This window comes from Pseudomonas sp. TWR1-1-4 (genome assembly GCF_049897165.1).
Lineage (GTDB): Bacteria > Pseudomonadota > Gammaproteobacteria > Pseudomonadales > Pseudomonadaceae > Aquipseudomonas > Aquipseudomonas canadensis.
The window spans coordinates 113,194-223,248 of record NZ_JAFCVS010000002.1 but is presented as its reverse complement, the minus strand read 5'-3'; the positions used below and the strand labels follow the sequence as shown (position 1 = coordinate 223,248).

The following is a 110,055-nucleotide window of genomic DNA, read 5'->3' as shown; positions in this document are numbered from 1 at the left end:
TACGGCGTGCGTGCCAGCTGCGGCTTGAGCCCCAGTTGCTGGGCTTCGTCCACCAGGCGCGGTGAATCGCCAGTTTCCGCCAGCAGCAAGGCCAGCAGATCATCACAGCGCTGACGCCGCCATTGTTGCTCGGCCTGCTGGTGACGATGGCTGACCAGCATTTCGGCGGTCATGCGCACCAGTTCGGCGTAGGTGCGCAGGCCCTCCGGTTCGCCAGTGATGCCGAGCACGCCGATCAGGCGCCCGTCATGCAGCAGCGGCAGGTTGATGCCCGGATGTACCCCCTTGAGGTGCTTGGCGGTCTGGCCATCGATTTCCACCACCCGGCCGTTGGCGAGCACCAGTTGTGCGCCTTCATGCCGGGTGTTGATACGCTCGGGCTCACCACTGCCGAGGATCAGGCCCTGGCTGTCCATGACATTGACGTTGTGAGGCAGGATCGCCATGGTTCGATCGACGATATCCTGCGCCAGGTCATGATCCAGCTCGAACATGGGGTTAAATTCCTTAAAAAGCGGGGTTGTTCATAGGCACAGCGCAAAGCCGGGTTCGCTGTGCGCAAGCACAAAGACAGCGGCCTGCCAGGTGGCCGAGACTCAGTGGGCGATCAACGTTACCCTCGCATCGCAAAAAATCATAATAAAGAGAGACTGCCATGTCACAGAGCGCCACGACCCCACTGGCCACCGATGACGATAAAAACGCCATCTACAAGCGCATTACCCTGCGCCTGATCCCCTTCATTTTCATCTGCTATCTGTTCAATTACCTCGACCGGGTAAACGTTGGCTTTGCCAAGTTGCAGATGCTCGATGCGTTGAAATTCAGCGAAACCGTGTACGGCCTCGGCGCCGGGATCTTCTTCATCGGCTACGTGCTGTGCGGCGTACCGAGCAACCTGGCGTTGACCAAGTTCGGTCCACGGCGCTGGATCGCGTTGATGATGATCGTCTGGGGCACGCTGTCTACCTGCCTGCTGTTCGTCACCACGCCGACACACTTCTACACCTTGCGCCTGTTCACCGGTGCCGCCGAAGCGGGCTTCTTCCCCGGCGTGGTGCTGTACCTCTCGCAGTGGTTCCCGACCTTCCGCCGTGGGCGGATCATGGCGCTGTTCATGTCGGCGATCCCGGTTTCCGGGTTGCTCGGCAGCCCGTTCTCCGGCTGGATCCTCAACCACTTCGCTGCCGGCCAAGGTGGCCTCGCGGGCTGGCAGTGGATGTTCCTGCTGCAAGGCATCCCGACTGTCGTGCTGGGCGCCCTCGCCTACTTCCTGCTCAGCGACAGCTTTGCCAACGCCAAATGGCTCAAGCCTCACGAACGCGCGGTACTGGAAGCCGACCAGGCCACCGACCTGGCGAACAAGCCGAAAACCACCACCGACTCCTTGGCCGAAGTGTTCAAGAATCCGGCGATCTGGGCGTTCGGCCTGATTTACTTCTGCATCCAGAGCGGCGTATACGCCATCAACTTCTGGCTGCCGTCGATCATCAAGAACCTGGGGTTCAGCGATAACCTGGTGATCGGCTGGCTCAGCGCGATCCCCTACCTGCTGGCAGCCGTGTTCATGTTGCTGGTGGGTCGATCCGCCGACTTGCGCAAAGAGCGTCGCTGGCACTTGGTGGTGCCGATGTTGATGGGCGCTGTGGGCCTGGTGATCGCGGTGAATTTTGCCACGACCCCAGCGATTGCAATCCTCGGCCTGACCATCGCCACCATGGGTGCCCTCACCGGCCTGCCGATGTTCTGGCCGGTGCCCACCGCCATGCTCAGTGCCGGCGCGGCGGCAGGAGGCCTGGCGTTGATCAACTCCATGGGCCAGATGGCCGGCTTCCTCAGCCCTTATATCGTCGGCTTTGTGAAGGATGCCACCGGGTCCACGGATGTGGCGCTATACCTGCTGGCAGCGGTGATCGTCGCCGGTAGCGTATTGGCGCTGCGAATGACCCGTACCCTCAAGGCGTAACCTTGCCCTGTAGGCGCCGGCTTGCCGGCGATGAGTAGAGGCGTCTACACAACACTGTGGCAACCATAGTAACCATGGTAACCACGATGCGAAGCGAGTCGCTCTTGATCTTGATGTTGCCTTTGATCTTAGGCGCCCCGTCAAACACGCTGGCCGGAATTCGACAGGGATTTGGGGGGTAAACCGGCAGGGATGCCGGTTTAGCCGCCCCGCGCCATGGATGGCGCGTGGCGGCGGCCCCCCAAATACCTGGCGGATTACGGGCACACCGAGCCTAGGCGAGGTGCCGAGTGTTGGGGCAAGAGCCCTTTGCTTACTTTGGGCTGGGCCGGCATTCCGGCTTTTCCAAAGTGAGCCGCCGTAAGGGCGGACCCAATAGAAGCTTTTACCTAAATAACGCATATGTACCCGATCAGATCCAGCATCCAGGTCGGCTGTCAGGCCGCCTTCGCAGGCAATCAAGCCCCCACATCCGGATGGCGGGGAAACCGTTAGAGAGCGGTCGTCCATACGAGCGCTGGCGGGAGCAAGCTCCCTCGCCACAGATCCAGCGCCGTACTCAGAACTGTATAGATAGCTATGCACTGAAGGCCTACCCCTCAGCCGGCGCCGACAATTACGTCAGAGCAAACCGCCGCCGTCGATGTCAATCACGGCACCGGACATGAAGCCATTCTCCATGGCCAGCACATACCCCGCCGCGACCTCATGCGCCTGACCCACGCGCCCGACCGGCAATGCGCCGCCCGCCTTGGCGAACATCGCCAGGCGCTGTTCTTGCGCCAAGCCTGCATACGCCGGCGTATCGATGACCCCCGGGCTGATCACGTTGACCCGACGCGGTGCCAGCTCCTTCGCCAACTGCTTGCCCAACGCTTCAGTCGCCGCGTTGATACCCGTCTTGATGAACTGGCCCGGCGCCAATTTACGTCCCAGTTGCCCAGAGGTCAGGCTGATGCTGCCGTGTTCGTCCAGGAATGGCAGTGCCAGTTGAATCGCCCGCAGCGAGCCCCAGAGCTTCACATTGAAATTTTCCTGGGCCTCGTTCAGGTCGGTCTCGACCAGCGGCTTGGCGCGCACGTTGGGGCCGGAGGTGTAGACCAGATGGTCAAAGCGCCCCACGGTCTCGAACAGGCGCTGCAGGGAGGCCGCATCGGTGACATCCACCGGTTCGCTGCGCAGGCCATTTTCCACGCCAGACACCAAGCGCCGCCCGGCGAGTACCACCTGCGCGCCCCGCGCGGCCGCGGCCTTGGCCACGGCGGCACCGATACCGCTGCTGCCGCCGATCACGATGACGGTTTTGCCGTTGAGGGAAGAAGTCATGGGGAAATTCCTGAGTGAGAAAATGAGCGTTCATCTTCACAGCTTGGCAATCGGCGAAAAATCCCGGTAAAACGACAAGATCTTTAAAGGATTTTTACAAATGAGCTCGACCCTCGACCTTGAAGTCTTCGTGCGCACCGCCGATACCGGCAGCCTGTCTGCCGCCGCACGCGGGCTCGGCCTGACCCCGGCGGCCGCCAGTATTGCCCTCAAGCGCCTGGAAACCCGCCTGGGCATTCGCCTGCTGGCACGCTCCACCCGCAGCATGCGCCTGACCGAGGAAGGTCGGCGCTACCTCGAGAGCGTACGCGTCGCGCTGGAAGCCCTGTCCGAGGGCGAACAGGCGATCAAGCAACAGGGCCACAGCCTCAGCGGGTTGCTGCAACTGGCGGCGCCCTCGGATTTCGGGCGCAATGTGTTGCTGGGCTGGCTGGATGCATTCAAGCTCGAACACCCGAATATCCGCCTGCAATTGCTGCTCAACGACAGCAATGCCGACCTGTTCCGCGACACCGTCGACATCGCCCTGCGGTTTGGCGTGCCAAGGGATTCCAGCCTGGTGGCGCTCCCGGTGGTGCCCGATCACCACCGCATCCCCTGTGCCAGCCCGGCTTACCTGGCGCGCCATGGCACACCCCTCGCTCCGGCTGACCTGGCGCAGCACAACACCCTGCGCTACATGCGCCAGGGCCGGGCCAACAACACCTGGTATTTCCGCCAGGGCACGGTGCTGCAAGAGGTCGAGGTGTCGGGCGATTACCTGAGCGATGACGGTGAAATCGTGCGACGCTGGGCGTTGGCCGGTCACGGAATCGCCTATAAGGCCAATCTGGACATTGCCCAAGACATCAAGGCCGGTCGACTGGTGCCCTTGCTACCGGATTGGCAAGGCGAACCCACGCCCTTCAACCTGATGTGCCCTCACCGCCTGCAGGTGTCGGAACGCGTGAAGGTGCTGCATCGCTTTTTACAGCAGCGTTGCCAGACATTGCTGAGCCCATGAAGAAACGCGCGCAGGGCTTGTCCCAGAGCGGCTGAGTCTGGTATTGCATAGGTACATTTCCCGCCTTGAGGAGTTATCCATGATTTACCGCACATTGGGCCAGTCCGGGTTGAAGGTGAGTGCCTTGACCCTGGGCACCATGATGTTTGGCGAACAGACCAACACCGAGGACTCGCTGCGCATCATCGACAAGGCCTGGGACCAGGGCATCAATTTCATCGACACGGCGGACGTCTACACCGGCGGTCGCTCCGAGGAAATAGTCGGCGAAGCCATTGTGCGCAATCGCCAGGATTGGGTGGTGGCGTCCAAGGTCGGCATCGGCCCGGTGGACGGTTTGCCCAACCGCAGCGGCTTGAGCCGCAAGCGCATTTTCAACGCGCTGGAGGCCAGCCTGACACGCCTCGATACCGACTACTTGGACATCTACTACCTGCACCGTGAAGACCACAACACGCCGCTGGAAGTGACGGTATCGGCGATTGGCGACCTGATCCGCCAGGGCAAGATCCGCTACTGGGGCCTGTCCAACTATCGCGGTTGGCGCATCGCCGAGGTGATTCGCGTGGCCGAGCGCCTGGGCGTCGACAAACCGGTGATCAGCCAGCCGTTGTACAACATCGTCAACCGCCAGGCAGAAGTGGAGCAGATCACCGCGGCAGCCGCCTACGGCCTGGGTGTGGTGCCCTACAGCCCACTGGCCCGCGGCGTGCTCAGTGGTAAATACGCCCCGGACGTTACCCCCGAAGCCGGCAGCCGCGCGGCGCGCCAGGACAAACGCATCCTGGAAACCGAATGGCGCGTGGAATCGTTGCGCATCGCCCAGCAGATCCAGCAGTACACCCAAGGTCGTGGCGTCGGGATCGTCGAGTTTGCGATTGCCTGGGTACTGAACAACTCGGCGGTCAGTTCGGCGATTGTGGGGCCGCGTACCGAGGCGCAGTGGGATGCCTATATTGGCGCGCTGGAGGTGAAGATCAGCGCCGAAGATGAGGCGTTTATCGATTCGTTGGTGACGCCGGGGCATTCATCCACGCCGGGGTTCAATGATGTGGGGCACTTCGTCTCTGGGCGTGTGCCACGCATTTAAGCGGGGCACGAGCGTTTGTGGCGAGCGGGCTTGCCCCGCGTTGGGCTGCGCAGCAGCCCTTATTGAAGCGAGCGCTTTCTTTCAGACACACCGCAGTGTCAGGTTGTGGGGCTGCTGCGCAGCCCAACGCGGGGCAAGCCCGCTCGCCACGGAGGGTTGATTAAAACTCGCGCATCGGAAAGTTTCCTGAAAAACGCCCTAAAACAGCGCAACCCTCTCCCGCCAAAAGCTCCATAATCCCCTCATCTTTTGTATCAACGGTTTTCGCGAGGATAGTGTGTCTAAAGGTGTTGTTTTATCGGTCTTGGCCTCAGTGTTGTTTGCCGTGATGTATTACTTCACATCATTGCTCACACCCTTGAGCGGCCTGGAAATTTTCGGCTGGCGCATGTTGCTCACCGTGCCGTGCATGACGATCTTCATGATCGTCAGCGGCGAATGGCGACGGGTGTGGGAGCTGGCGCAACTGCTTGCGGCCAAGCCGCGCTTGATTGCGGGTGTGTTGCTGTCTTCCGCCCTGTTGGGCGTGCAGCTATGGCTGTTTATGTGGGCGCCGCTGAATGGGCGCAGCCTGGATGTGTCGGTGGGTTACTTCCTGTTGCCGCTGACCATGGTGCTGACCGGGCGTCTGGTGTGGGGTGAACAACTGTCCTATCTGCAACGAATCGCCGTGTTTTTTGCCGCCCTCGGTGTACTCAACGAGTTGTACCAGGCGGGTGGATTCTCCTGGGCAACGCTGGTGGTGATCATTGGGTACCCGGTTTATTTCATCGTGCGCAAATACCTCAAGACCGACCACCTGGGCGGGCTCTGGCTGGATATGGCGCTGATGCTGCCGGTGGCCTGGTGGTTTGTGCAGAGTGGCGAGCAAGGCTTTGCGGTCATGGATGCCCACCCGAAACTGTATGCACTGATCCCGATGCTGGGCCTGATCAGTGCCTCAGCGCTGGTGAGCTATATCATCGCCAGCCGTTTACTGGCGTTCAGTCTGTTTGGTTTGCTCAGTTATGTGGAGCCTGTGCTGCTGCTGGGCGTGGCATTGATCCTGGGGGAAGGGATCAAAGGTGGCGAATGGTTCACCTACATCCCGATCTGGCTGGCGGTGATGGTGCTGGTGTTCGAAGGTTTCAAACACTTGGTCCGCCAACGCAAAGCCTGATGCGCAGGCGATAAAAAGCCCGGCCGGGGTTACCCTCGGCCGGGCTTTTTTACGTTTAATCGGCGGTCAATACACCACGGCGCACCTGGTCGCGTTCGATGGACTCGAACAGCGCCTTGAAGTTGCCCTCGCCAAACCCATCGTCGCCCTTACGCTGGATGAATTCGAAGAACACCGGGCCCATCAGGGTTTCCGAGAAGATCTGCAGCAGCAGGCGCTTGTCGCCTTCCACCGAAGAGCCGTCCAGCAGGATACCGCGTGCCTGCAGTTGGTCCACCGGCTCACCGTGGTTCGGCAGGCGGCCTTCGAGCATTTCATAGTAGGTGTCCGGCGGCGCGGTCATGAAGCGCATGCCGATCTTCTTCAACGCGTCCCAGGTCTTGACCAGGTCCTCGGTGAGGAACGCCACGTGTTGGATGCCTTCGCCGTTGAACTGCATCAGGAACTCTTCGATCTGCCCCGCGCCCTTGGACGACTCTTCGTTCAACGGGATGCGGATCATGCCGTCCGGCGCGCTCATGGCCTTGGACGTCAGGCCGGTGTATTCGCCCTTGATGTCGAAGTAGCGCGCTTCACGGAAGTTGAACAGTTTTTCGTAGAAGTTGGCCCAGTATGCCATGCGGCCGCGATAGACGTTGTGCGTCAGGTGGTCGATGACTTTGAGGCCTGCACCGACCGGATTGCGCTCCACGCCTTCGAGGTATACGAAGTCGATGTCATAGATCGAGCTGCCTTCGCCAAAACGATCGATCAGGTAAAGCGGCGCACCGCCGATGCCCTTGATCGCCGGCAGGTTCAGTTCCATCGGGCCGGTTTCGATATGGATCGGCTGGGCACCCAGTTCCAGGGCGCGGTTGTAGGCTTTTTGCGAGTCCTTGACGCGGAATGCCATGCCGCACACCGAGGGGCCGTGTTCGGCCGCAAAGTAGGAGGCAATGCTATTGGGTTCGTTGTTGAGGATCAGGTTGATCTCGCCCTGGCGGTACAGGTGTACGTTCTTCGAACGGTGGGTCGCGACTTTGGTGAAGCCCATGATCTCGAAGATCGGCTCCAGGGTGCCCGGCGTCGGCGACGCAAATTCGATAAATTCAAAGCCCATCAGGCCCATTGGGTTTTCGTATAGATCTGCCATGGTGGCACCTCATCATTCTTGTATTAGACACAGTATTAGTGGCGAGCAAGGATGAGGTTGCAGGGTGGCGCACAGGAAAGGCCTCGCACGCTGCGGGCGAGGAAGTCACCAAAGATGAGGGGGGAGCCGAGTAGCTTCATGGGGTCATCAGTCTCTGACGGCTTAGGCTTGCGTGAGCGCAAGTCCATATTCTTGTATGCGTAAATCGATTCTACACAGCGTAACCACGTTTGTCCGTACTCTTATCAAATCCCCATTGCCCTGGCGCGTGCAAGGGGTTTGTTGCAGAGGTAGATGCCGAGCAGGATCACTGCCCCGCCGGCCAGCATGGGCAGGCTCAACGGTTCGTCCAGCAACAGAGCGCCACAGATCACGGCGGTGAGTGGGTTGAGCGCGATAAATACGCCGGAACGTGTCGCGCCGATTCGTCGGATACCGTCGTAATAACCAATATAGGCCAGCGCAGAACCCAGCACGCCGAGGTACATCAAGCTCAGTCCTTGCGCGAGAGACACGCGGCCCATCGCCTCCAGCGTAAAGCGCCCCATGATCAGTGTGATGACGGTAAGCATCAGCGTTCCCAGCAGTATCGACCAGGTGACCGTCTGCAGCGGCCCCAGGCTCTGATTTAAGCCACGGGAAAACAGTGAGTAGATGCCCCACCCCACTACGCAGCCGAAGATCAGCAAATCCCCACGCCACGTGTTGGTTGCTTCGCTCATTACCTGGGGGTTGCGACTGACGATGACTATGGCGGCACCCGCCAGGCAGAGCACGATCCCCGCGACTTTGCTGGCACCCAGGCGCTCCTTGAACAACCACCAGGACGCCAGGCCGATGACGGCCGGGTTCAGCGCCACGATTAATGAGGCGCGCGATGCGTTGATTAACTGCAATCCATAGAAGAAACACAGGTTGTAGAAAAAGATGCCGAAGAAACCCAGCATCACCAGTTGCAGGAGCTGCCGCGGATTGGGTCGGACCAACGGGATGCGTGCCAAGCCCAGGAATCCCAGCAATGCCAGGCTGGCCAGTGCAAACCGGAGGCTGGCCGCCAGCAGAGGGTCGATCGTCCCGCCCAGGTAGCGACCGGCCACGAAGGTGCCGCCCCAGATCATGGTGACGGCGGCCAGCTTCATATAAGTGATGCGATCGGGGCTTGAATGCACAGGATAGGGCTCCAATGGCTTGAGGATGCGTGCATTCTTCTGGTAATACGGTGTCATCGTAAAATGAGTGATTACTCATGACCCTGACCCAACTCGAAATCTTTTCCTTGGTAGCCGAGCTGCAAGGCTTTACCAGCGCCGCCCACCGCCTCGGTATCAGCCAATCGGCGGTGTCGCACGCGATTAAAGCCCTGGAGCAGGAGCTGGGGGTGGCGTTGTTCAGGCGCCATCAGGCGCAGGTCGAACTAAGCGACATCGGCGTGCAGTTACTGGCGCGCGCCCGGGCGATGCTGGGCCTGGCGAATACCTTGCAACAGGAAGCCGCGGACGCCCGGGGCATGAAACGCGGGACGCTGCGCATCGGCTCCTTCGGCCCCACCTCCTCGGCCTACCTGCTGCCAAAGATCCTCAGCCGGTTCCGCCTGGAGTACCCGGGTATCGAGGTACACGTTGATGAAGGGCCGGACAGGCAAGTCATCCAATGGCTCGATGAACGCCGAATTGATATCGGCTTTGTGGTGCTGGAACAAGAGCGCTTCGACACGTTCCCACTGTTCGAGGACCAGATGGTGGCGCTGCTGCCGGCTGACCATCAACTGGCCGCCCGTGAACACGTTAGTCTCAAGGATTTGTGCAACGACCCTTTTGCGCTGACTGAAGCCGGTTCCACTGAGCTGGTGATGCGACTGTTCAACGAGGCGCGTCTGAGCCCGACTGTGCGTTATCGCTGCTCGCAGCTGCTGAGTACCCTGGAAACCGTCAGCCGGGGCGATGCAGTGAGCGTGGTAGCGCAAGCGTCGTTACCGGTTGGACATGACACACGGTATGTACAGCGCGCCTTATCCCCGCGTGTACCGCGCCAGGTTGGGCTTGCCGTACTGGACCGGCGTCAGTCTTCCCCAGCAGCGCTAGCGTTTATCCGTATTGCCCAAAGCGTGGAGTTGTAGTGCCGCGTACTGGCCAAATGGGTAGGTGTCGCGAGCTTATTTCGGTCGAGCCATCTATCATCGACTGATATCCGATCCCTGCAACAGGCCGTTCACTCCATGCCCCTGACCGTCAACGGCCCGCGAAAACGCGCCACTCGCTACCTGATCACAACCCTGAGCGCGCTGCTACCGATTGCGCTCGGCGTCGTTATCCTTCATTGGCAGGCCGAACGTACCTTGCAACAAAGCACCGCCCAGACCGCCCAGGAGGCAGTGCGCCAATTCGACCTGATGCTCGACAATACCTCCCTCGCCGCCCAGGCCTTGCTACCGCTGGCGGGGTTGCCCTGTGATAACGGCGTGCAACTGGCCCTGCGAGAACAAGTCACGCGTCGCCCGTTTGTGCGCGCGACCACCCTGTCCTGGCAAAAAAACATCTATTGCAGCTCGTTGTTCGGCAGCAACTACGAGTCACCGGTCAACCCGGATGACTATGTGGACGGTCGGCTATGGTTGATGAATGGCAACCCGGTGACACCCGACACCGCACTGCTGGTCTACCGGCTGGTTGACGGCGACAAGGCGGCTTTTGCGTCGATTGATGGCTACCACTTGACCAACGCCCTGCGTCTGATCAGCCGATACGCCCACCTGATATTACAAGTGGGCCCGAATTGGCTGGGGGCTGATGGCAAGGTACATGACACCGCGGTGCCGGCGTTCGCGGTGGCCCACCATCACTTGGTGTCCGGGCGTTATCACTACAGCGTCGACGCGGGTATGCCGGCGGGTGAAGTCTGGCGCTACATGCAGGCGCGATACCCGGCATTGTTCAGTCTGATCGTGTTTTTTGGCGTATTGGCTGGCCTTTTGGCGCACTGGCTGCAAAAGCGCTCCTCGGCACCGACTCACGAATTGCAGCGGGCGTTGGGCGCCAATGAATTCATTCCGTATTTCCAGCCGGTGGTACGCGGTGATACTCGCGAGTGGGCGGGATGTGAAGTGCTCATGCGCTGGCAGCATCCAAAAGAAGGCCTGGTGCGGCCCGACCTGTTTATTCCCCTGGCCGAGCATTCGGGCCTGATAGTTCCGATGACTCGCGCCCTCCTGCGCCAGACCGCCGTACAACTGGCGCCCCATGCGGCGCGCTTCAGCCCTGGGTTTCATATCGGCGTCAATATCACCGCACGCCACTGCCAGGATTTGGCCTTGGTGGATGATTGCCGTGAGTTTCTCGCCGCCTTTCCCGTGGGCCAAGTGACGTTGGTGCTGGAGTTGACCGAGCGCGAACTGATCGTGCCCACCGACATCACTCGCCGCCTGTTTGACGCCCTGCATCAACTGGGGGTAATGATCGCTATTGACGACTTTGGAACCGGCCACTCCAGCCTGGGCTATTTACGTAACTTCAATGTCGACTACTTGAAGATTGATCAGAGTTTTGTCGCCATGATCGGTGCCGATGCACTATCACGGCATATTCTCGACAGCATCATAGAACTGTCCGGCAAACTCGATTTAGGCATCGTAGCAGAAGGTGTGGAAACGCCCGAACAGTCCGACTACCTGGCCGCCCAAGGCGTGGATTTTTTGCAGGGCTACCTGTTCGGAAAGCCTTTGCCCAGCGATGAATTTATTAAATCTCTGGCAAGCCATTGAATAGCCATGCACTACCTGCACTGAAATAATGTTATTTAGCCAAAAGACATGATTTACTCGTAGCAAATTAACTACTACAATTTTTCCAGCCTGTGCAGAATTCGCGGGACGGCTTCTTTCTAGAGTCGCCTTAAAGCGCTTGGCTTATAGCTTTGTCTGCAGTTGATATCAGCCAAACACACTATTGGAGTACCTATTTTGTCCAGACTCGCCGAATTTCGCGCAGCCGAAAAAGCCCTTCAAGAGCAGCTTGCCCAGCTGGAATCCCTGAAGAACGACGCCGGCCTGAAGAAAGAAATCGAATTCGAAGAAAAGCTCCAGAGCCTGATGAAGACCTACGGCAAAGGCCTGCGCGACATCATTTCCATCCTTGATCCAAACCCGGGCAAGTCCAGCGCTGCTGCCGTCAACGCACCAAAACAGCGCCGCGCACGTGTGGTCAAGGTTTACCAGAACCCGCACACCGGTGAGCTGATCGAAACCAAAGGCGGCAACCACCGTGGCCTCAAGGCGTGGAAAGAACAGTACGGCGCCGCCACTGTAGACTCCTGGCTTCGCGGCTGATCGCACTGCACTAAGAAAGAGCCCCGATTATGCGGGGCTTTTTTAATTCCAGGGTTCGAAACCGAACTTAAATAACGTTTCATAATGTTCAGAAACGTCGCACATTACACACTTAGAGTTTGAGGCTATCGCGCACCGAGCTGACTTCTTCCTTGCTTGCTTCGTACGCATCCGCCTGCCCTGCGTATGAAAAAACATACGCCTTATCGGCATCAACCGCGCCCACCAATGTTTGCGAAAGCACGTGGCGTCCGTTTTCGGTTATCACACATGTAGTTTCCAACGCGTCAAGACGACTCAATGTTGTAGGGTGCATCTTGCTGCATACACTTTGATAACCACCTTGGGCAAAATCTTTCTGGATGGACTTGCGCATCTCCAGCAGTACGCCTTGTAGATTAACCTTATGCCCCGCTTCAATCGGCGTACCGGTCAACTCCATCACCATCAGGGTCGTGCCATTTTCATCATTCTTGATTGCACGCTGGCGCGACACCACCTGGGGTTTGGAAGGCGCTTCGCCATCCGGTACGACCTCTTCGACCTGCCAGCCACTGGGCCAATGAATTTCGGGGTCGGCCGCCAGCACGAAGGAACTGCCCACCAGCAAACACACAGCGCTCAACAGCGGTTTACGAAATGCGATCATTGCGAAAAGTACCCAAGGTTCAAGCGCCAAAGTTTGAGCCCCGGCGCCCCTGTGTCGCAAGGCCTGCATGGGCTTTTTCATTTGGCGCCTGGGGCAAGCCTTGCGTATCATGGTCCGGCTGCACGGATGCCAGCCGCAAGCCAAGGAACCGCTCACATTTCAGAGCTGCGTTTGCCCCATTTTTTCTGGAGGGCCCATGAGCCTGCACGAACTGAACACTTTCCCGGGCGTTACCGCCCAACCGGACACCGCCACCACGAACTTCGTGTTCAACCACACCATGCTGCGGGTCAAGGACATCACCAAGTCGCTGGACTTCTACACCCGCGTCCTGGGTTTTTCCCTGGTTGAAAAGCGTGATTTTCCGGAGGCCGAATTCAGCCTGTACTTCCTGGCCCTGGTGGACAAATCCCAGATCCCGGCCGACGCCGCCGAGCGCACCCAGTGGATGAAGTCGATCCCAGGAATCCTGGAACTGACCCACAACCACGGCACCGAAAACGACACCGACTTTGCCTACCACAATGGCAATACCGACCCACGTGGTTTTGGCCATATCTGCATCTCGGTGCCGGATATCGTCGCTGCCTGCGAACGTTTCGAAGCCCTGGGCTGCGACTTCCAGAAGCGCCTGAGCGATGGCCGCATGAAGAGCCTGGCCTTCATCAAGGACCCGGACGCGTACTGGGTCGAGATTATCCAGCCCGCACCGCTGTAACGAAAAAACCCCATGATCACTCATGGGGTTTTTCATTTCCGGTTCCGGATTTACGCCGGGGCGGAAGTCCGGATCAAGTGATCGAAAGCACTCAGGGAAGCCTTGGCGCCCTCACCCACGGCAATCACGATCTGCTTGTAGGGTACCGTCGTCACGTCACCGGCAGCAAACACGCCGGGCAGTGAAGTTTCCCCCCGCGCATCGACAATGATCTCGCCGCGCGGCGTCAGTTCAACGGTGCCTTTGAGCCAGTCAGTGTTGGGCAGCAAACCGATCTGTACAAAGATCCCTTCCAGGTCGATGGTCTTGAACTCGCCGCTGTCGCGATCCTTGTACGCCAGGCCGGTGACTTTCTGGCCATCACCTTTCACTTCGCTGGTCAACGCACTGGTGATCACGTCAACGTTCGGCAGGCTGTAGAGCTTGCGCTGCAACACGGCGTCGGCGCGCAATTTGCTGTCGAACTCAAGCAGGGTGACGTGGCTGACGATACCGGCCAGGTCGATGGCCGCCTCAACGCCGGAGTTACCGCCGCCGATCACCGCCACACGCTTGCCCTTGAACAGCGGACCGTCGCAATGCGGGCAAAAGCACACGCCTTTGGCCTTGTATTCCTGCTCACCCGGCACCCCCATTTCGCGCCAGCGGGCGCCGGTGGCCAGGATCACGGTCTTGGACTTCAGGGTCGCACCGCTTTCGAAGCGGATTTCGTGCAAGTCACCGGCGTTTTTCGCGGGCACCAGGCTGCTGGCGCGCTGGAGGTTCATGATGTCCACATCGTATTGACGTACGTGGGCTTCCAGCGCGCTGGCCAGTTTCGGCCCTTCGGTTTCTTGTACCGAGATGAAGTTCTCGATGGACATGGTGTCCAGCACTTGGCCGCCAAAGCGCTCAGCAGCAACGCCGGTACGGATGCCTTTACGTGCAGCGTAGATCGCCGCCGCAGAACCGGCTGGGCCACCGCCGACCACAAGCACATCAAAGGCGTCTTTGGCGCTGATTTTCTCGGCGGCTTTTTCGATGCCGCTGGTGTCGAGCTTGGCGAGGATTTCTTCCAGGCCCATGCGGCCTTGGCCGAAGTTCACACCGTTCAAGTAAACGCTCGGTACCGCCATGATCTGGCGCTCGTCGACTTCCGCCTGGAACAGCGCGCCGTCGATGGCGACGTGGCGGATGTTCGGGTTGAGCACGGCCATCAGGTTCAGCGCCTGGACCACATCCGGGCAGTTCTGGCAGGACAGCGAGAAGTAAGTCTCGAAGCTGAACTCGCCTTTAAGGGCGCGGATCTGTTCAATCACTTCGACACTGGCCTTCGACGGGTGGCCACCGACTTGCAGCAAGGCCAACACCAACGAAGTGAATTCATGGCCCATGGGGATGCCGGCGAAACGCAGGCTGATCTCGGCACCCGGGCGGTTGATGGAAAACGACGGCTTACGCGCATCATCACCATCGGTTTTCAGGGTAATCAGCGTGGTGAGGCTGACAACATCCTGCAAAAGGGCAAGCATTTCCTGGGATTTCGCGCCGTCATCGAGGGAGGCGACGATCTCGATCGGCTGGGTGACCCGTTCCAGGTATGACTTCAACTGAGCTTTAAGATTGGCGTCCAACATACGGGCGATTTCCTATTAATTCGGTTTATTGCAGACAAAAAAACGCCCGAGCGAATCTCGCCCGGGCGTTTTGGGGGCGGATGCAGCTTACTTAAGTGCGGAATACCGCCCTTGAGACTTCACAGACTTAGATCTTGCCGACCAGGTCCAGGGACGGAGCCAGGGTGGCCTCGCCTTCTTTCCACTTGGCTGGGCACACTTCGCCTGGGTGGGCAGCAACGTACTGAGCGGCTTTGATCTTGCGCAGCAGCTCGGAAGCGTCACGACCAACACCGCCGTCGTTCAGCTCAACGATCTTGATCTGACCTTCTGGGTTGATCACAAAAGTACCGCGGTCTGCCAGGCCTGCTTCTTCGATCAGTACGTCGAAGTTGCGGGAGATGGTCAGGGTTGGGTCACCGATCATGGTGTACTGGATTTTGCCGATGGCTGGCGAAGTGTTGTGCCAGGCAGCGTGGGCAAAGTGGGTGTCGGTGGACACGCTGTAGATCTCGACGCCCAGCTTCTGGAATTCGGCGTAGTTGTCGGCCAGGTCTTCCAGTTCGGTTGGGCAAACGAAGGTGAAGTCGGCTGGGTAGAAGAACACCACGGACCATTTGCCTTTCAGGTCAGCGTCGGTCACGTCTACGAAGTTGCCGTTTTTGTAGGCGGTAGCTTTGAACGGTTTTACTTGGCTGTTGATGATAGGCATCGTTGACTCTCCGTCAGGTTTGTAGAAGGGCTTAGTAAGTTGATGAAGTGAATCCTACCCACTCTCTTGGCCGATGGCTCATTGGCAAACCTGATGCTGACGATTGGTTTTCCCTATCAGGTGACTGTATTAATAGAAGAAATCTCAAAGCAGCGGTGGCGTCGCCAGAGTCATGCCAAGAAAGGGCGTCGCTTCAACATAGCGCATGGCGGATTTCATGTCGCTCCAGCCGACGTAACTCATCAACGACTTCAAATCCCAACCGCTGCGATGGGCCCACGTGGCAAAGCCCCGGCGCAGTGAGTGGCTGGTGTATTGCTCGGCGGGGATGCCGGCGCGCTTCAGCGCCTGGCGCAGCAGCGGGATCACACTGTTGGGGTGCAACCCCTCCTCCCCCAGGTTGCCCCAGCGATCGATGCCGCGAAACACCGGGCCACGCACCAATGCCGAGGCGCTAAGCCACTCGCTGTAGGCCTGCACCGGGCACAGGCGCAAAAGCGCCGGTGTGTGATAAGTCTTGCCGAGGTTGTCGCGGTCGCTTTTGCTGCGCGGCAGATACAGGCTGATCCCGGTACCAGGCGTCGCTTGCACATGCTCGATCTCGAGCCGACACAGCTCATCGCTGCGAAAGCCTCGCCAGAAACCCAGCAGGATCAATGCAGTGTCGCGCTTGGCGCGCAGTAGCCGAGACACGTCGTGGGCTGCGTCTTTCGCCTCCTTTTCAAGAGAAGCCACCACCTGCTCAAGGTGCTTGAGTTGCAAAGGCTCGGCTTGCTTCTCCTGCGCCGGGTGCACGGCACGAATGCCCTTGAGCACTTTGCGCACCACCGGCGCCTTGGTTGGGTCGGGAAAACCCTGGCTCGTATGCCACTGCGCCAGTGCCGACAGCCGCAGCTTCAGCGTGTTGACCGCCAAGACTCCGGCATGCGCCACCAGATAACGCGCCACGCTGTCGCTGGTCGCGGGCAGGAACCCTCCCCAGCTCACTTCGAAATGCTCGATGGCCGCACGATAACTACGTCGCGTGTTATCGCGTGTGGCGGCGTTGAGGTAACGATCCAGATCGCTCATGAAAGGCCCATTCGTACTGCTGGCAGTTGCTTTGGCGGATTAAATGTCAATGACACGGGATAATACGCCAATATCCCATCTGTTAAATCGTGAATTTAAACGATTTTTTATTTGTGATATAGTATGTATATACATGATACATACCACATTACGAAATCGACGGAGACCCCATGGCTCGCGGCGGCATTAACAAAGCAGTAGTTCAGACGGCACGCCTGGCGATCCTCGCCCGTGGCGAAAACCCCAGCATCGACGCCGTACGCATCGAAATGGGCAATACCGGCTCGAAAACCACGATTCATCGCTATCTGAAGGAGCTGGATGAGAGCGAAAGCCGAGCCACCATCACCGAAGCGCCCATCGACGACGAGCTTGGTGAACTGGTAGCGCGCCTGGCGCAACGCTTGAAGGAGAAAGCCCAGGAGCCTATCGACCTGGCCCTGGCGCAGTTCGAGCAACAGAAAGCCGCCCTGCTCGCCCAACTAGAAGCCCTTGAGGAAGCACACGGCCAACTCAAGCAACAATTTGATATCCAGGCCGCCGCCCTGGCAGAAGAAAGCGCGGCCCTGCAAACCGCCAGTACCAGCCTGCAGACCGAACAAACCCGTAACGCCGGGCTGAGCCAGGCGTGCAGTGATTACGAATTACGGATCAACGATAAGGACGAACAGATTCGCTCGCTGGAAGAAAAGCACCTGCACGCAAGGGATGCCTTGGAGCATTACCGTAATGCGATCAAGGAGCAGCGCGAGCAGGAACAGCGTCGTCACGAAGGGCAACTGCAACAGGTCCAAGCCGAGCTGCGCCAAGCCCAGCAGAGCGCCATGGTGCGCCAGGATGAAATCACCCAACTGCACCGCGACAATGAGCGACTGCTGATTGAACATCGAGTGACATCGAAAGAGTTGACGGCGCTGCAGGAGCAATCCCGCAAAGACCAGGCCCAGCAGCTCAAGCTGAGCGAACAGGTGAGCCTGATTGACAGCGAGCGCACCCTGCTTCAGGAGCGTCTGCGCGTTGCGGTGCTGGAGAGCCAGTCACGCCAGGAAGCGTTGGCTGAACATCAACAATCCAATAAAATCCTGGAATTGGAACTGATCAAAACCCAGGCCAGTATCGAGGCATTGCGCCTGGCAGCCGCCGTTGCGACGGCGCCAGAGGCAACACCCGAGAGCTGATCAGCCTGACACAGGCGTGCGCATGGTGACGAACTCTTCCGCCGCCGTAGGGTGCACACCGATGGTGTCATCGAAATGCTGCTTGGTCGCGCCCGCCTTGAGCGCGATCGCCAAGCCCTGGACGATCTCGCCGGCATCCGGACCGACCATGTGACAACCCAGCACTTGGTCGGTGTCAGCGTCCACCACCAGCTTCATCAGGGTTTTTTCCTGGCATTCAGTCAGGGTCAGCTTCATTGGCCGGAAACGGCTTTCGAAGATCTGCACCTTATGACCCTTCTCTTTCGCTTCCTCTTCGGTCAGGCCAACAGTACCAATGTTCGGCAGACTGAACACCGCCGTCGGAATCATGGCGTAATCCACCGGACGATATTGCTCCGGCTTGAACAGGCGACGCGCCACGGCCATGCCTTCAGCCAACGCAACCGGTGTCAGCTGCACGCGCCCGATTACATCGCCGATGGCCAGGATCGACGACTCAGCGGTCTGATACAGATCATCCACTTCGACGAAGCCACGCTTGTCGAGTTTCACGCCTGTGTTCTCCAGGCCAAGGTTGTCCAGCATCGGACGGCGGCCAGTGGCGTAGAACACACAGTCCGCTTCCAACACGCGGCCGTCTTTCAGCGTGGCCTTGAGGCTGCCATCCGCTTGCTTGTCGATGCGCTCGATGTCTGCATTGAATTGCAGGTCCAGGCCACGCTTGGTCAGCTCTTCCTTCAGGTGCGTACGCACCGAACCGTCAAAACCACGCAGGAACAAGTCACCGCGATACAGCAGGGTTGTCTGTGCACCCAGGCCGTGGAAGATCCCCGCGAACTCGACGGCAATGTAGCCACCACCGACAACCAATACACGCTTGGGCAACTCTTTGAGGAAAAACGCTTCATTGGAACCAATCGCATGTTCACGGCCCGGAATTTCCGGAATCTGCGGCCAGCCACCCGTCGCGATCAGGATGTGTTTGGCGGTAAAGCGCTCGCCGTTGATTTCGACCTGATGCGCATCCACCAGACGAGCGTGTCCCTCATGCAGGGTCACGCCGCTATTGACCAGCAGGTTGCGGTAAATGCCGTTCAGGCGGTTGATCTCACGATCTTTGTTGGCGATCAGGGTGGCCCAATCAAAATTCGCCTCACCCAGCGACCAGCCAAATCCGCTGGCCTGCTCAAAATCTTCGGCAAAGTGTGCGCCGTACACCAACAGTTTCTTCGGCACGCAGCCGACGTTGACGCACGTGCCACCCAGGTAGCGGCTTTCCGCCACGGCCACCTTGGCACCAAAGCCTGCGGCAAAACGCGCCGCACGAACACCGCCGGAACCGGCGCCAATCACATACAGGTCAAAATCGTAGGCCATTTCACTCTCCTCGGCAGAACATCAGCATACCGACTTACATGGGGCTGAAAAACGAAAAAGCCACCCGAAGGTGGCTTTTTTGGACCGGGACGCTTACAGCTTGAATCAGTAAGCCTTGCCAGTCTTGTAGAAGTGCTCGTAGCAGAAGTTGGTCGCTTCGATGTAGCCTTCAGCGCCGCCGCAGTCGAAGCGCTGGCCCTTGAACTTGTAGGCAATCACGCAACCGTCTTTGGCTTGCTTCAACAGGGCGTCGGTGATCTGGATTTCGCCGCCCTTGCCTGGCTCGGTTTCTTCGATCAGCTTGAAGATATCCGGGGTCAGGATGTAACGACCGATGATCGCCAGGTTCGAAGGTGCGTCTTCCGGTGCTGGTTTTTCAACCATGTCACGCACGCGGATCAGGCCATCGCCGATTTCGTCGCCCGCGATCACGCCGTATTTGTTGGTTTCCTGTGGGTCCACTTCCTGGACTGCCACGATGGTGCAACGGTATTTCTTGTACAGATCAACCATCTGTTCCAGAACACCCTTGCCTTCCAGGTTGACGCACAGGTCATCCGCCAGCACCACGGCGAACGGTTCGTCACCGATCAGCGGGCGGCCGGTCAGAATCGCGTGGCCGAGGCCTTTCATCTGGGTCTGACGGGTGTAGGAGAACGAGCACTCGTCCAGCAGCTTGCGGATGCCGACCAGGTATTTTTCCTTGTCGGTGCCCTTGATCTGGTTTTCCAGCTCATAGCTGATGTCGAAGTGGTCTTCCAGCGCGCGCTTACCACGGCCGGTGACGATGGAAATTTCGTTCAGGCCGGCATCCAGTGCCTCTTCGACGCCGTACTGAATCAGTGGCTTGTTCACCACCGGCAGCATCTCTTTGGGCATGGCTTTGGTCGCTGGCAAGAAGCGAGTGCCGTAACCGGCTGCTGGGAACAAGCATTTCTTGATCATATGAGTCCTTACAAAGGGCTGTGCGTACGGAATTCGGCGCAGTCTAATCAGGCCGCAGTCACCTTACAATGGGTCCTGCTGGCGTTGCGATGTCATCATAGAGAAAAAATCTCGGCGTAAGTTCCGCTGGCCTTATGGACCGCGCTCCCACCGCCGCGGCAAAAAACGGCTGCACCTCAATGTTTCAAAGGGCTGCACTCTTTTTAGCACGCTTTTGCAACCGGAACACTGACCTGGAATAACTTGCGCTGAATCGCTGCATTTGGCGCTATCATAAGGCCCTTGAACCACACCACGAGATACTTGATAGATGTCAGAACCAAAAGGCGTGAACGGCTACCTGATCACACAGCAAGCGGACGGTTGGCACTTGATCAACTTCCACGGTGACAGCGTCGCCGGGGTATTCCCGACCGAAAGCCAGGCTATCGCGGTAGCTGAGGTGTTTGTGGATGAAGCGGGCCACGCATCGAGCAAGCGGCCGAAGGGCAAGTAATCGTCCAAGCGCTGCGCAAAAGCCCCGTTTGACCGGGGCTTTTTTGTGTTTGTCTGTACGTACATGGCAGTTCGCTATAATCTCGCCGAAACGCCCCACGACAGTGTCAGCGCCCTTCCAACACCCTCGATGATGAACACACATGAACAAGATTCTGGCACTGACTGCGGTACTGGCACTCGCCGGCTGCACCACCACTTCTGACGTCTACCTGAAAAACGGTGAACAAGGTCTGACCATCGATTGCTCAGGCGAAGCCAATTCCTGGGCCAGCTGCTACGAAAAGGCTGACGCCTCGTGTGCCGGTACCGGCTACCGCATCGTCGGTACCGAAGGCACGCCGTCGCTCAAGGAAAGCGACAAGACCCTGGGGCAGGACGTGGGTAACTACAAGAGTCGCAGTGTAGTGGTGGTCTGCAAATAAGCTTGAGGCTTACAACTGAATATCGGCAAACTTGATGCCCAGGCTGCGGATGGTCTCCACCAGGTCATCCAGGCGCGCGAACGACTCGACTTCATCCTGATCGTCCACCAGGAAAAAACTGCGGCCGCCGCTTTTCTTGAAGAATACGATCCACTCCCCAAGATCGGCAGGGTTCTGGATGATTTGAGTGGCCGATATCTGGCCTTCGGCCTGGCGAGCCCTGACGTGTTCACGCTTCATGAAAGACTTCCCAAAAAGGCAGATGCCGCACAAACCGAGGGTTTGCGCGGCATTTTTGCATTGATCGGGTAACAGTTTAACGGATGCCCTGCCCGATCAGCACGCCTTCTACGTTTTGGCCGTAGAGATTGACGCCATCGTTGGCGTGGAACTTGACCCGGGTTTTCTCCACAGAACCGTCAACCAATCGCGGATCCTGCGGCCGTTCATGGCTGTTGACATAGGCTGCAACGTCCCAGGCTTGCTGGTCGCTCAAGCTGCCGCCCTTGCCCAGCGGCATGTTGTGTTTGATGAAGGACGCCGCCGTATTGATGCGGTGCATGCCGGCGCCCCAATTGTAGGAATCCTTGCCCCACAGGGGTGGCATCACATAGTGCTCACCGACCTTTTGGCCCTGCCCTTCGCCGCCGTGGCAGACCGCGCACTGCTCCTGGTACACCTGGGCACCCTGAGCCAGGTTATAACCCTTGGCCGGTTGCGCAACGTCTGGGTAGCCACGACCAGGCAGCTCGACACCCAGCGGTGCCTTGCTCGCCAGCCAGTAGGCATACACCGAAAGCGCGGCGATCTCAGAGCTGTCTGCGGCCGGGGGTGTGCCGCCGTTCATACTGAACTGGAAACAGCCCTGCAATCGCTCGGCAAAGGTATTGACCTTGTCGTTTTTCTTCCGATAGGCCGGGTACATCGGGTACGCAGCCCACAGTGGCGCCGAGTTGGCGAGACGACCCTGGTCCAGGTGGCAGTTGCTGCAGTTGAGTCCGTTACCGACATATTTCGGTGCCAGCCGCTGAGTATCCACGAACAACGCATACCCCTCTCTCACCAGCTTGCCGTAAGCATTGTCGGGCAGTTCGCTCTCTTGAGGCGGCCGGAATTGGCTGACCGCAGCGTGGCTGGCGGGTTGCAACTGTGATTGGTCTTCCATGGCGATCGTGGCGGCGTTAGCCGAGGGAACAGCCAATAGGCCCAAGGCTAATATCAACGGACTCATGGCTTGGCCTCCAGTTTCAGCGAAGCGAAATACTGGGCCACACCCTGCACTTCTTCTGCCGTGAGGGACTTAGCGATGTGCCCCATCAAGTCATTCGGATCGTTGTGGCGGGTGCCATTTTGCCAAGCCATCAATTGCGCTGCCAGGTAAGCGGCGGGTTGGCCGGCCAGGGGCGGGAATGCGTCACCGAGCCCCGTCCCTGCTGGGCCATGACAACTGGCACAGGCCGGAATCTGCCGTTCCCAGGCGCCTTGTTGTGCGAGCTTTTGTGCAGCATTGAGCGGCATATCGCCGCGATAGACCGCCTGTGGAACAGGCCCCGGCATTGCCGCCAGCGCCTGACTGACCGCCTCGATTTCAGCGTCCGTGAGCGCGTTCGCCACCGGCTGCATCACGGGATTTGAACGGCTGCCACCTTTGAAATCCTCCAGTTGTTTACGCACATACGGCGCGGGCAAACCCGCTAACCGGGGAAAGCCTGCTGCGGCCATCCCCGCGCCATCGGCACCATGACAGGCTACACACGGCATGGCACCCGGCTGCGAACCGCCCTCGGCAAAGATCTTCCTCCCCTCCAGCGCGTGGGCATTGCCCAATAGCAACATCAGCGCACTGCCCATCAGTACTCGTTCCAGAGACATCATCACGGCTCCATTTTATAGTTATATGCTTAGACTCTTACGGCATAAGCCTACAAATGGTAGGGGAATGACCCCCTCGCGACAACTCCAAAAACGCAGCACAAAAAAAAGCCTGGCTTTACGCATACGCGGCCAGGCTTTTTTATCGGATTGGAAGTCGCTGGGTTGAGCAGGCCAGATCAGCCGGAAATGCAGTCCTCGCCGGCCTTCTTCACGTCACCCGGACGGATCGGCACATTGGACATGCTCTCGTAAAGCTTGATGCTACTGCCACTGGAGCGCTCATCGATCTCGAAGATCGCCGAAGGATCGGCCGAGAATTTCTGCGGCACAATCACCTGCACACCGCCGTCCTTATGCGGTTCGATCTGCGGCGGCCGGCGAGTCGCCGACAGCTTCTGTACCACACACGCAGCGTATTCCTTCGGTTTTTTACCGGAAATCACTGCCAAGGTCGGAGGGGTCTGCTTGATATCTGCAACCGAAGCACACCCACCAATCGCCAGGGCCAGAACCAACACACTCCATTTCATACTAAAACCTCCGATAAAGACCCTACGACAGCGGAGATGGTAATTTTCTCCCGCCCAAGTAGGATTTATCCCTGATAACTCGGTAAATAACTGTTTTAAATTGTCGACGTCGTTGAAGACGGGCCGATAATAAACACGCTGGGGCTGATAAACTCCATCTTAACCTACGTATCGTTCTGATTTTTCAGAAAAAGCCCTTCTGGAGTCTCCACCCATGAAATTCATCCACCAGCGTGAGCACCTCAACGAGGGCGACATTGTCGTCATCGAATGCTCTCAGACTTGTAATATCCGTCTGATGAGCGATGCGAATTTTCGCAGCTTCAAGAATGGCGGCCGTCACACCTATCACGGCGGCGCCTTCGACAAGTTCCCCGCCAAAATCACTGCGCCGAGCACCGGGTTCTGGAACATCACGCTGGACGTAGTCACGCGTCGCGCAATCAGCGTCACCCGCAAACCCGCGTTGTCCCACAAGATCCGCATTGTGCGTCGTACCAGCTCCAAGCTGAGCTGATCCGCACACTTCACAGGAAATAGTCGTGAACACCACTACCAAATACGTGATCAAGTACAAGCTCAACGGCGAACGCCGCTTTGAGTTCGCCCAGCTGCAGACCAATAGCGTGGAAGAAGCCAAGCAAGCCCTGGCGAAAATTCACGATGCCAGTGATGAAATCACCGACATCAATGTGAGCAAGGCGCTGTAAGCCGATGCCCGGCCCCACCGCTGACCTGTTCGCCGACGACGCCCTGCAACAACCCGCAGGGCGTGAGCAAATTGGCGAACAGTCCTACGTATTAAAGGGCTACGCCCTGCCCTGGATTGAGCGCCTCCTGCCGGAGCTGCGGCGGGTGCTGGCTCAATCACCGTTTCGACAAATGGTCACACCCGGCGGCTTTACCATGTCGGCGGCATTGAGCAGTTGCGGAGACCTGGGCTGGACCACTGACACGTCCGGCTACCGCTACTCGCCACTCGACCCGCGCAGCCAGCAGCCGTGGCCGAAGATGCCAGATGTCTTGCGTCAATTGGCGGTGCACGCGGCGGCAGAGGCGGGTTTTCCCGACTTTGCCCCTGATGCCTGCCTGATCAACCGCTATGTGCCCGGCGCCAAAATGTCCCTGCACCAGGACAAAAACGAACGCCGCTATAGCGAACCGGTTGTATCTGTGTCGCTTGGCCTGCCGGCGATTTTCCTGTTTGGTGGACACGAACGCAGTGACAAAACCCGGAAAGTCTCACTGTTTCATGGCGACGTAGTGGTCTGGGGCGGCGTGGATCGCCTGCGCTTCCACGGAGTGATGCCGATCAAGGACGGTGTGCATCCGGTCATGGGGCCGCAACGCATCAACCTCACGTTTCGCACTGCCGGTTGATTTGACCGCAAGCTTCAGAGTGCCAGGTAGGCGCGGCGCGATTAATCTGAACGGAATCCGTCAGGAGTGCCAAGCATGACAACCGAACAGGACCCACGCTGGGCGGCGATCCTCGCCCGCGACCCCAAGGCTGATGCGCTGTTCGTCTACGGCGTGAAGACCACTGGCGTGTACTGTCGCCCCAGCAGCGCCTCACGTTTACCGCGCCCGGAAAACATCGAGTTCTTCGACACCCCGGTGCAGGCCGAAGCCGCCGGTTATCGCGCCAGCAAACGTGCAGCGGGAGACCAGACTCTGCTGGTTGCGCACCACGCGCAATTGGTGGCGCAAGCTTGCCGACATATCGAACAAGCCGAGACGTCGCCCAGCCTGAATGCGCTGGCCGCCCAGGCCAACCTGAGCCCTTTCCACTTTCACCGCGTGTTCAAAACCGTCACCGGCCTGACGCCTAAGGGCTATGCCACCGCGCACCGTTCGCGCAAGGTGCGCGATGGGCTCAAAAGCTCGCACTCGGTGACGAACGCGTTGTATGACGCCGGCTTCAACTCCAATAGCCGCTTTTATGAATCGGCTGACCAGCTTCTCGGCATGAAACCCAGCGACTACAAAGCTGGCGGCACTAACACGGCGATCTTGTTCGCTGTCGGGCAGTGTTCACTGGGGGCGATCCTGGTGGCGCAGAGCGCCCGTGGCGTCTGCGCGATTCTGCTGGGGGAGGATCCCGGCCAATTGGTGCGCGATCTGCAGGATCAGTTTCCCAAGGCCGAACTGGTAGGCGCCGACCAGCGCTTCGAGCAGTTGGTGGCACAGGTCGTGGGGTTTATCGAAGCACCTGCGCTCGGCCTGGACCTGCCCCTGGATCTGCGCGGCACGGCATTTCAGGAGCGGGTGTGGCAAGCCTTGCGCGAAATTCCAGCGGGGAGCACGGCCAGTTACGCGCAGATCGCAGAGCGCATTGGCGCGCCGAAATCGTTCCGCGCGGTGGCTCAAGCGTGTGGCGCGAACAGCCTCGCGGTCGCCATTCCCTGCCATCGTGTGGTGCGCAGCAACGGCGACCTGTCGGGCTATCGTTGGGGCGTGGAACGTAAGCAGCAGTTGCTGGAGCGTGAGCGCAAGGGTTAACCCAGCTTGCGCTTGCGAAACTCGGCGACTTTATGCCGGTTGCCACACAGCGCCATGCTGCACCAACGGCGCTTATGGGCCTTGGTGCGATCGTAGAACCACAACACGCATTCCGGATGTTCGCAGGTGCGGATCAGGTTGAAATCCCCGTCCACCAACAACCGCGCTGCGGCTTCAGCAATCATCGAGAAAAATTGCTCCGGGGTTTGCAGCTTGCGCTGACGCTCAACGCGTAGTTCCCCCGACGCCGGCCAAGCCAACTGCGGATGGCTGACGGCCTTGCGCAAAAAGCCATTCAGTGCGGCTGGATCGCCTTGCGCTCCTTCCTTGCGCGCTTCCAGCAATACACGGATCACCTCGCGCAACTCCCGGCCCACCCGGAGCAATGCGCCCGCTTCAAACACAGGCACCTGCCCCTCCTCAACCCACCCCAGGCGCACCAGCCAACGTTCGACGTCGGCATCGGACTGCCAGAAGTCATGCGGTTGGGCGTCGACATTGGCGCGCGTGTTGAGCATGTCCAGCACCGGGTCGTCGGCGAGTACATAAGGTTCAAGGGAGGCTGGGATAGTCATGGTCATTCCTCGTCAGGGCGTCGACATAGTAACCGCTATCTAGCCACTTGGATAGTTACACAAAATTAATATGAAACCGTTATAAATAGTTTGACAGGTTACTTTTTTCGGCACAGCCTTTGAAGGCGGTAACCAGTATATCAATCCAATCAAGTTACAAATGTACCCTCATCATGACCCTTCCAAGCTCCGTCGTTCACTACCGCCATGTCGATGCCGACGGCGTACGCATGTTCTACCGCGAAGCCGGTGACCCCTCGGCGCCGGTCATGTTGCTGCTGCACGGTTTCCCCAGTTCGTCGCATATGTACCGCGACCTGATCCCGTTGCTCGCTACGCGCTTTCGGGTGATCGCACCGGATTTGCCGGGTTTCGGTTTTACCGAGGTGCCTGCCGAGCGCGACTACCACTACAGCTTCGATAACCTGGCGATCACCGTCGGACATTTTGTCGATGCGCTGGAATTGACGCGTTACGCGCTGTACGTCTTCGACTATGGCGCACCAGTAGGTCTACGCCTGGCAGTGGCGCACCCGGAACGGGTCAGCGCGCTGATCTCGCAAAACGGTAACGCCTACCTGGAAGGTCTGGGGGACGCCTGGGCACCGATTCGCGCCTACTGGGCCGAACCAAGCCAGGCCAACCGCGAGGTGATCCGCAATGCGGTAATCAGCCTGGAAGGCACGCGCTACCAGTACCTGCACGGCGTGAATCAGCCCGAGTTGGTGGCACCGGAGTCCTACATGCTCGACGTACTGCTCATGCAGCGACCCGGCAATGACGAGATCCAGTTGGACCTGTTCCTCGACTACCGCAACAACCTGACGCTGTACCCGGCGTTCCAGGCCTTCTTCAAGGCCAAGCAAGTGCCAACACTGGTGATCTGGGGCCAGAACGATCCGTTCTTCATCCCGCCAGGTGCACACGCCTATCAAGCCGACAACCCAAACGCGGTGGTGGAACTGCTCGACACCGGCCACTTCGCCCTGGAAACCCATGCGGCCCATATCGCCGAGCGGATTCACGCGGTGCTGGGAGACGCCTTCAACTAATGGCACATCACGAAACGTGCCGCTCGTCCAGTGAATAAAACAGAGTGGCCGGGTGTCATGGGCCCTGCTAAAACAGGGCAAAGCCTCACTAACGCTGGAGAGACATCCCATGAGCACCTGGCCAGACACCCGCATTATCGATCTGCTGGGGATCGAACTGCCCATCATCCAGGCGCCCATGGCCGTGGGCACCACCACGGCCATGGTCATCGAGGCCAATAGAGCTGGCGCGCTGGGCTCATTGCCGGCGGCCGCACTGAGTCTCGCGCAACTGCGCGAAGCGCTGGCCGCTATCCGTGAGGCCAGCCCACGCCCGATCAACGTCAATTTCTTCTGCCACCAGCCGCCAGCCCCCGACGCAGCGCGTGATCGGCGCTGGAAGGACTTGCTGGAACCCTACTACCGTGAATTGGGTGCCGATTTTGAGGCGCCGACGCCCGTGTCCAACCGCGAACCGTTTAATGAAGCGGCTTGCCAAGTCATCGAGGAATTCCGTCCCGAAGTCGTCAGTTTTCACTTCGGCCTGCCAGAAAAAGCCCTGTTGGATCGGGTAAAAGCCACGGGTGCGAAAGTGCTGTCCTCGGCCACCACCGTGGAAGAAGCAATCTGGCTGGAGCAGCACGGCTGCGACGCGATCATCGCCATGGGCAGTGAAGCGGGCGGGCATCGTGGCTTGTTTCTCAGCGATGACCTCAATACCCAGATCGGCCTGTTCGCCCTGCTGCCGCAAGTGGTCGACGCCGTCAGCGTGCCGGTGATTGCCGCCGGCGGGATCGGGGATGCACGCGGGATAGTCGCGGCCTTTGCCCTGGGCGCCTCGGCGGTACAGATGGGCACGGCTTACCTGTTTACGCCTGAAGCCAATGTCACGCCTTCGCACCACCACGCATTGCGCCATGCCCAGGCCAGCGAAACCGCGCTGACCAACCTGTTTACCGGTCGTCCGGCACGGGGCATCGTCAACCGGGTCATGCGGGAGTTGGGTGCAATCAACCCAGCCGCCCCGGCATTCCCGACCTCCGGCGGCGCATTGATCCCGCTCAAGGCCAAGGATGAAGCAGGTTTCAGCAATTTGTGGTCCGGCCAGGCGCTGCGCCTGGGCAAAGACACCACCACCTATGACCTGACGCGCGAACTGGCGGAGCAGGCCTTGGCCAAACTCAACCCGTAGAACCTGTGGCAACTTTGCACTGTACCGGCAATGGCCAACCGCTATATATTCCCATACATAGCGGTTAAGCCTTCTACCTATAACAAGCCGTACACACTCAGAGGAGCTGCTTCATGAAGATTCACGCCTCACGCCTGGCCATCCTGGTCGCTGCCCTCGCCTTCGGTTCGGCCCATGCCGATGAAGTCCAGGTGGCCGTCGCCGCCAACTTCACCGCACCGATCCAGGCGATTGCCGCCGACTTCGAAAAAGATACCGGCCACAAACTGGTCGCAGCCTACGGTGCCACCGGCCAGTTCTACACCCAGATCAAGAATGGCGCGCCGTTCGAAGTCTTCCTGAGCGCCGACGACACTACCCCGCAAAAGCTCGAAACCGAAGGCGACACCGTCAAAGGCTCGCGCTTCACCTACGCTGTTGGCACCCTGGCGTTGTGGTCCGCCAAGGAAGGTTACGTCGACGCCAGAGGTGAAGTGTTGAAGAAAAACGAATTCAAGCACCTGTCGATCGCCAACCCGAAAGCTGCACCTTACGGCCTCGCCGCCACCCAAGTGCTGGCCAAGGAAGGTCTGACCGAGAAGGTCAAAGACAAGATCGTCGAAGGCCAGAACATCACCCAGGCCTACCAGTTCGTGTCCACCGGCAACGCAGAGCTGGGCTTTGTGGCCTTGTCGCAGATCTACAAAGACGGCAAAGTCACCAGCGGTTCGGCGTGGATCGTTCCCGCCGCCATGCATGACCCGATCAAACAGGACGCGGTGATCCTCAACAAGGGCAAGGACAGCGCCGCTGCCAAGGCGCTGGTCGACTACCTCAAGGGGCCTAAAGCCGCTGCCGTCATCAAGTCCTATGGTTACGAGCTGGCTAAGTAAATGCCGTTATCGAGTGCCGATTTTTCCGCCATCTGGTTGACCATCAAGCTGGCGTCACTGACTACCGTGATCCTGCTGATCATCGGCACTCCGATTGCCCTGTGGTTGTCACGCACCCGTTCCTGGTGGCGCGGCCCCATTGGCGCCATCGTCGCTCTGCCGTTGGTGCTGCCACCGACGGTGATCGGTTTTTACCTGCTGTTGACCATGGGGCCCAATGGCTACTTCGGGCAGTTCACCCAATGGCTGGGCCTGGGCACCCTCACCTTCAGCTTCGCCGGGTTGGTCATTGGCTCGGTGATCTATTCGATGCCGTTTGTGGTGCAGCCGTTGCAAAACGCCTTCTCCGCCATCGGCACACGCCCGCTGGAAGTGGCCGCAACCTTGCGTGCCAATCCTTGGGACACGTTCTTCACCGTCATTTTGCCCCTGGCGCGGCCAGGGTTTATCACCGCCTCCATCCTGGGTTTTGCGCATACCGTCGGTGAGTTCGGCGTGGTGCTGATGATTGGCGGCAATATCCCGGACAAGACCCGGGTGGTGTCCGTGCAGATCTACGACCATGTGGAAGCCATGGAGTATGCCCAGGCCCATTGGCTGGCCGGCTCCATGGTGGTGTTCGCGTTCCTGGTGTTGCTGGCGCTGTATTCCAGCCGTAAAACCAAGATGGGCTGGAGTTGATGTCGATGATTGATATACGTCTGCAACTCAAGTATTCGGGTTTTGCCCTGGAGGTCGACCTGCACTTGCCCGGTCGCGGTGTGACGGCGCTGTACGGGCATTCCGGTTCCGGCAAGACCACCTGCCTGCGCTGTATCGCCGGGCTGGAGCGCGCCGAAGACGGCTTTGTCCAGATCAATGATGAAGTCTGGCAAGACAGCCGCAACGGATTGTTCGTACCGCCCCATAAACGCGGCCTGGGCTACGTGTTTCAGGAGGCCAGCCTGTTCCCGCATCTGTCGGTGCGGGCCAACCTGGAGTTCGGCCTCAAGCGCATTCCCCGTGAGCAACGCCGTGTGGATATGGCCCATGCCACCGAATTGCTAGGCATCGGCCACCTGCTCGACCGCCATCCCCAGCACCTTTCCGGCGGTGAGCGCCAGCGCATCGGCATCGCCCGCGCCTTGCTCACCAGCCCCCGTCTGTTGTTGATGGATGAACCCCTGGCCGCCCTCGATAGCCAGCGCAAAAGCGAGATCCTGCCGTACCTCGAACGCCTGCACGATGAACTGGATATCCCGGTGCTGTATGTCAGCCATGCCCAGGATGAAGTGGCGCGCCTGGCCGACCACATCGTCTTGCTCAGCGACGGCAAGGCGCTGGCCAGCGGCCCCATCGGCGAAACCCTGGCGCGGCTCGACCTGCCCCTGGCGCTGGGTGACGATGCCGGCGTGGTGATCAACGGCGCGGTCAGTGCCTATGACGATCACTATCAGTTGCTCACCCTGCAACTGCCCGCCAGCGCCTTGCACATGCGTGTAGCCCATGCGCCGTTGGCGGTGGGCAAAGCGTTGCGTATCAAGGTGCAGGCGCGGGATGTGAGCCTCAGCCTGCAAGCGGAGGAACACAGCAGCATCCTCAACCGCCTGCCGGTTATGGTCACGCAAGAGATTTCGGCAGACAACAGCGCGCATGTGCTGGTGCGCCTGGACGCGGGTGGCACGCCGTTGCTGGCGCGCATCACGCGTTTCTCCCGCGACCAACTGCAACTCCACCCCGGCCAGAGACTCTGGGCACAGATCAAGGCCGTCGCGGTGTTGGCGTAAGCAACCTTTTGGCACGACCGCACACCGCTGCGGTCCATCAGACATACCGGCCTGATTTGTTGCCAAGGAACCCGCCCCATGTCCGACTCTGCGCTGCCCCGCGACCTGCATTACGTTGACGACACCCAGCCCGGCATCCGCCGCAAGACGCTGCGCGGCAAGTTCCAGTATTTCGACCCCAAGGGCGAACGCATCACGGATGCCGACGAGATCAAGCGCCTCAACGCCCTTGCCGTCCCGCCGGCCTACACCGATGTGTGGATCTGCGCCGACCCGCGCGGCCATCTGCAAGCTACCGGCCGCGATGCACGCGGGCGCAAACAGTATCGCTATCACGCGCGTTGGCGCGAAGTACGGGACACGGACAAGTATTCGCGGCTGCAGGAATTCGGCAGTGCACTGCCGAAATTGCGCAAACAGCTCGAAGCGCAAATAGCCGAGCCCGGATTTACCCGCGAAAAGGTGCTGGCCACCGTGGTGACGCTGCTGGACGCTACGCTGATCCGCGTCGGTAATACCCAGTATGCCCGCGACAACAAGTCCTATGGGCTGACCACCCTGCGCACCCGTCATGTGGATGTAAAAGGCAGCGAAATCAAGTTCCAGTTTCGCGGCAAGAGCGGCGTCGAGCACCAAATCAGCGTTAAGGACCGGCGACTGGCGACAGTGGTCAAACGCTGCCTGGAATTGCCGGGCCAGAACCTGTTCCAGTACCTGGATAAGGATGGTGAGCGGCACACCGTCAGCTCCCAAGACGTGAATGATTACCTGCACAAACTCACCGGTGCCGACTTCACCGCCAAGGATTACCGCACCTGGGCCGGCACCGCCATGGCGTTGGCCGTGTTGCGGGAACTGGAGTGGCAGCCCGAATCCGATGCCAAAAGGCATGTTGTATCGATGGTCAAGGATGTCGCCAAGCAGTTGGGTAACACCCCGGCGGTGTGCCGCAAGTGTTACATCCACCCTGCCGTGCTGGAGCATTTCAGCCTCGGCGAACTCTCCAAGTTGCCCAAGCCGCGCCTGCGCAAAGGGCTCAAGGCCGAAGAAGTGGCCTTGGCGATGTTTCTTGAGCAATTGGCGGCGGACTTGCCGAAAAAAGCCAAGACGGGTTAGGCTTTGCCTCCCTTCTGATCCACAGGGCGACCGCCGACGTGAACCACTAAGCCTTCCAAAATGTATCTGCAACGAGCCGCCTGGCGCGCTTGTTGGCCTGTCCGACATTTTTTTGGAGGTGCTGATGACTGACGTCAACCGGCTGCCCGTCCTTGTTTCCCTGCAACACCTGAGCTTCCAGTTCGCCAATGGCGAAACCCTGCTGGATGACTTGACCCTGTCCATCGATCACACACCTACCGGCATTGTGGGGCGCAATGGTCGAGGTAAAAGCATTCTCGCCCGCTTGATCGCTGGGCTGCTGGCGCCCTCCTCTGGCTCGCTGAATGGCCCAGGCCGAGTGATCTACGTTGCGCAGAGCATCGCGGTTGCGCCAGGGGAAACGGTCGCCGATCTCACCGGCACCGCAGAGATATTGGCAGCCCTTGAACGCATGACCCGAGGCGCCGCACAGGTCGAAGACCTGGAATTGATCGACGACCGCTGGGACCTGGCCGAACGCTTGCGCAGTGCCTTGGACGGCGCGGGGCTGTGGCAGCTGGCTTCTGATACCCCGGCCGACCAACTCAGCGGCGGCCAGTTGGCCAGGGTCGCTATCATCGGCGCGCTGCTGGCCGCGCCGCCGCTGCTGGTGCTCGATGAACCTACCAACCACCTCGACAGCGAAGGCCGCGCCTGGCTGCTTCGTATGCTCAGCGCTTGGCGTGGTGGCCTGGTGGTGGTCAGCCATGATCGGCAATTGCTCAACGCCATGGCGCGCATCATTGAACTGTCGCCCCTGGGCGTAAACGTCTATGGCGGCAACTACGAGGCCTATCGCCTGCAGCGTGATGCCGAACAACAGGCCGCCATCGCCGCGCAGGACCATGCACGCCTGGAGCGCAGCCGCGAACGGCGGCGCCTGCAAAAGGAACACGACAGCCTGCAACGCAACGCCGCGCGCTCACGCAAGCATGCGGAAACCGCCAACGTCGACCGTTTCACCAAGGCGCGCTGGAAAGGCGCCGCCACGGAAATCGTCAGCACCGTGCGCAGCGCGCATTGGCAACATAAACACGAACTGGATACCCAGGTGCGCCAGGCTTATGAACGGGTCGAAGAAGAAACGCCGACGCTGTTGGCATTGCCCGCATCAGCGGTGCCCAACGGGAGGCAGGTGTTGTCGTTGGTGGACGCACAGTTGCCGTGGCTGCCGTCGACCTGTCTGAATGTGCATCTCGCAGGTCCGGTGCGCGTTGCCGTACGTGGGCCGAACGGCTGCGGCAAGTCCACGTTGCTGAAGGTACTGGCCGGTAAATGGCAGGTCGTCGCGGGTAAATGCAAGGTGCATCTGCCCTGCGCCTACATTGATCAGCACCTTGCGCTGCTGGACGATCAGCGCTCCATCGTCGAACAACTCAACCTGCTCGACACCCCCCTGGCCGAAGCCGAATTGCGTACACGCCTGGCTTTGCTGCAACTGGATGCCTTGCGCGTCACCCAACCCACCGGGCAACTCAGCGGTGGCGAACGCTTGAAGGCCGCGATGGCAATTGCCTTGTGGCGCGAAGTGCCGGCGCAACTGCTGTTACTGGACGAACCGACCAACCACTTGGACCTGGAGTCGGTGATGGCTTTCGAGCAGGCGCTGCAAGGTTTCAACGGGGCAATGCTGGTGGTCTCCCATGACGCGGCGTTCATTCTATCGATCAAGCCCACCCATTTCCTGGATTGGCACCACACAGGTTGGTCGTTGGAAGCTGTCTGAGGTCATTGCACGCGCGCTGAAAGCGTCCTACGGTAGTGGCCGGATAATCTCACCGAGGAACCCGGCCCTATGCTGCCTTCGCCCCGCAAGCCTTACGCCAATGCTGCACTCGCTCACCGGCAACGCTGGCGTGGCCGAGTCGGGCTGATGCTAGTGGCCAGCCTGTCGGTACTGGCGGGCATGACCGACGCCATCGGCTTCATGGCGAGCGGCGATTTCGTTTCGTTCATGAGCGGCAACACCACGCGTCTGGCGGTGGCGATCAGCGCGGGGGATCTTGGGCTGACCGGACGGCTGTTGTTGCTGGTCGCGACATTTGTGGTCGGCAACGCGTTGGGGGTGGTGGTCAGTCGAATGAGCCGTCGCCACGCCTTGCCGTTGCTGCTGTGTATTGCGGCGTTGTTGTGCGGCGCGGCATGGCTGCCTTATGCGGACGCGCTGCCCGCGCTGCTGGCGGCGATCATCGCGATGGGCATGCTTAATGCCGCTGTGGAAGAGGTCAACGGTTTGCCGGTGGGGCTGACTTATGTCACCGGGGCGCTTTCGCGTTTTGGTCGTGGGCTGGGGCGCTGGTTGCTCGGAGAGCGACGCAGTGGCTGGCGCGTACAGTTGATCCCATGGGCAGGCATGTTCGTGGGGGCGGTGATTGGCGCACTGCTGGAACAGCAGATGGGCTTGAAAGCGCTGATGGTCAGCGGCGTGTTGGCGGGGTTGCTGGGGTTGGTGTCACTGAAGATTCCCCGTCGCTGGCACTTGGGCTACATGCCGCGTTGACGAAAGGAAGGGATGCTCGCCCGACGTTTAGGCCTCGACGTCCGTGTACTGGTAAAGAGCCATCATGTCGGGCGAGCGGGTGAATCATAAGCTAATGCCCGGCGGCTGTCGTGCTAGGCATTTCCTAAATCGTCTAAGGCAATGGATTACAGGCAGGTCGCGAGTGCGGCCAAACGACGCTTGGCGGGCATGTTGTCTTCTGCGGCGTAGTACTTGATGGAAGAACCGGCACCCGCGCTTTGCACATCAACAAAGTAATCGCCAGCGGTGGTGTACACGGTGTAACCGCCCGCCTCGATCGGTTCCTTGAAGCCGCCGGCATCAACGCCGAACACACTTTCGTCCTGCCAGCCGAACTGCACGCATTCGGCAACGACCAGGGTGGCCTTGTCCGACGCCAGGGTCTTGTAGGGCGTTCCTGCGCGCGCTTCTTTCATCTTCGAACCCGCGCAACCGGCCAGGGCCGCCAGTACCAGTGCGCCAATTACCACCTTGTGCATGCCATTGCTCCGTTGGAAAAAAACGCGACTGTAACATTGCCGCGTACCGGACTGACGGCTGCATGAACTTTGTTTCACTGTAAAGGGAGAAGGCGCGGCCTATATTGGCCACGCTCATTTTTAGAAGTCTGCCTTCGGCCCGCCCTCCCGCGGGCTTTTTTTCGCCTGGGTTTTAGAGCAACCAGCGGAACAGGTAGAACAACGCCATGCTCAACAACACGGTGACCAGCACATTGCGCGTCCAGTACATCAGCCCCACCGCGCTGATACCCGCCAACAGGTAAGGGTTGGCCGGGCTCAGGTTCAGATGATGATCCGCCAGGAAAATGATCGGCCCGCAAATTGCCGTGAGCATGCCCGGCACTGCAAACCCGAGAAATTCCCGCGCCCCTCGGTTGAGGCGCACTGGCAGGCGCGGCTCGATAAACAGGTAACGGTTGAAAAAGACCACCAGGCCCATCGCCACGATCATGATGTAGATCATTGCTGCCCTACTCCCAGTCGCTTGCAGGCATAACCCGCGCTCATGCCCAGCACGCCGGACACCACCACCGCCGATTCCCAATGCAGGAAACTCAGCCACACCGAAAACACCAGTGACACCGCCACGCAGACCACAGTGGGGACGTCACGCACCACCGGCGTGATCAGCGCGATAAAGGTGGCGGCGATGGAAAACTCCAGGCCCAGTTGGTCAAGACCGGGGATGCTCTTGCCGAGCACGATACCGGCCAGAGTGAACAGGTTCCAGGCGATATAGAACGTCAGCCCCACACCCAGCGCATACCAGCGGTTGAAGGTCTCACGGTCGTAGTGGCTGACCAGTGCGAAGAATTCATCGGTGAGCAGAAAGCCCAGGCTCATGCGCCAGCGGGTCTTGAGCGGCGACAAAATCGGACGCAGGTGCATGCCGTAGAGCAAATGCTGGGAGGTCAGCAGCAAGGTGGTCAACACGATTGAAATCAGACTGGCGCCACTCTTGACCATGCCGATGGCGACCAGTTGCGCCGCACCGGCAAACACGATGGCGGACAACCCCTGGGCTTCCAACGGGCTGAACTGCGCATCGATGGCCATGGAACCGGCCAGCAGTCCCCAAGGCGCGCAGGCCAGGGACAAGGGAATAACGGCAATGGCGCCGCGAGCGAAGGCGTAATGCGGTAAGGCGGTAGGCATGGAAACGGCTCATCGACAGACAGTCGACAAGCATGCCAGCACAACAATGGGCTTGTCTTGAACGATCTTGCTCAGGCGAGCCGGACCGACACCTGCTCCACCGAATCACGCGCTTCGCGCAACTCATAGGCATCCTGATTGAGCCGGTGAATGGTATTGAGCAGGCGCTGGCGCAGCACTTCATCACCGAGTTTTTCAACGGCGCGCATCAGGTCGAACGCCGCGGTTTCGTTATTTTCCGCGACGGAATCCAGGGTCTTGCGCAGGTTGCGAGTGGCACGGGTCACGCGGGTTCTTCCTTCATCAGCAATGGGCAGGCACTTTAGGACATTCGTGTTTCATTTTAATTTCAAACACTTGTGGCGGATTCCACGGCATTTGATCCATATCAATTGAAACGGGGTTTGACTGATACATATGGAAATCCGTATATTCGAATAACCATATATACACAGGCCTTGGCCATGTCGGACCTCATCACCCCACCCACCCTCTTCAAATGCCTGGCCGATGCCACCCGCGCACGCCTGACGTTACTGATCCTGCGTGAAGGCGAACTTTGCGTGTGCGAACTGATCCATGCCTTGGATGACAGCCAGCCCAAGATCTCCCGCCACCTGGCGCAACTGCGCAGTTGCGGGTTGCTGCTGGATCGTCGTCAGGGTCAATGGATCTACTACCGCATCAACCCGGCATTGCCCGAGTGGGTGACCGAAGTGCTGCATACCACCCTACAAGCCAACCAGCCATGGTTGCATAACGACGCGCAGCGTCTGGATGCAATGGGCGACAGACCACAACGGGCCAGCACCTGCTGCTGAGCCATCGGAGCCTTTATTCATGCTTGTCGCAATTGCCATTTTCATCTTCACCATCGTCCTGGTCATCTGGCAGCCCAAAGGTTTGGGTGTCGGCTGGAGCGCCACGATGGGCGCGATCCTGGCCCTCGCCTGCGGCGTGATCAGCCTGACTGACATTCCCGTGGTGTGGCACATCATCTGGAATGCCACGGGGACCTTTGTCGCGCTGATCATCATCAGCCTGTTACTGGACGAAGCCGGCTTCTTTGCCTGGACTGCGCTGCATGTCGCACGCTGGGGACGTGGACGCGGCCGACGTTTGTTTGCCTATATGGTGTTGCTCGGCGCCTTGGTCTCGGCGCTGTTCGCCAACGACGGCGCGGCACTGATCCTGACGCCGATCGTGATGTCGATGCTGCTGGCGCTGCGCTTTTCTCCAGCGGCCACCTTGGCGTTCGTCATGGGAGCGGGCTTTATCGCTGATACGGCGAGCCTGCCGCTGGTGGTGTCGAACCTGGTGAATATCGTCTCGGCCGACTACTTCAAGATCGGCTTCAACGAATACGCCGCCGTGATGGTGCCGGTGAACTTTGTCAGCGTCGCGGCCACGCTGGCGGTGCTGCTGTGGTTCTTCCGCCGCGACATCCCGCAGACCTACGACCCCGCGGACCTCGAGGACCCCGCCAGCGCCATCCACGACCGCGCCACCTTCCGTGCCGGTTGGTGGGTGCTGGGCATCCTGCTGGTAGGCTGCTTTGCCCTGGAACCGCTGGGCATTCCGATCAGCGCGATTTCCGCCGTGTGCGCCGTGCTCCTGCTGGTGATCGCCGCCAAGGGCCACAAGATTTCCACGCGCAAAGTACTGAAGGAAGCGCCGTGGCAGATCGTGGTTTTTTCCCTCGGTATGTACCTGGTGGTCTATGGCTTGCGTAACGCCGGCCTCACCACCTACCTGGCGACCTGGCTCGATACCTTCGCCACTTACGGCGTGTGGGGCGCAGCCATGGGCACGGGCGTGCTGACGGCGTTGCTGTCCTCGGCGATGAACAACCTGCCGACGGTGTTGATCGGCGCGCTGTCCATCGAGTCCAGCCATGCCGTGGGCGTGGTCAAGGACGCGATGATCTACGCCAACGTGATCGGCAGTGACCTGGGCCCGAAAATCACCCCCATCGGCAGCCTCGCCACCTTGCTGTGGCTGCATATCCTGGCACGCAAGGGCATCACCATCACCTGGGGCTACTACTTCAAGGTCGGCATTGTGCTGACCTTGCCGGTGCTGTTGATCACCCTCGCCGCCCTCGCCTTGCGACTGAGTTTCTAAAAGGAGATCGCTCCATGAAAGTCCTGTTCATGTGTACCGCCAACAGCTGCCGCAGCATCCTGTCCGAAGCGATGTTCAACCACTTGGCGCCAGAAGGTTTCGAGGCGATCAGCTCCGGCAGCTTTCCCAAGGGCTTGGTCCTGCCGCGCAGCCTGAGCACCTTGCAGGCCGCCGGCATCCGCACCGAAGGCCTGTACAGCAAAGGCAACGACGTGTTCGAAGGCAGCCCGCCGGACGTGGTGATTACCGTGTGCGACAAGGCGGCCGGCGAAGCTTGCCCGGTGTATTTCGGGCCAGCGGTAAAGGCGCACTGGGGGTTGGAAGACCCTTCGGATGTGCAGGGTGACGATGCACGCGTGCAGGCGGCATTCGACGCCACGCTGAAGACCATTGCCACTCGCTGCCGGGCGTTTTTCATCCTGCCGTTTGCCGAGCTCAGCCCAACTGAACTCCAGGCAGAACTCGCTCGAATTGCCGAGCTGTAATCGGAGGCCCTATGACCACCCTGCCCAACCTGGACCTGACCCTGTTCCCGTCAAAATCGGACGGCTCAGCCCAACCACCGCGCATCCTGCTGCTCTACGGCTCGACCCGCGAACGCTCCTTCAGCCGGCTACTGGTAGAAGAAGCCGCACGCTTGTTGCAGCACTTCGGTGCGCAAACGCGCATCTTCAACCCCAGCGGTTTGCCACTGCCCGACGATGCGCCGCGTGACCACCCCAAAGTCCAAGAGCTGCTGGAACTGATGCAGTGGTCCGAAGGCCAGGTGTGGTGCTCGCCCGAGCGCCACGGTTCGATGTCAGCGGTGTTCAAGGCGCAGCTCGACTGGGTGCCGCTGACCCTTGGCGCCGTGCGCCCGACCCAAGGTAAAACTTTGGCGGTGATGCAGGTGTCCGGCGGCTCGCAGTCCTTCAATACGGTTAACCAGTTGCGCGTGCTGGGGCGCTGGATGCGCATGTTCACCATCCCCAATCAATCCTCGGTGCCCAAGGCGTTCATGGAGTTCGACGATCAGGACCGCATGAAGCCCTCCGCCCTGTACGACCGCGTGGTCGATGTAATGGAGGAACTGGTGAAGTTCACCCTGCTGCTGCGCGAGCGCCCGGACCTGGTGGACCGCTATTCGGAGCGCAAGGAAAGCGCCGACGAACTCTCGCACCGCGTCAATCAACGGTCGATCTGAGCCCGCTTGCCAGCGTATGCTCGTGCCTGTCTCCTGACTGAGTTGAATCAATGAGCGCCGTGCGACACGCCTGGCTGGGCCGCTATGAAATCAGCAGCACCGCCTGCACCGGCCTGACCTTTGCCCGCCATAGTCATGATGAATGCGTGATCGGCGTGAACCTGCTGGGCGAAGAAAAAGTCTGGCTCGACCGTCGGGAGTTCCACGCCGGACCCGGCTCCATCACCTTGTACAACCCCGGCCAGATTCAGGGTGGCGGCGCGGCAGACGGTGTGCCCTGGCACTTTGTGAGCCTGTACGCCACCGCGGATCAATTGGCGACGGACCTTGGGCTGGCGCATCTGGAGTTTGATCGATCACTGTGCTTCCAACCCGACCTTGCGCTGCGACTGGCGACGGCCATCAAGTGCGCGTTGAGTAACGACATGCTGGTTCGCGAACTGAATGAAGAGGCGTTGGTGCTGCTGTTGGGGGAAGTCGTGGAGATCAGCGGTGTGCGTCTGCCAGGCAGCACCGGCACCGGCAAGCCTCTGATCAGTCGCGCCCAGGAACTGCTTGCCGAGCAACTGCATCAACCCCTGACGCTGGACCACCTTGGCGCTGAGGTGGGTCTCTCCAAATTCCACCTGCTGCGCGCCTTCCAGAAAGAAACCGGGCTGACGCCCCGTGAGTGGGCCATGCAGTTGCGTACGCGCCGCGCCAAAGGCCTATTGCGCAACGGCATGGCCGCTTCCGACGTCGCCCATCACCTGGGCTTTGCCGATCAAAGCCACCTCAATCGGCACTTTCGCTCCGCTTACGGCATCACCCCGGGTCTCTATCAAAGCGCGGTTAAACGCTGAACAGCGCAATCTGGTCCAAGACACCACCTCGGCTCATCCTCACACTGCCTGCCATCTCTTGAAGGAATGTGGGCATGCTGACGATCTTTTTCTACGCACTGGTATTCGGTTTCGTGTTCTGCCTCTCACCCGGCGCGGTGTTGGCAGAGACTTTGCGCCGTGGCTTGCTGCACGGCTTCACACCGGCCTTGCTGGTGCAGTTCGGTTCACTGGTGGGCGATGCAGTGTGGGCGATAATCGGCCTGACCGGCATCGCTTTGCTGATCCAGCATGACGCCGTGCGCGTGCCGTTGACGGTGGTGTGTGCGTTGTACCTGGCTTGGCTCGGCATTCGCAGCCTGATCGACGCCTGGAAGCTACCTGAGTCAGACGATGCACCCGCCAGCACTCGGCAAAACGCACTGGCCACCGGGGCGGCGATCTCCCTGGCCAACCCGAAAAACATTGTTTACTGGGGCGCGTTGGGCAGCGCGCTGTCAGGCATCGTCGGCACCACGCCCAGCCACGGGCAGACGCTGATGTTCTTTGCCGGCTTCATGCTGGCGTCGGTGCTGTCGTGCTTTCTGCTCGCGGGGCTGGTCAACTTGTTGCGCCAGAATGCCTCGCCCACCTGGCAGCGCATCAGTTATGCCGCCTGTGGGCTGGTGCTGATCTATCTGGCGATATTGGCCGCGCAAGGCATTTGATCAAGCTGGCCAGCGGCGGTGCAGGTCATCGATGACGTAGGCATGCCCGTGCATTCCCGCTTTATTGCGTGCCAAGTGCGGATGCCCCCCGGGCAGATCAGGGTGTTCATGCACCACCGCAGGTTGCTCATGTTCTGGCCGCCAGAGGCTGGCGCAGGCGATCAGTGCCAAGGTAGCCACAAACGCCAGGCTGGCAAATGTCTGCGACATTCCGAAGTTGGCACTGAGCCAGCCGGCCAAGGGGTAAGTCAGCAGCCAGCAGATATGCGACAACGCGAATTGCGCAGCAAACAACGCAGGCCGGTCTTCGGCATGAGCGGAGCGACGCAACAGGCGCCCGCCAGGGGTCTGCACCAGGGAATAACCCAGGCCCAGCATCCACCACAACAGCAGCATTTGTCGGTAATCCGACAGGTAGACACCCACGCTGAGCCCCATGATCAGCAAGCCGGCGCCTGAAATCATCACGGTGCGATCACTGAGGCGCGCCAGCACCCTCGGCAACGCCCATGCAGCCATCATCGAACCGGCCCCGAACGCTGCCAGTGCAAACGCCGTGAAGCGTTGCGGCAAGGCAAATCCCGACTGTACCAGCACCACACTGTTGACGATGACCATCGCACTCGCGGCCGCCACCGCCAGGTTGAGCGCGAGCAAACCGCGCAGACGCGGGGTCGCCAGGAAAATCCGCAGACCACGGGTGGTGCGGTCATAGATACCCCGCCGCACCGCCGCTCTGGCCTGCGGCAGCAGCACCGAAGACACCAGCAGCGCCGAGATAAAAAAGCCCACTGACGTCCCGGCAAACAAGCTGTGGAAACTGATGATGCTCAGCAACATCGCCGCAAGTATCGGGCTGATCACGCTTTCCATGTCGTACGCCAGGCGCGCGAGGGACAGGGCCTTGGTGTACTGCGCTTCATCGGGGAGGATCTCGGGAATGGTCGCTTGAAAGGTCGGCGTAAATGCCGCCGAGGCAGACTGCAGCACAAAAATCAGGAGATAGACCTGCCAGATCTCCGTGACAAACGGCAACGCCAAGGCGACCAGGGCGCGGATCAGGTCCAGGCTAACCAGCATCGCCCGGCGCGGCAACCGCTCGGCAAAGGCTGCCGCCACCGGCGCAACGCCGATATAGGCCGCCATCTTGATCGCCAACGCCGTGCCGAGCACGGTACCGGCTTGAACACCCGACAGGTCGAATGCCAGCAGCCCCAGGGCCACCGTCGTCAAGCCAGTGCCGATCAGCGCAATAATCTGAGCGAAGAATAGGCGCCGGTACGTCTTATTGCTGAGCACATCGAACATGGGAATCTCCCCTCGCGGCCTACAGGTACTTGGTCAGTTGCTTGAGCTCGGCCAACGAGGCCTGGCCATCCAGCGTCACGCTGCCTTCCAGGCAATGGTCGATATGGTCCTGGATCAGCGTGCGCTTGGCCTGGCAGATGGCTTTCTCCACCGCGTGCAATTGCTGGGCGATATCCACACACGGGCGCTGCGCCTCGATCATGCTGGTGATGCTGCGCAAATGACCTTCGGCACGCTTGAGGCGTTTAACGATGGCTTCGTGGGTTTGGTGGGCGTGTTCGCTCATTGAGAGGCTCCTTCGGCGATGCGCCGATCGTATCCCCCCAGGGGGGATACGGGCAAGCCCGCTCATCTCCTTAGCGGAGAATAAATACCCTCACACTCGAAACCCTGACTAAGTGTAAGTAGCTAACGAAATGAAACAGGCCTTCTGTCTGAACAAACTCTGAACTTGTAATGAATTAATACACTAAGCGTTGACATCCTGCAGCGTCGTGAGTAGATTGCCCGTGCCCGCAACTGGGGCCTTTTTTAAACCTCACAAAAGAAGCCAATGGACACAGTATCTAGTCGCTGTCCGAGCACCGCTTACGCGGGCATCGGGCGCCAAACCCAGAATATGACAGGACTCGCCACCCCGGTCCGGTAAGCTGCGCTAGAGCTCGATGCTCCACCGTAACTGCCTCGCCGGTCGCTCGTCCGGTCCCGAGGTGTGTTATGACCTTCCAAGCCCTTGTTTTGCCTGATGTACGCACACTAGCGGCCGCCCTGCGCGCCAAGCTGTGCCGTGAGCCCGTAGGTTTTTCGCCTACCCGCTCTGCTTTTGCTGCACCCTCCCCTCAAGTGCGCCCGGCCTACCCGCTGGCGCATTGGCGTATCTGCCCGGAAAGCGGCCAACTGGTGCAGCACTGGGATCACGCCGACCCTCAAGACCCACAGAGACCCAAGGTTTCCAGCCTGGCACAGGCCAGCTTGATGCTCGGTCTTTATGTGAGCGCTCGCGCCGCCTGACCCGGCTGGAAACAGCAACTTCCTGATCCATGTTCTGGAGTTCTTTATGAACACGTCCAGTAGTAGCCCGCTGCGCGCTAGTTAACTAACGCGCTGTTAGCGGGCACTGTAGAAGTTATGTGAACACCTTATTTAAACCGATCTCGAAGTTAGCGACTCGGCATGCTTTCGCTCGCCTGTATTCAGGTAAGTACCGGGTATGTTTTGTCGAAAATTGGCGACAGGAGTACAGACAATGAGCGCCGTAAAAAACCCGCCTCTGCACAAAAAGAATGGCACCGACGCCGACACCAAACTGTCGATGCGTGCCGCCCGCGAAGCCCACAACGGCCTGTCGGCCACCCTGGCGAACGTACGTGCCACCCAGGACGGCTTGACCGAACTGGACGCCTCCGCTCGCCTGCAACGTGAAGGCTACAACGAAGTTGCCCACGATAAGCCGCCTCACGCCATCGTCCAGTTCCTGCAGGCACTGAATAACCCCTTTATCTATGTGCTGCTGACCCTCGCCGGTATCAGTTTCTTCACGGACTGCTGGCTGCCGATGCAGGAAGGCGAAGACGCTGACCCAACCAAAGTCATCATCATCATGACCATGGTGCTACTCAGCAGCCTGCTGCGCTTCTGGCAGGAACACCGCTCGGCCAAATCCGCCGAAGCCCTGAAAGCCATGGTACGCACCACGGCCACCGTGTTGCGCCGTGAGCAGGTAGGTTCGCAACCGACCCTGCGCGAAGTGCCGATGCGCGAGCTGGTGGCCGGCGATATCGTGCAGCTGTCGGCCGGCGACATGATCCCGGCGGACATCCGCCTGATCGAATCCCGCGACCTGTTCATCAGCCAGGCGGTGCTCACCGGCGAAGCCTTGCCGGTGGAAAAGTACGACACCCTGGGTAACGTCACGCAGAAATCCGCCGGACCGGTGACTGCCGATCAAGGCAACCTGCTGGACCTGCCGAACATCTGCTTCATGGGCACCAACGTGGTCAGCGGCCGTGCAAAAGCCGTGGTGGTCGCCACCGGGCCGCGCACTTACTTTGGCTCCCTGGCCAAAGCGATTGTCGGTTCCCGAGTACAAACCGCGTTCGATCGCGGGGTGAACAGCGTCAGCTGGTTGCTGATCCGTTTCATGCTGGTGATGGTGCCGATCGTGTTCCTGCTCAACGGCTTCTCCAAGGGCGACTGGGGCGATGCGTTCCTGTTTGCCCTGGCGGTGGCCGTCGGCCTCACCCCGGAAATGCTGCCGATGATCGTCAGCGCCAACCTGGCCAAGGGCGCCACCGCCATGGCCAAGCGCAAAGTGGTGGTCAAGCGCCTCAACGCGATCCAGAACTTCGGCTCGATGGACGTGCTGTGCACCGACAAGACCGGCACCCTGACCCAGGACAAGATCATCCTCGAACACCACGTCAACGCCTTTGGCCAGCGTGATGATGCCGTGCTGTCCCTGGCCTGGCTCAACAGCCATCACCAGAGCGGCATGAAGAACCTGATGGACCAGGCGGTGGTGGAATTCTCGGCGCAGAACCCGAAGTTCAAGGTGCCGTTCGCCTACAGCAAGGTTGATGAATTGCCGTTCGACTTCGTGCGCCGTCGCCTATCCATCGTGGTCAAGGATGCTGCCGATGACCAACTGCTGGTGTGCAAAGGTGCCGTGGAAGAGATGCTGAGCATTTCCACCCATGTCATGGAAGCGGGCGCCGCCGTGCCGCTGGACGAGCGTCGCCGTGAAGAGCTGCTGGCGATTGCCAACGACTACAACGAAGACGGGTTCCGTGTGCTGGTGGTCGCCACCCGCCACATTCCTAAATCGATGGCACGCCAACAGTACACCACTGCCGACGAGCGCAACCTGGTGATCCAGGGCTTCCTGACTTTCCTTGATCCACCGAAGGAAACTGCCGGCCCTGCGATTGCGGCCCTGCAACAGATCGGCGTGGCAATCAAGGTGTTGACCGGCGACAACGCCGTGGTCACCAGCAAGATCTGCCGCCAGGTCGGTCTCGATCCAGGCCAGCCGCTGCTGGGAGCTGAAATTGAAGCCATGGACGACGCCACCCTGCTGCGCCGTGTGGAAGAACGCACCGTGTTCGCCAAGCTGACACCGCTGCAGAAGTCCCGCGTGCTCAAGGCGCTGCAAGCCAACGGCCACACCGTGGGTTTCCTCGGTGATGGAATCAACGATGCACCGGCACTGCGCGATGCCGACGTGGGTATCTCGGTCGATACAGCCACCGATATCGCCAAGGAATCGGCCGACATCATCCTGCTGGAGAAGAGCCTGATGGTGCTGGAAGAAGGCGTGCTCAAGGGCCGCGAAACCTTCGGCAACATCATGAAGTACCTGAACATGACGGCCAGCTCCAACTTCGGCAACGTGTTCTCGGTGCTGGTGGCCAGTGCGTTCATTCCGTTCCTGCCGATGCTGTCGATCCACCTGTTGTTGCAGAACCTGATGTACGACATCTCCCAGCTCGCCTTGCCGTGGGACAAGATGGACAAGGAGTACCTGGCCAAGCCGCGTAAGTGGGATGCGAAGAACATCGGCCGGTTCATGATCTGGATCGGGCCGACCTCGTCGATCTTCGACATCACCACCTTTGCACTGATGTGGTACGTGTTCGCCGCCAACAGTGTGGAAATGCAGACCCTGTTCCAGTCCGGCTGGTTCATCGAGGGCCTGCTCTCGCAAACCCTGGTCGTGCACATGCTGCGGACCCGCAAGATCCCGTTCTTCCAGAGCACCGCCGCCTGGCCGGTATTGATGATGACCTGTGTGGTGATCGTGCTGGGGATCTACGTGCCGTTCTCGCCACTGGGCACCCTGGTAGGCCTGCAACCGCTGCCGCTGGCGTACTTCCCATGGCTGGTGGGCACCCTGCTCAGCTACTGCTGCGTGGCCCAACTGATGAAGACGATCTACATCCGCCGCTTCAAGCAGTGGTACTGATCCCCCCCCGCCGTTTAAACGGTGGCGGTCGCCCGGCCGCCACCGTGCAACACAAGGAATCACCTTATGCGCGTCTTGATCTGTGCAGGTCGTCATTACGCCGACACCAAAATGTCCCGCCAAGTGCTGGACGCTTACCACCGCCTGCGCCCGGTGCAGGTATTGATCCACGGCGGCAACCAATTCCTCGGCAGCGACGTCGAGGACTGGGCACGGGAACTGAGCATCGACGTGGTGCGCTACCCGCCCAACTGGCAACGCCACGGCAAGCAGGCGGAACGCCAGCGCAACCATTTCATGCTGACCGACAGCCGCCCGGACGTGGTCATCGCCCTACCCGGTGGTGACGACACTTGCGAGCTGGTCTGCCAGGCCAAAGCCAGCGGCATTTCGGTGCTGACCGTAGAAAGCTGAATTCATGCGAGGTGCATCATGCACAAAAAACACACGCAACCCCGCCAGGACGGGTTCGCCAAATACCGTGCGCGTCACTACCGAGGTGCGCGTCATACTCTGTTGCTGCTACCACCGGCCAAGCGTCGCGCGTTGCAGCGCAACCTGATCTTTATCGGACTGACCCTGGGCATTCTGTTGGCGATTGCCTTGCTGTCCAAGGCCAATGCGGCCGGTGGTTCTTACGTGGTCGATGACGGCGCGATCAATGCGCCGGGCGAATGCAATGTCGACGCCTGGCACACCGCCAACCGCCACGATGGCAGCACTCACACTGAAACGCTGTCGCCTGCCTGCACCTTTGCGGCGCTGCCTTCGGTGCAATGGGGCGCAGCCCTGTCCCGCGCTACCAGCGCAGACAAGGGCGAAACCCAAGTGAACCCACAGCTCAAGGCGCAAGTATGGTCGCGGGAAGATCTGGGGCTGGAAATGGCCGTGTCAGCCGGTGCGCATTTTGCACACGACCGCCGACATGGCTTTGATGGCGCCGACTTCAATATCCCGTTGACATGGCAGCCACTGGAGCCACTGCGGTTGAACCTGAATGCCGGTTGGTCCCACGCCTACAACGACGGCGACCAAAAACACCGCCTGACCTGGGGCACTGGCCTTGAGTACCAGGTGGCGCATTCATTGACGCTGATCGCCGAGCGTTACGGCCAGGATGGCGGTGACCAGGCATGGCAGGCCGGGCCCAGGTTTCACGTCGGCGAATTTGTCGACGTGGACCTGGTGGTCGGGCGCAGCCTGATCGGTGAGCGCGCGCAATGGCTCACCACCGGGGCCACATTACGGTTCTAGGCCTTGGCTTGTTGTTCCAGGTGCAGTTGCAATTGCGCGTCGATTTGCAACTGCCCCGCCAGGTCATCCAGGTAGTTGCGCTCGGCGTCCTGCTGATCGTCCACCAACATCACACTGGCCAGGTAGATCTCTGACGCCAACGCCGGGTCATGAGCGTATTCAGCAAAGTCCGCTGCATCCAACGGCTTGGCGACTTCGGCGTCCAGCCATTGCTGCAATTGGATGTCATCGGTATGGCGACCTATCTCGGCGGAGATCATCTGCTGCTCCTGCTCATCGATCTTGCCATCGGCCTTGGCCGCTGCAATCAGCGCACGTAACACCCCATGGCTATGCGCTTCAGCCTGTGCACCTTCGAGTTGGTCAACCGTTTGGATCGCTTGCTGCGGCGCGCTGGCTTGCTGGCGTTGCCAGCTTTGATACGCCTGAAATGCCGCCATCCCCAACGACGCCAGTGCGGCGTAGTTCATCCCACCGGAACGCCCTTGCGTCGGACGTGTCGCAGACGCACCGCCTAACATTCCGCCCAAGCCTCCCAACAACCCACCCAGGCCGCCACCGGCCGAGGCATTACCGGTGCTGGTGCCTTTCAATAACCCACCGAGGAGCCCACCCAGTCCGCCGGATGACGTACTGCCGCCTTGCCCGGCGCGCAAGAGTTGTTCAAGTAAATCACTGGTGTTCATGGTGTCACCCTCCGAGGGCGCAGCGTTGGCGTCTATCAACCATAGCCCGGCCTTGCCGGAACACCATGACCGCCGGGCGGTCACGGCCTATCATGAGGCTATCGCGACTTCCAGAGAAAACCCAAGTGAACCGGACTGAGCACATCGCACTGATGGCAAATTACAACCAGTGGATGAACCGCAAGCTCTATGACGCGGCCCTGACACTGACGGACGCGGAGTTGGCGAGGGATCGACAGGCGTTTTTCGGCTCGATCCTCGGTACGCTTAACCACTTGGCGCTGGGCGATACCGTCTGGCTCAAGCGTTTTGCGCAGCATCCAGCAGGCTACGCAGCATTGGCTCCACTGAATGCAGTTTCCGCCCCTGCCGATCTCAAACAATTGGCCTTCGCGGATATACGCGAGCTGGCAGCCCATCGCAGCTGGCTGGATCAACTCATTGTCGATTGGAGCCACACCGTGCAGGAGATCGACCTGGACCATCGCCTGCATTACAGCAACATGCGCGGCGTGAGCGCCGATAAAAACTTCTTCAGCCTGTTGGTGCACTTCTTCAATCACCAGACCCACCACCGTGGCCAGGCCACAACCTTGCTGACCCAGGCGGGGTTGGATGTGGGCACTACTGATTTGCTGGCGTTGATCGACTGAACTCGGCGTAGGCCTGCATCAAGCGCGGAAATTCCTGAGGCTCGGGCAACTGAGCAAAGCTTTCCACCGCTGGGGTGGAGGCCCACGGCAGCTTCTCGCGGGTCCAGGTCTCCATGAACGGCACGTAACCGCTGGCGTTATCCAGTAAGGCGGCGCGCACGTTGACGAACTCATCAATGCCATGGGGTCGCGTGAACAGCCAGCTCATGCAATGGGGACAGAAATAATGGCGATCCACGCCCTGCATACCGCCGATCACCGGGCAACCCTGGGTCACCGTGAAGCCGCTGGCGGGAATCAGCGCGCTCAGTGAGAACGCGCTGGAAGACATCTTCTGGCAGCCGGTGCAATGGCAGGCCATGGTGATCACCGGGGCGGCACTCACGCTGAAGCGCACACGCTCACAACGGCAACTGCCCTCGATTGGCAGGGAATCGACGCTCATCATTGCTTCCTTATTCTTGATGGGTAGCGTGGCAGGTTAGCCTCAGGTGCCAGGCTTGAACAGGTCTATAGCCAAAACCGAACGCTGTCTGGTTGTTGGGGTCGTAACCCTAGGTGTCGAGGTTTTTCAAAACCCCGCCCTCCCCGCGCGCATCGTGGGTCTACCGATGTGCGTACCCCCAAGAAGGAGACGCTTACATGGTCATTCACTTCAAGGTTGCAGGTCACTTGGCCTGTGGCCACCACGGCACCAACCTCCCTTCCAGCACCGAGCTGAACCGGGTCAAATGCCGTACCTGCCGCAATACCGATGCCTATAAAGAAGCGCGTCGGACCCAGCGCAACGCCGCTCGCCGTGCCAATCGAAAAGCCAAGACTCAGACCCACGTTGACTGGCGCAGCGCGTGGACGCAGCGCCTTACCGACCTGCCAGGTTTGCAGCGTTTGCCACGCGGGTTCAGTGGTCAGCCGTTCGTGTAATCACGGCGTCACCTGCTATTTGCCTGATGGCTTGTTCGTATTCCTCGACGGATTTTGAGCCAGCCACCAGGTGACGCCCATTCAGTACCATGGCCGGAACAGAACTGACGCCGCGCCTGAAATAAAAGTCTTCAAGCTCACGGACTTCAACAGCGAACTCCCCGCTGTCCAGCACCCTTTGGGCGCGTACGGTCGAGAGCCCCGCTTCACCGGCAAGACGCACCAAGGTGTCGCGGCTGCTGATGTTCTCCCCATCACTGAAATGCGCCTTGAACAGAAGGTGCTTCAGCGCCACTTGGCGACCGTCAACTAACGCCCAGAGCAACAGCCGATGGGCGTCGAAAGAATTGTAGAAATGAGTACGCTTCGCCAAGTCGAACGTGAAGCCCAAGGCGTTGCCACGGGCGATCACTACGTCATTGCGCGCGGCAACTTCGGCTCTCGTGCGGCCATATTTACGCATCATGTGTTCAACGGCGTTTTCTCCCTCGGGCGGCATATCCGGGTTCAGCTCAAAGGGTTTGAACGTCAGTTCCACCGCAACTTCGCCCGCAAGATTCTCGATAGCCTGTTGCAGCGCTACAGCGCCGAGTGCACACCAAGGGCACATGACATCCGACACGAAGTCGATACTGACAGGACGCGTCACGATGTGGACTCCACCAGGTTATTGCGCGATTCACTTCTATTTACACAGGGCATCAGACGTTCTCCAGTTCACACCCTGCCGAAATGACGGGGCGGCGAATGGGATGAACTCTAGGAGGTTGTGTTGGGTGAATAAATGCAGGGCCGGGCACATCATTTGTACTTCGAAGTAATCAATCGACCTATCTCTCAAAGGTCACTGTGCGATTCGTGAGGATGGCCTCTAAACTGGCGGGCTCTACACTCACATCCGTTTTCCGTCTGATCTCTTCCAACCCCAGCTCTATCCGATAGTTGCAAAGATGATCAAAAAGCCTGTCGTGAGTTTCCGAGATCGCCTCCCCTTTATTTTTCGCGAACAGGATATGAAGTACCGCCATCATGGGGAGTGAAAGGCACTCATCCAAATCATTCTCGAAAAAATCCTCCAACTGCGCGGATAAAACCTCAAGCCACTGGTCGCTCAAGTTACAAGGCAGCGTCGACTCCGGCCCGTTTTGCATGACCTCGGTAGAGAACAATTTAAGCAAATCTTCAGACATGAGCAGACCCCTCAATAAAGGTGCCCAAGTTAATACCGCGACAGCGGCCCTGTGGAAGCACTGTCAGCGTCAGAAACGTCCTGATTTCTTGAGTGTTACTTCGTACGCGCTTTGACTAAATCTTGAAATCACAGCTAAGTATCTGTTCAAAAAGACTCGTCAGCGTTTTGGTGGGCTCAGCGAGGGGCAGGAGTACATCCGGCTAAAAACCCGGGCACAAAAAAACCTGCGCAAGGCAGGTTCTTTGCGGGCTTCAGCGACGTCCTGGGAGGTCGTGAAACCAAATGATGGTGCCCGAACCCGGAATCGAACCGGGACGCCCTTACGAGCGGGGGATTTTAAGTCCCATGCGTCTACCAGTTTCGCCATTCGGGCGGCAGCGCGTGTTGCAGGGTTGGGAATATATAGATCCAGTCGCTTTGACGCAAGGTCGCGGGGCAGCTTTCTTGCTTCTGCAAGTCGGTAAAAAAGCTTGGTAGATCAGTGAGCTAGGTAAGCATCTGAAGTAAAACCGCAATGTCATCCAACTACGTGCGTCACCTGACCCGCTATCGTGGCGCCCTGCCAACGCAATGGACACCACGCTCCAGGAAGCAGGTGAAGCGTGCGTCCCCGTAACTACTCGACGACAGACTCCGTCGCTGGCGCTGGTTTCTTGGATTCAGTGAATATACTCTGAAGGGTCCAATTCAGTGATACCTCTCGGAGCCTCATCATGAATCCAAACGCCACCGCACTTGTCCTGATCGAGTTCCAAAACGACTTCACCACCGCAGGTGGCGTGTTTCATGACGCCGTCAAAGACGTGATGCACCAGTCCGACATGTTGGCGAACACCGCGACGACCGTGCAACAGGCGCGCGCGCTGGGCGTGAAGATCATTCACCTGCCGATCCAGTTCGCTGAGGGCTACCCGGAACTGACGAAGCGTGACTATGGAATCTTGAAGGGCGTTGCCGATGGCGCAGCTTTCCTTTCCGGCAGTTGGGGCGCCGAGATGACCGAGGCGATCAGCCATGAGCCCGGGGATATACTTGTGGAAGGCAAGCGCGGGTTGGATGGCTTCGCAACCACGGGTTTGGACTTGGTGCTGCGCAACAATGGCATCCAGAACCTGGTGGTGGCGGGATTCCTGACCAACTGCTGCGTCGAAGGCACAGTTCGATCAGGTTATGAGAAGGGTTACAACGTGGTGACGCTGGCCGACTGCACAGCGACGTTCACCGACGAACAGCAAAAGGCGGCCGAAAACTTCACGCTGTCGATGTTTTCGAAGGTGTTGCGCCATACTGAGTTTCTTGGGGCGTTGAACACCCAGTAAACACGAGGGGCGACTGATCAATCAGTCGCCCCATTTGTTTTATCCGTTCAACGTCAGCCCTGGATAAGCCCGTACAGGGACTTTGTGCCTCTGGGGCTGTTGGCGAGCCAGCTGCGCCTGGACCTGTGCAACAGCCTCCAACACACGCTGCGCCCACTGCTCATCTTGCGGGTCCACGACCACCACGCGAAACCCGTGGTCGAAGCCTTCAAGCTGAACACCTTCAGAATCATCAACATGCAAATCGATATCGAAGGCCGGTGGGAATTTTGACGGTGTACTCGTCAGCCCGCGTTCGGTCAGGGCCTGGTTATGTCGCACGCTGTTGACCACGCCGTCGACATGGATGCCGTACAGCAACAACCAACGGCGGATGTAGGACGGCGTGCGGCCGGACGAGGTGTAGACCCAGACACTGCAGCCCTGGCGACGCAGCTCACGGGTCAAAGAGCGCGTTCCGCTGCGCAGGGGCTCACCCAACCAACGGTGCACACACGCCGGCAAGCGGCTGTGTTCGGTCGCACTGTGGTGGAGCTGGCAGGCCAGTGTGTCGTCGATGTCGAACGAAATACGGATTTGCTGACGCTTGAACACACGCTTGATCGTGTCGAGCACTGGGTACCTTCCCATCAATGGCCCCCTAGGTGGGCGGGCGCTGGTGTGTCGCTCAGGAAAAACTCGGTTGGGTCTGGGGCGTTATCTTCCAGGAACGCTGCGTATTTTTTCTTGATCTTGGGCAATTCGTACAAGGCCATGACGCCATGCTTGGCGGAGTTGCGTATCACCGAGGACGGGTTGAAATAACCCTCGGCGTTGTCCAGGGTCAGCACAAACGGTGGCAACCCCTCGCGCATCAGCAGGTAACTGACGATCAGCGACCCACTGCGGTGATTGCCTTCAATGAATAACTGCGGCTTGCTCAGGACCCGCACGTAGACCCCGGCTGCTCGCTTCCATACGGATTCGTTATGGTGCTTGCAATACCAGTTGTACAGATCCTTGATGCCACCTTCGACATTGTTGAAAAAGTGCACTTCGGTCGCTGCCAGGTGTTGCGCGTATTCCTGCCGGCGTACCGGGTCTTTGCCACAGAGCACCGTGGCATTGATCTCCAGCATCAGGTTCAGTTGCTGGAGGTCGAACAGATCAACACCGCGCGCAACATAGTCGTCAATCAGGGCATAACCTTCAAGCACATTCTGCAGCACTTCGTCTGTCAGCGGGTCGCGTGGCTCGGTGAAGTCCCGGCTGAGCTGGGCAAAACGGGCCTGGACCTCACGCAGTGCGCGTTCGATCGCCGCCAGATCAAGACGATGTGTTGCAGGCATTGGCATTCCTGAAAGACGGTGCATGGGTCAGCTGAACTTGCCGCTGATGTAGTCCCCGGTCATTTGCTCACGCGGGTTTTCAAAAATCTGCGCGGTCGGGCCCATTTCCACTAGATAACCGGTACGGGTGCCCTGGGAGATGTCCACCGAGAAAAACGCGGTGGTGTCGGCCACACGGATCGCCTGCTGCATGTTGTGGGTGACCAGCGCGATGGTGTAATCCTTTTTCAACTCGACCATCAGCTCTTCGACACGGCGCGTGGCGATAGGGTCGAGCGCCGAGCAAGGTTCGTCCAACAGCAGCACTTCCGGCTCGGTCGCGATGGCGCGGGCGATGCACAGGCGTTGCTGCTGGCCGCCGGACAGCGAGAGGCCGCTGACCTTGAGCTTGTCCTTGACCTCATCCCACAACGCCGCGCCTTGCAGCGCGTGCTTGACGCGGTCGCCCAGGTCGCCCTTGTAGCGATTCAGGCGCAGGCCAAAGGCCACGTTGTCAAAAATGCTCATCGAAAAAGGGTTCGGCTGCTGGAACACCATGCCGATGTAACGGCGTACGACCACCGGATCCACGCCCTTGCCGTACACGTCCTGGCCGAGGAAATGCACGTGGCCTTCGAAACGGAAACCTTTCACCAGGTCGTTCATGCGGTTGAGGCTACGCAGCACAGTCGACTTGCCACAGCCGGACGGCCCGATGAAGCCGGTGATCTTGTTTTTCTCGATTGGCACATGGCTATCACGCACCGCCATGAAGTTGCCGTAGAAAATCTTGTCCAGCTTGCAGTCCATGACCACAGGTGCCTGGGTGACAAACGGAGCGGCTTTTTGCGCAGTTGAGACGTTCAAAATTCAGGTGCTCCCGTTCTTAGTACTTGGGCTTGCCGAAAATACGGCTCACGATATTCACGACCAGCACGATCATTACCAGCACCAACGAGGCCGCCCATGCGAGCTCGAGCTGGTTGTCGAAAGGCATGCCGGAGAAGTTGTAAATCAACACGGCAAGCGACGCCGTCGGATTCATGACCGCCAGGCTGCCGTCGTGGTAGATCCAGTAGTTACTGAACAGCGCGGTAAACAACAGAGGTGCGGTTTCGCCGGCGGCACGTGCTACAGCGAGCATCACGCCGGTCAGGATCGCGGGCATGCCGGTGGGCAAGACGATTTTCCAGATCACCTGCGAGCGGGTGCAGCCCATGCCGTACGCCGCGTCCTTCATGATCTTGGGCACCATCTTCATCGACTCTTCAGCCGTCAGCACCACGATTGGCAGCATCAGCACCGCCAGCGCCACACCACCGGCCGGCGCCGAGTAGGTTCCGGTGGTCATCACCACCAAGGCGTAGGCGAACACACCCGCCAGGATCGATGGCAAGCCGGTGAGCATCTTGGCGGCAAAGCGCGAAGCGTTGGCCAGTTTGCTGTCCGGGCCCAACTCCGCAAGGAAGATGGCAGCCAGGATGCCAACCGGCACGGCGATGGCGGCAGCAATACCGACCATCACGAACGTACCGGCCATGGCGTTGCCGAAGCCACCGCCGGTCTCGAAGCCGGTGGGTGGCAGTTCAGTGAACACTTCCAGGCTCAGGCGTGCGCCGCCACGGGTGATCAGCATGTAGAGCACGGAAATCAACGGCACACTGGCCAGCAGCGCACCGAGCCACACCAGCGTGGTCAGCACCAGGCTGCGCAATGCGCGGCCTTCGAACCGGCGCTGCAGGCTAGGCATGGCGGTGATAGGCGTAGAGAGATCAGTCATTATTTGGTACCCCGCTGGGCGTAGACCATGATCATCGAACCGATGATGTTCACCAGCAGCGTGATAAACATCAGGACCAGTGCGGCGTACATCAACACTTCGATCTCGTTCGGGCCGGCTTCGGGGAAGTTCAGCGCCAACAAGGCCGCCAGGGTGTTGGCCGGTGCAAACAGCGAAAGCGAGATGTTGTTCGCGTTGCCCACCAGCATGGCCAGGGCCATGGTTTCACCCAGGGCGCGACCGAGGCCTAGCACGAGGGAACCGAAGATACCGGTCGCGGCGGATGGCACCATCACTTTGAGAATCGCTTCCCAGTGGGTGGTGCCCATGCCGTAGGCGGCCTGCTTGGTTTTCATCGGCACACCGGTGAGAGCATCCTGGGAAACAGCGGCAATGGTCGGCAGAATCATGATGGCTAGCACCAGCGCCGCCGGCAGCAGGCCCGGTCCGCTCAGGGATGTGCCGAAAAACGGGATCCAGCCCAGTTCAGTGTTCAGCCACGCAGTCAGCGGGCGGATGGCCGGGATCACCACATATATGCCCCAGAGGCCGTAGACCACGCTGGGGATGGCTGCGAGCAGTTCAACGATGGTGCGAAACACCGCCGCGAGTTTTGCCGGCAGGAAATCCTGGGTGAGAAAAATCGCCATGCTGACGCCGAAAAAACCTGCGATCAACAACGCGATGAGGGCGCTGTAAAGCGTGCCCCAAATAGCTGGCAGAATGCCGTACTTGCCTTGGTTAACGTCCCAGACACTGCCGAACAGCACATCAAAACCGTGCTTTTCCATGCCGGGAAGTGCCTTGCGTCCTACTTCGAAGACCAGCGCGAAAACCAGCGCCAGCACCAGCACTACGCCTATGCGTGCAAGTGCACGGAAGGTGCGGTCAACCAGGAAATCCTTCGTAGAGGGTGGCTGGCACGCAGAATCCGGGTTAACCGGTACGACAAAAGGTGTGTTCATTGGCTAATTCCGGAACAAGGGGGGAACGCTCCCGGCATGGCTGACAGCCCATACCGGGAGCGGCCTGGCGGCCTTACTGGATGTTGGCGGAAGCTTTGCGAACTTGATCGACAACCGATGGAGGCAGTGGGATGTAGCCCATCGAGTCGGCGATTTTCTGACCTTCGGTCAGGCTGTACTCGACCATTTCACGCATGGCTTTGGCTTTGGCTGGGTTGCCGTTGTCCTTGCGGAAGATCATCCAGGTGTAGGAAGTGATCGGGTAGGACTTGGCGCCATCCGGGTCCGGCAGCCAGGCCACCAGGCTTTCCGGCATTTTCACCGCAGCCAGGGCTTCGGCGCCGCTCTCGGCGTTCGGTACCACGTATTTGCCGGCCTTGTTCTGCAGCTGGGCAAAGTCAACCTTGGCCAGTTTGGCGAAGCCGTATTCGATGTAGCCGATCGCGCCTGGGGTCTGGCGCACAGTGGCGGTCACACCATCGTTCTTCGGCGATTTGATGAACTTGTCGCTGGCGGGCCAGTTGACGGTGTTGCCTTCGCCCAGGTCTTTCTGGAACTCAGGGTTGATCGCAGCCAAGTGCTTGGTGAACACAGCGGTGGTGCCGCTGGAGTCTGCACGTACGACTACGGTGATCGGCATGTCTGGCAGTTTCAGGCCTGGGTTGGCGGCAGCGATCTTCGGATCGTTCCACTTGGTGATCTTGCCCAGGAAGATGTTGGAGTACACATCGCGTGGCAATTTGAGCTCTTTAGGATTGCCCGGCAGATTGAACGCCAACACGATTTCACCGGCAGTCATCGGCAGCAGTTGCGCGCCTTCGGCAACCTTAGCGATGTCTTCGTCTTTCATGGCCGAGTCGCTGGCGGCGAAGTCGACGGTTTTGTTCAGGAAGTCCTGTACGCCCGCACCGCTACCTTTGGATTGGTAATCAACGGTGACACCCTCGGTCTTCTTGCTGAAATCCTTGAACCAGGTGAGGTAGATCGGGGCTGGGAAACTCGCACCGGAACCGGTGAGGCGGATGCTCTCGGCAGCAAACACCGAGGTGGCACTGAGAGAAACCGCAACGGCGAGTGCAGCAGACTTCATCAGACGTTTCATTAAGGAAAATCCTTGTGATTTCGGGCCCGGGAACTCTGCAACATTCTTGTTACGGTTTTATGAACGTGGAGTGGCAAAACGCCTGGTTGTCCCCCTCTCCCACCGCAATCACGGCATTTGATGTCATTGGTTAGTAACAAAATGCGACTAAGACTTTGCCATCCCCACCACGCGAGTTCCGCCCATGTCCTCAATAGAAGATGCCTTGATGCAGCGCATCCATCGTGAATTGCTGGATCACAGTGACGAAGAGCTGGAACTGGAGTTATCCGAAGACGGGCACGACCTCAACGCACTGTTTGACGAGCACGTCGGTGAAAGCGCCGAGAAAGCCGCGCGCAGGATTTATTTCAGCGAACTGTTCCGCCTGCAAGGCGAACTGGTGAAATTGCAGAGCTGGGTGGTAAAGACCGGTCACAAAGTGGTGATCCTGTTCGAAGGGCGCGATGCCGCCGGTAAAGGAGGCGTGATCAAGCGCATCACTCAACGCCTGAACCCTAGGGTCTGCCGAGTCGCCGCCCTGCCCGCGCCGAATGACCGCGAGCAGACCCAGTGGTACTTCCAGCGCTACGTTTCGCACCTGCCAGCCGCCGGCGAAATCGTGCTGTTCGACCGCAGCTGGTACAACCGCGCGGGCGTCGAGCAGGTCATGGGGTTTTGCAACGCGGACCAGTACGAAGAATTCTTCCGCACCGTGCCCGAGTTCGAGCGCATGCTCGCCCGCTCCGGTATCCAGCTGATCAAGTACTGGTTTTCCATTTCCGACCAGGAACAGCACCTGCGTTTCCTCAGCCGCATTCACGACCCGCTCAAGCAGTGGAAACTCAGCCCCATGGACCTGGAGTCACGTCGCCGTTGGGAAGCCTATACCAAAGCCAAGGAAATCATGCTCGAGCGCACCCACATTGCCGAAGCGCCGTGGTGGGTAGTGCAGGCCGATGACAAGAAAAAAGCCCGGCTCAACTGCATCCACCACTTGCTTGGGCAGATGCCGTATGAGGAAGTCGAGCTACCGGTGATCGAACTGCCGCAGCGCGTGCGGCAGGAGGATTACTCGCGCAACCCGACCCCGCCGGAATTGATCGTGCCCCAGCTCTATTGATCTTGGGGGGGGGTGGTCACAGTGGCGAACTACTGACCACCCGCAGCGCCAACCCTTCGTACGCATCCAGGGTGATGGTGAATTCACCCTCCGCCGTCAGGTCGCCCTCCACCCTCTCGTTGATGATGTCCACCACCATCCCGGCAGCGATATCCGGCAAATGCAGGGTTTCGGTGATGGGTGTAGCACCGAAGTTCAGCGCGGTAATTTGCGTGCCTTTGCCGGCCGGTAATTCATGGACCATCACCAGCAACGCCGAGTTTTCAACCTCCGGCACTAAAATTTGGCGGCTGGCGGCGATGTCGTAGGCACGCCGTACCGCAAGTATTTTTTGCAGTTGCGAAGCAAAGGATTCCGGATCCTGCAACTGGCTGTTCAAGCTGCCATAGAGGCTTTTCGAACGCGGCATATGGCCCGCCGAAAGCTCCGCATCCGGGTTCAGGTCCACCAGGTCATAAGCCCCGCGATGAATCCAGCGGGTATCGCCATCCTGCATCAAGTGCTCGACCTCTTCAGCCGCCAGCGGCAGCGCGCCCGCCAAGTCCCAACCCGACAAGGCAAACACGCCCGGCTGCATCGCGTTGTACATCACCAACAGTAAATGGATCTGGCGGATCTGCTGGATATCCGCAGCGGTGATCGCCTCCAGATCACGAATGCCCAGCGCCGCCGTGATAATGCTCGCGGTGGTGCACGACACGCCATTGGTCACGAACTTGAGGTTATACGGCGCGTGCTCACCTGCCAGACGCTCGTACATCTGTTCGCGAATGTGCTCACGCAGGATATTGCCGGGGAAGGTCTGCCCCTGGTACAGGAACGTATCATGGGCGTGCAGGGTCCAGAAATGCACCAACTCCAGCGTCAGCTCATCGTGGTTCTGCAACGCATGGATCAGCGAGCCTGGGTCGATGCCCTGGCGGTGCATTTCGCGCAGCATCAGGCGCAGGAACTCGGCATCGCCCATCAGCAGCGCGTGCTGGTACGCGGGGCGGGTGATGAAGTCATAGGACAGGTCGGCACCGCCATGGGACATCGAGGCAATGTCGTCCACGGTGAGGTTCAACTCCTGAAAACTGAAACCGCCCGCCTTGCGAATCGCACCGCCGAGCAACTGGTTGCCGGTAATCGACAGTGGATGGCTCTCGGACCAGGCCGTGCCGTCCAGCTTGCGCTCCACACCGAGAAAACCATTGGCGTCCAGGCGCAGGATCTTCGCGCCCATCACGTCGATGGCGTGCAGCGCATCACCGATGATCATCTGCTGTGCGGCAAAAGTCGGGTCCAGCCAGTTCAGCGACGGCTGGCCTTCCTTGAAGTAATGCAGGTACACCCAGCGACGCGGCTTGCCGTCCACGCCCAGCACTACGTCCGTCGCGCTCCAGTCGGTTTCCTTGACGCCGGGTTCGAAGAAGATCACCCGCTGCAACTGACCGACGATGTAGTGTTTGTCACGCAACGCATCGACCTGGGCGGGGCTGAGGTTCTGCGCGTCACGGCCTTCAGCGACGTCGGGCAACAGCGCCCAGTCCTCCTCGCGGATTTCTACCATGTGGTACAGGCCGGGATAGTCCTCGTAGGCCATCTCGGCCAGGCGGAAATCCGCGCCCTTGCCGGTGTGGGACGGGATCACATCGTCGATGATCACCGCATTGTGCGCCGCCGCCATGCGCGTCAACGCCTGCAACTGCGCCTCGGTGCCCAACTGCGGGTCGATCTCGAAACTGATGCGGTCGAAATTACCATCGATAGTTGGCGTGTGCTGCGTGCCCTTCAGGCCGCCGGACTTCTTCAGCGGGCCATTGTGGATGCCCTGGATGCCGATCTTCGACAACGCCTGCCACAGCGCCTCATCCCCCAAAGCCTCCAGCACCGTGCCGCCCTCGCGGGTCACGATGGACGCCGGGTACGCGGTAAACCACACCGACGACAGGGCCGAAGCATCACGGGGTCGGGTCTGCGCATACGGCTGTTGCCACAACCGGCCCTGGCCCGAATAGAGCTTGGCCCGCTGGCGTGCCGCGTGCAGCATCGATTGTTCCACCAGCCAGTTCACATGGTTGTTTTCAGCCGCCGTCATATGCCTGATCCCTGTTGTCGTCCAAAGGTTGCTCGTAAGCATAGGAGCCACAACCGGGGCCATTCGTTGCATTGCAATGTGGGGCGACTACTCCAACTGCCGATACTGCCTCGGCGTAAACCCAGTCGACGCCTTGAACTGGCGGGTGAACGCGCTGTGGTCGGTATACCCGCACTGCAACGCCACTTCGGTGATCAGCAGGTCGGTGTGCAACAGCTGGTGCGCATGCTCCAGTCGCACTTTCTGGATCATCTGCCGTGGCGTGAGGTGGAACACGCGCTTGCAGTAGCGCTCCAACTGCGCCACCGAAATCCCTGCGATCCGTGTCAATTCACCCAAGGGCACACGACGGTTGAAGTGCGCGCGGATGTGCGCGTCCACGGCGGCCAGGCGCTGGTACGCCGGGTGGCTTTCGCTGGCGGTCTGCAGGTCGACCGAGATACCGGCCAGGCCAATGATCGCGCCCGAATGGTTGTACAGCGGCCACTTGTGGGTCAAACACCAGCCGGGTTCGCGGGTGCCGTACAAGTGCAGTTCCAGCTGATCTTCCAGCACAAAGCCCTGCTCCAGCACGCGCCGGTCCTGCTCGGTGTAGCCCGGCCCCAGTTGCGCAGGAAAGACTTCGGCACTGGTCTTGCCCAGCAGCGGTTGCAGCTGCTTGAGGCCGCAACGCTGCACCAGGGTGCGGTTGGCGAGCACATAGCGGGCCTGGGTGTCCTTGATGAAAATCGCCGCATTGGGGATCACGTCCAGCATCGGCAATAGCTGCGCGACACTGCCCAATAACTGTTCGATGTCTTGGGGGTTGCTCCCTTGGCAAAGGGTCGCAAACGCGCTCTGCATCATGACGGTTGCTCCCATTGTTTGCCTGGACGGCTAGCAGATTGCCCGATGCCCGGCGCCCTGTCGAGCCACCAAAACTGTGCTGATTTCGTCATCGATGCCAGCAAAAAACATCAATCGCGCCGCCGTTCATGAGTTCACTGTATGGCCACTGCATGCCTATCCAATAACTCACAAGAAGGCGACGCTATGTCAGCTCAAGGCAAGTTCAAGAAACAGCTTTCCCTGATGGACCTGACCTTTATCGGGTTGGGTGCCATCTTCGGTTCGGGCTGGTTGTTCGCAGCCAGCCACGTATCCGCAATCGCAGGCCCGGCGGGCATTATTTCCTGGCTCATCGGTGGTTTCGCGGTACTGCTGCTGGGTATTGTGTACTGCGAACTGGGCGCCGCATTGCCGCGTGCCGGCGGCGTGGTGCGCTACCCGGTCTACTCCCATGGCCCGCTGTTGGGCTACCTGATGGGTTTCATTACCCTGATTGCATTTTCCAGCCTGGTGGCTATCGAAGTGGTCGCCTCGCGGCAGTACGCGGCGGCGTGGTTTCCGGAGCTGACCAAGGCCGGTTCCAGCGACCCGACCACCTTGGGTTGGCTGGTGCAATTCGCCCTGCTGTGCCTGTTCTTCGTGCTCAATTACCGCAGTGTGAAGACCTTCGCCATCGCCAATAACCTGGTCAGCGTATTCAAGTTCATCGTGCCGCTGTTGGTGATTGGCGTGCTGTTCACCTTCTTCAAACCGGCGAACTTTCAGGTGCAGGGTTTCGCGCCGTTTGGGCTGTCGGGCATCGAGATGGCGGTGTCGGCCGGCGGGGTGATTTTTGCCTACCTGGGGCTGACGCCGATCATCTCGGTGGCCAGTGAAGTGAAGAACCCGCAACGCACGATTCCCATTGCCTTGATCCTTTCGGTGTTGTTGTCGACCGCGATCTACGTGCTGCTGCAAACCGCCTTCCTCGGTGGCGTGCCCACGGAAATGCTTGCCAATGGCTGGGCCGGGATCAGCAAGGAACTGGCGCTGCCCTACCGCGATATCGCCCTGGCGCTGGGCGTGGGCTGGTTGGCCTATCTGGTGGTGGCCGACGCCGTGATCTCCCCCAGCGGCTGCGGCAATATCTACATGAACGCCACGCCCCGTGTGGTGTATGGCTGGGCGCAGACCGGCACGTTCTTCAAGATTTTCACGCGTATCGATGAGAAGTCCGGCATTCCACGGCCCGCGCTATGGCTGACCTTTGGCTTGTCGGTGTTCTGGACCCTGCCGTTCCCGTCCTGGGAAGCACTGATCAATGTGGTGTCTGCGGCGCTGATCCTCAGCTACGCCGTGGCCCCAGTGACTGTTGCCGCGCTGCGTCGCAATGCACCGCAGATGGCGCGGCCGTTCCGGGTCAAGGGCATGGCGGTGCTGGGCCCGCTGTCGTTCATCATCGCCGCGCTGATTGTGTACTGGTCTGGCTGGGGCACGGTGTCCTGGCTGCTCGGCCTGCAGATCCTGATGTTCGTGGTGTACCTGTTGTGCGCACGCTGGGTGCCGACCGCACACATCAACCTCAAGCAGCAAGTGCGCTCGTCTGCCTGGCTGATCGGCTTTTACGCGGTGACGATCCTGCTGTCCAAGCTCGGCAGTTTTGGCGGCATCGGCGTGATCAGCCACCCGCTCGACACGATTGTCGTCGCCGTTTGCGCACTCGGCATTTACTACTGGGGCGCAGCCACTGGCGTGCCGGCTCACCTGGTACGGCTGGAACACGAAGCCGATGAAAGCGAAGCGGTCGACGAACCTCACGCGCCGCTGACACCCGCGACTTACTGATTCAGGAGCCTTTTATGAAGCGACTGCATGTGATCGACTCCCACACCGGCGGCGAACCGACGCGCCTGGTCATGAGCGGTTTCCCGGCGCTGAACGGCGCGACGATTGCCGATCAACTGCACAGCCTGCGCACTGAGCATGATCAATGGCGCCGCGCCTGCCTGCTGGAGCCGCGTGGCAATGATGTACTGGTGGGCGCGCTGTATTGCGAGCCCGTTACGCCAGGCGCGATCTGTGGCGTGATCTTCTTCAACAACGCTGGTTACCTCGGCATGTGCGGCCACGGCACCATCGGTCTGGTTGCGTCGCTGCACCACCTGGGCCGTATCCAGCCCGGCGTGCACACGATCGACACGCCCGTTGGCCCGGTGGCGGCCACACTGCACGAAGACGGCAGCGTAACCCTGCGCAACGTACCCGCCTATCGCCTGCGCCAGCAGGTGCCGGTGCAAGTGCCGGGGCATGGCATGGCCTACGGCGATATCGCCTGGGGCGGCAACTGGTTTTTCCTGGTGTCGGACCATGGCCAACGCTTGCAGATGGACAACGTGGATGCGCTTACCGACTACACCTGGGCGATGCTCAAGGCCTTGGAAGAGCAAGGCATTCAGGGTGCAGACGGTGCACTGATCGACCATATCGAGTTGTTCGCCGACGACGACCACGCCGACAGCCGCAACTTCGTGATGTGCCCCGGTAAAGCCTACGACCGCTCGCCCTGCGGCACCGGCACCAGCGCCAAGCTGGCCTGCCTGGCCGCCGATGAAAAACTCAAGCCGGGTGAAACCTGGACCCAAGCCAGCATCACCGGCAGCCAATTCGAAGGCCGCTACGAATGGGACGGCGAGCACATCCGCCCCTTCATCACTGGCAGCGCCTACATGACCGCCGACAGCACCTTGCTGATCGACGAGCGTGACCCTTTTGCCTGGGGCATCTGAGCCCTTCCCTGTTTGTACTGAACGTTCCAAGGAGTTAGAACAATGAGCGACAACATCTTCACCGGCTGCATCCCCGCCCTGATGACCCCATGCACCGCCGAGCGCAAGCCGGACTTCGACGCCCTGGTCGCCAAGGGCCGCGAGTTGATCGATATCGGCATGAGTGCCGTGGTGTACTGCGGCTCCATGGGCGACTGGCCGTTGCTCACCGAGGCCGAACGCCAGGAAGGCGTGGCACGCCTGGTGGCAGCCGGTGTGCCGACCATCGTTGGCACCGGCGCGGTCAACAGCCGCGAAGCCGTGGCCCATGCTGCCCATGCGGCCAAGGTCGGCGCCCATGGCCTGATGGTGATTCCGCGCGTGCTGTCCCGTGGTGCCTCGGCCACCGCGCAAAAGGCGCACTTCTCGGCCATCCTCAAGGCCGCGCCGAATCTGCCGGCGGTGATCTACAACAGCCCCTACTACGGCTTCGCCACCCGCGCCGACCTGTTCTTCGAACTGCGCCGCGAACACCCGAACCTGATCGGCTTCAAGGAATTTGGCGGCGGTGCCGACCTGCGCTACGCCGCCGAACACATCACCTCCCAGGACGATAACGTGACCTTGATGGTCGGCGTGGACACCCAGGTGGTGCACGGCTTCGTCAACTGTAACGCCACCGGCGCCATTACCGGCATCGGCAACGCGCTGCCCCGGGAAGTGTTGCAATTGGTGGCCTTGAGCAAAAAAGCCGCCAAGGGCGATGCCAAGGCCCGTCGCCAGGCCCGTGAGCTGGAAGCGGCGCTGGCGGTGCTGTCGTCGTTCGATGAAGGCTGCGACCTGGTGCTGTATTACAAGCACTTGATGGTGCTCAACGGTGATAAAGGCTACGCCCTGCACTTCAACGACACCGACGCGCTCAGCGACGCGCAACGTCGTTACGCCGAAAACCAGTACGCGCTGTTCCGCCAGTGGTACGCCACCTGGTCGGCGGAACAGAACGTCGCCTGACCCCTTGCGCGCCGCTGCGGTTCTCGCAGCGGCCAACCTCTTTTCTACCAGGACGATCCCATGACTCTGACGGGCAAAATGCTGATCGGTCAGCACGCCACTACCGGCAATCGCGAGGCGATCCGGGCGGTCAATCCCGCGACCGACACCCCCATGGAACCGGCCTATCCGGGCGGCAACGGCGAACAAGTGGCCAAGGCGTGCGCTCTGGCGTGGGCCGCGTTTGATGGGTACCGCGAAACCTCGCTGGAGGTTCGAGCCACATTCCTTGAGACCATCGCCGCGCAAATCGAAGCCCTGGGTGATGAGCTGATCGAACGTACCGTCGCCGAAACCGGCCTGCCCCACGCGCGCATTCAAGGCGAGCGCGGGCGTACTTGCGGCCAACTGCGCACCTTCGCCCGCACCGTACGCGCCGGGGAATGGCTGGATGTGCGGGTGGACCCTGCACAGCCGCAACGCCAGCGGCTGCCTCGCCCAGACCTGCGCCAGCGCCATATCGCGCTGGGCCCGGTGGCCGTGTTTGGTGCGAGCAACTTCCCCCTGGCGTTTTCCGTGGCGGGTGGCGATACCGCCTCCGCGCTGGCCGCCGGTTGCCCGGTGGTGGTCAAGGCCCATGGCGCGCATCCAGGCACCAGTGAACTGGTGGGCCGGGCGGTGGCGCAAGCCGTTCAGGCCTGTGGTTTGCCCGAGGGCGTGTTTTCGTTGCTGTACGGTTCAGGTCGCGAGGTGGGGATTGCGTTGGTCACCGATCCGCGCATCAAGGCAGTTGGCTTTACCGGCTCGCGCAGCGGTGGCGTGGCGTTGACACAGGCGGCGCAGGCACGGGCCGAGCCAATTCCGGTGTATGCGGAAATGAGCTCAATCAACCCGGTGTACCTGTTTGCGGCGGCACTGGCCGCCCGGGGTGAAGCATTGGCCCAGGGTTTCGTGGCTTCATTGACCCAGGGTGCCGGGCAGTTCTGCACCAACCCAGGGTTGGTGATCGGGGTGCAAGGGCCGGCCCTGGATCGCTTCATCCGCACCACCAGTGAGTTGCTGCCGAGTTGCGTGGCGCAGACCATGCTCACACCCGGTATCGCCAGTGCCTACGATTCCGGCGTGGGCGCATTGACCGAACACGCCAAGGTTGTCGCACAGGGTTTGCCGGCGACGGGCCCGAACCAGGGCCAGGCCCATGTGTTTGTGACCCAGGCGCAAGCGTTCCTGGCCAATCAACACCTGCAGGCCGAAGTCTTCGGCGCGGCGTCGCTGATAGTCGTCTGCGCCAACAATGAAGAAGTGCGCCAGGTGTCCGAACACCTGGAAGGCCAACTGACCGCCACCCTGCATCTGGACGAAGACGATCTGCCAAGCGCCAAAGCCCTGCTGCCGGTTCTGGAGCGCAAGGCCGGTCGCCTGCTGGTCAACGGCTGGCCGACGGGTGTGGAAGTCTGTGATGCCATGGTTCATGGCGGGCCCTTTCCCGCCACATCCGATTCGCGCAGCACGTCGGTGGGCACGGCGGCGATCCAACGGTTTTTGCGCCCCGTATGTTATCAAGACTTCCCCGATGCACTGTTGCCTGCCGCGCTCCAGCACGGCAACCCTTTGCTGCTGCGGCGCTTGCTCGATGGCCAGAGGGAGGCGTAGGCCATGTCCGATCCGGATATCATCGTGGTCGGCGCCGGCATCATCGGCGTCGCCTGTGCCCTGCAACTGGCTCGTCAGGGGCGCCAAGTGCTGGTGGTCGACCCGCAGGAACCGGGTATGGGCGCGTCGTACGGCAACGCCGGGCACCTGGCGACCGAGCAAGTGTTTCCCATCGCCGACCTATCGATCCTCAAGCGCTTGCCCGGCATGCTGCTGGACCCCATGGGCCCACTGCGCCTGGACTGGAAATACTTGCCGCACGCCCTGCCCTGGTTCGTGCGTTTGCTGCTGAACCTGCGTCCGGCGAACTATCGACGCACGGTCGCGGGTATCCGCGCGCTCAATGAAGGCAGCCTGGGCGCCTGGCAGCGCTTGCTGCACAGCATTGGGCGCTCGGAGTTGCTGCGTGAGGATGGCTCGCTGCTGGTGTTTGAACGGGCGGATTCACGGGAAGCCCTCAATGCCTTGCAGCAGCGCATGCAACAGCAGCAGGTGCCGGTGGCGTTCTGGTCCGGCGATGCCATACGCGGGGCTGTACCGCAGTTGAGCGACAACATTCAGGGCGGGCTGTTTTTTCCCGGCACCGGGCACTTTCTTGATCCTTACCACGTGGTCTGCGAACTGGTGCGGGCAGCCAGAGCCAGCGGCGTGCAGTTTCTTAAACGCCAGGTGCTGGATGGCCGCGTCGACGCACAGGGCATCTCACTCTCCACTGACCAGGAACCGCTGAGCGCGCGTCAGGTCTTGATCGCCTGCGGCGCCCATTCGGCCAAACTGACCGCCGCCCTGACCGGCAAAAAAGTCCCGCTGGACACCGAGCGCGGCTACCACCTGATGCTGCCCAATGAACACCACCGTCTGCCGTTTGCGGTCACCTCCCTGGAGCGTAAATTCATCATGACGCCCATGACCGACGGCTTGCGCCTGGCCGGCACGGTGGAATTCGCCGGCCTTGATCGGCCTGCGAATATGGAGCGTGCCTGGCAACTGCATCGGTTGAGCAAGGGGTTGTTTCGCGAGGACTTGAGTGCAGAAGGTGCAACGCCGTGGATGGGGTTTCGGCCGTCATTGCCAGACTCGCTGCCAGTGATTGACCGGGTGTGTGACGGGAAGGTGCTGCTTGCGTTTGGGCATCAGCATTTAGGGCTTACACAGGCGGCGGTGACGGCGGAGTGGGTTGGTGAGTTAGCGCGTGGGGGGCAAGCGCCATCATTGGCACCCTATCGCCTGGACCGATTCTGAGCTCTCTGTAGTGAGCAGGCTTGCCCTGCGCTGGGCTGCGAAGCAGCCCTAAACCCAGACGGCCGATTTCCGACTGAAGAACTGCGGTGCCTGCAGTGGGGCCGCTTCGCGGCCCAGCGCAGGGCAAGCCTGCTCACCACAACAAGCCTGTTTACCCCAGCAAATCGGCTCACTTCAGGGAGCTTCGTGATCCCTTAGTTGATGGGTAACAGGTTTTAAGTAGAGGCCTTGAACAATGCGTCAGCCATTTCTTCAATGTCATCACGCATGCAAAGCTTTTCCAACCACGCCTGCGGAATACCTTGCACGCCATAATGTGCCCCCGCCAATTGCCCAACGATAGCAGCCGTTGTATCAGCATCACCGCCCAGGTTCGCGGCCGCCAACACCGCGTCGGCGAAGCTGTCAGTCTGAAGGACACACCACAGCGCCGCTTCTAATGAGGCCACCGCGTAACCAGAACCCGTGATTTGCGCGAGCCTCTTGCTGCAATAATCCCCCTGGGCAATTGCTACGACCTTCGGCGCAGAGATACCGGCACGCGAAACACTCAACATCTGCTCCTTTGTCGCACCACTCAACGCATTACTGATTGCCCGCGCCAGCACCACGCAGCACTCGATTGCCTCTTGAGCGCCATGCGTCGTACGAGAACTTTGACGGGAAAAATCGTCGATAGAGTAAACGTCAGGGAAGTAAAACAACACTATCGGCGCGAGACGCATAAGCGAGCCGTTGCCCGCAGAAAAAGGATCAGTAGAGCCCGCAAATGGATCACCGTGCGTCTCGAATGCCGTGAGTGCAGAGCGCACGGTCATACCGATATCAAAGCAATCGCCCGTGGAGCTCAAGTAGCCCCACTTCCACCAGTTCAAATACCGGCCCATCTGGTCGGCTGCGTCGAATCCACCTTTGCACAGCAGGCTTTCGGCCAAACACAGCGCCATTGAGGTGTCATCTGTCCATTGGCCCGGCTTCAGGCTGAACGGACCTCCACCCACCATATCGGTGAGCGGTGTGAATGTGCCGCGAGGCATGAATTCAACCGTAGTGCCTACCGCATCGCCGCACGCAAGGCCCAGCAAACTACCGCGATAACGATCCAAAAGCGTCAGAGGCATAACCCTTCCTTGAAAAAATCAGTCAGTCATCACCTTACTTGACCAACCGCTTCTCCTTGGAGGGGCGATATCCGAAATACGAGCTATAGCACTTGCTGAAATGACTCGGCGAAACAAACCCACACGCCACCAGCACCTCCACCTGTGACAACTCGGTGTGCTGCAACAGCCGCCGCGCTTCCGTCACGCGCAGTTCCATATAGTAGCGCTGCGGCGTGGTACCCAGTTGTTCCTTGAACAAGCGTTCCAACTGGCGCCGAGAGCGGCCGGCGTAGACGGCCAACTGGTCCAGCTCCAGGGGTTCTTCGAGGTTGGCGTCCATCAGCTTCACCACTTCACGCAGGGGCGCGCTGACGCTGACATTTTCGGTGGGCTTGATGCGCCGGTAGCGGGATTCTTCGAAGGCCAGGATGTCTTCGATGCCCTCGACCAGGGCCTTGTCATGCAAGCCCTTGATCCAGTCCAGCGCCATGTGGAAGGCTCCAGACGGGCTCGAGGCGGTAAGGCGGTCGCGATCGATCACGTAGGGTTCGCTGGTGACGTGGGTGGCCTTGGACACTTCTGCCAGTGCCGGGCGATGTTCCGGGTGGATGGCGCAGCGATAGCCTTGTAACAGTCCGGCACGGCCAAGGAACCAAGCGCCGTTCCACAGGCCGGCGAGGCTGATGCCCTGTTCGGCGGCAGCGCGCAGCAAATGAATGAAGTCTTCGCCGGCCTTGAGTTCCGTGCGAAAGCCGCCGCAGATCACCAGCAGTTCCAGGTCTTGCAGCGCCACCACGTCCAGGCGTGCATCCGGGCGGATCACCAGACCAAGGTCGCTGATCACTTCACCCTCATCACAGCCGAACGTACGCGAGGCAAACAGGTCGGGACGCAGCAGGTTGGCGGTAACGAACGTGTCGAGGGTCTGGGTGAAGGCCGGCAGGGAGAAGTGTTCGAGCAACAGGAAGCCGACGCGGGTGACCGACGCCGGCTGCGAGGTTTCGTTGAGGTAGCGCAGGTTCTTGCCTTTCATGCCACCGCTGAATTGACGTCTTTCCATCGAGGGTTGGCCCACTCTTATTGTTGATGCACTGGGCGCCATCTTAGGGGCAAATGCGTTGGCTGTCTCAGGCACTGAGCCTGAAAAAACCTTAACCCTTCAAAGCCCCCGGCAGAACAGCCGCAAGCGCATCTGATACGGTTTTTTCTTTGCCATCTGCATCTGTATCGAAACGCCTCCTGGGCGGACAATAGCGCCATCCCCACCCCCTTCCCTTCGGAGGCCTTATGACCAAGATGGCACTTTTCCTGTTCGGCTTTTTGGTACTCACCATCGGCATCGGCCTGCTGGCAACCATCTCACCCGTCTGAAGCGGCCCTCAGCTGACAACCAGCATCGGGTACAGTGACAGCACCAGCAACGCCGCCATCGACCAATTGAACACCCGCAACCAGCGCGGCTCACGCAACACATTGCGCAAGCCGCTGCCACACACGACCCACACGCAGACGCTGGGCAGGTTGACCACGGCGAACACCAGTGCAATCACCAGCACATTGGTGACGTAGTCTTCAGCCGGCGTATAGGTGGTGATTGCTCCCAACGCCATGATCCAGGCCTTGGGGTTCACCCATTGGAACGCCGCCGCGCCAAGGAAGGTCATGGGCTTGCCCTGTTCATCAGGGCTGTCGGACATGCCGCCCGCCGTCGCAATCTTCCACGCCAGGTACAGCAGGTAGGCTGCGCCCACGTAGCGCAGCACGGTATACGCCCACGGAAACACCTTGAACACCTCGCCCAACCCCAGGCCTACCGAAATCACCAGCAGCATGAAACCAATGCTGATCCCCAGCGCGTGAGGCATCGAGCGGCGAAACCCGAAGTTCACGCCCGACGCAAGCAACATAGTGTTATTGGGCCCCGGGGTGATCGAAGACACAAAGGCAAACAGCACAAAAGCTGACAACAGGCTGGTAGACATGAACATAACGCGGCATCCAAGCGGAGGGGTATGCCAGCGACAGTAGAGGGTTATGGACTGCCCTGCCCCGTACAGCCACGTCACGATTGAGGCATACACTTTTTTGCCAAAGCTTTCACAAACCTTTCACAGATAGAGGAATAGGGTGAATCCAGCTCCTAATGAACATCCTTTTAGCCCGCGCGCCCCACGCGGGCTTTTCTTTGCCTGGGGTTTATCAGAGGCAAAAAAAGAGGCAAGCCCTTCATCAAGGCTTGCCTCCCATCTCTACCCGTCAGCGCGGGCCGCCACCACCGCCAGGGCCGCCGCCTTGCCCGTGCCCTCCACCGTGACCACCACCACCGCCGCCACCCGGCGGCATGAACATCCAGCAGCCCGACAAGGTCGACAACAGCGCGACAACCACTGCCGCCTTGGTTAGATAACTCAACTTCATGACCACACTCTCTTACTTGACGAGATTAACTTCTCGCCGGATATGACAGTGCCAACTCAAATGCGTCACGGCTATCGTGTAACCTGTTGGTAGGGTTTGTAAGCCCGGCGGTACAAGCTGCCGTCAGTTCTGCGGCCGTTGTTTGGTCGAGTCCAGCTCGGCTTTTTTGGCAGTGCTGATTTCGGTGATTTGCGCCGACTTGGCGATCGCAAAATCGAATGTATCCTGCATCTTGGCAATGGCATCGGTGGCGGTGCCTTTCAGCCCACCGTTGGCCGCCCAATCGAAGTTCCACACGCCCGACAGGTTATCGGCACCGGCCACGTCGTGGGTTTCGATGGCGGTGAACACGTCAGGGTGACGCTCCATGTACTTGGCAGCATCGGACACCTCGGCAGGCACTTTGCCCGAGGCATTGTTGGCCAACTGGGTCAGCTCCTGCTTGGTGATGGCCGACTTGCCGGTCTGGCGCATATAGTCGGCAATCACTTTGCTGGACTTGGCAATGTTCAACTTGTCATCGAACGCCGAAGGTGACGCTTTAGGCGTGTTTGCCCCGCTGCCGGCGGGCGTTACGGTAGTAGACATCGGCGCTGCTCCCCTGAAGGTACGAATGAAATCGTCGTGCTGACGATAGCCTGGCGCCGAAGTTAGCATGGGCAATGGGCCATTAACCTGTGCTTCACAACAATTCACAACGCCAGGCTGTCCGGCTTCAATGAGCGCACACCATTCGGCTGGCATGAGCCTACACTCATGGAAAAACTGATTACAACAAGGCTCGCCGGGACCCACCAATGAGAGATCTCCCCCCCACTGCCACGCTTCGCGCGTTCGAAGTCGCGACCCGACATGCGACGTTCACTTCAGCCTCAGAAGAATTGCATGTGACCCAGAGCGCCGTCAGCCACCAACTCAAGCACCTTGAAGACCTCTGGGGGTTACAACTCTTCCAACGCGGCAAGTCTTTGCGGCTGACCCCAGCCGGTGCGGCACTGGCGCCTATCGTGCGCGAGTTTTTCATGAACCTGGAAGCCACATTGACGGACCTTAGAGAACAAAAAGGCAGGGTTCGGCTCAAGGTCAGCACCACCTATTCTTTCGCACTGAAATGGTTGCTGCCCCGGTTGCCAGGTCTGTCGCAGCAGCACCCGGAAATTCTAATCACGCTGGAAACCAGTGACAAAGCGATCAACTTTTCCAGCGCGGATTCAGATGTCGCGATCCGCCTGGGCAACGGTCATTACCCCGCCTTGCATTCGGAGTTCATGCTCAGGGAGCAAATTTTCCCGGTGGCCAGCCCTGACCTGCTTAACCGTTTTGGCACCCCGAACGAGCCCGCCGAATTGTTGCGTTACCCGCTACTTACGCGTGACGGCGCAGACCTGGTGCCCAAGTGGGAAGCCTGGTTCGAGCACGTCGGCGTGGGCGTTTCGACACTCAAGGAAAGCGTCAGGTTTGCTGACACCAACATGACCATAGAAGCCGCCTTGCTGGGCCAGGGCATCGCCTTGGCCCGTAGCGGCCATGTCGAGGCCGAAATCAACGACGGCAGCCTCATGAGGCTGTTCAATGTGCCGTTCGCCTCACCGGTCGCCTATTTCTTTGTCTGTCCCAAAGGGCTCGAAACACAGCCTCACATCATCAGCTTTCGTAACTGGCTGCTGGCGGAGTCGACTCAGGCCCAGCAACACTATCGTTGACAGTATGAGGAATGGCTCATGCCAGGATGAAGGGACTTCGCTGTTGTCCAGCCGCCAGTTTGCTTAACATGGCGCATGCCCTTTCCTATCGTATTACTCGTCCTCTTCGCCGCCCTCTTGCACGCCAGCTGGAACGCGCTGCTGCGTGTCGGCACCGACAGGCTCTGGTCGATGACCGTGATGTGCCTGTCGGTCGCCCTCGTCAGCATGGGCTTTGCGCTGTACCTCCCAGCGCCTGCCGCTGCCAGTTGGCCTTACGCCGCGCTCTCGGGTGTCTTGCACGTCGGTTATAACCTGTTCCTGGTGCGCAGCTACAAGGTGGGTGATCTGGGGCAAACCTACCCGATCGCCCGCGGCTCCTCGCCCATTTTGATCACATTGTTCGCCATGGTGTTTGCTGGCGAAACCCTCAGCACCAGCGCCCTGTTCGGCATTGCACTGGTGTCGAGCGGCATTATTTCACTGGCTTTCAGACAGCGCAGGCTCGCGGTCCCCAGCTTGCCTTACGCCTTGGGCACGGGGTTTTTCATCGCAGCCTACAGCGTCACCGATGGCATAGGCGCGCGACTTTCAGGTGCGCCGCTGGCCTATACCGCCTGGATGTGCGCCCTCTGGGGCGTACTGATGCCGCTGGTTTATATCGGTCTGCGCGGCGCACGCAGCCTGCTTGCCCCGCGCCCGGGGCTCATCACCGCCTTGATGGGTGGGCTGGTCTCCCTGCTGGCCTACGGCATTGTTATCTACGCCATGTCTGAATCGCCGATGGGATCGGTTTCGGCCTTGCGCGAGACCAGCGTACTGTTTGCGGCGTTGATCGGTTATTTCTTCCTGGGCGAGACACTGACTGTCCGCAAAGTCCTGGCGTGCGCAGTGATTGCCACCGGCACGATGCTAATTGGCTAAATTCACCTCCCTCATAAAAGGTTCAAGACATGGCTACCGGCCCTTCAGCTCCCCTGATTCTGATCACCGGCGGTAGCCGGGGTGTAGGCGCGGCAACGGCGCGGCTCGCCGCAGCGCAAGGCTATGACGTCGTCATCAGCTACATCAACAATGAGGCCGCCGCACTCGGCGTGGTGGCTGACGTGCAAGCGCTCGGACGACGCGCCTTGGCCATACGCGCCGACAGTGCCGACCCGGAACAGGTCGCGCATCTGTTCCGAGCCATCGACGAGACGTTCGGCCGCATCGACGTTCTGGTCAACAACGCCGCAATCATCGCGCTTCAATCGCGCTTTGAAGACCTCGACTTTGCCCGCATGCAACGCATCTTCGCAATCAATGCCATCGGCCCGATGCTCTGCGCGCAGCAAGCCGTGAAGCGCATGTCTTTTCGACACAGCGGCAACGGCGGCAGCGTGATCAACGTCTCCTCGGGCGCCGCGCGGTTGGGCAGCCCCAACGAGTACGTCGACTACGCAGCGTCGAAGGGAGCACTGGAAACCTTCACCATCGGGCTATCCAAGGAAGTCGCGCGCGACGGCATCCGCGTCAACTGCGTTCGCCCAGGGCATATCTACACCGAAATGCACGCCAGCGGCGGAGAACCGGGTCGCGTGGATCGCGTCAAGGAAAGCATCCCGATGGGCCGGGGCGGCGAGCCCGAAGAAGTGGCGCGGGCCATACTGTGGCTGGCAGGTAAAGAGGCGTCGTTTGTTACCGGGACCTTTCTGGATGTGACTGGGGGCAAGTGAGACATTTGCACACGCTTGACTGGGAACACACACTGCGTCATCGAGCATCCAACCAGAACAAATACTGATAACGGTTCCATTGAAAAAAACGGGAAAACTCATGGGGATTAACGTCACGATGCTAAAGGGCATTTGCTTCCTGACGATGGGTGCCATTGCGCTCGATGCGCTTGCGGGGACGTCGGAACAGAACTATCTGTGCAAGACGCAAGAAACACTGCTGTTCGGCTGCGACTCCGGGCCGAAAATGATCTCGGTTTGCGCATCACACGATTTCTCAGCGACAACCGGCTATGTGCAATACCGATTTGGTACGCCCGGCAAAATCGAGTTGAGCTACCCCGAAAAACCGAGCCCACCGAAGGGTCACTTCTGGCTCAGTTCCACGGCCTACTCCGGTGGAGGCGAAGCTCATCTGCGCTTTACCAATCATGGGGTAACCTACGCCGTTTTCGACCGTATGGTGCGCACCAATTTTACACCCGGAGAACCCAACGACCCCGAGATGAGCGAGGGAGTGGTCGTGCGTCCGCAGGGAAAAAAAGCCACACGGCGGCTTTGTACCTATTCCGAAGGCGGGATTCGCGAGCAAGCTTATACAACCATCGAACGTGAAGATTTCGACGATAGCCTCGTTCCTTAAGCGCGAATGCCGCATGATCACCGCCTGGCAACCGACTGACACGAGAACCACCATGCTCCGTATCTATCCAGCGACCCCAGCCGATCTTGAAGCCTTGCGCGAAGTCGGCTGCACCACCTATCGAGAACACTTTGCACACACCTGGTCGCCTGCCGGATTGCAGGCGTTCCTTGATCGGGACTTTTCCCACGACGCCTTACGCCAATCACTCGAAACATCCGACAGCCCTCTATGGCTGCTCGCTTCAGATGACAACGCGCAAGTCGTAGGCGTGGCAAAGGTCAACTGGTCGGCGCCGGCGCCCATAACAGGCGAAGCTGGCGCAGAACTGCGCAAGATCTACTTTCTCAAATCCGCCGCCGGGCGCGGGTATGGCAAGCGATTTATGCAGTTCATTTGCGACCAGGCGGTAGAGCGTGGTGAGCGCTCGCTGTGGCTGACGGTGCTCAAGTCCAATCCCGATGCACGACGGTTTTATGAGGCGTTTGGGTTCAAGTGGATCGGAGAAATTCCGTTCAAGACGGACCTGGCTGAAATCGGGATGGATGTGATGGGGCTTGAACTGCAGCGGCAGGATGGATAAATGGATGAGTTGATACAAGGCCTCGACGGGCCCAGGACGGCGCAGCAGGAACTGTTCTACGACCTGGAAGATGCGTCGGCGGTGATTGGGTGGTCGGTGGTTGAGCTGAGCGCTTTGGCGGCCAGCGGCAAGACGCCGGATGAGGCAGTGGCATTGATGAAGATTTGCGCGCTGCTGGCGGCGCAGCAGGAGAAATTGCGGGCGTATGCAGGTGAAGTCAAAGACCAGAGGATCGTCAGGTCTCAGGTCCTATAAGCCCGACGCAGCGGTCGGGCTCATTGAATTACAAATGTTCAGTTGTCGGGATGCTCGCTCGCCACTGAATCAGCGGCGTCTACATCCGACATGTCCTCTTCAAGAGGCGCGTCATCGTCCGGTGGCAACGGAACACCCTCCTCATCGCGCTTCGGATCGTGCCCTGTCTCATTGTCGGTGCCGCGGGTTACATCCTGCTGAGAAATATTCCCAGGGGCATTTTCATTGATTTCCATGCTGGCTCTCCGTTCTTACGCTCGGGATATCGGCGCTTAAACATGGGATCAGGCAGTGGTCTGCGAGTGCGATGTACTTGACGAACGGCAGAAAGCCTTGCGCAATGGCAAGGCGTTTCAGAGTCAATTCCTAACGCACCAGACTTCCAAAACTTTTTCGAAGCCAATAAAAAACCCCGTAGACGTTAATCTACGGGGTTTTCAAGAGTGGAGGCCGAGGTCGGAATCGAACCGGCGTAGGCGGATTTGCAATCCGCTGCATAACCATTTTGCTACTCGGCCTCAAACGATCAATGTCCTGACTGCTGACACTCACCGGATAAAAACTTGAGTGGGCTGTAAAACCCTGCCTCTACTCTAACTCATTGAATACATTGAAGTTTTTAATGCTTCATTGCGTTCGATGGGCGCCATTATGTACGTATTTGCCAAAGCGTGCAACCCCTTGATTTCAAAAATATTTCGTATTGGCATCAAGGAGTTGCGTACCTGCCCTACTCCTTGATGCGCAGCTGTTGATAGTGCGGGTCGGCCTTGATTTGCGCTTCGGTGAAGGGCAACGGGCTGAGCTTTTTCTGGGAGAAGGCTTGGGTCTGGTCCTTGGCGTGTTTTGACGCCGGATTGCTGGACTCGGAGAACGCGAGTACGCCTTGGGCGTTGGGCCCCTCGTCGTCGAAGGTGACGATTTGCAGGTAGCTGGTGCCGCTGACCACTTCGCGCTTGCCGTCGGCGCGGGGCACGGTTTGCATGGCGTTGTAGATCCCCAGTTCTTGCGGGCCGCCGTGGATCGGGGTTTGGCCGGAGACTTGTAGGTCGCCCCAGGTGCTGTTGGCGGTCAGGCCGAGTTTAGCGACATCGGCGGTGGACGCCAGCATGGCTTCGCGCAGGGCTTTGGCGACATCGGTGCGGTCGATAGCCAGGCCACGTGGCGTGGTGAGGGGTTGCGCCGGGTCGAAGGCGACGCGCCAGGCATCGGGAATTTGCTGCAGGTGTTGCACCAGGTTGATGAAGTGCACCAGGCCGATGCCGCTGTCGAGGTTGGCGTGTTGGTCCCAGTTTTTCAGGTGGGTGCACAGGGGTTGCAGCGCAGTGGCGTCGGCGCCGAGGTGTTTGGCGCAGAATGCGAGCAGGTCGGGCATGACTTGGCTCGCCAGGTACACCTCGTTGTCCATCACCATGTTTTGCAGGTCGGTGACGCTGATCGGTTTGTCCAGGGATTGCAGGCGTTGCAAGGCAAAACGCGCGCGTGGGCCAAGGCCGATGTGGTCCTGGCTGATCACCGGGGAGAAGCCGGTGAGCGGCGCCTTGGGGTTGGCTAGCCAGGCCGAGTCGTTGGAGTGCTGGACGTAGTCGGTGCGTTGCAGTTGCGGCAGTTGGTCGGCCGCGAAGATGCCGGCCTGGACTGCGCGTGGGTCAACGTCCCAGGCGCAGGCGCTGTGGGCGCCGTCGAGCATGATCATCTGCAGGCCGGCACGGGGGTCGCTGCATTGTGCGAGTTTGGCCGCGCTGACGTTGGGCACCACCGACTGGTTCATGTACAGGCTCTGGCCCTGGTCATCGGCGGCCAGGGTGTTGACCCACGGGATACCTTGCAGGGTGCGCACCGAGGTTTTCAGTTGGTCCAGACTGCCCGCGCGGTTCATCGCGTACCACTGTTGCAGCACGCGGTCGTTGCCCAGGTTGGCGTCACGCAGGCTGAAAGCGTAATGGCTGTCCCAGTCGAGCTTGCCCGGCCATTGCACCACCGGGCCGAATTGCGAGCTATAGACGGTGTGCGACTGGCCCTTGAGGCTGCCATCGGCTTGCTTGACCTGCACCGTCACCGTGGTTTTATCCAGGGCCACGGATTTGCCATCGAGCAGATAGCGCGTGGAATCCTTCGGGTCCAGGGTCAGGCGATACAGGGTGAAGTGCTTGGACGTGTCCACGGTGTGGGTCCACGCCACATGCTGGTTGAAGCCGATATTGATCACCGGCAGGCCCGGCAACGCAGCGCCCATCACATCCAGCTGACCGGGGATGGTCAGGTGCATTTCATAGAAGCGCATGCCTCCCACCCACGGGAAGTGCGGGTTGGCCAGCAGCATGCCGCGCCCGTTGAACGAACGATCGCGGCCCACCGCTACGGCGTTGCTGCCACGATCGAAGGCGAAGCGCTGCTGATTGGCGGCGGCCAATTCAAAGGCTTTCGAGTCGGTCGATACACTGGCTGCGGCTTGGGGCGGCGTCGCACCGACCAGGGCTTCAGCGAATTGGCCGACACCGCCTTCCACCAATAACCTACGGGTCAGCTTGACCAAGTCTTCAGCCACCAAGGGCCGCACCCACGCCGCCTGGCACTGCGCCGGAGCGCCCTGCTCTTTCAGGTAGCGGTTGTAGCCGGCCACGTAACCTTCGATACGCTGTTGGATCTGCGGGCTTTGCGCTTTCCAGAATGCGGCGACCGATTCCGGCGTATTGAGCCACGTGAAAAACACATCACTGGCCAGGTTATTGCGCTCTTCCAGGGTCGCCTGCTCGGGGCCGAAGAACTTGGCGCGCTCGCCATTCACCGTGACCACTTCATTGGCCAGCAGGCACAGGTTGTCCTGGGCGTAGGCGTAGCCGATGCCGAAGCCCAGGCCACGCTCATCGTTGGCGCGAATGTGCGGCACGCCGTAACTGGTACGCCGGATATCCGCCGAGGCTTGCGTCACTTGTTCCCGCGCCGAGACGGCCAGGCTCAACCCCAGCAACACGCCCGCCACACATACCCTGGACAACCCATTGGAAATAATCACGCAAACTCCACCGTCAGATTTAACCGCCTCACAAGGGGTAATGACCCCACCGTAAGAACGCAAATCACCAGGAATAATTTAGCGCGACAGCGCGTTTATTTAAGGCCGCGCAGATGTGACAAAACCGATACTGACAAAATTTCTACATCCGGGACTTCATGATTTCGCTCGCTCGTTCGTCTTATCAACTAAGAGCGCTCATTTTTTCCTGATCAGGCTCTGATAAGGAGTTTTTGCATGTACAACCCGCAAGTGCCCACGGATGGACATTCACCGGCTGCCGAGGCCAGTTTCGGCAACGGCGCACAAGCGTTCGGCAAAGCGCCCGAACAACAAGGCAACCAGCGTATCCGCCACCTGCTCAAGTGTTTTGGCTTGCGCACCAGCCTGATCCGGCTGAAGGTCATCGACGCCCTGCTCACCGCCGCCGACAACAGGCGCACCCTCGGGGTACGCGGTGTGCACAGTCATCTGCTGGAGCTGGGCATCCCGTTGTCGTTTCTCAGCGTGCGCGAGGTGCTCAAGCGCCTGTGCAGCGAGGGCGTGATCACCCTCAATGCGGATAAAAGCTACAGCCTCCATGAAGAGGCTGCCAAGGTGCTCGAAGGCCGAGCCTGATCGCCCTTATAGCTTGACCTTGCGGCGCATGATGCCGTTGATCACCACCACGACCACTGCGACGGCAATGGCGATGGTCTGGAATGTCTTCTCACTGATAACCCCGGTGTTCTGCAAATAGGACAGGCCAAACATCGTCGCCAGTACGGCCAGGGCAATCAGAATCGAATATTTCAAACGCTGCTTTTGTGTCATGACGGGTTCCTGAACCTTGAAAATGAAGCGTCGAACCTGTCCTACGCGCAAGGGCGAACAGGTCCGACAGGCGCTCATGTTACAGGCGATGAAAAACTTTGGCTCGACCAATCAACCGGCGTGCACCCAACGCTGGTGCAGCCAACGCGCCAAGGCATCCAGCGCAAAGCCCAGCAACCCGATCAGCAGCACCATCGCCATCAGCTCCGAGTAGGCCAGCCGATCACGGGTGTCGAGGATGTAGTAGCCCAGCCCGGCACTGACCCCGAGCATTTCGCATGGCACCAGCACGATCCACAAGATACCGATGGCCAAACGCACGCCGGTCAGCACGTGCCCGACCACTCCAGGAATGATCACCCGGCGCAAGGTCTCCCAGCGCGTCGCACTCAGGCTGCTGCTCAGCTGTAGCCAGCGCGGGTCCAACTGCCGCACGCCGGCAGCGGTATTGAGCATGATCGGCCACACGGCGGCAAACGCCAGCAGGAAATAGATCGGCTGATCCCCTACCCCCATCAGCATCACCACGATGGGCATCCACGACAGCGGCGAGATCATGCGCAGGAACTGAAAGGCCGGCGTGGTCGCCGCTTCCAGCTTGCGCGAACTGCCCACCAGCAGCCCCAACGGAACGCCTACCAACAACGCCAGGAACAACCCGACAAAAATGCGCTTCAGGCTCACAGCAATATGCACATACAGCTCACCGCGCCCCAGCAATTCCCACAGGCTACTGAAGGTGGCGGCCAGGGAAAAACGCGCAGACAACCCCTCCGTCGCGCCAAACACCTTCACCCCCAGCCACCAGAGCAACAGCAACCCCGCCAAGCCACTCAACCCGAGCAACCAGCCCGGGATTTCACGGTTGTTCAAACGCCGATCTCCTCATGCCGCTCATAGCCGTCCGGCAAACCAAAGGTCTTCATGCCGCCCACGGCCTCGATGGCGTTGCGCACGAAGCGGTCGTCCACCAGGTCCTTGGCGACGAACGCCGGGTCGAGGTCAGCGAGGAATTTCTTGTCGCCCTCGATCAGCGTGTCTTTCAAACGCCGTACCAACTCCTCGGTGTAGCTGGGGAATGGATAAGGTTGAAAGTCGATACGGTGTTCATCCCAATTGCCGTGTTGGATCGCACCGTCTGCCAGGTAGGCGGCACGGTCAGTTGCGGCGGGTGCGAGTACTTTGCTCAATACCGGCTCGGCATGCGGGGTGTAGCGATTCGGGCCGTCCTTGGACAGCAACTTCACCGCCTCTTCGCGGTTGTCGCGAGTCCAGACCTGCGCCTTGACGATGGCGTTCACCACCTTCTGCGACCAGTCCGGGCGATTCGTTAAGTCGTGCTCGTGCATGAACACCACGCAGCACGCGTGGTTGCGCCACACGTCGCCGGTAAAGCGCTGCACGCGGCCAACCTTGAGGTTTTCCGCCAGGGCATTGAACGGCTCGGCGACGATATACCCATCGATGCGCTGGCTGGCCAGGGCCGGCGGCATGTCCGAAGGCGGCAACACGATCAGGTTGACCTCATTGGCCGCAATCGCACTGCCCGCCGCCCGCGCCACTGGCGTGAGGCCGTTGTCGCGGAACAACTGCTGCACCACCACGTTATGGATCGAATACCAGAACGGAATCGCCACCGATTTGCCGCCCAGCTGTTTCACGTCCGTGATGCCCGGCGCCACGGTCAGGCCCGAACCGCCCACATGGTTCCAGGCCACCACCTTGGCCGGGACCTTGCTGCCGTAACGTGCCCATACAGTCATGGGAGATAGCAGGTGAATCACATTGACCTGGCCCGAGATGAACGCCTCGATCACCTGCGCCCAACTGCGCAGCAACACCGGGCGCTCAGCCTTGATGCCTTCAGCGTCGAACAGGCCATTGTTGTGCGCCACCAACAACGGCGTAGCGTCGGTGATCGGCAGGTAGCCGATGCGCACCGGCGCATCCGGCTCGCTGGCGGCGCGGGCTTGCAAACTGCTGAGCAGCGGCAACGCACCGGCGGCGCTGAGTACGGCGGAGAGTTTGAGAAAGTCGCGGCGCGAATGGGTCAGGTCATCCAGGCACATGGGCAGGCTCCAGCAGATCAAGGGGGTTGGGTTGAGGGCGGCTCGCCTGCCGTAAGGTTTTAAGGATCTCGATGCGCAGCGCGCCGATGGCTTCCACCTGTTCTTCGCGGGGTTGCGGCAGGTCGATCAGCCATTCGCCCAACGTCCGCGCCGGGCGGTTGCCCAGTAGCAGGATGCGGTCGGACAGCAGCAGCGCTTCGTCAATGTCATGGGTGATCAGCACCGCCGCCGAACCCTGTTCGCGGTTGACCTTGAGCAGCAGGTGTTGCATGTCGGCGCGGGTCACTTCGTCCAGGGCGCCGAAGGGTTCATCCAGCAACAGCACCTGAGGCTGGCGCGCCAGGCAACGGGCCAATGCGGTGCGCTGGGCCATGCCGCCGGACAGCTGCGCCGGGAATTGCTGGCGCGCATGCTCCAGGTCGACGGCGGCAATGGCGTGGTCGACGCGCTGGCGGCGCTCGTCAGCGCTCAAATGGGGTTGCCGGGCGAAATCCAGGCCAAAGGCGACGTTCTTTTCCAGGCTTAGCCAGGGCAACAGACTCGGGTCCTGGAACGCCACCGCCACGCGTGGATGGGGACCCTTCAAGGGCTCGCCCAACACGCGCACACTGCCGCCTTGCGGTGCCTGCAAACCGGCGAGGACGCGCAACAGACTGGACTTGCCCACGCCGCTGGGACCGAGGATCGACACCACTTCACCGGGTTGCAAGTGCAGGTCGAAGTGCTGTAACACCGGCCCGCTGGCATAGCCCAGGCAAATCCCCTGGGCACTCAGTACGGCACTGGTCATAGGTTGGCCTGACGCTGCAGTTCAGTGCGCAATTGCACCAGGCTTGGGGTCACGATCGGCACAAACGCCGACTCACGCCAACGTCGCGCAAAACCATTGCCGTGGGCGGTGAGATAGGCCTTGCCGCCGCTGGCCTGCAACTCCAGTTGCACGGCGCTGGCAGCAGTCTCCGCCAGGGCGATGCGCAGCTTGAACAGCGGCACCGGTTCGGCGGCGAAACGCCCGGCAAGCAGACCGCTTTTCAAGTCGCGGACCAAGTGATCCAGGGTCACGCGCAGGGTTTCCAGTTCTTCGCGCAGTACCGTACGGGTCGCGCCCAGATGGTTGGCGACTTCCGCCAGGGAACGACGTGCCAACCCGATGGACATCCCGCACTGCAGGCCCAGGAACGCCGGGCGCACCGCCGGCAGGAATGTGCGTGCGTCTTCATGCAGCAGCCAATCGCGGCTCAGCTCCACGCCAAGCAAATCCAGGGCGGCGGTGTTGCTTGACTGCAAGCCGAGCAGTTCCAGGTCGCGAGAGCGCTGCAAGCCCGCCACCGAGTCCGGAATGGCCAGGATAAACGGCGCGCCACCCTCCGCCAGTTCGATGGCCGCCGCCGCGACAAAACCGTTCCGTCGCAGGTTGGTCACCCAGTGCAGGCGACCGTTGAGGGTCCAGCCATCGTTGGACGGTTCGGCACTGATCTGCAGGGTCTCAATGCCCGACAAGAACTTCATCGCATTTGACAGTCCTGTCGCCCCCGCCAACTTGCCGCTGAGCAAATCCGGCAACAGCTGTTCACGCAGCCGCGCATTCGGACTCTGCAGCAAATACTCGATAAACGAGCGCTGGCCCCAGCACACGAACGCCGCCGCCAGGGAATGGCTGGCGACATTGGCGATGGCCTCCACGGCGCCAGCCACATCGCCGCCCAGGCCGCCCAGTTGAGCCGGCACGCCGATGCGCAACACGTTGGCCTCTGCCAGCCGCGGCAGCACTTCCTGTGGATCGCAACTGCCCACGTCCAAGGCCTGCGCCTGGATGTCGAGCCAACGGCTCAAGATGGGGTCAAGCATTCCTGTTTCTCCTTTACAGCGGGTGGGCCAACTTCAGCTTGCGGGTTTTTCCCAACGGTATTGCGCCAGCTCGGGGTTCAGCGGGGTACGAGCAAACACGTTAGCGAAGTTGCACAGGGTTGCCAGGCTGACGCCCAGAATCACTTCCAGGGCCTGGCCTTCGGTGTAACCGACGGCGCGGAATGCGTCATAGCCCGCATCGCTCACATCACCCCGGGTGGCGATCACTTCGCGGGTAAAGGCAGCCAGGGTTTCATAGCGGGCATTGGGCAACTCGCCGCGTTGACGCAGGGCCTCGATGACGGCTTCCGGCAACTTGGCTTTGTTACGCGCCACGGCGGTGTGGCCGGCCACGCAGAAATCGCAGCCGTGGGTGGTGGCGGCAATCAGTTGCACCACTTCGCGGTCGGCCAGGCCGAGTTCGGATTTGGCGTTCAAAGCGGAGACGGTGATGTAAGTTTCCAGCGCGGCCGGCGCATTGGCCAGCACCGCAAGCAAATTGGGGATGAAGCCCGAGCCTTTCAGCGCGTTTTCCAGGAAAGGCTTGGCCGCTTCCGGCGCGGTTTCAGGGGTGAGCAAGGGTACACGGGACATGGAGCAGTCTCCTGATGGGTTCGTGTATCCAGTCTGTTGGTTATAAAAAATCGCCTCAATAGTCTAAAGTAGCGATTACTTGCTCTTGAGTCTTTCCATTAGATGAATTCGTCCAGTGCACTTGTCGATTGGTTATTAGACAGCCTCGAACTCGACACCAGCCTATTCCATGTAGGTCGTTATTGCGGCGACTGGCATGCGAGCACCCATGGCCTGGCGAGCGCGAGTTTCCACCTGATCGTGCAGGGCCAGTGCTGGCTGCATATCGATGGCGACGCCACGCCTCATCGCCTCGACAACGGCGATGCGGTGTTCCTGCTGCGCGACCTTGAATATCGCCTCTCCGGCGAGCCCACGGCGGTGGGTGCGCAGGAATGCCCGCGTGTGCCAATGGTGCCCCTGGACAGCGCCGCCAGCGATGGCGTCGGCCTGGTGTGTGGGTTCTTTCACTTCCAGTCGGGATTGTCAGCGATGATCGTCGACACCCTGCCCGCGTGGATCATCCTACGGGCGGGCGATCCCTCACTGACCGCCGCGCGTAACCTGTTCGAACTGATCCTGCAAGAATGCCAGCGCCTGCCTGCGCCCTCTTCGGCCTTGCTGGAACGGCTTTGCCACCTGCTGTTTCTGTATGTACTGCGCCAACAGGTGCTGGACAACAGCGAACTGGGCGGCCTGGCGGCGCTGGGTCGGCAGCCGGCGTTTGCCGGTTTGCTGGAACAGTTGATCGCGCACCCGGCCGATGCCTGGACTCTGGAAAGCATGGCCGCCTGTACCGGGCTGTCGCGTTCGGCGTTTTTCAAGCGCTTCAATGAACTGTGCGGGCAGTCACCGGGCCAGGTGCTGCTGATGATGCGCATGCGCCATGCCTGCCAGTTATTCAAGCAGGACCAGACGGTGGCGGATGTCGCGCTGGCGGTGGGTTATCAGTCAGTGGCGGCGTTTACCCGGGCGTTTCACAAGGTGACGGGGCAACAGCCTGGGGCCTATCGAAAGGCACAGGCTTAGCGTCGCAAACCGGTGCCGGGGGTGGCGCAGAGTTCGACCAGCCAATCCACAAACACCCGCACGCGTTGGGACAGTTGGCGGTGCGGCGGGTACAGCGCCGTCAAGGCCATTGTCGGCACGGCAAACCGGGGCAGTACTTCCACCAGGGTGCCTTGGGCCAGTCGTTGTCTGGCGTGATAGTACGGCGCCTGGATCAACCCATAGCCTGCTTCGCAAGCGCAGAAGTAGCCGTCGGCGCTGTTGACTGCGACCACCTTTGGCAAATTGAGCGTGCGCAATTGGGAGGAGAGTAGAAACTCCAAGCCAAACCGTTTGCCGCTGGCGGCCGAGACGTATTCGACCATCTGATGGTGGGCTAAGTCGTCGAGCGTGTCGGGCACCCCCATACGGTCGAGGTAAGCGGGGCTGGCCAGGGTGATTTGATCCATCATCGCCAGCGGCCGCGCCACCAGCGAATCGTCCAGCGCCAGGCCACCGCGCAGCACACAATCGACGCCTTCACGGATCAGGTCCACCGGCCGGTCATTCAAGCCGATTTCCAACTCAATCTGCGGATACAGGGCAGTGAACGTGGGCAGTGCGGGTATCACCAGATACCGGCCAATACCCGCCGGCATATCAATGCTCAACGTGCCACGTGGGCTCTGCCGACTGGCGGAAAACACCGCTTCAGTTTCCTCAAGGTCCGACAGCAATTGCACACAGCGCTGGTAATACGCGGCGCCATCCAGTGTCGGGCTAACCTGCCGTGTAGTGCGTTGCAGTAGTTGCACGCCGAGGTGCGCCTCCAATTGCTTGATCAGCACCGTCACCGAGGCACGGGGCAGTTGCAGGCTGTCGGCGGCCTTGGCAAAGCCCCGCAGTTCGACGATCCGGGTGAACACGCGCATCGCGTTGAAACGGTCCAAGCGCCGGCTCCTTGAGCTGATTATTTAGAAATACCGAATAGTGTTAGTGCTTTTAGCCGGTTTATCCCGATTTTGTCGAGCGTGACAATGCAGGCCTTCCCAACCAGGAGCTGACCCCATGCACACCCGTCCACTCGGTACCAACGGTCCCCTCATTTCCGCCATCGGCCTCGGCTGCATGGGCATGAGCGATTTCTACACGCCCGGCAGCGACACCCGGGAAGCCACCGCGACCCTGCACCGCGCGTTGGAACTCGGTGTCAACTTTCTGGATACCGCCGACATCTACGGCCCGCACACCGATGAAGAACTGATCGGCAAAGCCATCACGGGTAAACGTGACCAGGTGTTCCTGGCCAGCAAATTCGGCATCGTGCGCGACCCGGCCAACCCGGCGTTGCGTGGCGTCAACGGTCGCCCCGAGTACATTCGCAAGGCGATTGACGGCACGCTGCAACGCCTCGGCGTCGACACACTGGACCTGTACTACCAGCACCGCATCGACCCGGATGTCGCCATCGAAGAAACCGTCGGCGCCATGGCCGAGTTGGTGCAGCAGGGCAAAGTGCGTTACCTGGGGCTGAGCGAAGCGTCCGCCGCCACCCTGGAGCGCGCCCACAAGGTGCATCGGATCAGCGCCCTGCAAAGCGAATATTCGCTGTGGAGCCGCGATCAGGAACACAACGGCTGCCTCGCCGCCTGTCAACGTCTGGGTATTGCTTTTGTGCCTTATAGCCCTTTGGGTCGCGGCTTCCTGACCGGCGCGCTGCAAAGCCCGGATGATTTCAGTGCCGATGACTACCGCCGCTTCAGCCCGCGTTTCCAGGGCGAAAACTTCGGCAAGAACCTGGAACTGGTCAAGCGAGTGCAGGCACTGGCCGCCGACAAAGGCGTAAGTGCCGGTCAACTCGCGCTGGCCTGGGTACTGGCGCAGGGTGACTTCATTATTCCGATTCCCGGCACCAAGCAGCGCAAGTACCTGGAAGAGAACGTTGCCGCCCTCGCGATCAGCCTCAGCCCGGCAGAACTGGCGGCGCTGGAAGCGATCTTCCCTGTCGAGGCAACCGCCGGCCTGCGTTACCCGGAAGCGGTAATGGCCATGCTGGATATCTGACCGAAGGAGCGCCCTCACCAGGCGCTCGTTTTCTTGCACGACCGTACCTAAAGCTCCTCCTCGCCAAGCCGATAGCCCGACGAAGCTCCAACAAAGCCGCGTCGGTCATAAATGCTTCGTAAGGACGACCCCATGCCCCCACTGCGCTCCATCCAAGCCCGCTATACCCTGTTCCTGGTGCTGTTCGTCCTGGTGTTATTTGTGTTGACCGTGGTGGGCATCGGCCAGTTGGTCGCGCCCACGCTGCGTCACACCGAAGAACAGGTGGTGCTCAACCGCATCGCCGAGGTGGCTGAGCAGATCCAGGGCGAGCTGAACAAGGTTCAGTCCCAGCAACGCAGCATCACCCAGACCATCCCGTTGCTCGACAGCGATGCCATCGACAAGGTCCTGCCTGGCCTGGTCGACCAGTACGGCGAGCTGAAAGTCTTCGGTGGCGGGATCTGGCCGCTGCCCAACCAGCGCACACCGGGGCGCAACAAGCACAGCACGTTCTGGCACCGGGATGCTTCGGGCAAACTGGCAGTCAACACTTTCTGGAACAGCGACCCCGCCCCCAACTATTACGACCAGAGCTGGTACAAAGGCGGCCTGGCCTCCCCGCGTGGCCAGTGCGCCTGGGCGGCCGCTTATAAGGACGACGCCAGCCAGGAGCCACGCACCAACTGCGCCATGGCAATCCAGCGCGACGGCGTGCCGTACGGCGTCGCCACCATCGACGTGACCCTGGGCTTCTTTAATGACTTGGTAGCCAGTAAAGAAAAAGACATCGGCGGGCAAATGCTGATCGTCGAGGGCGACGGCAAGATCATCAGCAACAGTTCGCGCATCAGCGGCCCGGTGGTGTTGAAAAACATCAGCGAACTCACCGGCACCTCGGCGTTTGCCGCCCAGGTCAGCAAGGCCCTGACCAATCGAGACCAGGCGCTGCAGCGTAGCGAGTTCGACAATCAGGGCGTGGCCAGCACTTTCTATATGCGCCCGATCGGTGGCACGCCGTGGTTCCTCGCCACCGCCCTGCCCACCTCGTTGATCACTGCACAGCGCGATGACGTACTCGGCACTCTGGCCCTGCTGCAAATCCCCATGGTGTTGCTGCTGGTGCTGCTCGCGGTGTATGCGATCCGCCAACTGGTGCAGCGCATGAAGTCGCTGAAATCCAATATCGACGCGCTGTCTGCCGGCGATGCCGACCTGACGCGACGCATCACCATCCGTGCCGAAGACGAGCTAGGCGCCATTGGCCACTCAGTGAACCGTTTTATCGTCTACCTGCAGAACATGATTGGTGAAGTGACCCAGGCCACCGGCGCCATGTCGTCGAGCCTTGAGCAACTGCAACGGACCTCGGCGCACACCAACCAGATCCTGGTGCGACATGCCTCGGAGACCGATCAGACGGTCACCGCCATCACCGAAATGAGTTCCACCGCCGACACCGTCGCGCAAAACGCCGCCGAAACCGCCGCGTTCACCCAGCGCGCCAACGAGCATGCCGACCGCTCCCGCGTGGTGGTGGGTGAAGCATCCACCAGCGTCAGCGCCTTGATCGGCGAAGTGTCCAGCGCCACCCACAGCGTGGAAAACATGCGCCAGGACGCCGCACGCATCACTGAAACCCTCGGAGTGATTGGTGCGATTGCCGGCCAGACCAACCTGCTCGCCCTCAACGCGGCGATTGAAGCCGCGCGTGCTGGCGAGCAAGGCCGGGGCTTTGCGGTGGTGGCCGATGAAGTGCGTGCGCTGGCTGCCCGCACCCAGGCCAGCACCTCGCAGATCAACGACATGCTCACGCGCCTGACCGAGGGCGTCAGCTCCTCGGTGGCCGCCATGGAAAACACCCAGGCCAGTTGCCAGTCGGCGGCGGATGCCACGGCACGGGTAAACACTGGCCTGGATGAAATGGCCGGTTCGGTCAGCCATATCAACAACCTCAGCACCCAGATCGCCACGGCGGCCGAGCAGCAGAGCGCGGTGACCGAGGAGATCAACCGCAGCATGGTGCAGATCCGACAAATGGTCGAAGAACTGGTGCAGAGCGGCCATGCCACCGAAACCAATACCCAAAGCCTGCTGGAGGCGAATGGCCGGGTGATTGCCTTGATGGGTCGATTCAAGGTTCGCTGATAAACGGCTGAAACACTCCCGTGCAATGTGCGGGAGTGGGACTATTCTGACAGCTCCTAGTCGCAACACAGGAGGTGTGCCATGCGAGCTGCCGAGCAGTCGGTCCGTTTGGAGCGGATCAGTCAGGAACGCTTTATCCGAGCCCCTATCGAAGCCGTCTACGAGTATGTGACCCAACCGGATCGCTGGCACGAATGGCACCCCACGTCCCTCAGCGCCGATACCGGCAACGCCGGTTCATTGCCTGCCGGTGCACGTTTTACCGAGTTCATTGACTTGCTGGGGGTGCGCGTGCCCATGAGTTACCGCGTGCAGATCGCCCGGCGCCCTGGCGAGTTCAAGACGGTGTTCACCTCCCTGGCCGTTGATGGCTCCATTCACTACTACCTGCTGCCTCATCAGGGAGGCACGCTGTTCAAGCGGGTGCTGACCTACGAGACCGAGCTGCAACTGGCCACCTTGCATGAACGCATGATCGAGTTGTCGACCATTGCCCTGGACCAGCTCAAGCACCGCTTGGAAAACCCTCCCTTCGTATAATTTGGAAACATTCCCAATCGGTAGGCGCTGGCTTGCCTGCGATGACAGCGTCATGATCGCCGCCATCCCAACGGCCCTCTCTACACGCGAGTTCCTATGAAAACCACATTGCGCCTGGCCCTGCTGTCAGCCCTGTTCACCACCACCCTGGCCCAGGCCGCCGACCTGATTCCCATCGACGTGCACCGTGACGCCAACTGCGGTTGCTGCAAAAAATGGATCAGTCACCTGGAAAGCAACGGTTTCAAGGTCAATGACCACGTCGAAGCCGACATGAGCGCCGTCAAGCAACGCCTGGGCGTGGCGCCGCGCCTGGGTTCGTGTCACACCGCCGTGATCGACGGCAAGTTCGTCGAAGGCCACGTGCCCGCCGAACAGGTGCTGGCGTTGCGCAACCGCGATGACCTGCTGGGCCTCGCCGCGCAGGGCATGCCCATGGGCTCACCGGGCATGGAAGTCGAAGGCCGCAGCGAGGCCTATCAAGTCATCGGCCTGACCCGTGAAGGCACAGACGTGGTGGTGGCGCAATACCCGGCGCAATGATCGCCGGCTATCTAGGGTTATTCTTCGCGGCGTTTGGCGCCGCGACGCTGTTGCCTCTGCAGTCGGAAGCCGTGCTGGTGGGCCTGCTGCTCAGCGGGCATTACAGCCTGTGGCTGCTGCTGGGCGCTGCCACGCTGGGCAATGTGCTGGGCTCCGTGGTGAACTGGTGGTTGGGGCGTTGGGTTGAGCACTTCAAGGGGCGGCGCTGGTTTCCCGTCAGTGACAAGCAGTTGGACAAGGCTCGTAACCATTACCAGCGCTGGGGTCATTGGACGTTGCTGCTCAGTTGGGTGCCGATCATTGGCGACCCGCTGACGTTGGTCGCTGGGGTGATGCGCGAGCCGTTGTGGCGTTTTTTGCTGCTGGTGACCCTGGCCAAAAGCCTGCGTTATGGCGCACTCGCTGCCGTGACCTTGCACTGGGTGTTAATCCCCAGTTAATCGCCCCGCAACAGCATCCGAGCACCCTTCCCGGAGCCTTGCCAATGCCTCTGATCCGCGCTTTTTGCATCGCCGGCCTGCTCGCCGCCAGTACCGCACCCGTCTTCGCTGCCACCTATGGCCCCGAGCTGCAAGGCTTTGAATACCCCTATCCACTCAAGCATTTCGACTTTCAATCCCAGGGCAAGTCCCTGCAAATGGGCTATATGGACGTGCCCGCCAAAGGGCAGGCCAACGGCCGCAGCGTGGTGCTGATGCACGGCAAGAACTTCTGCGGCGCCACCTGGGAAGGCTCGATCAAGGCCCTGAGCGACGCCGGTTACCGGGTCATTGCGCCGGACCAGATTGGTTTCTGCAGCTCCAGCAAGCCCGACCATTATCAATACAGTTTCCAGCAGTTGGCGACCAACACCCATCAACTGCTGGAAAAACTCGGCATTCAAAAGGCCACCGTTATTGGCCATTCCACCGGTGGCATGCTCGCCACCCGGTATGCGCTGATGTACCCCGAGCAGACCGAACAGCTGGCGATGGTCAACCCGATTGGCCTGGAAGACTGGAAGGCGCTGGGCGTGCCGTCGCTCACCGTCGACCAATGGTATGCGCGTGAACTGAAAGTCAGCGCCGACGGCATTCGCAACTACCAACTCAACACCTATTACGTCGGACGCTGGAAGCCCGAGTACGAGCGTTGGGTAGACATGTACGCCGGCCTGAGCAACGGCCCGGGGCATACCCTGGTCGCATGGAACTCGGCGTTGATTTACGACATGATCTTCACCCAGCCGGTGTACTACGAGTTCAAGAACCTGCAAATGCCCACACTGCTGCTGATCGGCACATCCGATAACACCGCTATTGGCAAGGACGTTGCGCCGCCGGCAGTCAAGGCCAAGCTCGGCAACTATGCCGTGCTGGGCAAGCAAGTGGCCAAGTTGATTCCCCATGCAACCCTGGTGGAGTTCCCGGGCTTGGGGCATGCACCGCAGATGGAGGAACCGGCCCAGTTTCATAAAGCGCTGCTGCAGGGTTTGAACGCCCTTTAATCCAACCTTTTTCGAGGCACTCGTGAATGTCGGTACAGATTGCAGTCATTGATGATTGGCAGAATGTGGCCAGTGGCGTGGTGGATTGGTCGGTGCTTGAGGCCGTGGGCCAGGTGCATTTCCTGCACGATTACCCGGCCGATACCGTCGCCATGATCGAGCGTTTGCAGAGCTTCGAGGTGATTTGCGTGATGCGCGAACGCTCGACCTTCGACAAGACCCTGCTGCAAGGTCTGCCCAAACTTAAATTGCTGGTCACTGGCGGCATGCGCAACGCGGCCATCGACATTCCTGCGGCCAAGGCGCTGGGCATCACGGTCTGCGGCACCGACAGCTATAAACACGCTGCGCCGGAATTGACCTGGGCGCTGATCATGGCCTCCACCCGCAATCTGCTGGCCGAGGCCAACTCCTTGCGCGCCGGCCACTGGCAGATTGGCCTGGGCGGTGACCTGCATGGCAAGACCCTGGGCATTCTCGGCCTCGGCAGCATCGGCCAGAAAGTGGCGCGGTTTGCCCAGGCGTTCGGCATGCGGGTGATTGCCTGGAGTGAAAACCTCACGCCGGAACGCGCGGCGGAATCGGGCGTGACCTGGGTCAGCAAGCAAGCGTTGTTTGAACAGGCGGATATTCTCACCGTCCACCTGGTGCTCAGCGACCGCAGCCGTGGGTTGGTGGATGCCGAAGCACTGAGCTGGATGAAACCAAGCGCTCGCTTGGTCAATACGGCGCGCGGGCCGATTGTGGATGAGTCGGCGCTGGTGCAGGCGTTGGAAAACGGTCGCTTGGCGGGAGCGGCGCTGGATGTGTATGCCGAGGAGCCGTTGCCGGTGGATCACCCGTTCCGCCGCCTGCCCAATGTGCTGGCGACGCCGCATGTGGGGTATGTGAGTGAACAGAATTACCGGCAGTTTTACGCGCAGATGATCGAAGATATTCACGCGTGGGCGAGCGGCGTGCCCATTCGCGTGCTGGGCTGACGCACCATTCAAGGGCAACCCGCACCCGCTTGGTGTTCACTGAACCTTGTGTTGAGCAGGCTTGCCCTGCGCTGGGGCGCTAAGCGGCGCTGATGTCGAGATCCGGTCGGGAGCGCTTCGCACTCCAGCGCAGGGCAAGCCTACTCACTGCATACCGGTGTTTTCTACGAGAGCATATGGTTACAAGTTTTTGTCCTACAAAATTCCTCTAGAAACCCTACGCGCTCTAGGATCTGTCCTAGACTCATGACCGATGGGTCCGTTCGAAAACAAAAACCCCGCAAAAAATCGAAACTTTCCAACTCTGCCGTAGGTCCAGTTTTAAGGTGAGGCGTGCACGCGTGGTTCACGCGAAATGCCCGTCCATCCAATCTTTTTTGGCTAACCGTGCAACTGGCATACGCCTTGCCAGTTTGTACAGTGCTTGTGCGCCTGGCCGCAGGATGTGGCCATCGGAGCTAATGGCAGCGGGCCATTAGCCGACCAACATGTGGGAGAGAACTATGATCAGTGCCGCTGTAGATATTCAGGGAGAGCGTGTCAGTCAGCCGGTAGGGGGACCTTCGTTGGTCGACCTGCCCACCACTGTGCGGCCGATCGTGAGTCAGAATCCTAATCGCAAGAAAGTCCTGTTCGTGACCTCTGAATTTGCCGACCTGGTGAAAACCGGCGGCCTGGGCGACGTGTCCGCGGCCCTGCCCCGCGCCATGGCCCACCTGCACGACGTGCGGGTGTTGATTCCCGGTTACCCGCAGGTGATGGAGAGCGATAACCCGATCCATATCATCGGTGAGCTGGGTGGCCACGCCGCGCTGCCGCCGTGCAAGATCGGGCGCATGGACCTCAAAGACGGCCTGGTCATTTATGTCCTGATCTGCCCCGAGCTGTACGAGCGCGAAGGCACACCCTACGGCGCCAATAACGGCCGCGACTGGCCGGACAACCACATTCGTTTCGCCCGCCTGGGCCTGGCCGCCGCCGACATGGCCGCCAACCTTGCGCAAATCCACTGGTGCCCGGACCTGGTGCACGCCCACGACTGGCCCGCTGGCCTGGCGCCGGCATACATGCACTGGCGTGGGTCACGCACGCCGACGCTGTTCACCATTCATAACCTGGCTTATCAGGGCGTGATCAGCCTGGCCTCGACGCCGGAACTGGGCATTCCACCCCACGCCTTGCAGCAGGAAGGCATGGAGTTCTACGGCAAGATGTCGTACCTCAAGGCCGGCATGGCGTATTCCAGCCACATCACCACGGTGAGCGCCACCTACGCCCGGGAAATCACCACGCCGGAATTCGGCTGCGGCCTTGATGGCTTTCTTGCCAGCAAGACCCAGCAAGGCTTGCTCAGCGGCATTCCCAACGGCATTGAAGACAGCTGGGAAACCTCCACCGACCCGCACCTGACCCACAACTTCAACATCGGCGACTGGGAAGGCAAAGCGGTCAACGCGGCCCAAGTGCGCGAGCTGTTTGGCCTGAGTGAATCCACCGGCCCGCTGTTCGCCGTGGTCTCACGCTTGGTGTTTCAAAAAGGCCTCGACCTGACCGAAGCCGTGGCCAGCTTTATTGTCGAGCAAGGTGGGCAGATCGCGATCATCGGTCGCGGCGAGCCGGAAGAAGAAAACGCCATGCGTGAACTGGCGCTGCGCTTCCCTGGGCAGATCGGTGTGCGTATCGGCTTCAACGAGACCGATGCCCGGCGCATGTTCGCCGGCAGTGACTTCCTGCTGATGCCATCGCGCTACGAGCCGTGCGGCCTGAGCCAGATGTACGCCCAGCGCTTCGGCTCGCTGCCCGTTGCGCGTAATACCGGCGGCTTGGCCGACACCATCGAAAATGGCGTGACAGGCTTCCTGTTCAATGAATCCACAGTCGAGAGTTACAAAGAAGCCTTGAGCCGCGCGTTCAAGGTGTTTGCCTACCCTGGCCTGCTCAATGCCATGCGCTGCCGAGCGATGACGCAACCGTTCAACTGGAGCCAGGCGGTGGAACCCTACGCCGAACTGTACGAACAGCTTGTGGCCAAGGCCTTGGGGAAATCCGCTAAATAATCAACGGGAGGTCTCTATAGATGCCGTTACGGACTCTGGAAACCTGGCCCCACGGCGCAATCATGCTGGACGCGCAACACACGCGTTTTGCCTTGTGGGCGCCAGACGCGTTTTATGTCAGCGTTGAATTGGAAAACGGCAAGTCCATTGCCATGCTGCCGCAGGCGGATGGCTGGTTTGAAACCGAAATAGCGTGCCCGGCGGGCACGCGCTACCGCTTCAATATCGACGGGGAAGTGGATGTACCCGACCCTGCCTCCAGGGCCCAGGCCTCGGATGTGCACGGTTGGAGCCTAGTTGTCGATCCCCTCGCCTATCAATGGCGCCACAGCCAGTGGCAAGGCCGTCCCTGGCACGAAGCCGTCATTTATGAGCTGCATGTCGGCGCAATGGGCGGCTACGCCGGCGTCGAGAAGCACCTGCCACGCCTCGCCGAGCTGGGTGTGACCGCGATTGAATTGATGCCGCTGGCGCAATTCCCCGGCGAACGCAACTGGGGCTATGACGGCGTCCTACCCTATGCCCCCCAGGCTTCCTACGGCACGCCTGATCAACTCAAGCACCTGATCGACAGCGCCCACGAACACGGCCTGGCGGTGATCCTCGACGTGGTTTACAACCACTTCGGCCCCGACGGCAACTACCTCGGCCAGTACGCCAAAGGTTTCTTCCAGGAAGACGTGCACACGCCCTGGGGCGCCGGTATCGACTTCGACCGGCGTGAAGTGCGGGATTTCTTCTTGGATAACGCCTTAATGTGGCTGCTGGAATACCGTTTCGACGGCCTGCGCCTGGACGCGGTACATGCCATCGACAACCCGGATTTTCTGAAACAACTGGCTCACCGCGTTCGCGAACAAGTCGACACCGGCCGACACGTCTGGCTGATGCTGGAAAACGAGCTCAATCAGGCCAGCCTGCTGCAACACGATTTTGACGCGCAATGGAATGATGACTTTCATAACGTCCTGCACGTACTGCTGACCGGCGAAACCGACGCGTACTACAGTGACTTCGCCGAAGAGCCGACCGCCAAATTGGCGCGCTGCCTGGGCGAAGGCTTCATCTTCCAGGGGCATACCACCCGGCATGGTCATGAACGCGGCGAACCCAGTGGGCACCTACCGCCAAGCGCGTTTGTGGCGTTTTTGCAGAACCATGACCAGATCGGCAACCGCGCCCTGGGCGAGCGCCTGCATCAGCTGTGCTCGCCGCAAGCGTTGAACGCGGCGACCACCCTCCTGTTGCTTTCACCGATGATCCCGCTGATGTTCATGGGCGACGAAGTCAACGCCAGCGAGCCATTCCTGTTCTTCACCGACCATCACGGCGAGTTGGCCGAAGCGGTACGTGAAGGACGGCGCAATGAGTTTGCTGATTTCGCCGCGTTCAAGGACCCGGAACGACGTGAACGCATTCCCGATCCCAACGACGCGACCACCTTTGAACAATCGGCCCCGTCGTTTACCGACAACCCGCACGCCCAGCTCTACCGCCAACTGCTGAACCTGCGCCACCACCATATCGTGCCGCACTTGCCGGGCAGCCTCGCGCTGGGTGCGCAGGTGCTGGCCGAGGGGGCCGTCAGCGCACGCTGGCGCCTGGGTAACGGCAGCCTGTTGCAGATCGACCTCAACCTGAGTGCCGCGCCGCTGGATCACCCGGCGGCGGGCGCTGTCCTTTTCGAAACGCCTGCCAACCTCGGCGCCCAGCTGCCGGCGTGTAGCGCACGCGTTACCCTATCCCCTGTTGGAGAGCACCCTTGAGCGAAGCGAACCTGGAAATCCTCGCCAGCCGAGCGGGCCTGGCCGTCGATTGGATCGACGCAAACGGCCGCCCGCAACGTGTGAAACCCGACGCTTTGCGCGCCGTTCTCAAAGGCCTGGGCCACCCGGCCGACAGCGATGCAGAGATCGACGCCAGCCTGCTTGAACTGGAACAGGCACAACAAGACAAACACCTGCCACCGTTGATGACCATCGACAGCGGCGAAAGCCTGGATCTGGCCCGTTACTTTGACCCGGACACCCTGTGCCGGGTCAGCCTCGAAGACGGTGAAACCCTGGAGCTGCGCCTCGATGGCGACGCCGTGTTGCCCGGCGTCATCGCCCTGGGTTATCACCAAGTGCATATCGCCGGGCAGACGTTCACCCTAGCCGTCGCCCCCACCCACTGCTACAGCGTCGCCGAGGCCGTCGACAGTCGCCCCGCCCGTGCCTGGGGCCTCAGCGCGCAACTGTATAGCTTGCGCCGCCTGGGCGATGGCGGTTTTGGCGACACCCTGGCCCTGGAACATCTGGCCCGTTCGGCTGCCGAACGCGGTGCCGATGCCTTGGCAATCAGCCCGATGCACGCCATGTTCAGCGCCGACACCGAGCGCTACAGCCCGTATTCGCCCTCCAGTCGCTTGTTCCTCAACAGCTTGTACGCCTCGCCGGGTTGCATCTTGGGTGAGCGCGAAGTGCGCAACGCCATTGAATCCCTCGGCCTGACGGATGAACTGCACGACCTGGAACAACACAGCCTGATCGACTGGCCCACAGCTGCCAAGGCCAAGCAGCGTCTGATGCGGAAGCTGTACGAAGACTTCCGCCACGGCCAGCATCCACAACACGCCGATTTTCTGAGTTTCCGCCAGGCCGGTGGTGAAGCGCTGGAAAACCATTGCCGCTTCGAAGCGGTGCAAGCCGCGCGCGCCGCCAAAGGTGAGGATCTTGACTGGCGCCACTGGCCTGAAGACTGGCGCAACCCGCAGAGTCCGGCACTCGCAGCCTTTGCCGCAGAAAACCAGGATGAGATCGGCTACTTCGCCTTCAGCCAATGGCTGATCGCCCGCTGCCTGGAGCGCGCGCAACAAGCCGCTCGCGGCAGTGGCATGGGCGTCGGATTGATCGCCGACCTGGCGGTGGGCGCCGACGGCGGCGGCAGCCAAGCCTGGAGTCGTCAGGATGAACTGCTCGCGGACCTGACCGTGGGCGCGCCACCCGACATTCTCAATCGCGCCGGGCAAGGCTGGGGCATCTCCGCGTTCTCGCCTGAAGGCCTCAAGCGCAACGGCTTCCGCGCCTTTATCGAGATGCTGCGCGCCAACTTCGCCCATGCCGGTGGCCTGCGTATCGACCATGTGATGGGCCTGCAACGCCTGTGGGTGATGCCCATGGACGCCTCGCCGCGTGAAGGCGCCTACCTGTATTACCCAGTGGACGACCTGTTGCGCCTGCTGGCCCTGGAATCCCATCGCCACCAAGCCATCGTGCTCGGTGAAGACCTGGGCACGGTGCCGGACGGCCTGCGCGAAAAACTCATCGCCCGCTCGATCCTCGGCATGCGCGTGTTGCTGTTCGAGCAAAACCACGACGGCCAGTTCAAGCCGATCCTCGACTGGACGGACAACGCCCTGGCCACCACCAGCACCCACGACTTGCCGACGCTCAACGGCTGGTGGCACAGCCGCGATATCGACTGGAACATCCAGCTCGGCCTTATCGATGCGCCTACCGTGGAGCAATGGAGCGAACACCGCCTGCGCGAACGCCAGGCACTGCGTCAGGCCTTGAGTCAGGACCCGCAGAACTTCGTCGATGAGATCCGCAACGAGACCGACCACATGATCGACGCCAGCGTGCGCTACCTCGGCCACACCCGAGCACCGTTGGTGCTGTTACCGTTGGAGGATGCGCTCGGCGTCGAGGAGCAGGCCAACCTGCCCGGTACCACCGACACCCACCCCAATTGGCGCCGTCGCTTTGTGGGTGAGGCCTCCAGCCTGCTCGACAATGCCGGGGCCGCCCGCCGCCTCGAACTGTTGGCCGTCGCGCGCAACCAAGCCTATGAGCGTGACCGATGAAAGCACTGCCCCTGCGCGCTACCCAGCGCCTGCAATTTCATAAAGGTTTTACCCTGGACGACGCGGTGCCCCTGGTGCCCTATTTCGCCCGCCTCGGCATCAGCCACCTGTACGCTTCACCACTGCTCAGCGCCCGCGCCGGTTCCATGCACGGCTATGACGTGGTGGACCCCACACGCGTCAACCCTGAATTGGGTGGCGAAGCCGCCTTGCGCCGCCTGGTCGCCGCGTTGCGTGAACACGGCATGGGTCTGATCCTTGACATCGTCTCCAACCATATGGCCGTGGGCGGTGCGGATAACCCCTGGTGGCTGGACCTGCTGGAATGGGGACGCATGAGCCCCTACAGCGAGTTCTTCGATATCCAGTGGCACTCGCCCGACCCGCTGCTCAAAGGCCAGTTGCTGATGCCGTTCCTCGGCAGCGACTACGGTGAAGCCTTGCAGACTGGCACCGTGACCCTGCAATTCGATGCCACCCACGGCGCGTTCTACGTCGAGCATTACGAGCATCGCTTTCCGATCTGCCCACGAGATTACGCGGTGATTTTGGGTAGCGATGAATTACTCAAGCCCTTGTCCGACCGCTTCAGCGCCCTGGCCTATCAGGACGATGCTTACCACGAGGCCGCCTGGCTCAAACAAGCCCTGGCCGAACGGGCCACTGAAGGCGAAGTACGCCAGGCCATCAACAGCCAGTTGGCGACGTTCGATTTTGACCGCCTGCACCACCTGCTCGAACAACAGGCCTATCGACTCGCCAGTTGGCGCACCGCAGCGGACGATATCAACTGGCGGCGCTTCTTCGATGTCAATGAACTGGGCGGCTTGCGCGTGGAACGCACCGCCGTATTTGAAGCCACCCACGGCAAGATTTTCGAACTGATCAGCGAAGGTTTGGTGGATGGCCTGCGTATCGACCATATCGACGGCCTGGCCGACCCGCGCGGGTATTGCCGCAAGCTGCGGCGCCGGGTGGATTCGCTGTCACCGCAGCGGCATTTACCGATCTTCGTGGAAAAAATCCTCGGTGAAGGCGAAACACTGCGCGAAGACTGGCAGGTGGACGGCACCACCGGCTACGAATTCATGAACCAGCTGTCGCTGCTGCAACATCACCCGGACGGTTTTGAACCTTTGGCCGAACTGTGGACCCGTCACAGCGAACGGCCCTCGGCCTTCATCGAGGAAGCGCGACTGGCGCGCCAGCAAATCCTCAACGGCTCGCTCGGCGGCGACTTCGAAAGTGTGGCCCAGGCCCTGCTGCAAGTAGCCCGCGACGATGTGATGACCCGCGACCTGACCCTAGGCGCCATCCGCCGCGCGTTGCAGGAACTGATCGTGCATTTCCCGGTGTACCGCACCTACATCAGCGCACGTGGCCGCAGCGACGCTGACGACCAAGTGTTCCAACACGCCATGGACGGCGCACGCTCCACCTTAGGCGAAGGCGACTGGCCGGTACTCGATCACCTGGAAAAATGGTTGGGCGGTCAACCCTGGCGCAATCGCCCGGTAGGCCGTGAACGCAAGATCCTCAAGCATGCTTGCGTGCGTTTCCAGCAATTGACGTCGCCCGCCGCCGCCAAGGCCGTGGAGGACACCGCGTTCTATCGCTCGGCGGTACTGCTGTCGCGCAACGACGTGGGCTTCAGCACAGAGCAGTTCAGCGCGCCCTTGGCCGACTTTCATGCTGTCAACCAGCAGCGTTTGCAGACCTTCCCCGACAACCTCCTGGCGACTGCCACCCACGACCACAAACGCGGCGAAGACACCCGTGCGCGCCTGGCGGTGCTGAGTGAGTGCGCGCCGTGGTTTGTTGAACAGGTGGAACACTGGCGCACCCTGGCCGCTCCATTGCGAACCGACGCCGCGCCCTCGGCCGGCGACGAATTGATCCTCTATCAAGTCTTGCTCGGCAGTTGGCCGTTGGATCAGGGCACTGAGTTTGACGGCTACCAGCAGCGCCTGTGGCAGTGGCAACAAAAGGCCCTGCGCGAAGCCAAGTTGCAGAGCAGCTGGAGCGCGCCCAACGAAGCCTATGAACAAGGTGTCGAAACGTTCCTTTCACGGCTGTTGCTCAGCGATGAAGGCCACGCGCTGCGGACCGCCATCGGCAATGCCGCTCAGGTGATTGCCCCGGCGGGCGCGTTGAATAGCCTGGCGCAATCTTTGCTTCGTATGACCGTGCCGGGTGTGCCGGACCTGTACCAGGGCGATGAGTTCTGGGACTTCAGCCTGGTAGACCCGGACAACCGTCGCCCGGTGGATTTCAGCGCACGGCAACAGGCACTGGCGACCCCACCGGACATCGGCGAACTGTTGTTCAACTGGCGCGACGGGCGTATCAAACAGGCGTTGATTGCTCAGGTGCTGGCCTTGCGCAAGGCCCTGCCTGAAGTGTTCCGCAGCGGCACCTACACACCGCTGGAAGTGGTCGGCGAGCACGCCGACCGGGTGGTCGCATTCTCTCGCGAACACCAGGGCAAGTACCTGCTGGTGTTGGTGCCACGCTGGCCCCATCACCTGCTTGAAAACGGTGTGCACCCTCAGATCAATGCGCAGGTTTGGGGCGATACACGGGTGAAATTACCGTTCGCCGCCACAACGCAAAACTGGAAGGGACTTTTTCATACAGGCGCAGTCACACCAGACAAGGAGCTGTTGGTTAGCGCTGCCCTGGGGGATTTCCCGGTCAATGTCTTTATCAATCCTGATGATCAAGAAAGCTGAAAATTTTCTGTGAGGAGCATTGTGATGAGTACTGAAGACAAACGCATACGCGAACTGGCGCATCAGATCTGGGAGTCCGAAGGCAAACCCCATGGTGAAGATGCACGCCACTGGGAGATGGCGCGCAAACTGGCGGAAGCCGAAGCGCTGACGCCAAGCAAGCCCAAGGCAGCGGCCAAGCCCAAGGCCAGCGCTCCCAAGCCGCAGGCGAAAGCCAAGCCAGCGGCGCCTGCGGCCAGCAAGCCGGCGCCACCGGCCGCTAAAAAACCACCGGCGCCTAAAAAGCCCAAGCCTTGACCCCTCACCTCTTGCCGGCGCTGTCGGCAAGAGGTGATTTCACCTTCCAGACTCCCAGCTGAAATTTCGTCAGCACGGCCGCATTCGGCCCGAAAAAAGACCTTTGCAGGAGCAACTCAATGAGCAAACCCGATAAAACCCCTTCGACGCCGGGCAACGAGCCGTCGCGGATTCGTGAAGGTTTGCCCTTCCCCCTTGGCGCGACCTGGGACGGCCTGGGTGTCAACTTTGCCTTGTTCTCGGCCAACGCGACCAAGGTCGAACTGTGCCTGTTCGATGATTCAGGCGAAGTCGAGCTGGAGCGCATCGAACTGCCGGAATACACCGACGAAACCTTCCACGGCTACCTGCCCGACGCCCACCCAGGGCTGATTTACGGCTACCGTGTGTACGGTGCGTATGACCCCGCCAACGGCCACCGTTTCAACCACAACAAATTGCTGATCGACCCCTATGCCAAGCAGCTGGTGGGCGAATTGAAATGGTCCGAGGCGCTGTTCGGCTACACCATCGGTCACCCGGATGACGACCTCAGTTTCGATGAACGCGACAGCGCACCCTTCGTGCCCAAATGCAAAGTCATCGACCCAGCACACACCTGGGGCAACGACCAGCCGGTGCGGGTGCCGTGGGACCGCACGATCATCTACGAGACCCACCTGCGCGGGATCAGCATGCGCCACCCTTCCGTGGGCGAGTCCGTACGCGGCACCTGCGCTGGCTTAATGGAAGACGACGTGCTCAAGCACATTCGCCAGTTGGGTGTGTCGTCAGTCGAGCTGCTGCCCGTGCATGCCTTCGTCAACGACCAGCATTTGCTGCAAAAAGGCATGACCAACTATTGGGGCTACAACAGCATCGCGTTTTTCGCCCCTGACCCGCGCTACCTGGCCAGCGGCAAGATCGCCGAGTTCAAGGAGATGGTCGCGCACCTGCATGAGCAGAAGCTCGAAGTGATCCTCGATGTGGTCTACAACCACACCGCCGAAGGCAACGAGCGCGGCCCGACCCTGTCCATGCGCGGTATCGACAACGCTTCGTACTACCGCCTGATGCCGGATGACAAGCGTTTCTACATCAACGATTCCGGCACCGGGAATACCCTGGACCTGAGCCATCCGTGCGTATTGCAGATGGTCACCGACTCGCTGCGTTACTGGGCCAATGAGATGCACGTCGACGGTTTCCGCTTCGACCTGGCGACTATTCTTGGCCGTTACCGCGATGGTTTCGATGAACGTCACAGCTTCCTGGTCGCTTGTCGTCAGGACCCGGTATTGCGTCAGCTCAAATTGATCGCCGAGCCGTGGGACTGCGGCCCCGGCGGTTATCAGGTGGGCAACTTCCCACCGGGCTGGGTGGAATGGAACGACCGCTTCCGCGACACCGTGCGTGCTTTCTGGAAAGGCGATGACGGCCAACTGGCGGACTTTGCCGGGCGCATGACCGCTTCGGGCGAGATGTTCAACCATCGTGGCCGTCGTCCCTACAGTTCGGTGAACTTCATCACCGCCCACGACGGCTTCACCCTGCACGACCTGGTGTCGTACAACGACAAGCACAACGAGGCCAATGACGAAAACAACCAGGACGGCAGTAACAACAACCTGTCCTGGAACCATGGCGTCGAAGGGCCGACTGACGATCCGGAAATCAACGAACTGCGCCTGCGCCAGATGCGCAACTTCTTCGCCACCCTCCTGCTCGCCCAAGGCACGCCGATGATCGTGGCCGGTGATGAGTTCGCACGCACCCAGCACGGCAACAACAACGCCTATTGCCAGGACAGCGAGATCGGCTGGGTCAACTGGGACCTGGACGACGACGGCAAGGCCTTGCTCAAGTTTGTGAAGCGTCTGATCAAGCTGCGCCTGGCTTATCCGATTCTTCGGCGTGGGCGCTTTCTGGTGGGCGACTACAACGAAGACATCGGCGTGAAGGACGTCACCTGGCTCGCGCCGGATGGCAATGAGATGACCACCGAACAGTGGCAAGACAGCCACGGCCGCTGCCTGGGCATGTTGATGGATGGCCGCGCCCAGGAAACCGGGATACGCCGTGCCGGCGCCGATGCCACCTTGCTGCTGGTGGTCAATGCCCACCACGACATGGTCAATTTCCGCCTGCCGCCGGTGCCCGAAGGCGAGTTCTGGACCTGCATGCTCGACACCAACTCCCCGGCGGTACGCGGCCAGGAACGCTTTGATTTTGATCATGAGTACGCGGTGACTGGGCGTTCGTTGTTACTGTTTGAATTGCAGCGTGAAGACGAGGTGTGAAATGGCACTGCATGGATTCCTTCAAGGCTACCGGGGCTACGCGGACACGCAAGCCCTGGGCGCGGCCCTGAAGGCGCTTCAGGAGGAAGGCCTGGACCAACTGCCCTTACCGGGCAGCGGTCAGACCCTGGAACGGTTCAGCCGCTTGGCACAGGTGGCTGCCCATGACCTGCGCTTGTGCAAGCTGTTCGAGGGCCACACCGACGCGTTGGCAATCATTGCCGAACTCAATAGCCCCTTACCCCCCTTGGGCAGCATTTGGGGCATGTGGGCAGCTGAGCCCCCGACCGCCAAGGTGCGCGTTTTCAAAGATGGCCATCGCCTGAAGGTACAAGGGCGTAAAGCCTGGTGTTCCGGCGCGGCGGTGGTCAGCCATGGCTTGCTGACGGCCTGGGACGAAGAAGACCGCCAGCAGTTGGTGGCGGTGCCTATGGATCAACCCGGTATCGTGGTGACGGACGAAGGTTGGAACGCCGTGGGCATGGCCGCCACCGGCAGTGTGGAAATAGTGTTCGACGAGGCCTGGGGGCTGGCCGTGGGCGGACCGGGTGATTACCTCGCGCGCCCCGGTTTCTGGCAAGGCGGCATTGGCATTGCCGCCTGCTGGTACGGCGCGGCCCAACGCCTGGCAGAAGCCCTGCGTGAGCAGTGCAGCAAACGCCCCGAGCCCCACGCCCTCGCCCACCTCGGTGCGGTCGACAGCGCACTGAACAGCGCCGCTTGTGTACTGCGCGCCAGCGCGGAACAGGTCGACCGCGAACCCAAGGCCAATGCCAGGGAGCTGGCGCAACAGACTCGGGCCTGTATCGAGGACACCGTCGAACAAGTGATTCACCACGTCGGACGCGCTGTGGGTGCGGGGCCGTACTGCAAGGATCCGCATTTCGCCCAGTTGATGGCGGACTTGCCGGTGTATGTACGCCAGAGTCACGCCGAGCGCGACTTGGCCGGCCTTGGCGAGTTGGTCGCCGGCGAACCCACAGGGAGGTGGCAGTTATGAAACCCAATCCAATCGTTGGCCAAGGCACGCCGCTGCATCGCTGGCAGGCATCGCCAAAGATGGCCGAGCTGCCGCCGATCAGCGTTGCGCAATTGGTTCCCGAAGGCCACCGGGCGGTGATCATCGCCCCCCATCCGGATGATGAAGTGCTGGGTTGTGGTGGCTTGATGCAGGGGCTCGCGGCACTTGGCCGTCCGATCCAACTGATTTCGGTGACCGATGGCAGCGCCAGTCATCCCGGCTCGCGGCGTTGGCCAGTCGAGCGCTTGAGTGTGGTGCGCCCCCAAGAATCGGCCCAGGCGCTGCATCGTCTCGGCTTGCCGCTGCACAGCCTGAAATGGCTGCGTGCGGGGTTTACCGACAGTAAGGTGGCGGCGCGGGAGGATGAACTCGCGGCGTTTATCCAGCGTTACCTCAAACCCACCGACGTCGTATTCACCACCTGGCGCGAAGACGGTCATTGCGACCATGAAGCCGTCGGCCGTGCCAGCGCCAAGGCCTCCCTTGCGGTCGGCGCAACCCTGTATGAACTGCCGGTGTGGACCTGGCACTGGGCAACGCCCGAAGATGACCAGGTGCCTTGGTACCGCGCCCGCAAGATTCCATTGACCTGTGAAGCGGTAGCCCGCAAACGCCACGCCATCCATGCCTTCGCCAGCCAGTTGGAGGGTGATCCGCAGATCGGCCTGGCGCCCGTGCTGGCGCCCTATGTGGTGGAGCGCCTCTTGCAGCCCTTTGAAGTGGTATTCGTATGAGTGTGGCCACACCGTATTTCGACCAATTGTTCGCCAATAACGACGACCCCTGGGCCTTTCGCCAACGCTGGTACGAACGGCGCAAACGCGCGTTGACCCTGGCGGTGCTCACCCGGCCACGTTATGCCTCGGTGTTCGAGCCCGGTTGCGCCAATGGCGAACTCAGCTTCGAACTCGCGCCCCGCTGTGACCGCCTGCTGTGTTGCGACACGGCCTCGGCCGCCGTCGCCCTGGCACGCAGTCGCTTGCTGGGCTTTGCGCATGCCCAGGTGCAGCAAAGTCGATTGCCCGAACAGTGGCCCGCGGGCCAGTTCGACCTGATCGTATTTAGCGAATTGTGTTATTACCTCGACGCCGATGACCTGAGCGCGCTGGCAGATCGTGCTCGCGCTTCGCTGACCGACAACGGCCAAGTGCTGGCCTGTCACTGGCGCCCCGCCATCGAAGGTTGCCCACAAACTGCCGAGCAGGTGCACACCCTGCTCCATCAGCGTTTAGACATGCCTAACGTCTGCAGCCACCACGAACACGACTTCCTACTCGACTTGTGGAGCCGTGACGGCACTTCGGTCGCCACCCTAGAGGGCTTGCGATGATCGGCATTCTGATCCCGGTACATAATGAAGAGGCCTTGCTGGCGGACTGCCTGAGCGCGGCATTGATCGCGGCCAGCCACCCAGGTTTACTGGGTGAGGAAGTGACTGTCTTGGTTGTACTCGACAGTTGCAGCGATGACAGCGCCGTGATTGCCCAGGCCTATCCAGTGCAATGCCTGGAAGCCCAGGCGCGTAACGTGGGACACGTACGTGGCGTGGGCGCGCGGCATCTGCTCAACCAGGGTGCACGTTGGATCTCCTGCACCGACGCCGACAGCCGCGTGGCGCCTGATTGGCTGGTGGCCCAATTGGCGCTAGGGGCCGATGCTGTGTGTGGCACGGTCACCGTGGACGCCTGGGGTGAAGGTTTCGACTCTGCAGCGCAGATTCGCTATAACCAGGCTTACGAGGCGCGGGACGGCCATCGGCATATCCACGGTGCCAACCTGGGAGTGAGCGCCGGTGCCTATGTCCGCGCCGGTGGCTTCGAACCCCTGGCGTGCCATGAGGATGTGCAATTGGTGCGTAACCTGGAGTTGTGCGGCGCCTCCATCGCCTGGAGCCATACCCCGCAGGTGATCACCAGTGCGCGCCTGGACGCCCGCGCCCAGGGTGGTTTCGGTGATTACTTGAAGACCCTGATGCACGCTACTTGAAAAAAACGACATTACAAAATGTAAAACCGACAGATCCTTGTCTATGCTGATGACGCCTTGCTGGCGTTCCAAGGGTGGAGTGCCATGCAGCCACTGCGGCGGAGCCTGTAGTGGATAGAAGAGTGTCGTCCCGTCAACGGACCACGACCCAGCATCAACCGACAAGGATGTGACACCCCATGAAGCTTGCTTCCTTAAGCGACGGCCGTCGCGGCCCCGAGCAAATCTGGAACAGCGCCCCGCAGTTGGCGCAAATCCCTCCTATCTCCCCGTCCTCATTGGTGCCACCGGGCGCGCGTGTGGTCATCATCGCCCCCCATCCCGGTGACGAAGTGCTGGCCTGTGGCGGCCTGCTGCAATTGCTCAGTACATTGGAGCATCCACTGCAACTCATCTCGATCACCGATGGCAGCGCCAGCCACCCAGGGTCCGACGTCTGGCCCGCCAGCCGCCTGAGCGTGGTGCGGCCCCAGGAAAGTGTCGAGGCCCTACGCCGCCTGGGTATGCCCTTGCACAGCCTGAAGTGGATTCGCGGCGGCTTCTGTGACGATGCCCTCGCCGGCCGCGAGGCGCAACTGAGCCAATTCATCGCGCGCTACTTGCAACCGGGCGATGTCGTGTTCAGCACTTGGCGCAATGACGGCAATGACGACCACGAAACCGTCGGCCGCGCCAGCGCCAACGCCTGCAGCCTGGTGAGCGCGCGTCTGTATGAACTGCCGATCTGGGCCTGGCACTGGCCCGCTCGGGAAGGCGCAATCATCCCCTGGCAACGCGCACGCAAGGTGCGTCTGGACACGTGGACCGTCGCACGCAAGCTCCATGCAGCCCATGCCTATGCCAGCCAGTTGGCTGGCGACCCGCAGATCGGCCTGGCACCGATGCTGGCCCAGGTGCTGCTGGAGAGAATGCGTGAACCCTATGAGATCGTGCTGTCTTAGCCGCCGATCCGTCCTACCTGGCAGCGGCAGCTGAAGGGGTGACTGGGGGATTCTCAATTCAACGTCTGCAAGGTTTGTATCGCAGTGTGTACAAAGCTCACTGCGATACACAGCCTTTAACTCAACGGGTTTCCTGAAACAGGCCAGATACAGCCCGGCGTTCAACTGAGCACCAGGCACACATCCAGCCGCAGGAGGCTCGCCATGCACACTCAGTTGACTCGCCGTTTCAACCGCCACTCCCTTTTCCTGGCCGTGGCCTTGTCGCAATTCGGCATTCTGGGCATGGCCCGAGCCGAAATGCCCGAGGCGCCTACCCGCGCCGTCGCCAGCCCACAAACCGCCTTCGGTGCCCTCAAGCACGTCAAGGCCGGCCTGCTGGACGTGGCCTACGCTGAAGTTGGCCCGGCCACCGGCCCGGCGGTGATCCTGCTGCATGGCTGGCCCTACGATATCGACAGCTACGCCCAGGTCGCACCGCTGCTGGCGGCCAAGGGTTATCGCGTGCTGATCCCCTATGCCCGGGGTTATGGCGGTACGCGTTTCCTCTCGGACAACACCCTGCGCAACGGCCAACCGGCTGCCCTGGCCAGTGACGTGATCGACTTCATGGACGCGCTGAAGATCAAGCAAGCCGTACTCGGTGGCTACGACTGGGGCGCACGCTCGGCCGACATCGTTTCGGCGCTGTGGCCGGAACGGGTCAAGGCGCTGGTGTCGGTCAG

116 protein-coding genes, 2 tRNA genes and 1 pseudogene (2 of these 119 cut by a window edge) are annotated in these 110,055 nt (G+C 60.4%); 70 read left to right on the top strand and 49 right to left on the bottom strand.

Annotated elements, in window-relative coordinates; all coding sequences use genetic code 11:
- A protein-coding gene (locus tag ACP7C6_RS05770; RefSeq protein WP_426108396.1) for a sugar diacid recognition domain-containing protein crosses the window boundary here: on the bottom strand, positions 1-494 show its start. The gene continues 613 nt to the left of window position 1, outside the view; the window shows 494 of its 1,107 coding nt (coding positions 1-494); the start codon lies at positions 492-494; its stop codon lies beyond the left edge, outside the window.
- Positions 495-655: 161 nt separating this feature from the next.
- Between ACP7C6_RS05770 and ACP7C6_RS05765 the strand changes: the two genes are divergently transcribed.
- Positions 656-1,966 carry an MFS transporter gene (locus ACP7C6_RS05765; protein WP_016974773.1) on the top strand — a complete coding sequence of 437 codons (1,311 nt, stop codon included), beginning with the start codon at positions 656-658 and terminating at the stop codon, positions 1,964-1,966.
- Between the two features lie 621 nt (positions 1,967-2,587).
- On the opposite strand, the gene ACP7C6_RS05760 is transcribed toward ACP7C6_RS05765, so the two are convergent.
- Positions 2,588-3,292 carry an SDR family oxidoreductase gene (locus tag ACP7C6_RS05760; protein WP_122684990.1) on the bottom strand — a complete coding sequence of 235 codons (705 nt, stop codon included), beginning with the start codon at positions 3,290-3,292 and terminating at the stop codon, positions 2,588-2,590.
- Between the two features lie 100 nt (positions 3,293-3,392).
- Between ACP7C6_RS05760 and ACP7C6_RS05755 the strand changes: the two genes are divergently transcribed.
- The 3 genes from ACP7C6_RS05755 (at position 3,393) to rarD (ending at position 6,544) form a co-directional block, all read left to right on the top strand.
- Positions 3,393-4,295 (top strand): LysR family transcriptional regulator, encoded by a 903-nt coding sequence (locus tag ACP7C6_RS05755; RefSeq protein ID WP_426108395.1) that lies wholly within the window; start codon positions 3,393-3,395, stop codon positions 4,293-4,295.
- Positions 4,296-4,374: 79 nt separating this feature from the next.
- Positions 4,375-5,385 (top strand): aldo/keto reductase, encoded by a 1,011-nt coding sequence (locus tag ACP7C6_RS05750; protein WP_311892458.1) that lies wholly within the window; start codon positions 4,375-4,377, stop codon positions 5,383-5,385.
- 277 nt (positions 5,386-5,662) lie between these two features.
- Positions 5,663-6,544, top strand: coding sequence for an EamA family transporter RarD (gene rarD, locus ACP7C6_RS05745; RefSeq protein WP_122684984.1), 882 nt, complete (start codon positions 5,663-5,665; stop codon positions 6,542-6,544).
- 55 nt (positions 6,545-6,599) lie between these two features.
- Here the strand turns inward: rarD and hppD are convergent, their stop codons facing one another.
- The gene (gene hppD, locus ACP7C6_RS05740; RefSeq protein WP_028616206.1) at positions 6,600-7,676 is read right to left on the bottom strand and encodes a 4-hydroxyphenylpyruvate dioxygenase; all 1,077 of its coding nucleotides are present in this window, start codon (positions 7,674-7,676) and stop codon (positions 6,600-6,602) included.
- A 245-nt stretch (positions 7,677-7,921) separates the two neighbouring features.
- Positions 7,922-8,845: a DMT family transporter gene (locus ACP7C6_RS05735; protein WP_305380841.1), complete on the bottom strand. Its 924-nt coding sequence runs from the start codon at positions 8,843-8,845 to the stop codon at positions 7,922-7,924.
- 77 nt (positions 8,846-8,922) lie between these two features.
- Here ACP7C6_RS05735 and ACP7C6_RS05730 point away from each other — a divergent pair, with 77 nt between their 5' ends.
- The 3 genes from ACP7C6_RS05730 to ACP7C6_RS05720 all read left to right on the top strand — a co-directional run bounded on the left by ACP7C6_RS05730 (position 8,923) and on the right by ACP7C6_RS05720 (position 11,997).
- Positions 8,923-9,792 carry a LysR family transcriptional regulator gene (locus ACP7C6_RS05730; protein WP_236320793.1) on the top strand — a complete coding sequence of 290 codons (870 nt, stop codon included), beginning with the start codon at positions 8,923-8,925 and terminating at the stop codon, positions 9,790-9,792.
- 99 nt (positions 9,793-9,891) lie between these two features.
- Positions 9,892-11,433, top strand: a complete 1,542-nt coding sequence (locus ACP7C6_RS05725) for an EAL domain-containing protein (protein WP_028616209.1) — start codon at positions 9,892-9,894, stop codon at positions 11,431-11,433.
- A 198-nt stretch (positions 11,434-11,631) separates the two neighbouring features.
- Positions 11,632-11,997, top strand: coding sequence for a histone-like nucleoid-structuring protein, MvaT/MvaU family (locus ACP7C6_RS05720; protein WP_311892461.1), 366 nt, complete (start codon positions 11,632-11,634; stop codon positions 11,995-11,997).
- 112 nt (positions 11,998-12,109) lie between these two features.
- Here the strand turns inward: ACP7C6_RS05720 and ACP7C6_RS05715 are convergent, their stop codons facing one another.
- Complete coding sequence (locus ACP7C6_RS05715; RefSeq protein ID WP_028616211.1) at positions 12,110-12,646, bottom strand: DUF4946 domain-containing protein; 537 nt, start codon at positions 12,644-12,646, stop codon at positions 12,110-12,112.
- Positions 12,647-12,842: 196 nt separating this feature from the next.
- On the opposite strand from ACP7C6_RS05715, the gene gloA reads away from it, so the two are divergent.
- Positions 12,843-13,364, top strand: coding sequence for a lactoylglutathione lyase (gene gloA, locus ACP7C6_RS05710; protein WP_028616212.1), 522 nt, complete (start codon positions 12,843-12,845; stop codon positions 13,362-13,364).
- Between the two features lie 50 nt (positions 13,365-13,414).
- On the opposite strand, the gene ahpF is transcribed toward gloA, so the two are convergent.
- From ahpF to ACP7C6_RS05695, 3 genes are all read right to left on the bottom strand, one after another.
- Entirely contained in the window at positions 13,415-14,980 is a 1,566-nt protein-coding gene (ahpF, locus tag ACP7C6_RS05705; RefSeq protein WP_028616213.1) for an alkyl hydroperoxide reductase subunit F, read from the bottom strand.
- Between the two features lie 127 nt (positions 14,981-15,107).
- Positions 15,108-15,671 carry an alkyl hydroperoxide reductase subunit C gene (gene ahpC / locus ACP7C6_RS05700; RefSeq protein WP_003173835.1) on the bottom strand — a complete coding sequence of 188 codons (564 nt, stop codon included), beginning with the start codon at positions 15,669-15,671 and terminating at the stop codon, positions 15,108-15,110.
- Between the two features lie 144 nt (positions 15,672-15,815).
- Entirely contained in the window at positions 15,816-16,742 is a 927-nt protein-coding gene (locus tag ACP7C6_RS05695) for a site-specific integrase (protein ID WP_323985934.1), read from the bottom strand.
- A 170-nt stretch (positions 16,743-16,912) separates the two neighbouring features.
- Between ACP7C6_RS05695 and ACP7C6_RS05690 the strand changes: the two genes are divergently transcribed.
- Positions 16,913-17,920 (top strand): DNA-binding protein, encoded by a 1,008-nt coding sequence (locus tag ACP7C6_RS05690; RefSeq protein ID WP_311892466.1) that lies wholly within the window; start codon positions 16,913-16,915, stop codon positions 17,918-17,920.
- On the opposite strand, the gene gorA is transcribed toward ACP7C6_RS05690, so the two are convergent.
- Positions 17,921-19,279 carry a glutathione-disulfide reductase gene (gene gorA / locus ACP7C6_RS05685; RefSeq protein WP_028616216.1) on the bottom strand — a complete coding sequence of 453 codons (1,359 nt, stop codon included), beginning with the start codon at positions 19,277-19,279 and terminating at the stop codon, positions 17,921-17,923. It abuts the gene before it with no gap.
- A 105-nt stretch (positions 19,280-19,384) separates the two neighbouring features.
- A complete protein-coding gene (galU, locus tag ACP7C6_RS05680; protein ID WP_028616217.1) occupies positions 19,385-20,224 on the bottom strand; it encodes a UTP--glucose-1-phosphate uridylyltransferase GalU in 840 nt (279 codons plus the stop codon).
- 310 nt (positions 20,225-20,534) lie between these two features.
- Between galU and ACP7C6_RS05675 the strand changes: the two genes are divergently transcribed.
- Together ACP7C6_RS05675 and ACP7C6_RS05670 are read left to right on the top strand one after the other, a co-directional pair.
- Positions 20,535-20,720 (top strand): hypothetical protein, encoded by a 186-nt coding sequence (locus ACP7C6_RS05675; RefSeq protein WP_426108394.1) that lies wholly within the window; start codon positions 20,535-20,537, stop codon positions 20,718-20,720.
- 142 nt (positions 20,721-20,862) lie between these two features.
- Positions 20,863-21,144, top strand: coding sequence for a hypothetical protein (locus ACP7C6_RS05670; protein ID WP_016974790.1), 282 nt, complete (start codon positions 20,863-20,865; stop codon positions 21,142-21,144).
- Between the two features lie 9 nt (positions 21,145-21,153).
- On the opposite strand, the gene ACP7C6_RS05665 is transcribed toward ACP7C6_RS05670, so the two are convergent.
- From ACP7C6_RS05665 to ACP7C6_RS05650, 4 genes are all read right to left on the bottom strand, one after another.
- Positions 21,154-21,384 carry a hypothetical protein gene (locus ACP7C6_RS05665; RefSeq protein ID WP_426108393.1) on the bottom strand — a complete coding sequence of 77 codons (231 nt, stop codon included), beginning with the start codon at positions 21,382-21,384 and terminating at the stop codon, positions 21,154-21,156.
- 76 nt (positions 21,385-21,460) lie between these two features.
- Positions 21,461-22,309, bottom strand: a complete 849-nt coding sequence (locus ACP7C6_RS05660; RefSeq protein WP_394365117.1) for a c-type cytochrome — start codon at positions 22,307-22,309, stop codon at positions 21,461-21,463.
- Positions 22,310-22,371: 62 nt separating this feature from the next.
- A complete protein-coding gene (locus ACP7C6_RS05655) occupies positions 22,372-23,019 on the bottom strand; it encodes a c-type cytochrome (protein WP_028616221.1) in 648 nt (215 codons plus the stop codon).
- A 176-nt stretch (positions 23,020-23,195) separates the two neighbouring features.
- The gene (locus ACP7C6_RS05650) at positions 23,196-23,549 is read right to left on the bottom strand and encodes a hypothetical protein (protein ID WP_028616222.1); all 354 of its coding nucleotides are present in this window, start codon (positions 23,547-23,549) and stop codon (positions 23,196-23,198) included.
- A gap of 214 nt (positions 23,550-23,763) precedes the next feature.
- Here ACP7C6_RS05650 and ACP7C6_RS05645 point away from each other — a divergent pair, with 214 nt between their 5' ends.
- The 4 genes from ACP7C6_RS05645 (at position 23,764) to ada (ending at position 26,051) form a co-directional block, all read left to right on the top strand.
- The gene (locus ACP7C6_RS05645; RefSeq protein ID WP_003191319.1) at positions 23,764-24,066 is read left to right on the top strand and encodes a DUF1883 domain-containing protein; all 303 of its coding nucleotides are present in this window, start codon (positions 23,764-23,766) and stop codon (positions 24,064-24,066) included.
- 25 nt (positions 24,067-24,091) lie between these two features.
- The gene (locus tag ACP7C6_RS05640; RefSeq protein WP_016974793.1) at positions 24,092-24,259 is read left to right on the top strand and encodes a hypothetical protein; all 168 of its coding nucleotides are present in this window, start codon (positions 24,092-24,094) and stop codon (positions 24,257-24,259) included.
- Positions 24,260-24,263: 4 nt separating this feature from the next.
- Complete coding sequence (gene alkB / locus ACP7C6_RS05635; RefSeq protein WP_426108392.1) at positions 24,264-24,929, top strand: DNA oxidative demethylase AlkB; 666 nt, start codon at positions 24,264-24,266, stop codon at positions 24,927-24,929.
- Positions 24,930-25,004: 75 nt separating this feature from the next.
- Positions 25,005-26,051, top strand: coding sequence for a bifunctional DNA-binding transcriptional regulator/O6-methylguanine-DNA methyltransferase Ada (ada, locus tag ACP7C6_RS05630; protein WP_426108391.1), 1,047 nt, complete (start codon positions 25,005-25,007; stop codon positions 26,049-26,051).
- On the opposite strand, the gene ACP7C6_RS05625 is transcribed toward ada, so the two are convergent.
- The gene (locus ACP7C6_RS05625; RefSeq protein WP_068933086.1) at positions 26,048-26,626 is read right to left on the bottom strand and encodes a CGNR zinc finger domain-containing protein; all 579 of its coding nucleotides are present in this window, start codon (positions 26,624-26,626) and stop codon (positions 26,048-26,050) included. The genes ada and ACP7C6_RS05625 overlap by 4 nt on opposite strands.
- A gap of 173 nt (positions 26,627-26,799) precedes the next feature.
- Here ACP7C6_RS05625 and ACP7C6_RS05620 point away from each other — a divergent pair, with 173 nt between their 5' ends.
- From ACP7C6_RS05620 to ACP7C6_RS05585, 8 genes are all read left to right on the top strand, one after another.
- Positions 26,800-27,678 (top strand): alpha/beta fold hydrolase, encoded by an 879-nt coding sequence (locus ACP7C6_RS05620; RefSeq protein ID WP_204941232.1) that lies wholly within the window; start codon positions 26,800-26,802, stop codon positions 27,676-27,678.
- Between the two features lie 109 nt (positions 27,679-27,787).
- On the top strand, positions 27,788-28,849 hold the full coding sequence (locus ACP7C6_RS05615; protein WP_311892482.1) for an NAD(P)H-dependent flavin oxidoreductase: 1,062 nt from the start codon (positions 27,788-27,790) through the stop codon (positions 28,847-28,849).
- A 113-nt stretch (positions 28,850-28,962) separates the two neighbouring features.
- Positions 28,963-29,721, top strand: a complete 759-nt coding sequence (gene modA / locus ACP7C6_RS05610) for a molybdate ABC transporter substrate-binding protein (protein WP_426108390.1) — start codon at positions 28,963-28,965, stop codon at positions 29,719-29,721.
- Positions 29,722-30,402 (top strand): molybdate ABC transporter permease subunit, encoded by a 681-nt coding sequence (modB, locus tag ACP7C6_RS05605; protein WP_016974800.1) that lies wholly within the window; start codon positions 29,722-29,724, stop codon positions 30,400-30,402.
- 5 nt (positions 30,403-30,407) lie between these two features.
- The gene (gene modC / locus ACP7C6_RS05600; RefSeq protein WP_426108389.1) at positions 30,408-31,487 is read left to right on the top strand and encodes a molybdenum ABC transporter ATP-binding protein; all 1,080 of its coding nucleotides are present in this window, start codon (positions 30,408-30,410) and stop codon (positions 31,485-31,487) included.
- 78 nt (positions 31,488-31,565) lie between these two features.
- Positions 31,566-32,603 carry a DNA topoisomerase IB gene (locus ACP7C6_RS05595; RefSeq protein WP_426108388.1) on the top strand — a complete coding sequence of 346 codons (1,038 nt, stop codon included), beginning with the start codon at positions 31,566-31,568 and terminating at the stop codon, positions 32,601-32,603.
- Positions 32,604-32,727: 124 nt separating this feature from the next.
- The gene (locus ACP7C6_RS05590; RefSeq protein WP_426108387.1) at positions 32,728-34,350 is read left to right on the top strand and encodes an ATP-binding cassette domain-containing protein; all 1,623 of its coding nucleotides are present in this window, start codon (positions 32,728-32,730) and stop codon (positions 34,348-34,350) included.
- A gap of 69 nt (positions 34,351-34,419) precedes the next feature.
- Entirely contained in the window at positions 34,420-35,124 is a 705-nt protein-coding gene (locus ACP7C6_RS05585) for a YoaK family protein (protein WP_028616232.1), read from the top strand.
- A 146-nt stretch (positions 35,125-35,270) separates the two neighbouring features.
- On the opposite strand, the gene ACP7C6_RS05580 is transcribed toward ACP7C6_RS05585, so the two are convergent.
- The 4 genes from ACP7C6_RS05580 to ACP7C6_RS05565 form a co-directional block, all read right to left on the bottom strand.
- Complete coding sequence (locus tag ACP7C6_RS05580) at positions 35,271-35,624, bottom strand: hypothetical protein (RefSeq protein ID WP_028616233.1); 354 nt, start codon at positions 35,622-35,624, stop codon at positions 35,271-35,273.
- A 172-nt stretch (positions 35,625-35,796) separates the two neighbouring features.
- Positions 35,797-36,108, bottom strand: coding sequence for an AzlD domain-containing protein (locus tag ACP7C6_RS05575; RefSeq protein WP_028616234.1), 312 nt, complete (start codon positions 36,106-36,108; stop codon positions 35,797-35,799).
- Positions 36,105-36,800 carry an AzlC family ABC transporter permease gene (locus ACP7C6_RS05570; RefSeq protein ID WP_028616235.1) on the bottom strand — a complete coding sequence of 232 codons (696 nt, stop codon included), beginning with the start codon at positions 36,798-36,800 and terminating at the stop codon, positions 36,105-36,107. The genes ACP7C6_RS05575 and ACP7C6_RS05570 overlap by 4 nt, the downstream gene beginning before the upstream one ends.
- Before the next feature lie 71 nt (positions 36,801-36,871).
- Positions 36,872-37,087, bottom strand: coding sequence for a hypothetical protein (locus ACP7C6_RS05565; RefSeq protein WP_005788169.1), 216 nt, complete (start codon positions 37,085-37,087; stop codon positions 36,872-36,874).
- Between the two features lie 177 nt (positions 37,088-37,264).
- Here ACP7C6_RS05565 and ACP7C6_RS05560 point away from each other — a divergent pair, with 177 nt between their 5' ends.
- From ACP7C6_RS05560 to ACP7C6_RS05535, 6 genes are all read left to right on the top strand, one after another.
- Positions 37,265-37,621, top strand: a complete 357-nt coding sequence (locus ACP7C6_RS05560; RefSeq protein ID WP_068933077.1) for a metalloregulator ArsR/SmtB family transcription factor — start codon at positions 37,265-37,267, stop codon at positions 37,619-37,621.
- A gap of 19 nt (positions 37,622-37,640) precedes the next feature.
- Entirely contained in the window at positions 37,641-38,924 is a 1,284-nt protein-coding gene (locus ACP7C6_RS05555; RefSeq protein ID WP_122727144.1) for an arsenic transporter, read from the top strand.
- A gap of 14 nt (positions 38,925-38,938) precedes the next feature.
- Complete coding sequence (locus ACP7C6_RS05550) at positions 38,939-39,409, top strand: arsenate reductase ArsC (protein WP_123477564.1); 471 nt, start codon at positions 38,939-38,941, stop codon at positions 39,407-39,409.
- 11 nt (positions 39,410-39,420) lie between these two features.
- Positions 39,421-40,107, top strand: coding sequence for an arsenical resistance protein ArsH (arsH, locus tag ACP7C6_RS05545; protein ID WP_426108386.1), 687 nt, complete (start codon positions 39,421-39,423; stop codon positions 40,105-40,107).
- 50 nt (positions 40,108-40,157) lie between these two features.
- The gene (locus tag ACP7C6_RS05540) at positions 40,158-40,949 is read left to right on the top strand and encodes an AraC family transcriptional regulator (protein ID WP_126570320.1); all 792 of its coding nucleotides are present in this window, start codon (positions 40,158-40,160) and stop codon (positions 40,947-40,949) included.
- Positions 40,950-41,023: 74 nt separating this feature from the next.
- Positions 41,024-41,635: a LysE family transporter gene (locus tag ACP7C6_RS05535; RefSeq protein ID WP_028616241.1), complete on the top strand. Its 612-nt coding sequence runs from the start codon at positions 41,024-41,026 to the stop codon at positions 41,633-41,635.
- Here the strand turns inward: ACP7C6_RS05535 and ACP7C6_RS05530 are convergent, their stop codons facing one another.
- Both ACP7C6_RS05530 and ACP7C6_RS05525 read right to left on the bottom strand, forming a co-directional pair.
- A complete protein-coding gene (locus ACP7C6_RS05530) occupies positions 41,636-42,943 on the bottom strand; it encodes an MFS transporter (RefSeq protein WP_426108385.1) in 1,308 nt (435 codons plus the stop codon). It lies immediately after the preceding gene.
- 19 nt (positions 42,944-42,962) lie between these two features.
- Positions 42,963-43,229, bottom strand: coding sequence for a metal-sensing transcriptional repressor (locus ACP7C6_RS05525; protein WP_068933064.1), 267 nt, complete (start codon positions 43,227-43,229; stop codon positions 42,963-42,965).
- Positions 43,230-43,660: 431 nt separating this feature from the next.
- Between ACP7C6_RS05525 and ACP7C6_RS05520 the strand changes: the two genes are divergently transcribed.
- From ACP7C6_RS05520 to ACP7C6_RS05505, 4 genes are all read left to right on the top strand, one after another.
- A complete protein-coding gene (locus ACP7C6_RS05520; protein ID WP_016975784.1) occupies positions 43,661-43,954 on the top strand; it encodes a hypothetical protein in 294 nt (97 codons plus the stop codon).
- Between the two features lie 235 nt (positions 43,955-44,189).
- On the top strand, positions 44,190-46,904 hold the full coding sequence (gene mgtA, locus ACP7C6_RS05515; protein ID WP_305380890.1) for a magnesium-translocating P-type ATPase: 2,715 nt from the start codon (positions 44,190-44,192) through the stop codon (positions 46,902-46,904).
- 66 nt (positions 46,905-46,970) lie between these two features.
- On the top strand, positions 46,971-47,318 hold the full coding sequence (locus tag ACP7C6_RS05510; RefSeq protein ID WP_028616245.1) for a DUF2493 domain-containing protein: 348 nt from the start codon (positions 46,971-46,973) through the stop codon (positions 47,316-47,318).
- An 18-nt stretch (positions 47,319-47,336) separates the two neighbouring features.
- Positions 47,337-48,158, top strand: a complete 822-nt coding sequence (locus ACP7C6_RS05505; RefSeq protein WP_426108384.1) for a hypothetical protein — start codon at positions 47,337-47,339, stop codon at positions 48,156-48,158.
- Here the strand turns inward: ACP7C6_RS05505 and ACP7C6_RS05500 are convergent.
- Positions 48,155-48,844 carry a tellurite resistance TerB family protein gene (locus ACP7C6_RS05500; RefSeq protein ID WP_426108383.1) on the bottom strand — a complete coding sequence of 230 codons (690 nt, stop codon included), beginning with the start codon at positions 48,842-48,844 and terminating at the stop codon, positions 48,155-48,157. The genes ACP7C6_RS05505 and ACP7C6_RS05500 overlap by 4 nt on opposite strands.
- Positions 48,845-48,969: 125 nt before the next feature.
- Between ACP7C6_RS05500 and ACP7C6_RS05495 the strand changes: the two genes are divergently transcribed.
- The gene (locus tag ACP7C6_RS05495; protein WP_123477571.1) at positions 48,970-49,497 is read left to right on the top strand and encodes a DinB family protein; all 528 of its coding nucleotides are present in this window, start codon (positions 48,970-48,972) and stop codon (positions 49,495-49,497) included.
- On the opposite strand, the gene ACP7C6_RS05490 is transcribed toward ACP7C6_RS05495, so the two are convergent.
- Positions 49,469-49,942, bottom strand: coding sequence for a GFA family protein (locus ACP7C6_RS05490; protein WP_426108382.1), 474 nt, complete (start codon positions 49,940-49,942; stop codon positions 49,469-49,471). The genes ACP7C6_RS05495 and ACP7C6_RS05490 overlap by 29 nt on opposite strands.
- 197 nt (positions 49,943-50,139) lie before the next feature.
- Here ACP7C6_RS05490 and ACP7C6_RS05485 point away from each other — a divergent pair, with 197 nt between their 5' ends.
- On the top strand, positions 50,140-50,421 hold the full coding sequence (locus ACP7C6_RS05485; protein ID WP_028616250.1) for a hypothetical protein: 282 nt from the start codon (positions 50,140-50,142) through the stop codon (positions 50,419-50,421).
- On the opposite strand, the gene ACP7C6_RS05480 is transcribed toward ACP7C6_RS05485, so the two are convergent.
- The 3 genes from ACP7C6_RS05480 to ACP7C6_RS05470 form a co-directional block, all read right to left on the bottom strand.
- On the bottom strand, positions 50,399-51,070 hold the full coding sequence (locus ACP7C6_RS05480) for a DsbA family oxidoreductase (RefSeq protein WP_236320499.1): 672 nt from the start codon (positions 51,068-51,070) through the stop codon (positions 50,399-50,401). The two genes, ACP7C6_RS05485 and ACP7C6_RS05480, sit on opposite strands and share 23 nt — an antisense overlap.
- A 181-nt stretch (positions 51,071-51,251) precedes the next feature.
- Positions 51,252-51,611: a hypothetical protein gene (locus ACP7C6_RS05475; RefSeq protein ID WP_050587842.1), complete on the bottom strand. Its 360-nt coding sequence runs from the start codon at positions 51,609-51,611 to the stop codon at positions 51,252-51,254.
- Positions 51,612-51,899: 288 nt separating this feature from the next.
- Positions 51,900-51,986 (bottom strand) — tRNA-Leu (locus ACP7C6_RS05470).
- 340 nt (positions 51,987-52,326) lie between these two features.
- Here ACP7C6_RS05470 and ACP7C6_RS05465 point away from each other — a divergent pair.
- Positions 52,327-52,932, top strand: coding sequence for a cysteine hydrolase (locus tag ACP7C6_RS05465; protein ID WP_122684942.1), 606 nt, complete (start codon positions 52,327-52,329; stop codon positions 52,930-52,932).
- A gap of 39 nt (positions 52,933-52,971) precedes the next feature.
- Here the strand turns inward: ACP7C6_RS05465 and ACP7C6_RS05460 are convergent, their stop codons facing one another.
- The 6 genes from ACP7C6_RS05460 to pstS form a co-directional block, all read right to left on the bottom strand.
- A complete protein-coding gene (locus tag ACP7C6_RS05460; protein ID WP_426108381.1) occupies positions 52,972-53,562 on the bottom strand; it encodes a hypothetical protein in 591 nt (196 codons plus the stop codon).
- The gene (locus ACP7C6_RS05455) at positions 53,562-54,260 is read right to left on the bottom strand and encodes a hypothetical protein (protein WP_028616255.1); all 699 of its coding nucleotides are present in this window, start codon (positions 54,258-54,260) and stop codon (positions 53,562-53,564) included. Before ACP7C6_RS05455 ends, ACP7C6_RS05460 begins: the two co-directional genes overlap by 1 nt.
- Positions 54,261-54,287: 27 nt before the next feature.
- On the bottom strand, positions 54,288-55,049 hold the full coding sequence (pstB, locus tag ACP7C6_RS05450) for a phosphate ABC transporter ATP-binding protein PstB (protein WP_010210300.1): 762 nt from the start codon (positions 55,047-55,049) through the stop codon (positions 54,288-54,290).
- Between the two features lie 76 nt (positions 55,050-55,125).
- The gene (gene pstA / locus ACP7C6_RS05445) at positions 55,126-56,019 is read right to left on the bottom strand and encodes a phosphate ABC transporter permease PstA (protein ID WP_028616256.1); all 894 of its coding nucleotides are present in this window, start codon (positions 56,017-56,019) and stop codon (positions 55,126-55,128) included.
- Complete coding sequence (gene pstC / locus ACP7C6_RS05440) at positions 56,019-56,984, bottom strand: phosphate ABC transporter permease subunit PstC (protein ID WP_016978032.1); 966 nt, start codon at positions 56,982-56,984, stop codon at positions 56,019-56,021. The genes pstA and pstC overlap by 1 nt, the downstream gene beginning before the upstream one ends.
- A gap of 73 nt (positions 56,985-57,057) precedes the next feature.
- Entirely contained in the window at positions 57,058-58,086 is a 1,029-nt protein-coding gene (gene pstS / locus ACP7C6_RS05435) for a phosphate ABC transporter substrate-binding protein PstS (protein ID WP_016978033.1), read from the bottom strand.
- 184 nt (positions 58,087-58,270) lie between these two features.
- On the opposite strand from pstS, the gene ppk2 reads away from it, so the two are divergent.
- Positions 58,271-59,188, top strand: a complete 918-nt coding sequence (gene ppk2, locus ACP7C6_RS05430; RefSeq protein ID WP_028616257.1) for a polyphosphate kinase 2 — start codon at positions 58,271-58,273, stop codon at positions 59,186-59,188.
- Between the two features lie 16 nt (positions 59,189-59,204).
- Here ppk2 and treS read toward each other — a convergent pair whose 3' ends face one another.
- Positions 59,205-61,268, bottom strand: coding sequence for a maltose alpha-D-glucosyltransferase (gene treS / locus ACP7C6_RS05425; protein WP_028616258.1), 2,064 nt, complete (start codon positions 61,266-61,268; stop codon positions 59,205-59,207).
- Positions 61,269-61,355: 87 nt separating this feature from the next.
- On the bottom strand, positions 61,356-62,114 hold the full coding sequence (locus ACP7C6_RS05420) for an AraC family transcriptional regulator (protein WP_122684938.1): 759 nt from the start codon (positions 62,112-62,114) through the stop codon (positions 61,356-61,358).
- A 186-nt stretch (positions 62,115-62,300) separates the two neighbouring features.
- Here ACP7C6_RS05420 and ACP7C6_RS05415 point away from each other — a divergent pair, with 186 nt between their 5' ends.
- From ACP7C6_RS05415 to ACP7C6_RS05395, 5 genes are read left to right on the top strand one after another with little or no spacing between them, the layout of a single operon-like run.
- Positions 62,301-63,920, top strand: a complete 1,620-nt coding sequence (locus ACP7C6_RS05415; RefSeq protein ID WP_028616260.1) for an APC family permease — start codon at positions 62,301-62,303, stop codon at positions 63,918-63,920.
- 14 nt (positions 63,921-63,934) lie between these two features.
- Positions 63,935-64,861, top strand: a complete 927-nt coding sequence (locus tag ACP7C6_RS05410) for a 4-hydroxyproline epimerase (RefSeq protein ID WP_323985988.1) — start codon at positions 63,935-63,937, stop codon at positions 64,859-64,861.
- A gap of 42 nt (positions 64,862-64,903) precedes the next feature.
- Entirely contained in the window at positions 64,904-65,851 is a 948-nt protein-coding gene (locus ACP7C6_RS05405) for a dihydrodipicolinate synthase family protein (protein WP_068933042.1), read from the top strand.
- Between the two features lie 60 nt (positions 65,852-65,911).
- Entirely contained in the window at positions 65,912-67,483 is a 1,572-nt protein-coding gene (locus ACP7C6_RS05400) for an aldehyde dehydrogenase (NADP(+)) (RefSeq protein ID WP_426108380.1), read from the top strand.
- A 3-nt stretch (positions 67,484-67,486) separates the two neighbouring features.
- Positions 67,487-68,725 carry an FAD-dependent oxidoreductase gene (locus ACP7C6_RS05395; RefSeq protein ID WP_122684930.1) on the top strand — a complete coding sequence of 413 codons (1,239 nt, stop codon included), beginning with the start codon at positions 67,487-67,489 and terminating at the stop codon, positions 68,723-68,725.
- Between the two features lie 215 nt (positions 68,726-68,940).
- Here the strand turns inward: ACP7C6_RS05395 and ACP7C6_RS05390 are convergent, their stop codons facing one another.
- The 5 genes from ACP7C6_RS05390 to ACP7C6_RS05370 all read right to left on the bottom strand — a co-directional run bounded on the left by ACP7C6_RS05390 (position 68,941) and on the right by ACP7C6_RS05370 (position 72,834).
- Positions 68,941-69,846: an ADP-ribosylglycohydrolase family protein gene (locus ACP7C6_RS05390; RefSeq protein ID WP_426108379.1), complete on the bottom strand. Its 906-nt coding sequence runs from the start codon at positions 69,844-69,846 to the stop codon at positions 68,941-68,943.
- Positions 69,847-69,880: 34 nt separating this feature from the next.
- The gene (locus ACP7C6_RS05385; RefSeq protein WP_073860000.1) at positions 69,881-70,888 is read right to left on the bottom strand and encodes a GlxA family transcriptional regulator; all 1,008 of its coding nucleotides are present in this window, start codon (positions 70,886-70,888) and stop codon (positions 69,881-69,883) included.
- Positions 70,889-71,207: 319 nt separating this feature from the next.
- Positions 71,208-71,816: a LysE family translocator gene (locus ACP7C6_RS05380; protein ID WP_426108378.1), complete on the bottom strand. Its 609-nt coding sequence runs from the start codon at positions 71,814-71,816 to the stop codon at positions 71,208-71,210.
- Positions 71,817-72,084: 268 nt separating this feature from the next.
- On the bottom strand, positions 72,085-72,246 hold the full coding sequence (locus ACP7C6_RS05375; RefSeq protein WP_162834921.1) for a hypothetical protein: 162 nt from the start codon (positions 72,244-72,246) through the stop codon (positions 72,085-72,087).
- Positions 72,247-72,369: 123 nt separating this feature from the next.
- On the bottom strand, positions 72,370-72,834 hold the full coding sequence (locus tag ACP7C6_RS05370) for a hypothetical protein (RefSeq protein WP_028616267.1): 465 nt from the start codon (positions 72,832-72,834) through the stop codon (positions 72,370-72,372).
- A 209-nt stretch (positions 72,835-73,043) separates the two neighbouring features.
- Here ACP7C6_RS05370 and gcvA point away from each other — a divergent pair, with 209 nt between their 5' ends.
- From gcvA to ACP7C6_RS05340, 6 genes are all read left to right on the top strand, one after another.
- A complete protein-coding gene (gene gcvA / locus ACP7C6_RS05365; protein ID WP_028616268.1) occupies positions 73,044-73,949 on the top strand; it encodes a transcriptional regulator GcvA in 906 nt (301 codons plus the stop codon).
- 75 nt (positions 73,950-74,024) lie between these two features.
- On the top strand, positions 74,025-74,852 hold the full coding sequence (locus ACP7C6_RS05360; RefSeq protein WP_028616269.1) for a DMT family transporter: 828 nt from the start codon (positions 74,025-74,027) through the stop codon (positions 74,850-74,852).
- Positions 74,853-74,881: 29 nt separating this feature from the next.
- Positions 74,882-75,643: an SDR family oxidoreductase gene (locus ACP7C6_RS05355; protein WP_028616270.1), complete on the top strand. Its 762-nt coding sequence runs from the start codon at positions 74,882-74,884 to the stop codon at positions 75,641-75,643.
- Between the two features lie 100 nt (positions 75,644-75,743).
- Positions 75,744-76,286 (top strand): hypothetical protein, encoded by a 543-nt coding sequence (locus ACP7C6_RS05350; RefSeq protein WP_050587844.1) that lies wholly within the window; start codon positions 75,744-75,746, stop codon positions 76,284-76,286.
- A gap of 52 nt (positions 76,287-76,338) precedes the next feature.
- A complete protein-coding gene (locus ACP7C6_RS05345) occupies positions 76,339-76,869 on the top strand; it encodes a GNAT family N-acetyltransferase (RefSeq protein ID WP_426108376.1) in 531 nt (176 codons plus the stop codon).
- Positions 76,870-77,124, top strand: coding sequence for a hypothetical protein (locus tag ACP7C6_RS05340; RefSeq protein ID WP_028616272.1), 255 nt, complete (start codon positions 76,870-76,872; stop codon positions 77,122-77,124).
- Between the two features lie 38 nt (positions 77,125-77,162).
- On the opposite strand, the gene ACP7C6_RS05335 is transcribed toward ACP7C6_RS05340, so the two are convergent.
- The 3 genes from ACP7C6_RS05335 to ACP7C6_RS05325 all read right to left on the bottom strand — a co-directional run bounded on the left by ACP7C6_RS05335 (position 77,163) and on the right by ACP7C6_RS05325 (position 80,140).
- Positions 77,163-77,360: a hypothetical protein gene (locus ACP7C6_RS05335; protein WP_028616273.1), complete on the bottom strand. Its 198-nt coding sequence runs from the start codon at positions 77,358-77,360 to the stop codon at positions 77,163-77,165.
- Positions 77,361-77,568: 208 nt separating this feature from the next.
- Positions 77,569-77,642 (bottom strand) — tRNA-Cys (locus ACP7C6_RS05330).
- A 212-nt stretch (positions 77,643-77,854) separates the two neighbouring features.
- Entirely contained in the window at positions 77,855-80,140 is a 2,286-nt protein-coding gene (locus ACP7C6_RS05325; RefSeq protein ID WP_426108375.1) for an acylase, read from the bottom strand.
- A 237-nt stretch (positions 80,141-80,377) separates the two neighbouring features.
- Between ACP7C6_RS05325 and ACP7C6_RS05320 the strand changes: the two genes are divergently transcribed.
- The gene (locus ACP7C6_RS05320) at positions 80,378-80,758 is read left to right on the top strand and encodes a fe2+ zn2+ uptake regulation protein (RefSeq protein ID WP_068932928.1); all 381 of its coding nucleotides are present in this window, start codon (positions 80,378-80,380) and stop codon (positions 80,756-80,758) included.
- Positions 80,759-80,764: 6 nt separating this feature from the next.
- On the opposite strand, the gene ACP7C6_RS05315 is transcribed toward ACP7C6_RS05320, so the two are convergent.
- From ACP7C6_RS05315 to ACP7C6_RS05290, 6 genes are all read right to left on the bottom strand, one after another.
- A complete protein-coding gene (locus ACP7C6_RS05315) occupies positions 80,765-80,953 on the bottom strand; it encodes a hypothetical protein (protein WP_010210250.1) in 189 nt (62 codons plus the stop codon).
- A 111-nt stretch (positions 80,954-81,064) separates the two neighbouring features.
- Positions 81,065-81,811 (bottom strand): ABC transporter permease, encoded by a 747-nt coding sequence (locus ACP7C6_RS05310; protein WP_372514809.1) that lies wholly within the window; start codon positions 81,809-81,811, stop codon positions 81,065-81,067.
- Between the two features lie 11 nt (positions 81,812-81,822).
- Complete coding sequence (locus ACP7C6_RS05305) at positions 81,823-83,022, bottom strand: ABC transporter substrate-binding protein (RefSeq protein ID WP_311892539.1); 1,200 nt, start codon at positions 83,020-83,022, stop codon at positions 81,823-81,825.
- A complete protein-coding gene (locus ACP7C6_RS05300; RefSeq protein WP_426108374.1) occupies positions 83,009-83,812 on the bottom strand; it encodes an ABC transporter ATP-binding protein in 804 nt (267 codons plus the stop codon). The genes ACP7C6_RS05305 and ACP7C6_RS05300 overlap by 14 nt, the downstream gene beginning before the upstream one ends.
- A complete protein-coding gene (locus ACP7C6_RS05295) occupies positions 83,809-84,870 on the bottom strand; it encodes an acyl-CoA dehydrogenase family protein (protein WP_068932921.1) in 1,062 nt (353 codons plus the stop codon). The genes ACP7C6_RS05300 and ACP7C6_RS05295 overlap by 4 nt, the downstream gene beginning before the upstream one ends.
- Positions 84,871-84,903: 33 nt before the next feature.
- Positions 84,904-85,464 (bottom strand): carboxymuconolactone decarboxylase family protein, encoded by a 561-nt coding sequence (locus ACP7C6_RS05290; RefSeq protein WP_028616280.1) that lies wholly within the window; start codon positions 85,462-85,464, stop codon positions 84,904-84,906.
- A gap of 102 nt (positions 85,465-85,566) precedes the next feature.
- Between ACP7C6_RS05290 and ACP7C6_RS05285 the strand changes: the two genes are divergently transcribed.
- Complete coding sequence (locus ACP7C6_RS05285; protein WP_028616281.1) at positions 85,567-86,472, top strand: AraC family transcriptional regulator; 906 nt, start codon at positions 85,567-85,569, stop codon at positions 86,470-86,472.
- Here the strand turns inward: ACP7C6_RS05285 and ACP7C6_RS05280 are convergent.
- Positions 86,469-87,380 carry a LysR family transcriptional regulator gene (locus tag ACP7C6_RS05280; RefSeq protein WP_426108373.1) on the bottom strand — a complete coding sequence of 304 codons (912 nt, stop codon included), beginning with the start codon at positions 87,378-87,380 and terminating at the stop codon, positions 86,469-86,471. The genes ACP7C6_RS05285 and ACP7C6_RS05280 overlap by 4 nt on opposite strands.
- Before the next feature lie 118 nt (positions 87,381-87,498).
- Here ACP7C6_RS05280 and ACP7C6_RS05275 point away from each other — a divergent pair, with 118 nt between their 5' ends.
- The 20 genes and pseudogenes from ACP7C6_RS05275 to ACP7C6_RS05180 all read left to right on the top strand — a co-directional run.
- Positions 87,499-88,494: an aldo/keto reductase gene (locus ACP7C6_RS05275; RefSeq protein ID WP_426108372.1), complete on the top strand. Its 996-nt coding sequence runs from the start codon at positions 87,499-87,501 to the stop codon at positions 88,492-88,494.
- Positions 88,495-88,605: 111 nt separating this feature from the next.
- Positions 88,606-89,760, top strand: a pseudogene (locus tag ACP7C6_RS05270) (HAMP domain-containing protein); the annotation flags it as partial.
- A 15-nt stretch (positions 89,761-89,775) separates the two neighbouring features.
- Positions 89,776-90,621, top strand: coding sequence for a methyl-accepting chemotaxis protein (locus ACP7C6_RS05265; protein ID WP_426108601.1), 846 nt, complete (start codon positions 89,776-89,778; stop codon positions 90,619-90,621).
- 81 nt (positions 90,622-90,702) lie between these two features.
- On the top strand, positions 90,703-91,161 hold the full coding sequence (locus tag ACP7C6_RS05260) for an SRPBCC family protein (RefSeq protein ID WP_028616285.1): 459 nt from the start codon (positions 90,703-90,705) through the stop codon (positions 91,159-91,161).
- A gap of 96 nt (positions 91,162-91,257) precedes the next feature.
- Entirely contained in the window at positions 91,258-91,704 is a 447-nt protein-coding gene (locus ACP7C6_RS05255) for a DUF411 domain-containing protein (protein WP_426108371.1), read from the top strand.
- Positions 91,701-92,144, top strand: coding sequence for a YqaA family protein (locus ACP7C6_RS05250; RefSeq protein WP_068932913.1), 444 nt, complete (start codon positions 91,701-91,703; stop codon positions 92,142-92,144). Before ACP7C6_RS05255 ends, ACP7C6_RS05250 begins: the two co-directional genes overlap by 4 nt.
- Before the next feature lie 44 nt (positions 92,145-92,188).
- Positions 92,189-93,190, top strand: a complete 1,002-nt coding sequence (locus ACP7C6_RS05245; RefSeq protein ID WP_426108370.1) for an alpha/beta fold hydrolase — start codon at positions 92,189-92,191, stop codon at positions 93,188-93,190.
- Between the two features lie 26 nt (positions 93,191-93,216).
- Positions 93,217-94,170, top strand: a complete 954-nt coding sequence (locus ACP7C6_RS05240) for a D-2-hydroxyacid dehydrogenase family protein (protein ID WP_426108369.1) — start codon at positions 93,217-93,219, stop codon at positions 94,168-94,170.
- Positions 94,171-94,673: 503 nt separating this feature from the next.
- Positions 94,674-96,227 carry a glycogen synthase GlgA gene (gene glgA, locus ACP7C6_RS05235; protein WP_073860001.1) on the top strand — a complete coding sequence of 518 codons (1,554 nt, stop codon included), beginning with the start codon at positions 94,674-94,676 and terminating at the stop codon, positions 96,225-96,227.
- Positions 96,228-96,247: 20 nt separating this feature from the next.
- Complete coding sequence (treZ, locus tag ACP7C6_RS05230; protein WP_068932907.1) at positions 96,248-97,993, top strand: malto-oligosyltrehalose trehalohydrolase; 1,746 nt, start codon at positions 96,248-96,250, stop codon at positions 97,991-97,993.
- Complete coding sequence (gene malQ, locus ACP7C6_RS05225; RefSeq protein ID WP_028616292.1) at positions 97,990-100,074, top strand: 4-alpha-glucanotransferase; 2,085 nt, start codon at positions 97,990-97,992, stop codon at positions 100,072-100,074. Before treZ ends, malQ begins: the two co-directional genes overlap by 4 nt.
- Complete coding sequence (locus ACP7C6_RS05220) at positions 100,071-102,806, top strand: malto-oligosyltrehalose synthase (RefSeq protein ID WP_426108368.1); 2,736 nt, start codon at positions 100,071-100,073, stop codon at positions 102,804-102,806. The genes malQ and ACP7C6_RS05220 overlap by 4 nt, the downstream gene beginning before the upstream one ends.
- A gap of 24 nt (positions 102,807-102,830) precedes the next feature.
- Positions 102,831-103,103 carry a DUF2934 domain-containing protein gene (locus ACP7C6_RS05215; RefSeq protein ID WP_028616294.1) on the top strand — a complete coding sequence of 91 codons (273 nt, stop codon included), beginning with the start codon at positions 102,831-102,833 and terminating at the stop codon, positions 103,101-103,103.
- A 119-nt stretch (positions 103,104-103,222) separates the two neighbouring features.
- Positions 103,223-105,382 carry a glycogen debranching protein GlgX gene (gene glgX, locus ACP7C6_RS05210; protein ID WP_028616295.1) on the top strand — a complete coding sequence of 720 codons (2,160 nt, stop codon included), beginning with the start codon at positions 103,223-103,225 and terminating at the stop codon, positions 105,380-105,382.
- Between the two features lies 1 nt (position 105,383).
- Positions 105,384-106,382 carry an acyl-CoA dehydrogenase gene (locus ACP7C6_RS05205; RefSeq protein ID WP_236321670.1) on the top strand — a complete coding sequence of 333 codons (999 nt, stop codon included), beginning with the start codon at positions 105,384-105,386 and terminating at the stop codon, positions 106,380-106,382.
- The gene (locus ACP7C6_RS05200; RefSeq protein ID WP_028616297.1) at positions 106,379-107,137 is read left to right on the top strand and encodes a PIG-L deacetylase family protein; all 759 of its coding nucleotides are present in this window, start codon (positions 106,379-106,381) and stop codon (positions 107,135-107,137) included. Before ACP7C6_RS05205 ends, ACP7C6_RS05200 begins: the two co-directional genes overlap by 4 nt.
- Positions 107,134-107,733, top strand: coding sequence for an SAM-dependent methyltransferase (locus ACP7C6_RS05195; protein WP_426108367.1), 600 nt, complete (start codon positions 107,134-107,136; stop codon positions 107,731-107,733). Before ACP7C6_RS05200 ends, ACP7C6_RS05195 begins: the two co-directional genes overlap by 4 nt.
- Entirely contained in the window at positions 107,730-108,389 is a 660-nt protein-coding gene (locus ACP7C6_RS05190; RefSeq protein WP_311892555.1) for a glycosyltransferase, read from the top strand. The genes ACP7C6_RS05195 and ACP7C6_RS05190 overlap by 4 nt, the downstream gene beginning before the upstream one ends.
- A gap of 179 nt (positions 108,390-108,568) precedes the next feature.
- On the top strand, positions 108,569-109,330 hold the full coding sequence (locus tag ACP7C6_RS05185; RefSeq protein ID WP_028616299.1) for a PIG-L deacetylase family protein: 762 nt from the start codon (positions 108,569-108,571) through the stop codon (positions 109,328-109,330).
- Between the two features lie 204 nt (positions 109,331-109,534).
- Positions 109,535-110,055, top strand: partial view of an alpha/beta fold hydrolase gene (locus ACP7C6_RS05180; protein WP_122684907.1) — the 5' portion only. Its footprint extends 514 nt past the window's final position; only the first 521 of its 1,035 coding nucleotides appear in the window; it begins with the start codon at positions 109,535-109,537; its stop codon lies beyond the right edge, outside the window.

Excerpts from the sequence above, each read along its gene's own strand:
- ACP7C6_RS05455 (WP_028616255.1), bottom strand. The coding sequence starts at position 54,260 with ATGCCTGCAACACATCGTCTTGATCTGGCGGCGATCGAACGCGCACTG.
- ACP7C6_RS05575 (WP_028616234.1), bottom strand. The coding sequence starts at position 36,108 with ATGATCTACATCATGATCGTGGCGATGGGCCTGGTGGTCTTTTTCAAC.
- ACP7C6_RS05475 (WP_050587842.1), bottom strand. The coding sequence starts at position 51,611 with ATGTCTGAAGATTTGCTTAAATTGTTCTCTACCGAGGTCATGCAAAAC.
- ACP7C6_RS05340 (WP_028616272.1), top strand. The coding sequence starts at position 76,870 with ATGGATGAGTTGATACAAGGCCTCGACGGGCCCAGGACGGCGCAGCAG.
- ACP7C6_RS05205 (WP_236321670.1), top strand. The coding sequence starts at position 105,384 with ATGGCACTGCATGGATTCCTTCAAGGCTACCGGGGCTACGCGGACACG.
- gorA (WP_028616216.1), bottom strand. The coding sequence starts at position 19,279 with ATGGCCTACGATTTTGACCTGTATGTGATTGGCGCCGGTTCCGGCGGT.
- ACP7C6_RS05670 (WP_016974790.1), top strand. The coding sequence starts at position 20,863 with ATGAACAAGATTCTGGCACTGACTGCGGTACTGGCACTCGCCGGCTGC.
- ahpF (WP_028616213.1), bottom strand. The coding sequence starts at position 14,980 with ATGTTGGACGCCAATCTTAAAGCTCAGTTGAAGTCATACCTGGAACGG.
- ACP7C6_RS05305 (WP_311892539.1), bottom strand. The coding sequence starts at position 83,022 with ATGTGCCTGGATGACCTGACCCATTCGCGCCGCGACTTTCTCAAACTC.
- ACP7C6_RS05255 (WP_426108371.1), top strand. The coding sequence starts at position 91,258 with ATGAAAACCACATTGCGCCTGGCCCTGCTGTCAGCCCTGTTCACCACC.
- ACP7C6_RS05415 (WP_028616260.1), top strand. The coding sequence starts at position 62,301 with ATGTCAGCTCAAGGCAAGTTCAAGAAACAGCTTTCCCTGATGGACCTG.
- ACP7C6_RS05695 (WP_323985934.1), bottom strand. The coding sequence starts at position 16,742 with ATGAGCGATCTGGATCGTTACCTCAACGCCGCCACACGCGATAACACG.
- ACP7C6_RS05370 (WP_028616267.1), bottom strand. The coding sequence starts at position 72,834 with ATGTCTACTACCGTAACGCCCGCCGGCAGCGGGGCAAACACGCCTAAA.
- alkB (WP_426108392.1), top strand. The coding sequence starts at position 24,264 with ATGCCCGGCCCCACCGCTGACCTGTTCGCCGACGACGCCCTGCAACAA.
- ACP7C6_RS05290 (WP_028616280.1), bottom strand. The coding sequence starts at position 85,464 with ATGTCCCGTGTACCCTTGCTCACCCCTGAAACCGCGCCGGAAGCGGCC.
- ACP7C6_RS05650 (WP_028616222.1), bottom strand. The coding sequence starts at position 23,549 with ATGAAATGGAGTGTGTTGGTTCTGGCCCTGGCGATTGGTGGGTGTGCT.
- modB (WP_016974800.1), top strand. The coding sequence starts at position 29,722 with ATGCCGTTATCGAGTGCCGATTTTTCCGCCATCTGGTTGACCATCAAG.
- ACP7C6_RS05275 (WP_426108372.1), top strand. The coding sequence starts at position 87,499 with ATGCACACCCGTCCACTCGGTACCAACGGTCCCCTCATTTCCGCCATC.
- ACP7C6_RS05410 (WP_323985988.1), top strand. The coding sequence starts at position 63,935 with ATGAAGCGACTGCATGTGATCGACTCCCACACCGGCGGCGAACCGACG.
- ACP7C6_RS05375 (WP_162834921.1), bottom strand. The coding sequence starts at position 72,246 with ATGAAGTTGAGTTATCTAACCAAGGCGGCAGTGGTTGTCGCGCTGTTG.
- glgX (WP_028616295.1), top strand. The coding sequence starts at position 103,223 with ATGAGCAAACCCGATAAAACCCCTTCGACGCCGGGCAACGAGCCGTCG.
- ACP7C6_RS05505 (WP_426108384.1), top strand. The coding sequence starts at position 47,337 with ATGCACAAAAAACACACGCAACCCCGCCAGGACGGGTTCGCCAAATAC.
- ACP7C6_RS05595 (WP_426108388.1), top strand. The coding sequence starts at position 31,566 with ATGTCCGACTCTGCGCTGCCCCGCGACCTGCATTACGTTGACGACACC.
- ACP7C6_RS05315 (WP_010210250.1), bottom strand. The coding sequence starts at position 80,953 with ATGACACAAAAGCAGCGTTTGAAATATTCGATTCTGATTGCCCTGGCC.
- ahpC (WP_003173835.1), bottom strand. The coding sequence starts at position 15,671 with ATGCCTATCATCAACAGCCAAGTAAAACCGTTCAAAGCTACCGCCTAC.
- ACP7C6_RS05265 (WP_426108601.1), top strand. The coding sequence starts at position 89,776 with ATGATTGGTGAAGTGACCCAGGCCACCGGCGCCATGTCGTCGAGCCTT.
- modC (WP_426108389.1), top strand. The coding sequence starts at position 30,408 with ATGATTGATATACGTCTGCAACTCAAGTATTCGGGTTTTGCCCTGGAG.
- hppD (WP_028616206.1), bottom strand. The coding sequence starts at position 7,676 with ATGGCAGATCTATACGAAAACCCAATGGGCCTGATGGGCTTTGAATTT.
- ACP7C6_RS05625 (WP_068933086.1), bottom strand. The coding sequence starts at position 26,626 with ATGACTATCCCAGCCTCCCTTGAACCTTATGTACTCGCCGACGACCCG.
- ACP7C6_RS05285 (WP_028616281.1), top strand. The coding sequence starts at position 85,567 with ATGAATTCGTCCAGTGCACTTGTCGATTGGTTATTAGACAGCCTCGAA.
- ACP7C6_RS05550 (WP_123477564.1), top strand. The coding sequence starts at position 38,939 with ATGAAAGTCCTGTTCATGTGTACCGCCAACAGCTGCCGCAGCATCCTG.
- ACP7C6_RS05690 (WP_311892466.1), top strand. The coding sequence starts at position 16,913 with ATGGCTCGCGGCGGCATTAACAAAGCAGTAGTTCAGACGGCACGCCTG.
- ACP7C6_RS05525 (WP_068933064.1), bottom strand. The coding sequence starts at position 43,229 with ATGAGCGAACACGCCCACCAAACCCACGAAGCCATCGTTAAACGCCTC.
- ACP7C6_RS05500 (WP_426108383.1), bottom strand. The coding sequence starts at position 48,844 with ATGAACACCAGTGATTTACTTGAACAACTCTTGCGCGCCGGGCAAGGC.
- ACP7C6_RS05355 (WP_028616270.1), top strand. The coding sequence starts at position 74,882 with ATGGCTACCGGCCCTTCAGCTCCCCTGATTCTGATCACCGGCGGTAGC.
- ACP7C6_RS05730 (WP_236320793.1), top strand. The coding sequence starts at position 8,923 with ATGACCCTGACCCAACTCGAAATCTTTTCCTTGGTAGCCGAGCTGCAA.
- ACP7C6_RS05715 (WP_028616211.1), bottom strand. The coding sequence starts at position 12,646 with ATGATCGCATTTCGTAAACCGCTGTTGAGCGCTGTGTGTTTGCTGGTG.
- ACP7C6_RS05220 (WP_426108368.1), top strand. The coding sequence starts at position 100,071 with ATGAAAGCACTGCCCCTGCGCGCTACCCAGCGCCTGCAATTTCATAAA.
- ACP7C6_RS05585 (WP_028616232.1), top strand. The coding sequence starts at position 34,420 with ATGCTGCCTTCGCCCCGCAAGCCTTACGCCAATGCTGCACTCGCTCAC.
- ACP7C6_RS05555 (WP_122727144.1), top strand. The coding sequence starts at position 37,641 with ATGCTTGTCGCAATTGCCATTTTCATCTTCACCATCGTCCTGGTCATC.
- ACP7C6_RS05660 (WP_394365117.1), bottom strand. The coding sequence starts at position 22,309 with ATGGAAGACCAATCACAGTTGCAACCCGCCAGCCACGCTGCGGTCAGC.
- ACP7C6_RS05760 (WP_122684990.1), bottom strand. The coding sequence starts at position 3,292 with ATGACTTCTTCCCTCAACGGCAAAACCGTCATCGTGATCGGCGGCAGC.
- ACP7C6_RS05755 (WP_426108395.1), top strand. The coding sequence starts at position 3,393 with ATGAGCTCGACCCTCGACCTTGAAGTCTTCGTGCGCACCGCCGATACC.
- ACP7C6_RS05590 (WP_426108387.1), top strand. The coding sequence starts at position 32,728 with ATGACTGACGTCAACCGGCTGCCCGTCCTTGTTTCCCTGCAACACCTG.
- ACP7C6_RS05345 (WP_426108376.1), top strand. The coding sequence starts at position 76,339 with ATGCTCCGTATCTATCCAGCGACCCCAGCCGATCTTGAAGCCTTGCGC.
- pstA (WP_028616256.1), bottom strand. The coding sequence starts at position 56,019 with ATGACTGATCTCTCTACGCCTATCACCGCCATGCCTAGCCTGCAGCGC.
- ACP7C6_RS05530 (WP_426108385.1), bottom strand. The coding sequence starts at position 42,943 with ATGTTCGATGTGCTCAGCAATAAGACGTACCGGCGCCTATTCTTCGCT.
- ACP7C6_RS05385 (WP_073860000.1), bottom strand. The coding sequence starts at position 70,888 with ATGGAAAGACGTCAATTCAGCGGTGGCATGAAAGGCAAGAACCTGCGC.
- ACP7C6_RS05320 (WP_068932928.1), top strand. The coding sequence starts at position 80,378 with ATGTACAACCCGCAAGTGCCCACGGATGGACATTCACCGGCTGCCGAG.
- ACP7C6_RS05750 (WP_311892458.1), top strand. The coding sequence starts at position 4,375 with ATGATTTACCGCACATTGGGCCAGTCCGGGTTGAAGGTGAGTGCCTTG.
- ACP7C6_RS05560 (WP_068933077.1), top strand. The coding sequence starts at position 37,265 with ATGTCGGACCTCATCACCCCACCCACCCTCTTCAAATGCCTGGCCGAT.
- ACP7C6_RS05460 (WP_426108381.1), bottom strand. The coding sequence starts at position 53,562 with ATGGGAAGGTACCCAGTGCTCGACACGATCAAGCGTGTGTTCAAGCGT.
- ACP7C6_RS05520 (WP_016975784.1), top strand. The coding sequence starts at position 43,661 with ATGACCTTCCAAGCCCTTGTTTTGCCTGATGTACGCACACTAGCGGCC.
- ACP7C6_RS05765 (WP_016974773.1), top strand. The coding sequence starts at position 656 with ATGTCACAGAGCGCCACGACCCCACTGGCCACCGATGACGATAAAAAC.
- gcvA (WP_028616268.1), top strand. The coding sequence starts at position 73,044 with ATGAGAGATCTCCCCCCCACTGCCACGCTTCGCGCGTTCGAAGTCGCG.
- ACP7C6_RS05615 (WP_311892482.1), top strand. The coding sequence starts at position 27,788 with ATGAGCACCTGGCCAGACACCCGCATTATCGATCTGCTGGGGATCGAA.
- glgA (WP_073860001.1), top strand. The coding sequence starts at position 94,674 with ATGATCAGTGCCGCTGTAGATATTCAGGGAGAGCGTGTCAGTCAGCCG.
- ACP7C6_RS05535 (WP_028616241.1), top strand. The coding sequence starts at position 41,024 with ATGCTGACGATCTTTTTCTACGCACTGGTATTCGGTTTCGTGTTCTGC.
- ACP7C6_RS05390 (WP_426108379.1), bottom strand. The coding sequence starts at position 69,846 with ATGCCTCTGACGCTTTTGGATCGTTATCGCGGTAGTTTGCTGGGCCTT.
- ACP7C6_RS05665 (WP_426108393.1), bottom strand. The coding sequence starts at position 21,384 with ATGAAGCGTGAACACGTCAGGGCTCGCCAGGCCGAAGGCCAGATATCG.
- ACP7C6_RS05245 (WP_426108370.1), top strand. The coding sequence starts at position 92,189 with ATGCCTCTGATCCGCGCTTTTTGCATCGCCGGCCTGCTCGCCGCCAGT.
- ACP7C6_RS05655 (WP_028616221.1), bottom strand. The coding sequence starts at position 23,019 with ATGATGTCTCTGGAACGAGTACTGATGGGCAGTGCGCTGATGTTGCTA.
- galU (WP_028616217.1), bottom strand. The coding sequence starts at position 20,224 with ATGATCAAGAAATGCTTGTTCCCAGCAGCCGGTTACGGCACTCGCTTC.
- ACP7C6_RS05190 (WP_311892555.1), top strand. The coding sequence starts at position 107,730 with ATGATCGGCATTCTGATCCCGGTACATAATGAAGAGGCCTTGCTGGCG.
- ACP7C6_RS05490 (WP_426108382.1), bottom strand. The coding sequence starts at position 49,942 with ATGAGCGTCGATTCCCTGCCAATCGAGGGCAGTTGCCGTTGTGAGCGT.
- ACP7C6_RS05570 (WP_028616235.1), bottom strand. The coding sequence starts at position 36,800 with ATGCCTACCGCCTTACCGCATTACGCCTTCGCTCGCGGCGCCATTGCC.
- arsH (WP_426108386.1), top strand. The coding sequence starts at position 39,421 with ATGACCACCCTGCCCAACCTGGACCTGACCCTGTTCCCGTCAAAATCG.
- ACP7C6_RS05465 (WP_122684942.1), top strand. The coding sequence starts at position 52,327 with ATGAATCCAAACGCCACCGCACTTGTCCTGATCGAGTTCCAAAACGAC.
- ACP7C6_RS05725 (WP_028616209.1), top strand. The coding sequence starts at position 9,892 with ATGCCCCTGACCGTCAACGGCCCGCGAAAACGCGCCACTCGCTACCTG.
- ACP7C6_RS05215 (WP_028616294.1), top strand. The coding sequence starts at position 102,831 with ATGAGTACTGAAGACAAACGCATACGCGAACTGGCGCATCAGATCTGG.
- ACP7C6_RS05360 (WP_028616269.1), top strand. The coding sequence starts at position 74,025 with ATGCCCTTTCCTATCGTATTACTCGTCCTCTTCGCCGCCCTCTTGCAC.
- ppk2 (WP_028616257.1), top strand. The coding sequence starts at position 58,271 with ATGTCCTCAATAGAAGATGCCTTGATGCAGCGCATCCATCGTGAATTG.
- ACP7C6_RS05335 (WP_028616273.1), bottom strand. The coding sequence starts at position 77,360 with ATGGAAATCAATGAAAATGCCCCTGGGAATATTTCTCAGCAGGATGTA.
- treZ (WP_068932907.1), top strand. The coding sequence starts at position 96,248 with ATGCCGTTACGGACTCTGGAAACCTGGCCCCACGGCGCAATCATGCTG.
- ACP7C6_RS05380 (WP_426108378.1), bottom strand. The coding sequence starts at position 71,816 with ATGTTCATGTCTACCAGCCTGTTGTCAGCTTTTGTGCTGTTTGCCTTT.
- ACP7C6_RS05260 (WP_028616285.1), top strand. The coding sequence starts at position 90,703 with ATGCGAGCTGCCGAGCAGTCGGTCCGTTTGGAGCGGATCAGTCAGGAA.
- ACP7C6_RS05420 (WP_122684938.1), bottom strand. The coding sequence starts at position 62,114 with ATGATGCAGAGCGCGTTTGCGACCCTTTGCCAAGGGAGCAACCCCCAA.
- mgtA (WP_305380890.1), top strand. The coding sequence starts at position 44,190 with ATGAGCGCCGTAAAAAACCCGCCTCTGCACAAAAAGAATGGCACCGAC.
- treS (WP_028616258.1), bottom strand. The coding sequence starts at position 61,268 with ATGACGGCGGCTGAAAACAACCATGTGAACTGGCTGGTGGAACAATCG.
- ACP7C6_RS05645 (WP_003191319.1), top strand. The coding sequence starts at position 23,764 with ATGAAATTCATCCACCAGCGTGAGCACCTCAACGAGGGCGACATTGTC.
- ACP7C6_RS05240 (WP_426108369.1), top strand. The coding sequence starts at position 93,217 with ATGTCGGTACAGATTGCAGTCATTGATGATTGGCAGAATGTGGCCAGT.
- pstC (WP_016978032.1), bottom strand. The coding sequence starts at position 56,984 with ATGAACACACCTTTTGTCGTACCGGTTAACCCGGATTCTGCGTGCCAG.
- ACP7C6_RS05400 (WP_426108380.1), top strand. The coding sequence starts at position 65,912 with ATGACTCTGACGGGCAAAATGCTGATCGGTCAGCACGCCACTACCGGC.
- ACP7C6_RS05580 (WP_028616233.1), bottom strand. The coding sequence starts at position 35,624 with ATGCACAAGGTGGTAATTGGCGCACTGGTACTGGCGGCCCTGGCCGGT.
- ACP7C6_RS05395 (WP_122684930.1), top strand. The coding sequence starts at position 67,487 with ATGTCCGATCCGGATATCATCGTGGTCGGCGCCGGCATCATCGGCGTC.
- ACP7C6_RS05510 (WP_028616245.1), top strand. The coding sequence starts at position 46,971 with ATGCGCGTCTTGATCTGTGCAGGTCGTCATTACGCCGACACCAAAATG.
- ACP7C6_RS05195 (WP_426108367.1), top strand. The coding sequence starts at position 107,134 with ATGAGTGTGGCCACACCGTATTTCGACCAATTGTTCGCCAATAACGAC.
- ACP7C6_RS05300 (WP_426108374.1), bottom strand. The coding sequence starts at position 83,812 with ATGACCAGTGCCGTACTGAGTGCCCAGGGGATTTGCCTGGGCTATGCC.
- ACP7C6_RS05485 (WP_028616250.1), top strand. The coding sequence starts at position 50,140 with ATGGTCATTCACTTCAAGGTTGCAGGTCACTTGGCCTGTGGCCACCAC.
- ACP7C6_RS05250 (WP_068932913.1), top strand. The coding sequence starts at position 91,701 with ATGATCGCCGGCTATCTAGGGTTATTCTTCGCGGCGTTTGGCGCCGCG.
- gloA (WP_028616212.1), top strand. The coding sequence starts at position 12,843 with ATGAGCCTGCACGAACTGAACACTTTCCCGGGCGTTACCGCCCAACCG.
- ACP7C6_RS05405 (WP_068933042.1), top strand. The coding sequence starts at position 64,904 with ATGAGCGACAACATCTTCACCGGCTGCATCCCCGCCCTGATGACCCCA.
- ACP7C6_RS05200 (WP_028616297.1), top strand. The coding sequence starts at position 106,379 with ATGAAACCCAATCCAATCGTTGGCCAAGGCACGCCGCTGCATCGCTGG.
- ACP7C6_RS05620 (WP_204941232.1), top strand. The coding sequence starts at position 26,800 with ATGACCCTTCCAAGCTCCGTCGTTCACTACCGCCATGTCGATGCCGAC.
- ACP7C6_RS05295 (WP_068932921.1), bottom strand. The coding sequence starts at position 84,870 with ATGCTTGACCCCATCTTGAGCCGTTGGCTCGACATCCAGGCGCAGGCC.
- ACP7C6_RS05185 (WP_028616299.1), top strand. The coding sequence starts at position 108,569 with ATGAAGCTTGCTTCCTTAAGCGACGGCCGTCGCGGCCCCGAGCAAATC.
- ACP7C6_RS05675 (WP_426108394.1), top strand. The coding sequence starts at position 20,535 with ATGTCAGAACCAAAAGGCGTGAACGGCTACCTGATCACACAGCAAGCG.
- ada (WP_426108391.1), top strand. The coding sequence starts at position 25,005 with ATGACAACCGAACAGGACCCACGCTGGGCGGCGATCCTCGCCCGCGAC.
- pstB (WP_010210300.1), bottom strand. The coding sequence starts at position 55,049 with ATGGACTGCAAGCTGGACAAGATTTTCTACGGCAACTTCATGGCGGTG.
- ACP7C6_RS05540 (WP_126570320.1), top strand. The coding sequence starts at position 40,158 with ATGAGCGCCGTGCGACACGCCTGGCTGGGCCGCTATGAAATCAGCAGC.
- modA (WP_426108390.1), top strand. The coding sequence starts at position 28,963 with ATGAAGATTCACGCCTCACGCCTGGCCATCCTGGTCGCTGCCCTCGCC.
- ACP7C6_RS05350 (WP_050587844.1), top strand. The coding sequence starts at position 75,744 with ATGGGGATTAACGTCACGATGCTAAAGGGCATTTGCTTCCTGACGATG.
- pstS (WP_016978033.1), bottom strand. The coding sequence starts at position 58,086 with ATGAAACGTCTGATGAAGTCTGCTGCACTCGCCGTTGCGGTTTCTCTC.